At 70.0% G+C, this 101,778-nt stretch carries 85 protein-coding genes and 1 pseudogene; 42 read left to right on the top strand and 44 right to left on the bottom strand.

Annotation, left to right across the window (positions count from 1 at the left end; genetic code table 11):
• The 6 genes from ACIP9H_RS36940 to mmsA all read right to left on the bottom strand — a co-directional run.
• Positions 1-2,213: phosphodiester glycosidase family protein (locus tag ACIP9H_RS36940; RefSeq protein ID WP_401963381.1), on the bottom strand; the 2,213-nt coding region annotated here is incomplete at its 3' end.
• Between the two features lie 231 nt (positions 2,214-2,444).
• A complete protein-coding gene (locus ACIP9H_RS36945; RefSeq protein ID WP_401590840.1) occupies positions 2,445-2,873 on the bottom strand; it encodes a pyridoxamine 5'-phosphate oxidase family protein in 429 nt (142 codons plus the stop codon).
• A gap of 133 nt (positions 2,874-3,006) precedes the next feature.
• A complete protein-coding gene (locus tag ACIP9H_RS36950; protein ID WP_401590843.1) occupies positions 3,007-3,390 on the bottom strand; it encodes a VOC family protein in 384 nt (127 codons plus the stop codon).
• Positions 3,391-3,500: 110 nt separating this feature from the next.
• Positions 3,501-4,616: a substrate-binding domain-containing protein gene (locus tag ACIP9H_RS36955; RefSeq protein ID WP_401590845.1), complete on the bottom strand. Its 1,116-nt coding sequence runs from the start codon at positions 4,614-4,616 to the stop codon at positions 3,501-3,503.
• An 80-nt stretch (positions 4,617-4,696) separates the two neighbouring features.
• On the bottom strand, positions 4,697-5,995 hold the full coding sequence (mmsB, locus tag ACIP9H_RS36960; RefSeq protein ID WP_401590848.1) for a multiple monosaccharide ABC transporter permease: 1,299 nt from the start codon (positions 5,993-5,995) through the stop codon (positions 4,697-4,699).
• Positions 5,992-7,539: a multiple monosaccharide ABC transporter ATP-binding protein gene (gene mmsA, locus ACIP9H_RS36965; RefSeq protein WP_401590851.1), complete on the bottom strand. Its 1,548-nt coding sequence runs from the start codon at positions 7,537-7,539 to the stop codon at positions 5,992-5,994. The genes mmsB and mmsA overlap by 4 nt, the downstream gene beginning before the upstream one ends.
• A gap of 268 nt (positions 7,540-7,807) precedes the next feature.
• Here mmsA and ACIP9H_RS36970 point away from each other — a divergent pair, with 268 nt between their 5' ends.
• Together ACIP9H_RS36970 and ACIP9H_RS36975 are read left to right on the top strand one after the other, a co-directional pair.
• Positions 7,808-9,004 carry an ROK family transcriptional regulator gene (locus tag ACIP9H_RS36970; RefSeq protein WP_401590854.1) on the top strand — a complete coding sequence of 399 codons (1,197 nt, stop codon included), beginning with the start codon at positions 7,808-7,810 and terminating at the stop codon, positions 9,002-9,004.
• Between the two features lie 171 nt (positions 9,005-9,175).
• Positions 9,176-9,397 (top strand): hypothetical protein, encoded by a 222-nt coding sequence (locus ACIP9H_RS36975; RefSeq protein ID WP_360908072.1) that lies wholly within the window; start codon positions 9,176-9,178, stop codon positions 9,395-9,397.
• Positions 9,398-9,415: 18 nt separating this feature from the next.
• On the opposite strand, the gene ACIP9H_RS36980 is transcribed toward ACIP9H_RS36975, so the two are convergent.
• Positions 9,416-9,853, bottom strand: coding sequence for a GMC oxidoreductase (locus ACIP9H_RS36980; protein ID WP_401590858.1), 438 nt, complete (start codon positions 9,851-9,853; stop codon positions 9,416-9,418).
• 284 nt (positions 9,854-10,137) lie between these two features.
• On the opposite strand from ACIP9H_RS36980, the gene ACIP9H_RS36985 reads away from it, so the two are divergent.
• Positions 10,138-10,548, top strand: a complete 411-nt coding sequence (locus ACIP9H_RS36985; protein ID WP_401590861.1) for a hypothetical protein — start codon at positions 10,138-10,140, stop codon at positions 10,546-10,548.
• A gap of 25 nt (positions 10,549-10,573) precedes the next feature.
• On the opposite strand, the gene ACIP9H_RS36990 is transcribed toward ACIP9H_RS36985, so the two are convergent.
• From ACIP9H_RS36990 to ACIP9H_RS37000, 3 genes are all read right to left on the bottom strand, one after another.
• On the bottom strand, positions 10,574-11,005 hold the full coding sequence (locus ACIP9H_RS36990) for a hypothetical protein (protein ID WP_401590863.1): 432 nt from the start codon (positions 11,003-11,005) through the stop codon (positions 10,574-10,576).
• Between the two features lie 91 nt (positions 11,006-11,096).
• Positions 11,097-11,582: a VOC family protein gene (locus ACIP9H_RS36995; RefSeq protein WP_401590866.1), complete on the bottom strand. Its 486-nt coding sequence runs from the start codon at positions 11,580-11,582 to the stop codon at positions 11,097-11,099.
• Positions 11,583-11,733: 151 nt separating this feature from the next.
• Entirely contained in the window at positions 11,734-12,357 is a 624-nt protein-coding gene (locus ACIP9H_RS37000; protein WP_401590868.1) for a hypothetical protein, read from the bottom strand.
• A 128-nt stretch (positions 12,358-12,485) separates the two neighbouring features.
• Between ACIP9H_RS37000 and ACIP9H_RS37005 the strand changes: the two genes are divergently transcribed.
• Positions 12,486-15,344, top strand: a complete 2,859-nt coding sequence (locus tag ACIP9H_RS37005) for a TIGR03767 family metallophosphoesterase (RefSeq protein ID WP_401963384.1) — start codon at positions 12,486-12,488, stop codon at positions 15,342-15,344.
• 433 nt (positions 15,345-15,777) lie between these two features.
• Here the strand turns inward: ACIP9H_RS37005 and ACIP9H_RS37010 are convergent, their stop codons facing one another.
• Entirely contained in the window at positions 15,778-16,098 is a 321-nt protein-coding gene (locus tag ACIP9H_RS37010; protein ID WP_401590873.1) for a DMT family transporter, read from the bottom strand.
• Between the two features lie 174 nt (positions 16,099-16,272).
• Here ACIP9H_RS37010 and ACIP9H_RS37015 point away from each other — a divergent pair, with 174 nt between their 5' ends.
• From ACIP9H_RS37015 to ACIP9H_RS37030, 4 genes and pseudogenes are all read left to right on the top strand, one after another.
• The gene (locus tag ACIP9H_RS37015; protein ID WP_401591116.1) at positions 16,273-17,814 is read left to right on the top strand and encodes a molybdopterin-dependent oxidoreductase; all 1,542 of its coding nucleotides are present in this window, start codon (positions 16,273-16,275) and stop codon (positions 17,812-17,814) included.
• A 72-nt stretch (positions 17,815-17,886) separates the two neighbouring features.
• A pseudogene (locus ACIP9H_RS37020) lies at positions 17,887-18,544 on the top strand (fasciclin domain-containing protein).
• Between the two features lie 297 nt (positions 18,545-18,841).
• Positions 18,842-19,471 (top strand): TetR/AcrR family transcriptional regulator, encoded by a 630-nt coding sequence (locus ACIP9H_RS37025; RefSeq protein WP_401590879.1) that lies wholly within the window; start codon positions 18,842-18,844, stop codon positions 19,469-19,471.
• Between the two features lie 433 nt (positions 19,472-19,904).
• Positions 19,905-20,792 carry an NmrA family NAD(P)-binding protein gene (locus tag ACIP9H_RS37030; protein ID WP_401590882.1) on the top strand — a complete coding sequence of 296 codons (888 nt, stop codon included), beginning with the start codon at positions 19,905-19,907 and terminating at the stop codon, positions 20,790-20,792.
• A gap of 676 nt (positions 20,793-21,468) precedes the next feature.
• On the opposite strand, the gene ACIP9H_RS37035 is transcribed toward ACIP9H_RS37030, so the two are convergent.
• Positions 21,469-21,927 (bottom strand): winged helix-turn-helix transcriptional regulator, encoded by a 459-nt coding sequence (locus ACIP9H_RS37035; RefSeq protein WP_401590884.1) that lies wholly within the window; start codon positions 21,925-21,927, stop codon positions 21,469-21,471.
• A 175-nt stretch (positions 21,928-22,102) separates the two neighbouring features.
• Between ACIP9H_RS37035 and ACIP9H_RS37040 the strand changes: the two genes are divergently transcribed.
• A complete protein-coding gene (locus ACIP9H_RS37040; protein ID WP_401590887.1) occupies positions 22,103-22,519 on the top strand; it encodes a VOC family protein in 417 nt (138 codons plus the stop codon).
• 224 nt (positions 22,520-22,743) lie between these two features.
• Here ACIP9H_RS37040 and ACIP9H_RS37045 read toward each other — a convergent pair whose 3' ends face one another.
• A complete protein-coding gene (locus ACIP9H_RS37045; protein ID WP_401590890.1) occupies positions 22,744-24,198 on the bottom strand; it encodes an MFS transporter in 1,455 nt (484 codons plus the stop codon).
• A gap of 183 nt (positions 24,199-24,381) precedes the next feature.
• On the opposite strand from ACIP9H_RS37045, the gene ACIP9H_RS37050 reads away from it, so the two are divergent.
• Positions 24,382-25,284, top strand: a complete 903-nt coding sequence (locus ACIP9H_RS37050) for a PIG-L family deacetylase (RefSeq protein ID WP_401590893.1) — start codon at positions 24,382-24,384, stop codon at positions 25,282-25,284.
• Positions 25,285-25,580: 296 nt separating this feature from the next.
• A complete protein-coding gene (locus tag ACIP9H_RS37055) occupies positions 25,581-26,048 on the top strand; it encodes a winged helix-turn-helix transcriptional regulator (protein ID WP_401590896.1) in 468 nt (155 codons plus the stop codon).
• A 36-nt stretch (positions 26,049-26,084) separates the two neighbouring features.
• Here ACIP9H_RS37055 and ACIP9H_RS37060 read toward each other — a convergent pair whose 3' ends face one another.
• The 4 genes from ACIP9H_RS37060 to ACIP9H_RS37075 form a co-directional block, all read right to left on the bottom strand.
• Positions 26,085-26,951, bottom strand: coding sequence for an NAD(P)H-binding protein (locus tag ACIP9H_RS37060; protein ID WP_401590899.1), 867 nt, complete (start codon positions 26,949-26,951; stop codon positions 26,085-26,087).
• A gap of 176 nt (positions 26,952-27,127) precedes the next feature.
• Complete coding sequence (locus ACIP9H_RS37065) at positions 27,128-27,793, bottom strand: winged helix-turn-helix transcriptional regulator (RefSeq protein WP_401590901.1); 666 nt, start codon at positions 27,791-27,793, stop codon at positions 27,128-27,130.
• Entirely contained in the window at positions 27,790-28,080 is a 291-nt protein-coding gene (locus ACIP9H_RS37070) for a hypothetical protein (RefSeq protein ID WP_401963387.1), read from the bottom strand. The genes ACIP9H_RS37065 and ACIP9H_RS37070 overlap by 4 nt, the downstream gene beginning before the upstream one ends.
• A 569-nt stretch (positions 28,081-28,649) precedes the next feature.
• Complete coding sequence (locus ACIP9H_RS37075; RefSeq protein WP_401963389.1) at positions 28,650-29,486, bottom strand: helix-turn-helix transcriptional regulator; 837 nt, start codon at positions 29,484-29,486, stop codon at positions 28,650-28,652.
• Between the two features lie 85 nt (positions 29,487-29,571).
• Between ACIP9H_RS37075 and ACIP9H_RS37080 the strand changes: the two genes are divergently transcribed.
• Positions 29,572-30,357, top strand: a complete 786-nt coding sequence (locus ACIP9H_RS37080) for an SDR family NAD(P)-dependent oxidoreductase (protein WP_401590906.1) — start codon at positions 29,572-29,574, stop codon at positions 30,355-30,357.
• Between the two features lie 145 nt (positions 30,358-30,502).
• Here ACIP9H_RS37080 and ACIP9H_RS37085 read toward each other — a convergent pair whose 3' ends face one another.
• From ACIP9H_RS37085 to ACIP9H_RS37095, 3 genes are all read right to left on the bottom strand, one after another.
• Positions 30,503-31,036, bottom strand: a complete 534-nt coding sequence (locus tag ACIP9H_RS37085) for a DUF4262 domain-containing protein (RefSeq protein ID WP_401590909.1) — start codon at positions 31,034-31,036, stop codon at positions 30,503-30,505.
• A gap of 173 nt (positions 31,037-31,209) precedes the next feature.
• Positions 31,210-31,968, bottom strand: coding sequence for a DUF6928 family protein (locus ACIP9H_RS37090; RefSeq protein ID WP_401590912.1), 759 nt, complete (start codon positions 31,966-31,968; stop codon positions 31,210-31,212).
• A 629-nt stretch (positions 31,969-32,597) separates the two neighbouring features.
• Positions 32,598-34,544: a hypothetical protein gene (locus ACIP9H_RS37095; RefSeq protein WP_401590915.1), complete on the bottom strand. Its 1,947-nt coding sequence runs from the start codon at positions 34,542-34,544 to the stop codon at positions 32,598-32,600.
• A gap of 305 nt (positions 34,545-34,849) precedes the next feature.
• Between ACIP9H_RS37095 and ACIP9H_RS37100 the strand changes: the two genes are divergently transcribed.
• From ACIP9H_RS37100 to ACIP9H_RS37125, 6 genes are all read left to right on the top strand, one after another.
• On the top strand, positions 34,850-37,414 hold the full coding sequence (locus ACIP9H_RS37100) for an FG-GAP-like repeat-containing protein (protein ID WP_401963392.1): 2,565 nt from the start codon (positions 34,850-34,852) through the stop codon (positions 37,412-37,414).
• Positions 37,415-37,953: 539 nt separating this feature from the next.
• Positions 37,954-39,483 (top strand): 4-hydroxyphenylacetate 3-hydroxylase family protein, encoded by a 1,530-nt coding sequence (locus ACIP9H_RS37105; RefSeq protein ID WP_401590921.1) that lies wholly within the window; start codon positions 37,954-37,956, stop codon positions 39,481-39,483.
• Positions 39,484-39,639: 156 nt separating this feature from the next.
• Positions 39,640-40,500, top strand: a complete 861-nt coding sequence (locus ACIP9H_RS37110) for a cupin domain-containing protein (RefSeq protein WP_401590924.1) — start codon at positions 39,640-39,642, stop codon at positions 40,498-40,500.
• Positions 40,501-40,666: 166 nt separating this feature from the next.
• Entirely contained in the window at positions 40,667-43,723 is a 3,057-nt protein-coding gene (locus ACIP9H_RS37115; protein WP_401590926.1) for a BTAD domain-containing putative transcriptional regulator, read from the top strand.
• Positions 43,724-43,825: 102 nt separating this feature from the next.
• Positions 43,826-44,365, top strand: coding sequence for a flavin reductase family protein (locus tag ACIP9H_RS37120; protein WP_360908094.1), 540 nt, complete (start codon positions 43,826-43,828; stop codon positions 44,363-44,365).
• A 46-nt stretch (positions 44,366-44,411) separates the two neighbouring features.
• Positions 44,412-45,305, top strand: a complete 894-nt coding sequence (locus ACIP9H_RS37125; RefSeq protein WP_401590929.1) for an NAD(P)-dependent oxidoreductase — start codon at positions 44,412-44,414, stop codon at positions 45,303-45,305.
• A gap of 230 nt (positions 45,306-45,535) precedes the next feature.
• Here ACIP9H_RS37125 and ACIP9H_RS37130 read toward each other — a convergent pair whose 3' ends face one another.
• On the bottom strand, positions 45,536-46,105 hold the full coding sequence (locus tag ACIP9H_RS37130) for a hypothetical protein (protein WP_401590932.1): 570 nt from the start codon (positions 46,103-46,105) through the stop codon (positions 45,536-45,538).
• 371 nt (positions 46,106-46,476) lie between these two features.
• Between ACIP9H_RS37130 and ACIP9H_RS37135 the strand changes: the two genes are divergently transcribed.
• Complete coding sequence (locus tag ACIP9H_RS37135) at positions 46,477-46,941, top strand: peptidoglycan-binding protein (protein ID WP_401590934.1); 465 nt, start codon at positions 46,477-46,479, stop codon at positions 46,939-46,941.
• Between the two features lie 84 nt (positions 46,942-47,025).
• Here ACIP9H_RS37135 and ACIP9H_RS37140 read toward each other — a convergent pair whose 3' ends face one another.
• Both ACIP9H_RS37140 and ACIP9H_RS37145 read right to left on the bottom strand, forming a co-directional pair.
• On the bottom strand, positions 47,026-48,306 hold the full coding sequence (locus ACIP9H_RS37140) for an FAD-dependent monooxygenase (protein WP_401590937.1): 1,281 nt from the start codon (positions 48,304-48,306) through the stop codon (positions 47,026-47,028).
• 188 nt (positions 48,307-48,494) lie between these two features.
• Positions 48,495-48,935 (bottom strand): hypothetical protein, encoded by a 441-nt coding sequence (locus tag ACIP9H_RS37145; RefSeq protein WP_401590939.1) that lies wholly within the window; start codon positions 48,933-48,935, stop codon positions 48,495-48,497.
• A gap of 405 nt (positions 48,936-49,340) precedes the next feature.
• Between ACIP9H_RS37145 and ACIP9H_RS37150 the strand changes: the two genes are divergently transcribed.
• Positions 49,341-49,745 (top strand): hypothetical protein, encoded by a 405-nt coding sequence (locus ACIP9H_RS37150; RefSeq protein ID WP_401590942.1) that lies wholly within the window; start codon positions 49,341-49,343, stop codon positions 49,743-49,745.
• A gap of 79 nt (positions 49,746-49,824) precedes the next feature.
• Here ACIP9H_RS37150 and ACIP9H_RS37155 read toward each other — a convergent pair whose 3' ends face one another.
• The 4 genes from ACIP9H_RS37155 to ACIP9H_RS37170 all read right to left on the bottom strand — a co-directional run bounded on the left by ACIP9H_RS37155 (position 49,825) and on the right by ACIP9H_RS37170 (position 53,003).
• The gene (locus ACIP9H_RS37155; protein WP_401590945.1) at positions 49,825-50,535 is read right to left on the bottom strand and encodes a hypothetical protein; all 711 of its coding nucleotides are present in this window, start codon (positions 50,533-50,535) and stop codon (positions 49,825-49,827) included.
• A 90-nt stretch (positions 50,536-50,625) separates the two neighbouring features.
• The gene (locus tag ACIP9H_RS37160) at positions 50,626-51,210 is read right to left on the bottom strand and encodes a carboxymuconolactone decarboxylase family protein (RefSeq protein WP_401590948.1); all 585 of its coding nucleotides are present in this window, start codon (positions 51,208-51,210) and stop codon (positions 50,626-50,628) included.
• A 5-nt stretch (positions 51,211-51,215) separates the two neighbouring features.
• Positions 51,216-51,563 (bottom strand): hypothetical protein, encoded by a 348-nt coding sequence (locus tag ACIP9H_RS37165; protein WP_401590950.1) that lies wholly within the window; start codon positions 51,561-51,563, stop codon positions 51,216-51,218.
• A 39-nt stretch (positions 51,564-51,602) separates the two neighbouring features.
• The gene (locus tag ACIP9H_RS37170) at positions 51,603-53,003 is read right to left on the bottom strand and encodes a M24 family metallopeptidase (protein ID WP_401590952.1); all 1,401 of its coding nucleotides are present in this window, start codon (positions 53,001-53,003) and stop codon (positions 51,603-51,605) included.
• A 222-nt stretch (positions 53,004-53,225) separates the two neighbouring features.
• Here ACIP9H_RS37170 and ACIP9H_RS37175 point away from each other — a divergent pair, with 222 nt between their 5' ends.
• From ACIP9H_RS37175 to ACIP9H_RS37195, 5 genes are all read left to right on the top strand, one after another.
• Positions 53,226-54,035, top strand: a complete 810-nt coding sequence (locus ACIP9H_RS37175; protein ID WP_401590954.1) for an SDR family NAD(P)-dependent oxidoreductase — start codon at positions 53,226-53,228, stop codon at positions 54,033-54,035.
• A 153-nt stretch (positions 54,036-54,188) separates the two neighbouring features.
• Positions 54,189-55,748 carry a Re/Si-specific NAD(P)(+) transhydrogenase subunit alpha gene (locus ACIP9H_RS37180; RefSeq protein ID WP_401963395.1) on the top strand — a complete coding sequence of 520 codons (1,560 nt, stop codon included), beginning with the start codon at positions 54,189-54,191 and terminating at the stop codon, positions 55,746-55,748.
• A gap of 23 nt (positions 55,749-55,771) precedes the next feature.
• Positions 55,772-57,199 carry a Re/Si-specific NAD(P)(+) transhydrogenase subunit beta gene (gene pntB / locus ACIP9H_RS37185; RefSeq protein ID WP_401963421.1) on the top strand — a complete coding sequence of 476 codons (1,428 nt, stop codon included), beginning with the start codon at positions 55,772-55,774 and terminating at the stop codon, positions 57,197-57,199.
• 32 nt (positions 57,200-57,231) lie between these two features.
• Positions 57,232-57,954 carry an enoyl-CoA hydratase/isomerase family protein gene (locus tag ACIP9H_RS37190; RefSeq protein ID WP_401963397.1) on the top strand — a complete coding sequence of 241 codons (723 nt, stop codon included), beginning with the start codon at positions 57,232-57,234 and terminating at the stop codon, positions 57,952-57,954.
• 79 nt (positions 57,955-58,033) lie between these two features.
• Entirely contained in the window at positions 58,034-59,095 is a 1,062-nt protein-coding gene (locus tag ACIP9H_RS37195; protein WP_401963399.1) for a hypothetical protein, read from the top strand.
• 81 nt (positions 59,096-59,176) lie between these two features.
• Here ACIP9H_RS37195 and ACIP9H_RS37200 read toward each other — a convergent pair whose 3' ends face one another.
• The 3 genes from ACIP9H_RS37200 to ACIP9H_RS37210 all read right to left on the bottom strand — a co-directional run bounded on the left by ACIP9H_RS37200 (position 59,177) and on the right by ACIP9H_RS37210 (position 61,977).
• On the bottom strand, positions 59,177-60,553 hold the full coding sequence (locus ACIP9H_RS37200; protein ID WP_401963401.1) for an NADP-dependent succinic semialdehyde dehydrogenase: 1,377 nt from the start codon (positions 60,551-60,553) through the stop codon (positions 59,177-59,179).
• Between the two features lie 231 nt (positions 60,554-60,784).
• Complete coding sequence (locus ACIP9H_RS37205; RefSeq protein WP_401590968.1) at positions 60,785-61,468, bottom strand: GntR family transcriptional regulator; 684 nt, start codon at positions 61,466-61,468, stop codon at positions 60,785-60,787.
• Positions 61,465-61,977 carry a VOC family protein gene (locus tag ACIP9H_RS37210; RefSeq protein ID WP_401963403.1) on the bottom strand — a complete coding sequence of 171 codons (513 nt, stop codon included), beginning with the start codon at positions 61,975-61,977 and terminating at the stop codon, positions 61,465-61,467. Before ACIP9H_RS37210 ends, ACIP9H_RS37205 begins: the two co-directional genes overlap by 4 nt.
• A gap of 141 nt (positions 61,978-62,118) precedes the next feature.
• Between ACIP9H_RS37210 and ACIP9H_RS37215 the strand changes: the two genes are divergently transcribed.
• The 3 genes from ACIP9H_RS37215 to lpdA are packed head-to-tail and all read left to right on the top strand — an operon-like array spanning position 62,119 to position 66,944.
• The gene (locus ACIP9H_RS37215) at positions 62,119-64,308 is read left to right on the top strand and encodes a thiamine pyrophosphate-dependent enzyme (protein WP_401963405.1); all 2,190 of its coding nucleotides are present in this window, start codon (positions 62,119-62,121) and stop codon (positions 64,306-64,308) included.
• Positions 64,301-65,530 (top strand): dihydrolipoamide acetyltransferase family protein, encoded by a 1,230-nt coding sequence (locus ACIP9H_RS37220; RefSeq protein ID WP_401963406.1) that lies wholly within the window; start codon positions 64,301-64,303, stop codon positions 65,528-65,530. Before ACIP9H_RS37215 ends, ACIP9H_RS37220 begins: the two co-directional genes overlap by 8 nt.
• A gap of 34 nt (positions 65,531-65,564) precedes the next feature.
• Positions 65,565-66,944 carry a dihydrolipoyl dehydrogenase gene (lpdA, locus tag ACIP9H_RS37225; RefSeq protein ID WP_401590979.1) on the top strand — a complete coding sequence of 460 codons (1,380 nt, stop codon included), beginning with the start codon at positions 65,565-65,567 and terminating at the stop codon, positions 66,942-66,944.
• A 60-nt stretch (positions 66,945-67,004) separates the two neighbouring features.
• Here lpdA and ACIP9H_RS37230 read toward each other — a convergent pair whose 3' ends face one another.
• Together ACIP9H_RS37230 and ACIP9H_RS37235 are read right to left on the bottom strand one after the other, a co-directional pair.
• Positions 67,005-68,183, bottom strand: a complete 1,179-nt coding sequence (locus ACIP9H_RS37230; protein WP_401590982.1) for an alpha/beta fold hydrolase — start codon at positions 68,181-68,183, stop codon at positions 67,005-67,007.
• Positions 68,184-68,245: 62 nt separating this feature from the next.
• Positions 68,246-68,779: a carbonic anhydrase gene (locus tag ACIP9H_RS37235; protein WP_401590985.1), complete on the bottom strand. Its 534-nt coding sequence runs from the start codon at positions 68,777-68,779 to the stop codon at positions 68,246-68,248.
• 379 nt (positions 68,780-69,158) lie between these two features.
• Between ACIP9H_RS37235 and ACIP9H_RS37240 the strand changes: the two genes are divergently transcribed.
• Complete coding sequence (locus ACIP9H_RS37240; RefSeq protein WP_401590988.1) at positions 69,159-70,376, top strand: serine hydrolase domain-containing protein; 1,218 nt, start codon at positions 69,159-69,161, stop codon at positions 70,374-70,376.
• A gap of 105 nt (positions 70,377-70,481) precedes the next feature.
• Here ACIP9H_RS37240 and ACIP9H_RS37245 read toward each other — a convergent pair whose 3' ends face one another.
• The 5 genes from ACIP9H_RS37245 to ACIP9H_RS37265 all read right to left on the bottom strand — a co-directional run bounded on the left by ACIP9H_RS37245 (position 70,482) and on the right by ACIP9H_RS37265 (position 78,525).
• Complete coding sequence (locus ACIP9H_RS37245; RefSeq protein WP_401590990.1) at positions 70,482-73,250, bottom strand: alkaline phosphatase family protein; 2,769 nt, start codon at positions 73,248-73,250, stop codon at positions 70,482-70,484.
• Between the two features lie 6 nt (positions 73,251-73,256).
• A complete protein-coding gene (locus ACIP9H_RS37250; RefSeq protein ID WP_401590993.1) occupies positions 73,257-74,621 on the bottom strand; it encodes an ABC transporter permease in 1,365 nt (454 codons plus the stop codon).
• Positions 74,618-75,559, bottom strand: coding sequence for an ABC transporter ATP-binding protein (locus tag ACIP9H_RS37255; protein WP_401590996.1), 942 nt, complete (start codon positions 75,557-75,559; stop codon positions 74,618-74,620). Before ACIP9H_RS37255 ends, ACIP9H_RS37250 begins: the two co-directional genes overlap by 4 nt.
• Positions 75,560-75,822: 263 nt before the next feature.
• Positions 75,823-77,904, bottom strand: a complete 2,082-nt coding sequence (locus ACIP9H_RS37260) for an NPCBM/NEW2 domain-containing protein (RefSeq protein ID WP_401590998.1) — start codon at positions 77,902-77,904, stop codon at positions 75,823-75,825.
• Positions 77,905-78,324: 420 nt separating this feature from the next.
• Positions 78,325-78,525: a hypothetical protein gene (locus tag ACIP9H_RS37265; RefSeq protein WP_401591001.1), complete on the bottom strand. Its 201-nt coding sequence runs from the start codon at positions 78,523-78,525 to the stop codon at positions 78,325-78,327.
• Between the two features lie 275 nt (positions 78,526-78,800).
• Here ACIP9H_RS37265 and ACIP9H_RS37270 point away from each other — a divergent pair, with 275 nt between their 5' ends.
• Positions 78,801-79,694 carry a LysR family transcriptional regulator gene (locus tag ACIP9H_RS37270; protein ID WP_401591004.1) on the top strand — a complete coding sequence of 298 codons (894 nt, stop codon included), beginning with the start codon at positions 78,801-78,803 and terminating at the stop codon, positions 79,692-79,694.
• Between the two features lie 70 nt (positions 79,695-79,764).
• Entirely contained in the window at positions 79,765-80,250 is a 486-nt protein-coding gene (locus tag ACIP9H_RS37275) for a hypothetical protein (protein WP_401591007.1), read from the top strand.
• 76 nt (positions 80,251-80,326) lie between these two features.
• Here the strand turns inward: ACIP9H_RS37275 and ACIP9H_RS37280 are convergent, their stop codons facing one another.
• The 4 genes from ACIP9H_RS37280 to ACIP9H_RS37295 form a co-directional block, all read right to left on the bottom strand.
• Positions 80,327-82,030, bottom strand: coding sequence for a methyltransferase (locus ACIP9H_RS37280; protein WP_401591009.1), 1,704 nt, complete (start codon positions 82,028-82,030; stop codon positions 80,327-80,329).
• 119 nt (positions 82,031-82,149) lie between these two features.
• Positions 82,150-83,316 carry a 4-hydroxybenzoate 3-monooxygenase gene (locus ACIP9H_RS37285; RefSeq protein ID WP_401591119.1) on the bottom strand — a complete coding sequence of 389 codons (1,167 nt, stop codon included), beginning with the start codon at positions 83,314-83,316 and terminating at the stop codon, positions 82,150-82,152.
• 420 nt (positions 83,317-83,736) lie between these two features.
• On the bottom strand, positions 83,737-84,780 hold the full coding sequence (locus ACIP9H_RS37290) for a LacI family DNA-binding transcriptional regulator (protein WP_401591012.1): 1,044 nt from the start codon (positions 84,778-84,780) through the stop codon (positions 83,737-83,739).
• 105 nt (positions 84,781-84,885) lie between these two features.
• Entirely contained in the window at positions 84,886-86,010 is a 1,125-nt protein-coding gene (locus tag ACIP9H_RS37295; protein ID WP_401591122.1) for a Gfo/Idh/MocA family protein, read from the bottom strand.
• A 392-nt stretch (positions 86,011-86,402) separates the two neighbouring features.
• Here ACIP9H_RS37295 and ACIP9H_RS37300 point away from each other — a divergent pair, with 392 nt between their 5' ends.
• The 7 genes from ACIP9H_RS37300 (at position 86,403) to ACIP9H_RS37330 (ending at position 93,446) form a co-directional block, all read left to right on the top strand.
• On the top strand, positions 86,403-87,836 hold the full coding sequence (locus ACIP9H_RS37300; protein WP_401591015.1) for an aldehyde dehydrogenase family protein: 1,434 nt from the start codon (positions 86,403-86,405) through the stop codon (positions 87,834-87,836).
• Between the two features lie 77 nt (positions 87,837-87,913).
• Positions 87,914-89,230, top strand: coding sequence for an ABC transporter substrate-binding protein (locus tag ACIP9H_RS37305; protein WP_401591017.1), 1,317 nt, complete (start codon positions 87,914-87,916; stop codon positions 89,228-89,230).
• 47 nt (positions 89,231-89,277) lie between these two features.
• Positions 89,278-90,273: a carbohydrate ABC transporter permease gene (locus ACIP9H_RS37310; protein WP_401963412.1), complete on the top strand. Its 996-nt coding sequence runs from the start codon at positions 89,278-89,280 to the stop codon at positions 90,271-90,273.
• Positions 90,270-91,163, top strand: coding sequence for a carbohydrate ABC transporter permease (locus ACIP9H_RS37315; RefSeq protein ID WP_401591022.1), 894 nt, complete (start codon positions 90,270-90,272; stop codon positions 91,161-91,163). Before ACIP9H_RS37310 ends, ACIP9H_RS37315 begins: the two co-directional genes overlap by 4 nt.
• Positions 91,163-92,140, top strand: coding sequence for an aldo/keto reductase (locus ACIP9H_RS37320; protein WP_401591025.1), 978 nt, complete (start codon positions 91,163-91,165; stop codon positions 92,138-92,140). The genes ACIP9H_RS37315 and ACIP9H_RS37320 overlap by 1 nt, the downstream gene beginning before the upstream one ends.
• On the top strand, positions 92,137-92,781 hold the full coding sequence (locus ACIP9H_RS37325; protein WP_401591028.1) for a ThuA domain-containing protein: 645 nt from the start codon (positions 92,137-92,139) through the stop codon (positions 92,779-92,781). The genes ACIP9H_RS37320 and ACIP9H_RS37325 overlap by 4 nt, the downstream gene beginning before the upstream one ends.
• Before the next feature lie 104 nt (positions 92,782-92,885).
• Positions 92,886-93,446 (top strand): hypothetical protein, encoded by a 561-nt coding sequence (locus tag ACIP9H_RS37330; protein ID WP_401591031.1) that lies wholly within the window; start codon positions 92,886-92,888, stop codon positions 93,444-93,446.
• A 54-nt stretch (positions 93,447-93,500) separates the two neighbouring features.
• Here the strand turns inward: ACIP9H_RS37330 and ACIP9H_RS37335 are convergent, their stop codons facing one another.
• Together ACIP9H_RS37335 and ACIP9H_RS37340 are read right to left on the bottom strand one after the other, a co-directional pair.
• Positions 93,501-94,376, bottom strand: coding sequence for an SDR family oxidoreductase (locus ACIP9H_RS37335; RefSeq protein ID WP_401591033.1), 876 nt, complete (start codon positions 94,374-94,376; stop codon positions 93,501-93,503).
• A gap of 161 nt (positions 94,377-94,537) precedes the next feature.
• Positions 94,538-95,407 carry a winged helix-turn-helix transcriptional regulator gene (locus ACIP9H_RS37340; protein ID WP_401591036.1) on the bottom strand — a complete coding sequence of 290 codons (870 nt, stop codon included), beginning with the start codon at positions 95,405-95,407 and terminating at the stop codon, positions 94,538-94,540.
• Positions 95,408-95,489: 82 nt separating this feature from the next.
• On the opposite strand from ACIP9H_RS37340, the gene eno reads away from it, so the two are divergent.
• The 3 genes from eno to ACIP9H_RS37355 all read left to right on the top strand — a co-directional run bounded on the left by eno (position 95,490) and on the right by ACIP9H_RS37355 (position 98,656).
• Positions 95,490-96,773, top strand: a complete 1,284-nt coding sequence (eno, locus tag ACIP9H_RS37345) for a phosphopyruvate hydratase (protein ID WP_401963415.1) — start codon at positions 95,490-95,492, stop codon at positions 96,771-96,773.
• 45 nt (positions 96,774-96,818) lie between these two features.
• Entirely contained in the window at positions 96,819-97,718 is a 900-nt protein-coding gene (locus ACIP9H_RS37350) for an NAD(P)-dependent oxidoreductase (RefSeq protein WP_401591042.1), read from the top strand.
• Between the two features lie 74 nt (positions 97,719-97,792).
• Positions 97,793-98,656, top strand: a complete 864-nt coding sequence (locus tag ACIP9H_RS37355) for an LLM class flavin-dependent oxidoreductase (protein WP_401591044.1) — start codon at positions 97,793-97,795, stop codon at positions 98,654-98,656.
• 311 nt (positions 98,657-98,967) lie between these two features.
• Here ACIP9H_RS37355 and ACIP9H_RS37360 read toward each other — a convergent pair whose 3' ends face one another.
• The gene (locus tag ACIP9H_RS37360; RefSeq protein WP_401963417.1) at positions 98,968-100,455 is read right to left on the bottom strand and encodes a pyridoxal phosphate-dependent decarboxylase family protein; all 1,488 of its coding nucleotides are present in this window, start codon (positions 100,453-100,455) and stop codon (positions 98,968-98,970) included.
• Positions 100,456-100,819: 364 nt separating this feature from the next.
• Here ACIP9H_RS37360 and ACIP9H_RS37365 point away from each other — a divergent pair, with 364 nt between their 5' ends.
• Positions 100,820-101,686 (top strand): hypothetical protein, encoded by an 867-nt coding sequence (locus ACIP9H_RS37365; protein ID WP_401963419.1) that lies wholly within the window; start codon positions 100,820-100,822, stop codon positions 101,684-101,686.
• The last annotated feature ends 92 nt before the right edge of the window (positions 101,687-101,778 follow it).

The following is a 101,778-nucleotide window of genomic DNA, read 5'->3' on the forward strand; positions in this document are numbered from 1 at the left end:
ATCGAGGTCGGGACGTCCGCCTCGATCCGGTCCAGGACGAACGAGCCCGCCTTCTGCTGCGCCACGCTGGTGTTGATGCCCTGGAAGCTCGAGATCGAGATCGGGAACTTCGTACCGGCGGGGACCTGGAACGTCGCGTACTGCCAGTCGCTGCTCGCGGCCAGTCCGGTGCCGTAGATGCCGACGCTCTTGCCCGACGAGTCGGTGTAGTTCATGTACGTCAGGCCGTTGGGCACGCTGATGCTGGATTTGATGCGTACCCGCAGACGCAGCGGCTGGCCCTCCACGGGGATGCGCGTCGTGGTGCTGATGCCCACGTTGCGCATGGCGTTGAAGTCGATCCGCAGGCCCTCGGGGGCCTTCGAGAACGTCGTGGCCGCGGTGCTGTTGTTGCGCCAGCGGGCCAGCACGTCGTCGTCGAAGTCGTAGACCGTCTTGGTCTGCACACCGATGGTGATCGGCAGCTGGGCGGTCTGGCCGCCGGCCGAGATCTTCAGGATCGTGCTCGCGTTGGCCAGCGGGGTGATCCGCAGCTTGCCGTCGACGAACTTGATGTCGACCACGTCGTGGTCGTAGTCGAGCGAGAGGTCCTGCGGGTCGATCGGGGCCGTGTAGCCCTCGGCGTCGCGGCCGGTCACGGAGACGGTGGTCGCGTCGGCGGGGGTGGGGGAGGCGATCGACAGCAGCTGGGAGGAGGGCTCCACGCTCGCCAGCGGGCCGAGGACGGAGACCGTCGCGTGCCCCTGGACGTTGCCGGACTTCGCGTCGATGGTCACCGGGCCGTGTGCCTGGGGGCCCGTGACCGTGGCGCCGTCGACGGACGCCTCGCGTGCGGACCACTGCACGGAGGACGGGTCGACCGTCACCGGCGTCTGGTGGTTGTCGACGCCGACCGCGGTGAGCGTGCGGTGCAGGCCGGGGAAGACCTTCACCTCACCGTCGGCCGCGGTCTGGCCGGGCGCGGGCTTGACGAGCAGCTGGTTCAGCTTGCCGTCGCCCTTCGTCACGAACACGCCGACGCCGTTGGTGTTGCTGCGCTCCTGGCCGTCGGACGGGGTGTTGCGAATGGTCACGTGGTCCTCGCCGAGCGGGCGGGCGACCATCTCGCTGGAGCCGCCGCTGTCGAGGACGACCGCGGTCTGCACACCCAGTGCGGCCATGTCGTGGGCCATCTTGTCGAGCCCGACGCCGCCCTTGCCGGTGCCGCCGGGGCCGTTCCACTCGCCGAGCACGAGCGTGTGCCCGCCGTCCTTGAAACCGAAGGAGGTGCGCGGGGAGATCGAGGTGTCCAGGTTGGCGCGGGGCTTGCCGTTGGAGACGATGATGCCCTCGGCATTGCCGCCGTGGCCGAGCGCGAACTTCATGGTCTTGGCGACCGGGTCGGCCAGCTCCCAGTTGAGCTTCACCGGGTCACCGGGCTGCAGCGCGCGGATCGCGGCCGCCGAGGCGTCGCGTCCGACCAGGTAGAAGCCGTCGTCCGGGATCGTTCCCGAGCCCGCGGGACCGTTCGGAGTGACCTTGACAACCTTGTCATTCTGGACGAGGACCTCGGCGAGGTCGCTGTCCACGCCGATGAACGGGCGGTTGCGGCTGTAAGTGCCCCACGTGGAGGTGAACGCGACCATGCCGTCGGCCGGAACCGGGTGCGGCTCGGGGTCCGCGGCGTTGACCGACAGCAGCTTGTGGTCCGTGCCCGCGAAGGTCGCGGACGCGTTGACCATCGCGTTCACGAGCTGCGCGATGCCGTCCTTGCTGACGCCGACGTGCGGCTGCGCCTGGGCGGCCTCCGGGCCGCCGAGGTTGGAGGTCTTGAGCAGCTTCCCGTTCTGGATCTCGGCACCGTGCGCCGCGGTCGAGTTGCCCAGGTCGTAGAAGTCGCCGTTGACGCCCGCGACGGCACCCGCCTTGTCGGCGGCCACGGTGAGCGCTCCGCCGGACGCGACCGGTCCGGCGGTCAGCAGGTCCGTGTCGACCGCGCTGTTGGACAGGTCCACCGTCAGGAACCGCGCGTCGTACCAGCCCTTCTGGTCGAGCGCCTGCACGTGCTGCAGGTTGATCCCCGGGCCGATCTTCTCGGACGTGTTGATCAGCGGGATGCCGCCGGTGACGGGCGCGGGCACGGTGCTGTCCGCGTACGCCACGGCCGGTGCGGCCGCCAGCGCGGTCGCCGTGGCGAGCACCACGAGCAGAGACCTCGAGCGCCGTTGGTTCACGACCATCAATTTCATGGGAACCTCGCGTCGGAAGGGACACGGAGGCACGCCTCCGCTGCACCCATGTCGATCATGGGTACAGATCCGATTAGAGATTTTCAGTGCGGAATACACATGACGTCTTCGCGATCGCCCAATGAACCCTGGTTGTGGCCTTGTGTCTCCCGGGCCCCGGGTGACGTCCCCTCAGAAAGCGTGGTCATGCGGTGTGTGGCAGCCGGCGGGACGCAGCTACGCCGACGAGCCCAGATCGGCGGTGAACCAGCGCTGCGGCCTCATGCGGACCACGACATGATCGGCGAGTTCCGCCTCGGCCATGGCCACGAACCGCTCAAGCGCGTCACCCGAGAGGTACCGGGCGGCCATCTCGCGGTGCAGGGCGGTGGTGCCTTCCGTGATGTCGGCGACCGGTCCTTCGACCGACACGTACCGGGGCGTCGGCTCCGTCCGCTGGACCAGCAGGCTGAACCGGCCCGCCGCCCCGATCAGCTTCATCTTCGCGGAGCGCGCGCCGGTGAGGATCCACGGCAGCCGGCCGGGCTCATAGGCGTACCAGATCGGGATCACCAGCGGCCCGCGGTCGGCGCCGGCTGCGACGCCCAGCGCGGCGACGCGCGGTTCGGCCAGAAAACTCTCGCGTTCCTCACGTGACAGTTCCATGCCCCGACTGTAGGCCCGGCCACCGGGTGTTCGGGTGGGCAGCGCAAGTAAGTTCCGTCGGCAGTCGGCGGTCTTCCACCGTCTCGCGGAGCGTTCGGCCGCACCGCCGACGCCAATATCGTGGTACGAGCCCTCAGGAATCCGTCGCGGCCCGGTCGGACTCGCTGCGCAGGACGCAGAACTCATTGCCCTCGGGGTCGGCGAGGACGGCCCAGCCGGAGCCGTCGGGATTGCGGTGGTCGGCGACGAAGGCGGCGCCGATCGCCAGCAGGCGTTCCACCTCCTGGTCGCGCGAGGTCTCGGGACGCAGGCACAGATGGATCCGGTTCTTGATCCGCTTGGGCTCGGGCACCTGGTTGAAGTACAGCACCGGGCCCTCCGGCAGCAGGACCTGGGTCTCCCGATGGCCCGGTCCGTCCTCCGGATGCAGCGGACGGCCGGTCACCCTGCTCCAGAACAGAGCCAGTTCATAGGCGTCCGCACAGTCGATCGCCACGTTCTGCACCACCGAGACCATGTACGTCAGCCTTCCCGACTTCCGCTCCGGACGCCACCGGGTTCCGCTTGTCGCCCGCGTACACGGTGGGGGCGGGGCCGCGTCCGGCCCCGCCCCCACGGTGGTGCGGACTACTTCGTCAGCGGCGACAGCTTGGGGTCGTTGGCGTACGCCTCGGCCGCGTTCTCCTTGGTGACGATGATCGGCGGGAGCAGGTAGGCCGGAACCACCTTGGTGCCGTTGTTGTACGACTTCGTGTCGTTGATCTGCGGCTTCTCACCCTTCTGCAGCGACTGGACCATCTTGACGGTCTCCGCGACGAGCTTGCGGGTGTCCTTGTTGATGGTCGAGTACTGCACTCCGGCCATGATGGACTTGACCGACTCGACCTCGGAGTCCTGGCCGGTGACGACCGGGACCGGCTTGCCGGAGCCCTGCACCGAGGTGATGATCGCGCGGGCGAGGGTGTCGTTCGGGGACAGGACGCCGTCCAGCTTCTTGCCGCCGTTGTACGTCGACGTCAGCAGGGAGTCCATGCGCGACTGGGCGTTCTCCGCCTTCCAGCCCTGGATGGCGGTCTGCTTGATGTCGGTCTGGCCCGACCCGACAACGATGTCTTTCTTGTCGATCAGTGGCTTGAGGACGTCCATCGCGCCGTCGAAGAAGACCTTGGAGTTGTTGTCGTCCGGCGAGCCGGAGAAGAGCTCGATCGTCCAGGGGCCCTTCGGCTTCTTCGCCTTCATGCCGTCGATGAGGGCCTGGCCCTGCAACTGGCCGACCTTGAAGTTGTCGAACGCGATGTAGTAGTCGACGTCCGGGGTGTTCGTGATGAGCCGGTCGTAGGCGATGACGGTGGCCCCGGCCTGCCGGGCCTGCTCGACCTGGGTGGAGAGCTGCGAGGCGTCGGTCGCGCCGATGACGATCACCTTCGCGCCCTTGGTGACCATCGAGGAGATCTGCGCCTGCTGGTCCGCGACGGTGGTGGAGGCACCCGCGTACTGGACGTCGGCCTTGAAGCCCGCGTCCTTGAGGCCGTTGGTGAACAGGTCGCCGGCGAGCACCCAGTTCTCCGAGGTCTTCGAGGGGAGGGCGACACCGACGAGCGAGTCCTGCGCGAACCCCGCCGTGGCCTCACCACTGGCCTTGGCGGACGTGGAGCCCTCGCGGTCGTTGGAGCAGGCCGTGCCCAGGAACAGAAGCGTGGTGGCGCCGATCGCGGCGATACCTCTGGTGATGGTTGTACGCATGGTGGGATGAGCCTTTCCTGACGATGGGGGAAGAGTCGTGCACCCCGCGGATGCGGCACCTTGCTGTTGTGTCCGGTCGGTCATCCTGCGACCGAGGTCTTGTCGGGACCGGCGGCCGCCTTCGGCGACTGGGCGGCCGTGCTCGTGTCGCCGGAACGCGAGGGGCGCGTGAGCGTCCCGATGATGGAGAAGCGTCCCTGGCTCTTGCTGTAGACGTCGAAGGCGACGGCGAGGAGGAGCACCAGGCCCTTGATGATCTGGACCATGTCCGAGCCGACGCCCTCCAGTTGGAGGCCGTTGTTGAGCAGCGCCATCACGAGGCCGCCGACGATGGAGCCGCTGATGGTGCCGAGGCCTCCGGTGACCGCCGCGCCGCCGATGAAGACGGCCGCGATGGCGTCGAGTTCCCAGCTCAGACCGTCCTGCGGACCGGACGCCGCCGAGCGCGCCACGAAGATCATGCCGGCGAGCGCGGCCAGGACGGACATGTTGGTCATGACGAGGAAGTTGACCCGCCGCAGCTTCACGCCCGACAGTTCCGCCGCACGCGAATTGCCGCCGACGGCGTAGATGTGCCGGCCGCCGATCGTGTTGCGCGTGTAGTAGGAGTACGCGAGCACCAGGGCGATCAGGATGATGCCCGAGATGGGCAGGCTGGTGCCGATCCGGCCGCCGGCGAAGCGCAGCGTCGCGAAGATGACGATGGTGAGCATCACGGCGAGCCGTATCCCCGTCACCCACAGCGGAGCGGCGTCCGCGTGCATCGCGCGGCGGGTCTGCCGCGACCGCCACTCGCGCCACACCACACCCACGCAGGCGGCCAGGCCGAGGAGCAGCGTCAGGTTGTTGTAGCCGGTGTCCGGCCCGACCTCGGGCAGGAACCCGGCGCCGATGTCGCGGAAGCCCTCGGGGACCGGCACGGTGTCGGCGTTGCCGATGAACTGGTTGCCGCCGCGGAACAGGAGCATCCCGGCCAGGGTGACGATGAACGCCGGCACCCCCACATAGGCGACCCAGAAGCCCTGCCAGGCACCGATCGCCGCGCCGACGAGCAGGCCGAGCAGGATGCCCAGGGGCCAGGGGATCGAGTACTCCTGCATCGCCTTGGCGACGACGATCCCGGTGAAGGCCGCCACCGAGCCGACCGACAGGTCGATGTGCCCGGCGACGATCACCATCAGCATGCCGATGGCCAGGATCAGGATGTACGAGTACTGGCTGACCACGGCGATGAGATTGCCGGAGGTCAGCGTCAGCCCTCCCGTCCAGATCTGGAAGAGCAGCACGATCGCGACCAGCGTGGCGATCATGCCGAACTGGCGGGCGTTGGAGGTCGTGCCTCCGAAGAGGTTCTTCTGAAGGTCTGTGATACGGCTCATGGGCTCGGCGTCTTCTTCGTAGAGGTCATCTGTTTCATGAGGCGTTCCGGGTTCGCGTCACGGCGCGTCACCTCACCGGTGACGGCGCCTTCGAAGACGGTGTAGATGCGGTCGCACAGTCCGATGAGCTCGGGCAGCTCCGAGGAGATGACGATGACGCCCTTGCCCTGGCCGACGAGCCGCTGGATGATCCCGTAGATCTCGTACTTGGCACCCACGTCGATGCCCCGCGTGGGCTCGTCGAGGATCAGCAGGTCCGGGTCGGTGAACATCCACTTGGCCAGGACGACCTTCTGCTGGTTGCCGCCCGAGAGCTTCACGACCTCCTCGTCGACGCTGGGGGTCTTGATCCGCAGGCTCTGGCGGTACTCCTCGGCGACCCGGTGCTCGCGGACCGGGTCGACGACCTGGCGGCGGGCGACCTTGGAGAGCTTGGCCGCCACCATCGAGGTCTTGACGTCGTCCAGCAGGTTGAGGCCGATCGTCTTGCGGTCCTCGCTGACGTACGCCAGGCCGTGCCGGATGGCGTCCGACACCGACTTCAGATGGATCTGCCTGCCGTCCTTGAAGACCTGGCCGGACAGGAACGTGCCGTACGAACGGCCGAACAGGCTCATGGCCAGCTCGGTGCGCCCGGCGCCCATGAGCCCGGCGAAGCCGACGATCTCGCCGCGCCGCACGGTGAAGCTGGACCCCTTGCAGACGAGCCGTTCGTCGGAGGCCGGGTGCCGTACCGTCCAGTCGCGGACCTCGAAGAACACCTCGCCGATGTCGGGCGTGTGGTCGGGGAAGCGGCTGTCGAGCTCGCGGCCGACCATGCCGCGCACGATGCGGTCCTCGTTGACGCCGTCGGCCTGGACGTCCAGGCTCTCGATCGTCCGGCCGTCGCGCAGGATGGTGATGGTGTCGGCCACCGCCTCGATCTCGTTCAGCTTGTGGGAGATCATGATCGAGGTGATGCCCTGCTCACGGAACCCGCGCAGCAGGTCGAGCAGATGCCGGGAGTCCGTTTCGTTGAGCGCCGCGGTCGGCTCGTCGAGGATGAGCAGTTTCACGTCCTTGGCGAAGGCCTTGGCGATCTCGACCAGTTGCTGCTTGCCGACACCGATGTCCTTGACCAGCGTGTCCGGGTCCTCCCGCAGACCCACCTGCTGCATCAGCTCCAGGGCCCGGCGCTGCGCGGCCTTCCAGTCGATCCCGCCGCGCCGCCGCGGTTCGTTGCCGAGGAAGATGTTCTCGGTGATCGACATGCCGGGCACGAGCGCCAGTTCCTGGTGGATGATGACGATGCCGGCCTGCTCGCTGGCCCGGATGTCGGGGAACCGGACCGCCTCGCCCCGGTAGACGATCTCGCCCGCGTACGTCCCGTGCGGGTGCACCCCGCTGAGCACCTTCACCAAAGTGGACTTGCCGGCGCCGTTCTCGCCGCAGATGGCGTGGATCTCGCCTTCCCTCACCACCAGGTTGACGTCCTCCAGGGCCGTCACGCCGGGGAACGTCTTGGTGATGGAACGCATCTCCAGCAGGATCCGGTCCGTGATCATGCGCGGAGCTCCGTACGGCGGGCACCGTCACGGTCGCGTGGCTCCGCCGCGCCTGGGACACGACGTTTCGTGGACATCAGGTTGCCTCCGATGACACTGCGCTGTGCCTTCACTTCCAGCCGGTTACGGCTGGGCACGGACTTTAAATCCATTTGTTTTACTAAGTCAACGCCCCGTACCACTACGATTGTTGCGGCTCTTCGAGAGAGGAACTCGTGTGCGGCAGGCAGGGACAAACCTTCCCAAGGTCGGACGCTACAACCGAGCGGTGGTCCTGGATCAGATCCAACTCGCCGACGGCATCAGCCGGGTGGAGATCGCCCAGCGGACCGGGCTCACCCCGCAGACCGTCTCGGGCATCGTGCGCCGCCTGCTCGACGAGCAGATCGTGCGCGAGGACGGCGCCAGCCGGGTCGCCGGCGGCGGCAAACCGCGGACCACGCTGCGGGTCAACGCCGATGCCGGCAGCGCGGTCGGGCTGGTGCTCGACCCGCTCGAACTCACCTGCTCCGTCGTCGACCTGCTCGGCCGGCCGCTGGTGGTCAAACGGCGCCCCACCCCGCCCGGCACCGATCCGTCGCACGTGGTGGCGGCCATGGCCGAACTGGTCGCCGACGTGCTCGCGAAGGCGGGGGTGCCGCGTGACAAGGTCCTCGGGCTCGGCCTGGTCACCCCCGGGCCCATCGACCAGCAGTCCGGCGTGATCGTCGCCCCGCCGCAGCTCGCGCACTGGACCCGGGTGCCCCTTCAGCAGATGCTCGGCGACGCCACCGGCCTGCCGGTGACGCTCGACAACGACGCCACCGCCGCGGCCGTCGGCGAGCGCTGGGCCGGCCGGGCCAAGGGCGTCGCCAACGTCGCCTACCTCTTCTTCGGCACCGGCATCGGCGGCGGACTGATCCTCAACCACCAGGTGTACCGGGGCGGTTCGCGCAACGCGGGCGAGTTCGGGCACTCCACCGTCCTGTCGGACGGCCCCGAGTGCTACTGCGGCAACCGGGGCTGCCTGGAACGTCTGGTGAACCCGTCGGCGATCGTCGCGGAGACGCACCGAAGACTCGCCGCACGGTCCGGAACCGGCGGCAGCGCGCTGGCGCGCTTGTTCGACCAGGACCCGGCCCAGGTGGACCACGCCGCGATCCAGCGCGCGGCGGGAGCCGGCGACCCCGTCGCGACCGCCGTCGTCGACGAGGCCGCGCGGCACGTCGCCTCGGTCGCCGTGAGCATCGCCAACTTCATCGACGTCGACCTCATCATCCTCGGCGGCCAGGGCATCCAGCACGTGGAGTCGCGCTACGTCGAGGCCGTTGCCTCCGTCCTGGCCGCTCGGCCGCTCGCCCGGCACATCCGCGTCGTGGAGGTCGCCGCCTCCGCACTGGGCACGGACGCCGCCGTCGTCGGCAGCGCCGCGCTGGTCCTGCACGCGGCGTACTCACCGCAACTGTCGGAGCTCGTCTCAGCGTGACGGCGGCCTGGCTGTGCCGCCGCGCGTGCATCGGCGGTCGGTTCACGTCGGGGACGGTCGGATTGTGTCGGAGACGCGCTTTCGGAGCGAGACGATCACCAGTGCGGCTACTCTCTTGCGCCAGACCGGCCACCGGCGCCGGTCGCACACGGCTGACGCAGGAGCGCTGACATGCCCGAGACCCGACTCAAGTGCCGCAGTGCCGCCTCCGCCGCGGCCGTCGTCGCCGCGAGCGCCGCTCCCGGCGACCCCCGGCACACCGTCCGGCAGGACGGCCGCCACGTCGTCATCGGCTACGAGGACAAGTGGTGGCCCCTGGACGTCGCCGAGTGGGCCGCACTCGAAGGACACGCCCGAGACAAGGCCGTGGTGCGCATCATGACCTCCCTGTGACGGGCGCGCGCCGCACGGCTACTCCTGGGCTGCGCGCCATGTGCGCGTGAGCAGGTCGGCGGCTCGTTCGGCGACAGCGATCGTCGTGGCCTGGGTATTGGCCCGTGGGACGGTGGGCATCACCGAGGCATCGGCGACGGACAGTTCGTTCGCGCCCATGCGCGCGGTACCGGTCAGGTGCCAGTACGGGTCGGCGTTGCGGGTGGCGAACTCCAGCAGCGCGCGGTCGTCCGCCCATTCCTCCGGAGCGGGCCGGGCACAAGGGCCCAGCAGGGCCCGCATCGCGGGCGTCTCGAAGATGTCCTTGAGCCGGCGCAGGCCCGCGACCAGGGCGTGCCGGTCGGCCGGCTCCCGCAGGCAGCCGGGGTCGATCGAGGGCGGGACATCGGGATCGCTCGTGGTCACGTGCACGGTCCCACGGCTCTCGGGAGCGAGCAGCGCGACATTCCCGACCACGCCGGGGCCTTCGTCGCGGGACGGGGCAGACCCGGCCGCGCAATCTGTTCGGTCTCCGGTATGTGCGACACTGCCGCGGGATCCGGCCGGACTCCCGTGCGGGAGAGGCGACAGCTTCCCGCTATTGTCGCCCGTTCGGGCGGAGCGACATGTTCCGTAATGTACCTTCCAATCGCCGGGGGCCCGAAAGCCTTCACTGAACGAAAGTGTGGTGCTGTCCCGTGGTGACGTCGGGGCCTACCGGGACGGCGACAGTCCGCGGACTTGCTCTGCCCGCACTCCTGATGTCTCTCATCGATTGCGACCTGTGGCGCAGCCCAGGCGATGCCGTGCTGGCAAAGGCCGTTCCGTGGTTCGAGGATTCGCTGGCCGTCGTGAGCAACCCTGAGCAGATGACGTACGCGTCCCAATTCCTGGACCTGCTCGCCGACGATCCGCACTCCGACTACTTCAGCGTGGGGCGCGGAATCCATGCGTCCGCCCCGCTCGAACTGCCGTGGCTCGACGCCGACCAGGCGGTGCTGATCGCCATCACCCGCAATCCCGGCGACGACGGCGCCTTGGCGCTCGACTACCGTACCGACCACTCGAACCCGCGCGTCGTCGGCAGTGACTTCTGGACGAATCCTGATCGGTGCCAATGGCGGGTCGTCGCACCTGCCTTCTCCGACTTCGTGACGAGCGTCGGCCTGTAGAACAAGCCCTCGTACCACGATCGTGTCAGGCTTCGAAGTCCTCGGCCAATTCGTCCCAGGGAAGGCGCAGGAGTTGCGGGTGCGCGTTCTTGCCGGAGGGGATTTCCGTGGTGTCCTGGAACCAGACGACCGTGAGGGCGGACGAGTACCAGCCGTTGTCGTGGGCGGGGTCGATCTCGCTCGAGTCGAAGGCGCCGATGCAGACGACGGCGGGAAGCCGTTCGAGCGGGTGCCTCAGATGCACGGGCGTGTCGGGGTAGGTGCGTTCGGGGGTGATCAGATGGACGGGACGCCCCGGACACGCCTCCTTGGCCACACGCAGGCGGCTGCTGACGATGAAGTCGTTGACATGCTGCGACGGTTGGCCCTCCAGCAGGCCGTCGTAGGTTGCGGAGATCCGCAGCTCGGAGAGGTCGATCGACCGGCCGGACGACAGGATGAGGCGGCTCAGGGGCATGCCCGAACCCTAGCCGCGGACACTGGTTTTGACGCTCCGTAAGGTACCGCCCCTGCCCGGCGGGAAGCACCGGACAGGGACCCGTGATGCGTCACACCGCGGCGGCGAGACGGCGGCGCAGTTCCTCCTCCGAGACGTCCTCGACGTGGGTGAGGAAGACCCAGATGTGCCCCGAGGGGTCCTGGAGGACGACGGTGCGGTCGCCGTGGAACATGTCCGTCGGCGGCTGGAGGATCACGGCACCGGCGGCTTCGGCGCGTTCCGCGAGGCTGTCGACGTCCGTTACGAAGACGTGCAGCGTGACCGTCGTTGCCCCGTTGAGGGCGGTCGGTGCGGTGAAGGAGGCACCCTCCGCCTCCTCCGTACTGGCATCCCCCAGCATCAGTACCGACCGACCGATGCTGATCTCGGCGTGCAGGATCCCGCCGCCCGGGGCGTCGACCCGGACGTCCTCACGGGCGCCGAACGCCCGCTGGTAGAAGTCGACGGCCGCGGCGGCGTCGTCGACCATGATGTGCGGGATCACGGCGTAGCGGTAGCGGTCGGGGATCTCATTGCCGTCTGAGCGCTCGGTCACAAAGGACCTTCCTGGAAGACAGCGCAGGCCGGTTCCTGCGGCTGTCGAAGCAGGCTAAAAACTCGAGTCCGGTTGAGGTCAACCGTCGCCCGGGGCACGCTAGGACGCAGCTCGGTGCGTCGCCAGTCGAACCCGTCCCACGCCGTCCCGCTCATGTCCGTACTCCCACGGGCTGCTCGATCCAGCCGTCGTCCACGGAGAGGTCGCTGTCGTGGAGCACGAACTCCCGCTCCACGCCCAGCACCACCGCCCCGTCCAGCTCCGTCAGCAGCCGCTCCAGGGCCCGCCCCGCCCCGTCGGCGCCCACGTCGCGGCACCGCTGCGTCACGAACCGCTCGTGCCGTGCGCCGGCCCGCACCCGCAGGGCGTTCCACGACAGGTGGGCGCCGTGCGGCACCACCCGGGCCGCGAGTGCGGCCAGGTCTGTGTCCGCGTCGAGCAGCAGCTTCACGTGGTGCTCAAAGTACCGTTCGTCGTCCCCGTCGAGCAGCGCCGGCACCTCCGCGGCCCATGGCGCGGACTCGGTCTTCACCCGCACCGGCGCGAAACCGTCCGCGCGAAGGCCCGCTACGACGTCCCGCGCGTGCGCGGCCTGTTCGGCGTAGGACGGGGAACCGGACAGCGTGAGCATGGGCTGCTCGCGCATCCTGCCGCGTGCCAGCACGATGTGCGTCAGCTTCAGATCACGCGATGCCGCCCATCGCCCGAGCCGCCCCCACTCGCCGGGGCCGGAGCAGCGCACTGTCACATGGGATTCGTACAAGGATGCGGACACCCGCGGATCCTGCCAGACCACGGCGCCCGTTGCACCTGCGGCACCCGTGTCTCCCCGTGGAACACGGCGGAACGCAATGGAACGCCGCAGGGGGAGAGACGAGTTCGACCTTTCCTGGGAGACACGGCGTGGGTATCTCGCGAAGAAGGCTACTGACGACGACCGGAGTGGGCGTGGTGGCGGCGGCCATCGACGCCGGCGGCTTCCGTGCCGCCGCCGAGGCCGCCACCTCGGTACGCGGCCGCAAGGCGGCCGCCGCCACCGCATCGGACGCGCGGGCGGTCACCACCTGGGACCAGACGGTGCAGCGGGCGAGCTACGCGCCGGGCACGGGCTACCAGCGGCTGGTCGCCGGCCCCGGGGAGCCGCACACCATCCGCACCGACCTCTGGTACCGCTTCGGCCCCCCGACCATGGCACTGGCCGCGTTCGCCCAGCTGACCGATCTGCACATCGTGGACGACCAGTCTCCGGCCCGCCTGGAGTTCATGGACCGCTACGCCGACGACGGCGCCCCGCACTACGCCTCGTACCCCACCGACTCGGCCTACCGGGGCCATGAGTTCCTGTCGACGCAGGTCGTGGACGCCATGTGCCAGGCCGTCGCGGCCGTCGGCAAGGGCCCGCGGAGCAAGAAGCCGCTGCAGTTCACCATCGTCACCGGCGACGCGATCGACAACTGCCAGCACAACGAGAACCGCTGGTACATCGACCTCCTCGACGGCGGCCAGACCATCGTGCCGGACTCCGGCCAGACCGGCCTGGACCAGAGCTTCTCCAGCGGCGCCCTGACCGGCGGCGGCCCGGCGGACAACCACTACTACTACCCGTCCGTGCCGCCGGCGCAGGTGCCGGGCAACCAGTACACCGGCACCTCCGGCCTCGGATTCCCCTACGTCCCGGGGCTGCTCGACGCGAGCGGCGTGGTCGGAGCGGCCCGCAGGCCGTTCGTCTCCCACGGCCTCGGCATGCCCTGGTACGCCGCGTACGGCAACCACGACGGCCTGTGGCAGGGCAACGAGCCCATCGACAACAACCTCGTCGACGTGCGGGGCATGACGGTCGGCTCGTCCAAGACCACCGGCACCTCCGCGGACCTGCCGGACGACTACGACGACCTCGGCACCTTCGGCAAGCTGATGGTCGCCTGGGACCTGGAGGGCACCCGGGTCGTCCCGGACCCCAACCGGCGGCTGCTGACCCGCAAGGCCTTCATCCAGGACCACTTCAACACCGCCGGCCTGCCGGTCGGCCACGGCTTCCAGGGCGTCGGCATCGACAAGGCCTACTACGCGATCCCTTCCGGCTCCGGCGACCTGATCCGCTACATCACCCTCGACTCCACCAACACCAACACCAACACCGACGGCTTCGGCTCCGGTGCCGCGGGCGGCTCGATCGACACCGACCAGCTCGACTGGCTGGAGCAGCAGCTGCGAGCCAACAGCTCGCGCTACATCGACACCAGGAACCGCATCGTCACGCAGACCGGTGTGCAGGACAAGATGTACGTCCTGTTCTGCCACCACACGCTGAACACCATGGACAACCTCGACGACGGCATCTTCGGCGGCATCTTCGGGGACCGGCACACCGGCGACGAGCTGAAGGCGCTGCTGCTGCGCTACCCGAACGTCATCGCCCTGGTCAACGGGCACACCCACGCCAACAAGATCGTCCCGCACCCCACGCCCGCGGGCAGCCCGATCTCCGGCGGCTTCTGGGAGATCTCCACGGCCTCCCACATCGACTGGCCGATCCAGAGCCGCATCATCGAGATCATGGCCAGCCCCGACGCGCAGAACGCGGGGGAGTTCGGCTCGGCCGCCGGGCCCGCCACCATCTCGATCTTCACCACCATGGTCGACCCCGCCGCGCCCCTGTCCTTCGGCGGCGACACCAGCACCCCCGCACAACTGGCCTCCCTGGCACGGGAGCTGGCCACCAACGACCCGCAGGAGGTGAGCCACGGCATCACCCGGCGCATGGGCGTCAACCAGGACCGCAACACGCAACTGCTCCTGCCGGCCCCCTTCCCGCTGCACGCCCCGCACCCGCTGGGCTCCCCGATCGCCGCGGCACGCAACAAGGACGGGCGTCTGGAACTGTTCGGCACGGACGCCCAGGGCAACCTCTGGAACACCAGCCAGGCGACCGCCGCCGGCGACCTGCAGCCGTGGACGAAGCTCGCGAGCGGACCGGGGTGGCAGTCCGTCACCGCCTCCGGCCACCAGGACGGCCGGGTCGAGGTGTTCGCCATCGACCAGAACGGATCCGTCAGCCGCCGCGCGCAGACCAGCGCGGGCAGCGGCGCCTACACCGCCCCCCAGCAGTTCGACGCCGCGTTCACCTCGGCGACCGCCGTCCAGGACCAGTGGGGCGGCATGCAGGTCTACGCGACCCGCGGCGACAACACCATCCGCCACCGCTGGCAGGACTTCCTGAACGACGACACCCCCTCCAACGGCTGGTTCACCCCGTGGACCCAGCTCGGCGGCACCGCCATCCAGCTCGCCGTCGAGACCGGCGCCGACGGCCGCGCCGTGCTGATCGCCATCAAGGAGGACGGTCTGCTCATCCAGCGCAAGATGAACATCGCCAACGCCCAGACGGAGAGCGAGTGGGGCGGGGTCTTCCCGCTCGACGGCATCCTCGACTCCGTCGACATGGCCCGCAACCTCGACGGACGCCTGGTGATCGTCGGCACCAACCCCGACGGGCAGCTCTGGCACCGGTTCGAGACTGCGCCCGGCAGCGGTACGTGGCAGCCCTGGGCCCTGGTCCCGACGCAGCTCGGCACCACCACGCTGCGGATGCGGCACGTCTGCGCAGAACGCAGCGGACCGGGGCGGATCGAGATGTTCGCCGTCGACGACACGGGCATGCTGTACCGCAGCAGGCAGAGCGACCCCAACAGCACGACCTGGTCGCCCTGGGAGTCCTGCCAGTTCACGCTGCGCCCCACCCACACCCTCACCGGCCTGTGACGGGCCCGTCCCGTCCTGCTGTCTGAACCCAGGGGTGCCGGCCCCCGCCCAGCGGCGGGGGCCGGAGTCAGGACCCGTGCGTCAGCCGCGACGGGGCCGGCGATGCGTGTGCGAGCGACCGAGGCGGGCGGCGTCGAAGTACAGACACGGCCGGACACGGCGTGCGCCGGCTGCTCGGCCCTCTCCGCGTCGCAGAAGCCGACGTAGCGAGCCGAGAACAGGGCGCGGACCGCGTCGGGATCCACCCGCCGGTCGCCCGGGACGACCACCGGCACATGGCGCGTGACCTTCCTGCCAATCCTGACGCTGGGCACCAGGCACTTCGCCGCCTCCGGCACGGGATGCCCCCGCAGTGCGCTGACGGCCCCGGTGCCGCCCTCCGGCGCGTGGTCCAGGAGCTTGTATCGGGTCCCGGCACTGTCGAGCAGGCCGATCAGACGTTCGTAGGGGCCGTGGTCGGCCATGAGGTCTCCTTCTTCGGACAGCGCGGATCCTTGGGTCCGTTGCCGACGCGGCGCGCGCGTTCGCCGGACTGTCCCCCAGTACGTGCCGACGACCATGAGCGCGGTCCCGAGGCCGTGACCGCGGAGAGCCGCTCACCGCCCAGGGCAGTGCGGAACACCACCGCCCGGACGGGCTCCGTGCCGAGCAGCAGACTGGCCCGGTTCGCCGAGGTGCGCTGCACAGCCCAGGTCTGGGCGAGGAAGGCGAACACGCCGCACATCAGGGCCAGGTGAAGCGGCAGGGGCAGCACCTCCCGGGGACCCCCCTGTGCGGGGATCGCCTGCTTTCCTGGCCGCACCGCAGGTTTCGGGTGTACCGCGCGGCCCGGGTCACTCGTACGGGTGAGGTCACCAATCCCGGGCCGCAGGCATGACGAATCACCGGCGTGCAGATCTTGAGCAGGCGGCGACTGACGGGCAGTGCCATGGGCGCACTGTGCGGGCTGTTGACCGCCGGTGCCGCACTGGCGGCGGCGGAGTTGATGGCGGGTGTGCTGCGGCCGGAGGCAAGCCCGGTGGTCGCGGTGGGCGGTGCGGCGATCGATCGCACGCCGGCGGCCGTGAAGGACTGGGCGATCCGCTCGTTCGGCACGCACGACAAGCTGGTGCTGCAATTCGGCATTCTCGCCGTGCTCGGATTGCTGGCAGCCGTGCTGGGCCTGCTGGCCGTGCGGCACCGGCGCGCGGGCGCGGCGGGTGTGCTCGTCTTCGGCGGGGTGGGAGCGGCGGCAGCGCTGAGCCGGCCGGACTCCGCCGGAGCCATCGATGTATTGCCGTCCCTGGCGGGCGGGCTGGCCGGTGCGGCCGTGCTGTGGCTCCTGACCGGTCGCCTGACGCGGGTCGGTACGCCCGTCAGCGAAGCGGAGTCGCGTGCGGCCGGCGACCGCCGCCGCTTCCTGCTGGCCGCGGCTTCGGCGGCCGCGGGGTCCGCCGCGGCCGGAGCACTGGGACGCGCCCTGGCCTCCTCCTCCGGCAAGGAGGCAGTAGCCTCCCGCGCCGCTGTCCGGCTGCCGTTGCCGGGGTCGCCCGCTCGTTCGTTGCCGCGTGGTGCGGCACTGCGGATCCGCGGGATCAGCCCACTCGTCACACCGAACGCCGATTTCTACCGGGTGGACACCGCGCTGGTGGTCCCGAAGGTCGACGCGACGCGGTGGCGACTGCGCGTCCACGGGACCGGGGTCACCCGGCCGTTGGATCTCGGCTTCCGGGATCTGCTGCGCCGTGAACTGGTCGAGCGGGACATCACGTTGACGTGCGTCTCGAACGAGGTCGGCGGCCCGTACGTGGGGAACGCCCGCTGGCTGGGCGTGCGCCTCGCCGACGTGCTGCGCGAGGCCGGCGTGCGGCCGCCCTCGCGGGGCGGCCCGGCGGACCAGCTGGTCTCCCGCTCGGTGGACGGCATGACGATCGGGACGCCCGTCGAAGAGGTCATGGACGGGCGCGACGCGCTGCTCGCGGTCGGCATGAACGGCGAACCCCTGCCGCTGGCACACGGCTTCCCCGTCCGCATGGTCGTTCCCGGCCTGTACGGATACGTCTCGGCGTGCAAGTGGATCGAGGATCTCGAACTCACGACCTTCGCCGCCTACGACCCCTACTGGGTCAGGCGCGAGTGGGCGCGTGAGGCCCCGGTCAAGACGCAGTCCCGCATCGACACTCCCAAGCCGTTCGCCCGCCCGAAAGCCGGGACCATCGTGGTCGCGGGTGTCGCCTGGGCCCAGCACCGCGGCATCGAGCGCGTCGAGGTCCGCGTCGACGACGGCCCGTGGCGGGACGCCCGCCTCGCCGCCCAGGTCACCACCGACACCTGGCGGCAGTGGTCCTTCTCCTGGGAGGCCACGCCCGGCCCGCACACCTTGACCACACGAGCCACCGACGGCACCGGAGTGGTCCAGACCGCCCTGCGAACGCGGACCGTCCCCGACGGCGCCAGCGGCCGGCACTCGGTGGTGATCACCGTGGACTGACCCGGCTCACCGACTCCACCTCCGGCGGGCACTCCCCGCCTTCCCCTCCCTAACAATCAAGGAGAATCCCTGATGAACACCCTGCACCTGCGCCGTGCCGCGATCGCCGTGGCCGTTGCCGCCGTCCTGCCGCTGGTCCTGACCGCCTGCGGCGGCGACAACCAGGACAAGGCTTCCGACGCCTCGTCCATGACGGCGTCTTCCGGCCCGGCCGACGACGGCCGCCAACCAGAGCCCCGGCGACCCGATGGCCATGGACAAGCCGTTCGGTGCGGCCTGTTCCGCGGTGCCCAAGGACGGCGCGGGCAGCTTCGACGGAATGGCTCAGGACCCGGTGGCCACGGCCGCCTCGAACAACCCGGTGCTCTCCACACTGGTGGCCGCGGTGAAGAAGGCCGGCCTGGTCGACACGCTCAACAACGCCCAGAACATCACGGTGTTCGCGCCCACGAACGACGCGTTCGCGAAGATCCCGAAGGCCGACCTGGACAAGGTGCTGAACGACAAGGCCACGCTGACCAAGATCCTCACCTATCACGTGGTCGGGCAGCGGCTCACCCCGGCCCAACTGGCCAACGGATCCTTCGAGACCTTGGAGAAGGGCAAGCTCACCACGGCCGGGTCCGGCGAGGACTACACCGTGAACGACTCCTCCCACGTGGTGTGCGGCAACGTCAGCACGTCGAACGCCACCGTCTACATCGTCGACACCGTCCTCATGCCCCAGTAGGCACTGCTCTCCTGGCCGGGCCCGCCACGCGCGGGCCCGGCCAGGCGTACGAGAAGACAGGCGAGGGAGAGCGGTTCAACTACGACCTGATCGACGTGCGTCCGGGCAGGCCTGGCGGCGAGATCGCCGTCAAGGACCAACCGTCACGGACCGGTGTCCCTGAGTCACGGTTTCCGGCTCACCGACGGTCCTGACGGCAACCCTGTCCACTGGGTGAGCGCTGTGCGGCCTTCCGTACCCCGCACGGGGACGTATGATAGATGTCGCTTGACATTTAAAAGAAAGGTGGGTGCTCGCATGGGCCGCGTTTCGAAGGCTCAGGCCGAGGGGAACCGGGCCGGTGTCGTCGCTGTGGCTGCTCGGTTGTTCCGGGAGCGCGGCGTGCAGGGCGTCAGTGTGGTGGATCTGATGAAGTCCGCGGGGCTGACGCATGGCGGGTTCTACAAGCAGTTCGCGTCCAAGGACGCTCTGGTGACCGAGGCAGCGGCGCTGGCGTTCGCCGACAGGGACGCCTACCTGGCTGGTCTGGATGAGAGGCGCGCCGACCGGGCCGGGGCGCGCAGGGCCCTGGTGGAGGAGTATCTGTCGCAGGAGCACCGTGACAGCCCGGGTGCGGGATGTCCTTCAGCCGGGTTTTCCGGTGATCTGGCGCGGGCGGCGCACGAGGGGCACGTCTCCTCGCAGCAGGTGTACGCGGATGGTGTGGGGCGGTTCGTCGACTGGATGACCGAGGACGGGGACGACGGGCTTGTCGCCACGTGCACCTTGGTCGGGGCGATCCTGCTGGCTCGCGCCACGTCGTCCACCGGTATGTCCGACGAGATCCTGCAGGCGGCACTCGCGTCTCTCGCGCAGTCCCTGGACCGGGACCGTCTGCCGGGGGGCCACTCCTCAGAGGCGGCGGCGCCCGCCCGCGGTGAGGCCTGAAAACCCGGCGTAAGGTTCCGGCGGGCGTGCGTCGGGGGCTTCGTCGCGGATCCGGCGAGCCGCGCGGAATGCCGTGACCGCTCAGTGGCGTGGCGACGGCACGATGCCGGCTGCCGCGACACCCGGTCCTGTCGGGGCCGGGGCCTTGGGGGTGAGCTGGTCGTCGGATGCCAGTCCTCGATGCGGCGCCGAAGACTTGCCTCGATCCCGCCTCCGCCTTCCCAGCGTTTGTTGAAGCGGCCACAAACGTGCAGGTCAGAGACGCGAAAGCGATCGTTTGCCCGTAATGGATTATGGTTGTAATCTATTTCGTCATGGGGCTGACCACCTGACGAAGGTCATGCAGTGACCGCATCAGGCGGCCTCGGGGACGTAGCGGCGTCATCCGGCCGGCCTCGGCCATCGACATCAGTGACACAGTGAGGAAGCACGCATGACCACGATCCTGATCACGACCGCTGCCGGTGATACCGGCCGCCCGATGGTGGACCACTTGCTCAAGGAGGGTTTCCATGTGCGGGCGATGGTCCGCAGTGATGACGAGCGGGCCCAGCGGCTGCGGGACAAGGGGGCTGAGGTCGTCATCGGCGATCTGCTCACCCTCCGCGACGTTCGCGCGGCCCTGAAGGGCGTGCAGCGCGCCTACTTCAACTACCCCGTCGGCGAGGGCCTGGTGGAGGCGGCGGTGATGTTCGCGCAGGCCGCCAAGGAGCAGAACCTCGAATACATCGTGAACATGTCGCACATCCAGTCGCGGCCCGACGCACGCAGCAAGGCGACGCAGAACCACTGGCTGACCGAGCAGGTCTTCAATTGGTCCGGAGTACCGACGACGCACCTGCGCGTCACCTTCTTCACGCAGTGGCTGCTCTACATCTCCGGACTGATCCGCTACGGCCGCTACGCCATGCCCTTCGATGCCGACAGCCGCTTCGCGCCGATCACCGCCAGCGACATCGCCCTGACCGCGGCGAAGCTGTTCACCAAGCCCGCCGAGTATGCCAGGCAGGCCCTGATCCTCACCGGGCCGGTCGAGTACAGCCACGAGGAACTCGCGGCCGAGGTCAGCCGGGTCCTGGGCCGCGACCTTCCCTTCGAGCGGGTCACCGTGACGACGTTCCTGGAGCTGATCGGCATCCCGGATGACACCGCCAAGCTCAAGCACTTCGAAGCGGTCGCCATCGACCAGCAGGAGGGCCGCCTGGCAGGGGTCACGGACACCGCCTCGCGCATCACCGGGCGGCCCCTCCAGACCGTCGAGGACTTCCTCAACGAGCACCGCTCGCTGTTCGAACTCGACTACGCGGCCGCAGCAGGCTGATGACGGGAGCGCTTTGCGCCGCCGTATCGGACGCCCCGCGGGGCGTGGTGAGTGATCTTGACGGGGCCTGTGGCGCTGCAATTGCTGGGTGACGGCGACCCAGCGGTGGTCGCCGGCCCTGGCGTCGTGGACCACTACGACAGGCGGGACCGTGAGGTGTCTGCTCCACCGGTGCGGCAGCGCCGGGAAGGCCGCCTGCGATCAGGGCGAGAGCTCCCGTGGCTGCGCCGGCCGCAGGGGCGACACGCATGCGGCGCGTGATGTCCGCTCTGATGCCAGGGGTTTGGAAGCCCGTTCACGTTCGTCGGTGTTGACGGCGCGGGGAAGACTTCGGTCCGGGCGCCGTGCATCTTCGGGGCGCCACCTTGCGCACCCGGCCAGTCAGAACCCCATGCCCCGCAGCCACTTGAGGGAGGACTCGGCGACGGCGCGCCATACGTGATCGATGCTGAGGGAGTGGCCGCGGTCGGGGAATCCCTCCGTGCCGCACACCCCGGATCAGGCTGTCGGGACGGCGGTGGGCGGAACGACGACCTCGACGGCTCCGGAGGACACGTCGTACACCGCCCAGAGACGCCGACCGCTGTGGCGCGCAGCTCTTCGCATGGTCGGCCAGTTACCTGGCGCGAGGCGGCCCGGTCGTCCTTCGCGGGTACTTCGCGGCAATAGGGACGGACTACGCCTCGGGACCTGACATCGACCAGCCGGGCGTGTTGGGGGTCCAGTGCAGGCCTCGCCCGTCGATCGTCTCCCCGCAGACGCTGCACACGGTCGTGGCTTGGACCTGATGGCCATGGTGTTCGACGATCATGGGCGGCTCTTCGACGGCCCAGCGGTCCCCCCATGCCAGGAGGCTGATGAGCAGGGGGAAGAGCTCTTTGCCTGCCTGGGTCAGGTGGTACTCGAACCGCGTGGCCTGGTACTCGCTCTTTTCGAGGATGCCGTTGGCCACGAGGGATTTCAGTCGTGCGGCGAGGCGGTCGCGGGGGGCGCCGGTGTTGCGGGCGATCTGACTGAACCGCCGGTTGCCGAACATGATCTCGCGGGCGATCAGCAACGCCCAGCGGTCACCGACCAGCTCCAGGGTTGCGGCGGCTGCGCAAGGCCGTCCGGGGACTACTGGATTTTCGGGCATGTTTGACTCTATCAATTTACGGTTTGTGAACCAAACTGTTCACCGTCGGTGCCATGGAGGCAGTGCGCAAGCACTTCCACCTGGGCTGCCGCCCCCTCGCACTGCTCGGCCTTGTTGAAGGCCGTCGAGTCCCACTGTTACGGTTTGAAAAGCAAACCAAACGAAGGGGACGATCATGACCGCTCGAGTCACTCCTTACCTGAACTTCGCCGGCAACGCTCGCGAAGCGATGGAGTTCTACCAGTCGATCTTCGGGGGCACACTGGACATCGCCACGTTCGCGGATCTCCACAGGGCTCAGGCCGCTGAGGAAGAGCACCTGATCGCGCACTCGATGCTCAAGGGAGCGGCAGGCGTCGTGCTCATGGGGTCGGACGCGCCGGCCTCGGAAGAGCGCAGGACCGGCGGTTCCTTCTCGGTGGCGCTCGGCGGTGACGAGGCGGACCTCACTGAGTACTGGGGCAGGCTCTCCGACGGCGGAACGATCACGGTGCCGTTCGCCACGTCCGCATGGGGCGCCCTGCACGGACAGTGCGTCGACAGGTTCGGTACAGCGTGGCTGCTCAACGTGACGGCGAAATCGGCCGCCTGAGCTTCGCGCACTCGCGCTCACGGAACAACCGACTGCCGGCGAAAGGGCGTCCAGGCTCGTCGTCACACACGAGCCGGCGGACGCCCTTTGTCCTGCTTGCGGCCCGGGACCTCGGCCCGAACAGCCGGGTGACTCAATACGGCGTTGCTTCACTGCGCTGCATTGAGTCACCCGGTCCCATGGTCAGACGTGGGCCCGTTCAGTACGGACCGAGCACAGAAGTCTCAGTTCCCGGAGGGTTCGGCACCTGCTCGCAGGCGGGGCAGGGACTGGACGACACCTGCGGCAAGGCCGAGAGCGGCGAACACCCACCAGATGTGCTGGAAGTTGCTCACGGCTGGGCCCAGCTTGGACGTTCCCAGGAGCGCGACGAAGATGCTCACCCCCAGAACCGCGCCCAGTTGCCGGAAGCTCGAGTTGATCGCGGAGCCAATGGCGAACTGTGCCGGAGGGAGCTTCGCTACGGCGGCCCCGGACTGCACCGGCAGCGTCAGGCCGATACCGACGCCGGTGAGCAGGGTCCACGGCAGCCAGTGAGTGACCCAATGCGGGGACGCGTCCACGAACAGGGCGAAACCGAGGCAGCCGAGGGCCCAGGTCACAGCGCCGGCGAGCAGTACACGCCGATGCCCTACGACGACCGCGAGCTTGGTCGTGGAGCGTGCGATGACAGTGACAACAATCGGCCCCGCGGAACTTGCGAGCGCGGCACGCAGCACAGAGTAATGCCATTCCGTCTGGAGGAATATCAAGTTGGCCAGCAGCAGGCCGAAGAAGGCGGTGGAAAACAACAGGGTTGCGATGTTGATGTCCCGGAACTGACGCTCCTTGAAAAGGGTGAGGTCCATCACCGGACGTGCGGCCCTGGAAGTCCGCCACAGGAATGCGGGGAGCGCGAGAGCCGCTCCGACGAAGCCGCCCACCACCCAGACGTCGGACCATCCACGAGAGGGGCCCTCGATGATGGAGAAGCTGAGAAGCGCGGGAATTACAGCGACAAGGAGCGCGCCGAGAGGGTCGGGCATACCTGAAGCATGCGGGTCACGGGACTCATGGAGCAGGCGCCTGCCGAGTGCCACGATCACCGCAGCGATCGGGACGTTGACCAAGAAGATCCAGCGCCAGGAAGCGTATTCGGTGAGAAGCGCGCCAAGAGTGGGGCCGACCGCTGCCGCGGCGGCGGCCATCGCGCCCCAAACGCCGATGGCGACATGCCGACGGGCCGCGTGGAACTCGTGGAGGACGAGTGCCAGCGAAGACGGAACGACGAGTGCGGCGAAGACCGCTTGCAGGGCGCGCGCCGTGATCAACACGCCCGCACTCGGCGCGAGTCCGCACAGTGCGCTCATGAGCGCGAATCCCGCGATGCCCACGATGAATATGTTCTTGCGCCCGTACCGGTCGGCCACTCGACCCGCCGGGATGAGCATGGCGGCGAATACCAGGCTGTAGGCGTTGAGGACCCACGCCAGGTGTCCGGCTGTGGTGTTGAAACTGTGACTGATCGTCTCGAAGGCGATGTTCACAATCGTGGTGTCCAAGAAGACCACGAAGGCACCGAGACTGCCCAGGGCCAGCACCCAACGAGCCCGTCGATTGTCGGCAGGTGCCTCTTCTGGAGATCCGCCGAGAGGCCGGATCGGACTCTCCTCGGCAGGCGCTCGCTCTGCATTGATCACCGTTCACCACTCCTAGTCTGTTGTGAAGTTGCGGCGTGCTCGGGTAACGTAACAACGTATGGTTTGAAAGTCCAACCATGAAATGCCGTGGATCGAGTGGTGACCGGACCGCCCGGGTTCGTCCGAAAGTCCGGTAACGGCCGTGTCGAGTCACAGCGTCCGCGGCGTCTTTTTGTTGTCCGAGTGGAAGGGTCCAAGCAATTGAAAACTCCGGAAAACCGGCTGCCTACGCTGATGGTTGTTCACGCGCACCCGGACGATGAAGCAAGCCAGACGGGCGGCACTCTTGCGAGATACGCCGCCGAAGGGTTTCGAACGGTTCTCGTGACGTGCACCGACGGCGGCCAGGGCGACGATGCCCTCGGCCGCGGGACCGGCCATCGTGACCACCGGGCGAAGCAGGTGGCCGCGCGGCGGTCCCGTGAACTGGCGATGTCCAAGGCCGCGCTGGGCATCAGCGACGTGATCGAACTGGGTTACCCCGACTCCGGCATGCACGAGTCCGTGAACGACATCGATCCCCGCGCGTTCAGCAGACTCGAGGGCGAGCCGATCGTCCGGCAACTTGAAGCGCTGATGGGGGAGTACCGGCCGGAGGTGATCGTGACCTATCCGCCCAACGGCCTCACCTACCACCCGGATCATGTCCGTACGCACGAACTGACCGTCGCCGCGATCGGGCGCGTTCGGGAGGCCGGCGGATATCCGCCTCAAGGCGAGAGCGGCGCATCTCCCCACCGGCGCATGCCGAAGCTGTACTACATCGCCCTTTCCCACTCCCGTCTCAAAGCAGTGCGAACCCGCGCGGAGGCGGCCCTCGGAGCCGGTGTCTGGACGCCGCCCTTGGAGATCGGCGTCGACGATGGCAGCGTCACGACGGTCGTGGACGTGTCCGGCTTCTGGGACCGCAAACTGCGTGCCCTCGCGGCGCATGCCGGCCAGGCGGATGCCGCCGCCCTGTTGCGGGTGTTGAGCGTCAGCGGGCACGAGAATCCTGTCGAGGAGTACGTACTGGTGGACCCGTCCTGGAAGGGCGGCGGAAGGAAGGAGAGCGACCTGTTCGAGGGCATCCGCGAGGGCCGCTGAACACGTCGGCGCAGCATGGTCTTTCGGTCGGGCCGTCCTGTGCGGCGGTCCGGCCGTCCACACGTCAGTGCGTCGCCACCCCTCGCCGGACGTGAGCGGTTCCCCGACGTGCGGGGCCGATCTGGAGTGGTGTTCCTCTTCCGGTGCGGTGGGACTCGGAGCGGACGTGCTCCCTGGACGTGAGGAGGACCCGTCACGGCGCGGCCGACGCGCCAGGGTTGATGCGCGGCGCGGGACAGATGCGTGGTCAGCGGACACGACGGTCGCAGCATCCTCCCTCGAGTAGTGTGGTTTGAATGTCAAACCACACGAAGCATACACGTCATGGTTTGGAATCCAAACCTCAAAGGGATGTGCTGGCAGTCGCCTTGGACGCGATCAGCGATCGATGGTCCTTGCACATCGTGCGCGCCGTCGCCTTCGGCGCCTCCCGCTACACCGACATCCTCCGGGACGTCGGTGCTCCCAGAGACGTCCTGTCCTCAAGGCTTCGAAAGCTCACCGCGTCAGGGATTCTGCAGCCGCACTCGCCCGAGAAGGGCCGACTGGCCGGGTACGAACTCACCCGGAAGGGGCGGGAACTCGGACACGTCATCCTGGTGCTCAAGCGATGGGGTGATACCCATGGCGAGGAGGCAGTGCCCCGGGGCGACTTCCTGCATGACGTCTGCGGCGCGGTGTTCGTCGCCGAGGTCTGCTGCCAAGCGTGCGGCAGGCCGGTCCGGTCGGGAGAGATCTCCGTCCATGCGTCCCAGGGGTGCTGACGAGGCGCAGGTTCCCGACTTCGGGCCCCGCGGGCCTCAGGTGGCCTCGTAGAAGGCCCGGTTCTGGGCGACGAAGGATTCCGCGGTAAGGGGGTCGGCGCCGCCGATCCTCTTCACCACGTCGTTCATCCCGGAGAAGACGCCGTTGCGGTAGTCGACCGCCACGGCGAGGAGGTGCTGGACGAGGTGGGGCGAGGCCCCGCGCTTGTCCAGGATGGCGGTGAACTCCTCAAGTTCGATGGGCGTGTAGGTGACCTTTCGGCCCAAGGCCCGGGACATCGCCTCGGCGATCTCGTAGTGGTCGAGCTCGACGGCTCCGTGGAGCGGGTAGGTCCTGCCGGCGTGCGGGTCGGGATCCGCGAGGATCGCCGCGATGACCCTCGCCTGGTCGGCGGCGGCGATCGGTGCATGCCGCGCGTCGGCGAACGGAAGACGCAGTTCGCCTGTCCCGTCCCACATGTTGGTCAGCCATTCGGCGAAGAACGTGGGACGCAGGTGGGTGACTGCGGCCTGAGCGCGGTCCAGCAGCCGCTCGGCGACCCAATGCTGCCGTGCCGCGTTGCTGCCGGCCTCGCGGCGAGCGGAGATCTGGGACATGTTGACGATCGCGCCCACCCCGTTCTCCTCGGCAGCCTGGGCGAGGTTCGCGGTGGCGTCCATGAGGCCGGGGGCGATCGGGTAGGTGAAGTAGACGGCGTCGATTCCTTCGGTCGCCCGAGCGAGGGAACCGAGATCGTGGACGTCTCCGATCGCAATCTGCGCACCGAGGCCGGCGAGCTTCGCGGAGCGCTCGTCGGCCCTTCGGGCGAGCGCGCGGACACGGTGGCCGCGCTGGAGGAGTATTTCGGTGGTGTGCCGGCCGGTCTGGCCGGTCGCTCCGATGACCAGAAGATTGCGCGTCATGGACAAGGGTCTCCTTCTCCTCGATGTGCTCCGCTCCCCGCGTTCAGGGGCGGAAGGTGGTGTGCGTGTGCTTGCGGGGCGGGGCGCGTACGGCCATGACCGGCGTGGTGGCCGGCATCAAGGCAAACCGTCGAGGCGTGCCCGTTCGGGCTCGCGCACCGTCGCCGGAGGCAGGATCAGTGAGAAGGCGCTTGATGGCCGTCGGGCAGGGTGAACAGCGCAAAGAACAACCGTGCGGTGGCAGGGTCGCCCTCGACGACGAGGTCTCCGCGAGCAATCGCGCCATCGACATCGGCCTGGCCCTTGGCGAGGGCGAAGAGCGTGGTCTTCCCGCAGGTCAGCCGCATACCCGGTGCCACCGGTGCAGGCCCGATCCCGGCCCGAACCTGCTCACCGTCGCCTTGCAGCCACAGAGTCTCCTCGCCCACGACCAGCTCCGTGAGCGTGGTGAAGCCTGCCGCCTCCCCGGGAGCGGTGAGGCGCATGGCCACCAGACTCCATGCGGCACGGTCGGTGTATCCGGGCGGCGAAGGCTCAAGGCCTCCGCCCCAGGAGGCCAGGGAGGCCAGGAGCGGCATCAGGGCCTCGCCCCGGGTGCCCAGCTCGTAGGCCGCGGCGCGTCCCGGGCCGGGCAGTGTCGTACGGCGCACGACGTCGTATTCGCCCAGGTGCTTCAGCCGTGCGGCGAGAAGGCTGGTACCCATCCCCGGCAAGGCATCGAGCAGATCGCTGTAGCGGCGTGGCCCCAAAGTGAGCTCTCGCACGATGAGCAGCGTCCACCTCTCGCCCAGCACGTCGAGTGCGCGGGCGATGTGACACACCTGCTCGTAGGAGCGGCTCATGACGCGTCCCGGACGAGTGAGGCGCCCGACCCCTCGAGGGGCAAGGGGGCGGACAGTCCGACCCTGCCCAGCGGGTCCCGCACGACGCGCTGCACCTCCACGTGCAGAGTGTCGTGCGCGGCACCGTGCCGACCCGCAAGATCGGCAGCGTGCCCGGCCTCGCTGACGGCAGCGCTGCGTGCTTCCACGACGCTGACCGCCCCGTCCACCAGGTAGAAGTGGCGGACTGCGCTCCGTGCGGCAGAGGGGAGGCGGACTCCCACCATCCACGTGCTTCCCCGGTCCATGAGCCCGTCCTTCCGTGTGCGGTCAAGCATCTCGACGCAAGATCGAAAGATGCTTCTAAAACATATAGTCAATGCTACTGGTTTTAGAACTACCGCACGAGCGGAAACCTTCCCGACCGGCCTAATGGAGATTCGTTCGTGTTTCAACATGTCATCGGTCCGTCGGTGACCAGGAGGGAGCGGCATGAACGTGGCGGGCACCCGGAGTAAGAGGCGCGCGGGGTCTCCGTCCTCGCCGTCATCTGCCTCGCCCGTGTGCGGGTCGAGCAGCCGCCGGACACGGCACGGCCGCGAACTGCTTGACGGCGGCGTCGGTGTACAGGCTGTCGAAGAGCACTACGGCAGGGCCAGGCCGAGTGCGTCGAGCCTGCCCTGTCCGACATGGCCGACTCAGTGGCAGGTCCGCCTGCGATGCCGAAGTTCAGCGGGAGGACATGCTCCACGACGTCCTCGGCCAGGATCGTCGGCCCGGGGTGTCGGACCAGGAGCCACGGGCGACTCGGGTCACCAGGTCGCTCGCAGCCGGCGACGGCGTTGGCCGTGGCCGACCGCGGCGCCACGGCGGATATTCAGGCTTCGGATCCCGGGATGTTCAGCAGGGCCAGTGCCTCGGCGCCGGGGGATCCTGGTGGCGCGCTGTAGAGCACGAGGTACTGGTCGCGGTCGGTGAGGGCGAGCGTGTCGCAGTCGACGGTGATCGGTCCGACGACCGGGTGGAGGAAGGTCTTGGTGAGCATGGGTGCGGCCTGTACGTCGTGCCGTTCCCAGAGCCGCGCGAAGACGGGGCTGGCGTCGCGCAGTTCGTCGACGAGGCCGACCAGTACAGGATCCGTCGGATAGTGGGCGAGGGCGGCGCGCAGCTGCATGACCACCTGGTGGCGGAATTCGGCGGCGTCGGAGATCCCGTACAGCGGCGCCTCGGTGCCTTGCGGCTCGAGGAATGCGCGGCGTGCGAGATTGCGGTCCTCGGGGGCGCGCTGGGCGAAGTCCTCCATGAGTGCGGCCGCGAGGTCGTTCCATGCGAGCACCTCGAACGCGGCGGACATCACGAAGGCCGCCGTCTGCGGCAGCCGCTCGAGGAGCGCCAGGATGCTCGGGCGGACGTCGCGTCGGTGCATCCGGTGACGAGTCGGCGCGGTGCCCGCGAGGACGTGGAGGTGGTCGGACTCGGCGTCGGTGAGCCGCAGCGCGCCCGCGATCCCGGCGAGGACCTCGCCCGACGGCCAGGGGGCCCTGCCCTGCTCGAGCCGGATGTAGTACTCCGTGGAGATGTGCGCGAGGACCGCGGCCTCCTCGCGGCGCAGCCCCGGTGTCCGGCGTCGTGGTCCGGAGGGAAGGCCGACATCCTCCGGCCGCAGCCGCTCGCGACGGCTGCGGAGGAACGCCCCGAGTTCCTGCTTGTCCATACCCCGAGTCTGCACGCTGTGCGGTGAGGCATCCTGGTACAGCCTGTGCCTCCATCCGGCCCGCGGCCGATCTGACACTGGCGTCATGACGAACACCACTGACCTCGCACCCATCGGCCTGCTCACCGGCAAGGTCGTTTTCATCACCGGCGCCAGCCGCGGCATCGGGGCGGCTGCGGCCCGGCTTTTTGCCTCCGAGGGCGCCGCCGTCGTGCTCGCCGCGCGCAGCACCGACGCCCTCGATCGCCTCGTCACCCAGATCCGCGCCGACGGCGGCCTCGCCGACGCCGTCACCCTGGATCTCGCCGACACCGCGAGCATCCGCGCAGCTGTCGACCACGTCGAAAAGCTGCACGGACGGCTCGACGGCGCCTTCAACAACGGCGCGGTCCCTCAGCAGCAGTTCGGCCCGGTCGAGACCACCAGCGACGAGGACATCGACGAGCAGTTCGCCGTGAACTTCCGCTCGCACTGGACCGCCATGACCGCCGAGGCCTCACTCATGCGACGGGGCGGCGGCGGGGCGATCGTCAACACCTCGAGCATCGGCAGCCGCCGCGCGAACCCCGCCCTGCCCGCCTACGGCGCCATGAAGCGCGCTCTCAACAGCCTCACCGAGACCGCCGCGGTGAACTGGGCCGGTGACCGCATCCGGGTCAACGGCATCACCCCCGGTGGCACCTCCACGGAGATGATCGACACTTGGGAGGCGGCGACTCCCGGCGTCGTCGAGCAGATGACCGCGAAGATTCCGCTCGGCCGGATGGCCGAGCCGCGCCAGATCGCCGAGGCGGCCGCGTGGCTGCTCAGCGACCGGGCCTCGTACGTGACCGGCGCGATCCTGCCGGTCGACGGGGGCGCCGGCGCCTGACAAGAACGGCCCGGGCCGTGGGCCGCCGGGTCCCCCTGGGCGAGAGCAAGCCCCGCAGCGCCATCGCGGCGGGGTCCGGATCAGGTGTCGTAGGAGCATTCCCAGGGTGCGCTGAGTCCCAGGCGGTTCGGGTGGACCCGGACGTTCACAGGTCCTGTGTCCATACCCCGCCAGGGTGTTTGTCGGGGTGCAGGTCCAGTCGGGGTTGGAGATCCAGGAGGTCTTCTCCGCCGGACTGCCAGGGGTAGGTTCCGTCGCGGTTCGGCCAGACGACTTGGAGGAAGGGGAAGGGCGGCTTGGTGTAGTAGCCGATTGCGGCACCGAAGAACGCCTTGTACCAGCGGTAGTCGACGGTCTTGAGCACGACGGGCACGCTCGCGGCATCGTCCCGTTTCTGGTCGGCCCCCAGGGAGTGCCCTTCAACAGCGCGCTGTCCGAGGTCGTTGAGGACCGTCTGCATCAAGCGGATGTCCAGGCCGAACATGGCAAGCCCGGGCATACGGTGGTTGTGCCAGAGGCCGATGGTGTAGGCCCAGCCGGGTCCCCGGTCGTCGGCGGGGACCATCATGACCTGCCACCCGTGCTGATGGATGGCGTTGACAGTCGCTCGGGTGCGGGGATCCAGTTCGGTGTTGTCCTGGCAGACGACGCAGTGGCAGGCGGTGTGACCGGTGGGCATGGCCGTGAGGATACTTGTATGGCTTGGCCCCAACTCCCGATTCCTCGCGCCACAACGACCCCGCACGTGCGCACACAACCACGGACGCTCGCGGACGGTCCGCCCAGGTCACAAGCGGTTCGGCTGCAAGTCGCACAGTCGCTCGCAGTGCTTCGGGACGAAGAAGTCCCGGGCTAAAGGCCGTCGCGTTCGATGAGTGAGCCGTCAGGGCCCAGAGAGAAGAAGCGTGGTGGGCCCATGACTTCCATGGCTCTTTGCAGTGCCGCTTCCCGCTCCGCGGGGTCAGGGCCGTGCGGGTCCCGGACCCGGAAGCCGTGCAGTCGGATGCTGTTCGCGTTGATGTCGGCCGGCTCGGGGCGGCCCTCCCGTACGAAGCCGCAGAGCGCGCGCAGTGCTTCTTCGCCCAGTTCCAAGGGGTGGAACGGCAGCGGGTAGGGCTCTTCGTCCTCGTCAGGCCAGGGGATGACGTCGGCCGGGCGGTCTCCGGCCCAGTAGGGCAGCTCGAAGGGGAGAGGTTCGCCGATGTTCTCCATGATGCCGCTGTCCGGGGACAGGCTCAGAGAGCGGACGAGTCGGCCGTCCTCCCAGACAGCGAACGCGAGCCAGTCCACAACGCTGTGCATCGCGTGCAGCACGAGCCGCCGGCCGGCGCTTGCCGCCACGAGGTGTTCCGGGAGCTGGGAAGGAAAGTCGATCATCACCCTCTGGTCGCCGATAACCTCGACGCCGGGCCAGCTCGCCGCGTACGCCGTCCCCTCCGGGGGGTATACGCCGTTCCAGAGAGTCGAGCCCGCGCTCTCCTCTATCTCCCAGCCCGGGTAGAGCAGTCGCATCATGTCGGCCGTGCGTGCGAGGTCCGCTGCGCCCGCTTCTCGCAGCAGCACCGGTACGTCGCCTTCGGCGTACACGAGAAAGCCCGTCTTGGCTCCCAAAACCCCTCCTCAGGGCGTGGCCCTCGTTGGTGGGTGCACAGTAGCCGCCCCCACTGACAACGCGAGATGGGCCGGCTCCGGTCCATTCGACTCCGGGACGAAGGGCGCACTCGACCAAGGCCCGATCGGCAGTCAGCCCCAGCACCGCCGGGCCCACCGACCCTCATCCGGGGAGGCATAAGGGCCAGGCCAGGTCCGCGCCACATAGAGCGCGTCAAGCGGAGCGACCAAGAACCGAAGTTCACGCGCCGGCCGTGAAGGCAGAGCATGAAGCGCGAGTTCGAGGACTGCGCGTTCATCGGTCTTGTAGAAGGGATTGCACAGCGGGCAGTCGCGGTCGCCGGACAGTCCTAGAGCCGGACGGCGAGCTGTACGTGACCATTGGAGGAAGGCTTGGGCCAGCGCACCCGGCCACAGCCGCTCGCGTTCCAACTGGGCGGCAGCAGCGAACAGCGTGGGTGAACCACGGGAGAAGCCCGGCTCCGATGGTTCACCTGGCCGCCGACGAGGTGCCCGACCGGCGGCCCGGACTTGAGACGGCCTCGTCGCGCGTGTCGCCGCAGGCCAGGCCGGCGCTCGTGGCCCGCAGCAGATCCGGGCTCCATTCGGGCCGCTGCACCCGGCCGCCGTCAGTCCGGCCAGTACGAGCAGCGGACGCCGGTGTGGACGGCGTGCCGCAGGTGTTCGCCGATCACGGGGTCGGCCGCCGCGATCCTGTCCAGGGCCCGGCGGACGGCCTTGCTCACCGCGACCCGGGAGCGTTCCTTGCCCTCGGGGAAGCGGCGGGCGCGTCCGTTCAGGCCGGTGGCGCCGACGAGTTGGCCCTTGAGCCAGTCGTGCTCGGCCTGGGCGGCGGCCGCCCGGTCGTCGTCGCCGGCCGTCCTGAACTCGTCCAGCTCCGCACGCAGCCGGGCCAGGCGGTCGCGGTACTCCTGCGTCGCCACCCGGTCCAGCACCGGCTGCCCGGACAGGGCCGGACGCTCGGGAGCCTCGCTGAGCGCGGTCAGCCCCGCCACCAGGTCGACGGCCCGGATCTCCTGGCGCGGATTGGCGATCAGCACCACCAGGTGCAGCATCCCCACACTGTGCTCCACCAGCACGCTGCGCCCGCCGAGCCCGATCCGCCATTTGCGGCCCAACCGGGTGCAGACCGCCGTCGGCGACGGGGCGCTTCCGCGGTCGTCCACCGGTGGCCCCGCGCTCTGCTCCGCGACCGCGGCCATCTCCTGCCGGACGGCGTCCGCCTCCGCAGGCCGGCCGGCCCGTTCGAGTGCCGTCGCCAGCCGCTCGCGGGACGCCGTGACCGCGGGCCAGTGCGCGAGGGCGAGGTTCTGCCGTACCGCGTCCCGCAGATGGGCCACGGCACGGTCGACGTCCCCCGTGGTCAGTGCCGCGACCCCCAAGGCGTGCTGGGCCGAGCCGAAGCAGGCCACGGCGAGACTGCCCACCATAGGCAAGTGCCCGTACGGACTGAGCAGTTCGTACACCCGCGCCGCCGTGGCGGTGTCGTCGAGGAGGTAGGCGGCCTCCGCGACACCGTGCATCGTCACCATCCAGCTGCTCGACCGGGGCAGGTCGCCGAGGTCGCGACCGCACAGGGTGGCCAGCGCGCTGACCGCCTTGCGCCGGTCCCCGGCCGTCACCGCGGCCACCGCGAGGGCGGCCAGGGCATGGTCGTCCACGGCGCTCAGCGTGGGGGAGTTGACCACTTCGCTGAGCAGCGGCACCAGTTCCACCACCCGGCCCTGGTACCAGCGGATGGTCACCAGCTGAGCGGCCTGCCACACGGTGGCGTTGACGTCCCCCGCGGCGGTCCCGCGCTCGGTGCAGGCCCGGGCCAGTTCCTCGGCCTCGTCCAGGCGGCCCGCGCGGACGGCGAGCATGACGCCCATCGCGTTCACGACGAAGCCCACCGCGAGGTGGTCCTGCTCGGCCAGCAGGCCGCGCAGTTCGGCCAGGCAGCGTTCCGCGTGCGGGTCGCCGTCCAGGAACATGTCGACCGTCTGCCACAGCAGGCCCATCAGCAGATCGCTGCGGCGCGAGGTGCGGAAGCTCTCCGCGACGAGTTCGGCGGCCAGTTCGCGGCGCAGCGCGCCGTGCTCCGGGCCGATCAGGCAGTGGTGGGCCAGGCTGAGGGCCTCCGCGCGCGCCATGGGACTGCGCCGGGACCGCGCCTCTTCGAGCAGCGCCAGCACGGCCGTCTGGTCGCTGCGGCGGTAGTCGCCCTCCCCGGCCAGCCGGATCCGCAGCCGCAGGGCCAGCGACGACTCGGGGTCCAGCACGCCCAGTGCCTGGCGTATCCGTGATTCCAGGAGCACCGAGCCCGCCACGGTGCGGTGCTCGTGCACCCACAGGCCGCCGAAGCCGAGGGCCGCCACCGCCATCGCCCGCGCGTCACCGGCCGACTCGGCCATCCGGTAGGCCCGTTCGAACCGGTCGCGGCCGGCGCGCAGATCGCCGTCGTCGACGACGGCACGGGTGCCCTCGTCGAGCAGCGTCCGGAGTTCGGCGGACCGTTCCGCCGCCGGCGCGTCCGGACCCGTCGCGTCCCGCGCGGGCGCATCGACATCGTTCACGGCAGCGTTTCTCTCCTGGGTGCACTCGACAACGCCAGGGGGAAGCCCGCCGGACCGCCGTGTCGGTCGTGATCGGTGGCCTTGCCACAGGCGGAGGACGGCGAGTAAGGCTATCGCAGAGGCCGGATCCGGGGAACAGCCGCACGTCGTACGGCGGGTTGACGCCCCGTGAGGTCCTGGCTCCGGCCGCTTCCGGGGACCGGCGGGGAAAGCGGCGGCACGGCGCGGCACGGGATGGCACGGCCTGGAACGCCCACCTGGCAGGGGGCAATCCATTCGTCCATTCCTTCGAAGGGGACTCAGTCGTGGGCTTTTTCGGGCTTCGGCGCTCCGCCTTGGGCGGCGCCGTGGCGCTCGCGTTCGGGCTGCTGCTCGGCGGAGGTCCGGCGGCGTCCGCCGCGCCCGCCGCGGCGCCGGCCTTCTCCATCACCTCCAACAGCCAGCAGGACCTGTTCGTCCAGGCGATCGCGACACCGGACGCGGTGGTGCGCATCGCCGGGAACGTCGACCTGGACCTGACCGGCCGGGAGTCCCTGCCGGTCGCCCCGGGCGTGCAGATCCTGGGCGACCGTTCGCAACGTCCGCGGGGGCCGCGGCTGCTCACCACCTCCTTCCCGCGCATCCTCTTGATGGTCGGGAACGACGGGGACGGCACACACAGCGACAACGTGCGGATCAGCGGCATCCGGTTGCAGGGCGGGGAGAGCGACGATCCGTACTCGGCGGTCGACACCAGCGACTCCGACGGAATCCGCGTGAATTCGAGCCTGAACGTGGAGATCGACCACAGCGAGATCGACCACTGGCGCGGAGCGGCGGTGAGCGTCCTGGACGGCCAGAACCGGATCGGCCTGCAGAACGCCCGGACCGTGTGGGTGCACGACAACTACATCCACCACAACCAGCACCCCACCGGCACCTTCTGCTGCGGTCACGGCGCGGGCTACGGCGTGGTGATGAGCCACGGCGCCTACTCCCTGGTCGAACGGAACGTGTTCGACTACAACCGGCACGCGATCACCGGCGACGGTTCGGCCGGCGACGGCTACCTGGCGTACCGCAACCTGATCTGGGGCGGCGGCGGGGACAACTCCCATGTCTGGCACACCCATGAGATCGACATGCACGGCAACGACTCGTCGTGCAGCTACGAGTGCGGCTCGGCCGGCGAGTACATGGACGTGGAGTACAACACCGTCTGGTACACCAACGGGACGGGCGTCAAACTGCGCGGCACCCCCAGCGTGGGCATGACGGTGTCCCACAATGTCTTCCAGCACTCGAGTCTCTGGGTGGGCTCGATCCTGCCGATCCACGCGGCGCTGGACCAGACCGAGACCGGGCTGCACCAGTCCGCCAACACCCTGGACTCGTACACCGGCGGCCAGCGCAAGTACTGCGACTTCGACGGTGACGGGGTCGGCGACGCCTTCATCGCCACCGGCATCACCTGGTGGTACCAGTCCAGCTCGCTGGGCGGCCGCTGGAGTTACCTCAACCAGTCGACGACGCGGCTCGCGGACGTCTCGCTCGGCGACGTCGACAGCGACGGCCTGTGCGACGTCGGCTATCCCGGCGGGGTGTTCGTCAACCCAGGGCAGGGCGTCTCCTCGACCACCGCGACCGCGGCCGTCTCCAGCGGCGACTTCAACGGCGACGGCCGCACCGACATGGCGCTCAGCGCCTCGGACGCGTGGCAGGGCCTGCCCGTGGCGTCCTCCCAGGGTGACGGCGGCTTCTCCCAGGACTTCGCTGCTGCCGGCGACTTCCCCCGCCTCGCGGCCGCACCCGGAGCGCGGACGTACAGCGGGGACTTCGACGGAGACGGCCGCACCGACCTCGCCGCGCTGGGCGCGGAGGGCTGGAACACCCTGCCGGTGGCCCTCGCCGCCGGCGGCGGGACGTTCCGGGCCACGAGGACCAGTGTCGGCGACGTCGCCGGCTGGGCGTCCCTGCCGGGGGTGAAGCCGCAGGTGGGCGACTTCGACGGGGACGGCCGCTCGGACATCGCGCTGGCCGGCGGTCCCGGCTGGGGTTCGGTCCCGGTGGCGTTCTCCAACGGGGACGGTTCCTTCCGCATCACCAACGGCTCCGTGGACAGCTTCGCCGGATGGGCTCAGGTCCCCGGGGCGCAGGTCGTCCCCGGCGACTTCGACCACGACGGCCGCACCGATCTCGCGCTGGTCGGCGGGAACGGCTGGGGTTCGGTGCCGGTGGCGTTCTCCAACGGGGACGGTACGTTCCGGGTCACGAACGCCTCCTCCGTCGCCTTCGCGGGCTGGGCCTCCGTGCCGGGGGCGAAGATCGAGGCGGGCGATGTCGACGGGGACGGCCGCACGGACATCTCCCTGGTACCGGGGCCCGGTACGCCGTGGTGGTACACGCTGCCGGTGGCGTTCTCGGGCGGCGACGGCACCTTCCGGGTGACCAACACGCCCTCGTCCGACTTCGCGGCGTGGGCTCAGGTGGCGGGGGTGCAGCCGGTCGGCGGCGACTTCAACCACGACGGGCGGGCGGACGTCGCGCTGGTCGGGGGGAGCGGCTGGGGTTCGGTGCCGGTGGCGTTCTCCAACGGGGACGGTACGTTCCGGGTCACGAACGCGTCGTCGGTCGACTTCGCCGGCTGGGCCTCCGTACCCGGAGTGAGGGTGCAGGCGGGCGACTTCGACGGGGACGGCCGTACGGACGTCGCCCTCGTCCGCGGCCCGCACACCCCGTGGTGGTACACGCTGCCGGTGGCGTTCTCGGGCGGCGACGGCACGTTCCGCGTCACCAACGCCCCCACCGACCGCTTCGACCGATGGGCATCGGCCCCGGCGCACACCCCGGACCCGTCGAGCTCGGATGCGCAGGCCGTCGCCGGACTCTGACGACCGGCGCAACCTCCCTCGGGTTGCCGCGCACCGACACGTCGCCCTCCCCAGCACGGGGGGGGCGACGTGTGCGTTCCGGCCGTCGCGCGGGGGAGGGCTTCGCCTCTAAAGAAAAACGAACGTTCGTCTAGACGCTCAACCGCCCGGTGCCTCAGGATGGGCAACGCGAAACGAATGATCGTTCTCGGAAGGGAGGGGGTGTACGTGCGAGCAAGGACCCGTTACGCGGCCGGACTGCACGACAACGTTGCTCACGGCACCCCGGCGCGATTAACGGCCGCCTAACATCTCCTGGCTAACCTCGGGGAAATCAACGGTCGAGCGAGTTTCCGCGCCGCACCAGAACGTGCCGTCGACGCACATCGAGCAAGTCGGACGGCCGGTCGACGCGGCGCTGATTTCCCGTACTCCGAGTCGTTGAAAGCGAACGGGCTCCCGGAATTCCCGGACGGTATCCGCCGAGGGAAATTCCGGGACGACCCGGCAGGAGCGGGCCATGCACGACGGTACTCGGTGAAGTGGGAAGGCGGCATTCAATGCGAACTGGCGACCAGTACTTGGAGTCCCTCAGGGACGGACGCGTTGTCTGGGTCGGGGGCGATCGGGTCGACGACGTCACGACGCACCCGAAGACCCGTGCAGCGGCCAAGACCTTCGCGAAGTTCTACGACCTGCATCACGAGCCCGGGATGCAGGACGCCATGACCTTCGTCGACGACGACGGGGTGCGTCGTTCGATGATGTGGTTCAAGCACGGGGACGCCGAGGGGCTGCGGCGCAAGCGGGTGTATCTGGAGACCGTGGTCCGCGAGCTCGACGGCGGATCGATCGGGCGCACCCCGTGCGCGAACAACTACGGCCTGGTCACCTACGAGGAGGACCCGCAGCCGTGGAGCGACCAGTCCGTGGGCACCGGCGGGCGCGACCTGACCGCGGGCATCCGGAAGTTCCTGGAACTGGTGAAGGAGTGCGACCTCAACTGCGCCTTCGCCTTCATCGACCCCCAGATCGACCGGTCCAAGCAGCACGCGGCCACGACCGCGCTGCGTGTTGTGGAGACCCGCGACGACGGCATCGTGGTCAACGGTGTCAAAGCCGTCGCCACCGGTGTGCCGTTCGCCGACTACATCCACATCGGCGTCTTCTACCGCCCTGGAATCGAGAGCGAACAGGTCATCTACGGCGCCTGTCCTGCGAACGCGCCGGGCGTCACGATCGTCTCCCGCGAGGCGACGGTGCGAGACGACCCCGACAACCACCCGATCTCCTCGGCCGGCGACGAGCTCGAATGCACCGTCATCTTCGACAATGTGTTCATTCCGTGGGAGCTCGTATTCCACATCGGAAGTCCCGAGCACGCTTCGCTGTACCCGCAGCGCATCTTCGACTGGACGCACTACGAGTCGCTGATCCGGCAGATGGTCCGGGCCGAACTCATGGTCGGACTCGCGATGCTGATCACCGAGCACCTCGGCACCTACCAGATTCCTCCGGTGCAGGCCCGCCTGGCGCGTCTCGTCGAGTTCTACCAGACCATGCGCGCCCATGTGATCGCGTCCGAGACGGAAGGGTTCATCTCGCCGTCGGGGCTCTACAAGCCGAATGTCCTGCTCTTCGACTTCGGCCGTTCGTACTACCTGGAGAGGTACGCGGAAATGAGGAACGAGGTGGTCGACCTCGCCGGCCGCGCCTCGCTCCTGTTCCCCACCGAGGAACAGTGGAACAACCCCGAGCTGCACCAGTGGCTGGAACCGCTTCAGGCGGGAGCGGCCGGCGAGCCCTACGACCGCGTGCGCATCTCGCGCGTCATCCGCGACCTGTTCCTCTCCGACTTCGGCGACCGGGTGAGCACCTTCGAGCAGTTCAACGGGACCCCCCTGCTCGGGACCCGCATGCGCACGATGACCCGCTCGGAGCTGTCGCCCACCGGGCCGCTCACGCAGCTCGCCCGGAAGGTCTGCGGCGTCTCGGAGCCCGCCGCCCCCGAGGCGACGGCCTACACCCAGCAGGCCGAGTACGCCCGGCGCCTCGACGGCGCACAGCTCGAGGGCTCACGGGTCCGCTGAGCCGCATGACGGTGCGGGGGGCGGTCCGCGGCGGCGGCGGCCGTCCGCGGACCGCCTGTCCGCCCCGTCGCCCCGCGCGGCTCCCGAACAGGATCAGCAGCAACTGGGCGAGGGACGCCGGCACCGGCGCCCTCGCGTGTGAACGGAGAAGTTGACATGGCTTACTACATCTCACGCGCGTCGGAGCGGACGTTCTCCGACGTCGAGGGCGTGCCGGGGCTGCGGCAGGCGCTCCTGGTCGGACACGAGCACGGTGCCGCCCACCTGGAGGTGAGTCTGTACGAGCTGGCTCCTGGGGCGACCGCGGGCTGGACCCGCTGCCCCTTCGAGGAGTCGTGGTTCATCACCGGCGGATCCGGCGAGGCCGCCTTCGCCGGATTGCGCTACGAACTGGGCAGCGGTGACTACGGTGTCGCGCCCGTCGGAGTCGCCCACGCGCTGTCCGCCGGCGACGAGGGACTGACCTGGCTCGGGGTCCGCGCACCCAAGCCGCCGACCTTCGACGGCGCCCGCAGTCGTATCGCCGCCACGCCCGCGCCGGGGGAGAACCTCGGCCGCCCCTCGGAGACGGACCCCCGGCACCGCTTCGTCGGGCACTTCCAGGACTCGGACATGGCCCCGTACGCGCAGCTGTCGATGCCGGGCTACCACGGCCCCAACGTCAAGAACATCAGCCTGAGGATGATGGTCGACCAGCTCCTGGGAGCACAGCACCACACCGTCTTCGTGTGCGAGATCGCGCCGAAGTCCGGCCCGGGCCAGGCCGCCAAGGTCCACTACCACCCGTTCGAGGAGATCTACTACTTCACCTCCGGCGGCATGCGGGGGACCCTCGACGGCAAGGACGAGATCGTCGAGACGGGCGATCTGGTGTGGGCGGGGACCAACGGCACCCACGGTTTCGTCAACGAGCGTGACGAACCGGCCCGTTGGATCGAGGTGCAGTCGCCGATCCCTCCGACCTCGGACGGCTTCTTCTTCCCCGACGACTGGCGCAGCCTCCCCGAGGAGCACTAGCGCCTCGACGGCGCGGGCGGTGTCCGGGGGCCGTGCGGGACGCCGGACCCGGACACCCCCGCGCCCGCGGCGGCACCCCCGCCGGCAGGCCGCTGACCGTCCCGGGCCAGGGGCCACCGGCCGCATCGGAACCACTCGCCCAGGGACAACGGAGGCGCGACCACCGATGGATGACTCCGGATCAGACCGGCCCCGCGGCCCCGCGGCGCCGGGCCGCCGCCCTCGCGCGATCATCAGGCGGAAACTGGCCGCGCCGCGGCCGGCGAAGGACATCGTCGTCCGCGAGCGGCTCAACCAGCGGTTGCGGGACGTGCTCGACCGCCACACCGTGGTGAACGTCTTCGCGACCGCCGGGGCCGGCAAGACCACGGCGGTGGCCCTGGCCGTCCAGGGCCTGGACCGGCCCGTCGCCTGGCTGTCGCTGGACGGTACCGAGCGCGCCGCCGGGCGCCTGCTCGTCTACCTCGAAGCGGCCGTCGAGGGACCCGTCCCCGGCGCCGCCGAGGTGGCCTCCGACGCGGTGGGCAGCGGCCTGCACATCGGTGAGGCGGCGGGTCTGCTGGCCGAGAGCCTCCAGGGCAGCGGGCTGATCCTCGTCTGCGACAACGTGGAGCGGATCGCCTCCGACGAGGCCTGCATCGCGGTGCTGTCGTCCTTCGCCCGCTACCTGCCGTCCGACGTGAACCTCGTCCTGGTCTCGCGCGTCGACGTCCGCCTCGACCTGGGCCCGACGAGCGAACGCGACCGGGTGGGCGAACTGGTCGAGAGCGACCTCGCCTTCGACGACCAGGAAGCCGGCGCGGCGCTGCGCACCGTGGGCCAATCCGACGTGCTCCCGGCCCAGGCGGTCGCGGCCACCGGGGGCTGGGTCACCGGGGTGCTGTTCGCGGGCTGGCGCCATGCGCAGTCCCACGAGCCGGATCCCGACTCGCTGCGCTCCTATGTCGCGGCGAACGTCTTCAACTCGCTCTCCCCGGCGGAGAGAACGTTCCTCCTGCACACCAGTCCGCTGGACGAGGTGTCCGTGGAGGGCGCCCGCGTCATGGGCCAGGAGAACGCGGCACAGGTCATGGCGGACCTCCGCGCCCGGCACCTCCCGGTGACGTGGTCCTCCGACGGCGCGCGCATGACGCCGCACCCGGTCTTCCGCGATTTCCTCCAGGCCTCCCTCGGACAACAGGACGCCGAGACCCTCGCCGGCGTCCGCCGCCGGCACGCCGAGCTGCTGATCGCCCGCGGCGAGCGCGAGGAGGCGGTCGACGAGCTGCTGCGGCTCGGGGACGTGGAGGAGGCCGGGCGGCTGGCCTCCGTCACCCTTCCCGCCCTCGTCGCACGGATGGACTTCGCCCCCGCGGCACGCTGGCTCGACGCACTGGGGGCGTCGGTCCGCACGCCCACCCCGGAGATCGGAGCGGTCATCCTCCGTGTCGCCTTCGCGCTGGAGCAGTGCGACCGGGGCGTGCAGCTCGTCGACCGCCACGGGTACGGCTGGCTACCGGAGCCGGGGTCGCCCGACTTCGAGGAGGCCCTCGTCCTGGCCTGCTGGTGCCTGTGGCACTCCGGCCGGATCGAGGAGGCGCGGTCCATCGCCGATCAGCTGTCCCCCGGCCGGAACTCCTCCATCGCGCACACGCTGATCGCGCTCGCCACCGGCGAGGAACCGCCCCCGTTCCCCGAGTACTCGGCGACACCGTCCGGCCCCCTCGACGGTCTCCTGATGCGACTGGCGTTCATGCGCGGCCGCCTCGAAGGACTCGACGAACCAGGGTCGTTCGACCCCTGGCGCACCACGCTCGGCGGCCCCTGGGTCGTCGCCGCGCTGCGCGCCACCGGGCGGCTCGACGCGGCGATGTCGATGTTCGAGCCGCGCAGCGGTTCCTCGCAGCCGGCCTGGCTGCACGCCATCGACGCCGTCGACCTCATGCTCGACCTCGGCCGCGGCGAGGAGGCCCGCGCGTCCGTCGTGCGGGGAAGGGACCTCATCGCGGCGACCGGCTCCAAGGTCTACCGGAACATGGGCCTGCTCGCCGAGGCCAAGCTGTTGCTGCGCTTCGAGCGCGACACACGGCGTGCCGACCGGGTACTGGCGGAGGCCGCCGCGGGCGGGATCGCGGAGTACGTCCTCACCCGGGAGGCGTGGCTGATGTGGTCGGGCCTGTCGATGCTGCTCCAGGACAGGGACGCCGAAGGGCACGAACTCCTCGCCGAATGCGTCCTGAGCATGCAGAGGGGCGACCGCCGCCTCGATCTGCCGACGGCCGCCGTCTACCTGGCCGAGGCCCAATGGCGGCTGGGTCGCGAGGACGAGTCCGACGCCACGGCCGACCTGGCGATCGCCTCGGCCACGGCACAAGGGTCGCAGCACCTGCTGCTGACCGCCCTGGCGGACGTGCCGTCCGTCGCGGCCAGAGCCGCGGACACCAGGTCCAGCCGCATGTCGCCCTGGCACGAGATCCTTGCCGCGCTCTCCGGCCAGGATCCCGTACGCGTGAACGTGAGCAGGCCCCGCCTCGTCCTGGAGGAGTTCGGGGAGCCGTCCCTCACCGTCGACGGGAACGCGGCTCAGCCCCGCCTGACCAAGAGCGTCGAGCTCCTCAGCTATCTGCTGGGAAAACCCGGCCGCAGTGCCACCCGTGAAGAGCTGCTCGGAGCGCTCTTCGGCGGCCGCAACGACGCCGCCGGCCGCAGCTACCTCCGGCAGGCCCTCTACCGGCTCCGCGAGGTCCTGCCCGACGACCTGGGCCCGACACAGGAGGGCGACGTCTTCCGGCTGGCCGGCCCCGCGCTGGCCATGGGCTCGGCACAACGCGCGGTCGACCTGGTCGCCCAGGCCGGCAGACAGGACGGTGAGACCCGCCTGCAGACTCTGTCGGACGCCCTCACCAGCGCCGACAGGGGCCCCTACCTCGCGACGGTGTCGGGCGTCTGGGTCGCCGAGCGGCGCGCGGCACTGGCCGAGACCTTCCTTTCGGCCCGGGTCGACGCGGCCAGGCTCGCCTACCGGATGAACCGGTACCGCCAGGCCAAGGGGCTGGTCGACCGGGTGCTGCGCGAGGACCCGTACCGCGAGCAGGCCTGGCGGCTGGCCATCCAGCTGGCGCACGCCAGCGGCAGCGACGACGCCGTGCTCGCGCTCTACCAGCGGTACGTCGTACGGATGCGGGAGCTCGGTGTGCCGCCGTCCGACGAGGTCCGCCGGCTCGTCGCACAACTGCGCCTGTAGGCCCGGCCGATTTCGCGTCGATAAACATGTCGCCGGTCACACTCGGGCCACTCGGCTACAGGCGACGCTCAAGCCGTCTCGTCACAGGCAACGGAGGGCCACATGGGTACATCGAGCACGCAGGGCATGGCCGCCACCTACCGCGCGGCGATGGCGCGGTTCACGACCGGGGTCACCATCGTGACCACGACGACGCCGAACGGACCGGCGGGGATGACGGCCAGCGCCGTCGCGTCCGTCTCGCTGGACCCGCTCATGCTGCTGGTGTGCGTCGGGAACAACCTGGCGTCGAGGGACGCGATCTCGCGCTCCGGAGTCTTCGCCGTCAGCGTCCTCTCCCGCGGCCAGGAGCACCACGCGCTGCGGTTCGCGAGCCGGTGCGACGACAAGTTCGCCGGCATGGCGCTGCGCCCCGGCCACGACCTTGCCGTCGTCGACGGCGCCGCCGCGTACTTCGTCTGCGACCTCAGCGAGGAAGTCGCCGCGGGCGACCACACGATCTTCATCGGCGAGGTGGCCCACTGCGGCTACGCCGCCGACGCGGACCCCATCGTCTACTTCGGCGGACGATTCGGCAGCCTCTGCGATCCCCAGTCCCACGCGCGGCTCGCCTTCGACTGGCACCTCGCCGCATCGATGTAGCGCGCGGCTCCGCCCCGGCGCCCCGGGTGAGTACAACAATCAGGAGATGAACGTGAACGTATCCGTACTGGGCCTCGGTCAGATGGGATCCGCCATCGCCGAACGGCTCGTCGAGGCAGGCCACAACGTGTCTGTCTGGAACCGGTCGAAGGGCAGGGCGGACGCCCTGGTGGCCAAGGGCGCGGTCGAGCTCGACACCCCCGCGGAGGCGTGGGACCGGTCGGAGGTCTGCATCACGATGGTCGCGGACTCCCGCGCCCTCGCCGATGTGGCGCTCGCGCCCGACACTGGGCTCGTCCGGTCCGCGTCCGGCAAGGGGCGGACCCTCATCGAGATGAGCACCGTCTCCGCGGAGGTCTCCGACGAGGTGGCTGCCGCCGCCGACAGCGTCGGGGTGCGGTACCTGCGCGCTCCCGTGAGCGGCAACCCGGGCGTCGTGCGCGCCGGGAACCTCACGATCATCGCCTCGGGCGAGGACGCCGTCTTCGCCGCCGTGGAGGGTCTGCTGCGCGACATCGGCCCCCATGTGTTCCACGTGGGCGAGGGCGAGGCCGCCCGCATCATCAAGCTGGCCCTCAACCTCATGGTGGCCGGAACGGCCGAACTCCTCGCCGAATGCGTCGCGTTGGCCGAGGGCCACGGCGTGCGGCGGGACAGGCTCCTGGAGGTCGTCGGCGCCTCGGCCGTCGCGTCACCCTTGGTGAAGTACAAGATCGGGCCCCTCCTGGCGGACGACTACACGTCCACCTTCAGCTCGCGGCTGATGCGCAAGGACCTGGACCTGGCCCTCGACGCGGCCGCGGCCGGCGGGGTCCCGCTGCCGGTCACCGGCGTCGTCCAGCAACTGCTCCAGGCGTGCATCTCGACCGGCCTGGGCGACCTGGACTTCATGGCCCTCCTCGTCCGGCTGCAACGCGAGGCCGGCCAGGTCCCCGCCTGAACGCGAGCCGCGGCGGCGCCCGGTGGCCGGCTGCCGGGCGCCGCTTCCGGCGCATTGGGCGGCTCGCGGCCCGGGCGGCGACGGCGTCCGGCCGGCGAGCATGGACAGGCCGCCGTACCCGGTGATCGCTCCGGATTCCGTGAGCGCCTCCCGGGTCCCCCGAGCCCAGGTGACCGGCTGGCCGGACCAGGAGGCGAAATCCTCGGCTGCGGCGGGGGCGTGCGCGGCCCCTACCAGTGGTGCCAGACTTCTGCGGGGGCGATGTCCCAGGAAGTGCTTGCGATCGTCCCCGTATTGAAGAACAGGGCCCAGGTCACCGCTGTGTCACCGGCACGCTGAGCGCCCAGCTCGATCTCGAATTCCTCGACGGACAGATCGCCTCCGGGGCTGGACCGGAGGCCGGCGTCGTGCTCGATCGCGTAGGTTTCCATGTCTTGGAACAGCTCCGAGGGCACGCGGCCGATCAGACGGATCCCCTTGTGGGTTACCTGCGGGCCGAGCAGGCCATCGACCAGCACGCACGTCAACCCCGCGCCTTCGATGAAGTAGCACTTCACCCCACCGGGCCGACTCCGGGCCACCCGCCTCGGCTTGAGGAATTCGATGCGCCACTGAGTACGCCCTGTCGAGTGCCAGCTTCCCATGTCGGCCTCCTTCGCGGCGAAGCCGTGGGCCGCCATGGCGGTGACGGCATCCTCCCGGTCCATCCCGAAGTGCAGCGGCCCAATGGCCTGACGTGGGACATACGTCCACTGATCCCGCTCGGAGTCTTCGAGCAGCGTCCAATAGTCCATGTTCATGACCTGATGATCGTCTACGTGGCCTCGCCGGTACGCCGGGGTGGGGAGATCCGGAAGGACGTCTCCGGCCGCATGGCCGGCCGGCATCCGGGCCGCGCCCGGGGCGGACAGTGTCGACACCGACCGCGCCCGCCAAGGGCCGGCGTCCCTCGGATCGTGCGTCGCAGCGCGGTCTCCACCGCGTCGGCCAGTGGGTCGCCCTCGGTCCGTCAAGGCGGGCCCCGGACACGCGATGAGCCGCACCCTTCACGCCCGTGACCATGACCGGATTACGCCGTTGTCATTTGTCATGGACACTGCCAATCTGGTCGCGTCCGCGAGACCGTAGGCGATGCCCCGACCACGGGGTGCCGCCCTGTCCGGGAGGCCTGATGAGGAAGTCCTTAAGCGCTGGAATCCTGTCCGTGGTGTTCATGGCGGCCGCCAGCCTGTTCGGCGCGGCCCCCACGGCCTCCGCCGCCGAGGTCCCGTGCAACGGCTTCACGAACGTGCTTTCTTGGGGGTCGTGGTACCTCCATGTGCCGTCGACGAGCAACGGCTCGGGAAACTACAACTGCGTCGTGGTCCGGGGGAACCACAACATCGCCGTGCTGGTCGTGCAGGAGAGCCTGAACGCCTGCTACGCCCAGAGCATCGGGGAGGACTCGGACTTCGGCCCCGCCACCGAGCAGGCGATGAAGAACGCCCAGACGAGGATCAACCAGTACTGGGGCACCAACGTGCTGAGCGTGGACGGCCGTTTCGGTCCCAGGACCAGCTCCTACTTCGAGTTCCAGGCCTACGACTACAGCGGCGGCCAGGACGGCGGCCACACGGGCATCTGCTACCAGCGGTAGTCCACGGCGTGCCCGTACGGCGCTCCGCCGTACGGGCACGTCGCCTGTCGTGCCGCCGGGCGATCGTGACGACCCCCTGCCCCCTCATGACGAGGCGGTCGGCGATCCGGCCGGGGCCGCGGAGTCCGGCGCCCCCGCGTAGTCGGGCAGTTCGACGCCGTTGATCGCGCGCCCGATCAGCTCGGTGAACCACTCGCCGGTGAAATCGGGGGCCGGCTCCGCGTCCGGCCCGGGGAGGTCGCGGCTGCGGGCGTTCAACCGGCCCATCTCCTGGTTGGCCTCGACGAACGAGCGCATCCGCGCCTCGTAGCGGGCGAACCCGGTGTCGGGGTCCCACTCGGCGGCGGCCAGCTCTCCGGCCAGCACGTACGCGCCGACCAAAGCGAGCCCGGTGCCCTGCCCGGACATCGGCGACGAGCTGAACGCCGCGTCACCGAGCAGTGCCACCCGTCCGTCCGACCAGCGGTCCATCACCACCTGGGCGACCTGGTCGAGGTAGAAGTCCGGGGTGTCGTCCAGGTGCGCGAGGATGTCGGGGGCGAGCCAGCCCAGGCCCGCCATCCGCTCACGCAGCAGGCGCTTCTGGGCCGCGACGTCACGGTAGTCGACGTCGAAGTCAGCCGAGCCGAAGTAGAACATGGCCATCGCGCGAGTGGCGTCCTGGATGGGCCGCAGGAGGGCCGAGCGCCCGGACTCCTGGTCCTGGTACTCGAGCAGCCAGCGGTCCAGCCCGAACTTGTTCGGCACACTGTAGAAGGCCAGCACGTGCCCGAGGTGGCGGAGGAACCGCTCATGCGGCCCGAAGACCATCGCCCGCAGCGGTGAGTGCAGCCCGTCGGCCCCGACCACCAGCTCGAAGCGGCGCCGGCTGCCGCCCGCGAAGACCACGTCGACCCCGTCCGCGTCCTGGGTGAGCTCTGCGATCCGGTCGCCGAAGACGTACTCGACGCCGTCGCGGGTGTCGTCGTAGAGCACCTGGGACAGGTCCCCGCGCAGGATCTCGACGTCCGCGATGAACCCGTCGCCACCGTCGTCGTCCGCGCGGAAGGTCTCCAGTACCTGCCCGTCCGCGTCCACGGTGTGCGCGCCGGCGGTGTCGGTGCACATCGCGCGGACCGCCGCGTCCAGCCCCATGCGCCCGATGACCTCCTTGGCGATCCCGCGCGCGTCCACCGCCTGCCCGCCGGGACGCAGCTCGGGAGCCCGCTCCACCACGGTCACCTCGGCCCCCCACCGACGCAGCCAGTGGGCCAGCGCGGGCCCCGCGATGCTCGCCCCCGCCACCAGCACCCTGGGACCGCTCACCGGCTTCCCCTGCTCGCCCGTCCGGATCGTGCGCTCCTGCGCGGAGTCGTCGACGCCCATCACTGCCTCCATGTGCTTCGCTGTCGGTGCATCCGGCAGTATCGACTGCGGATCCGCACAAGACTCATCGGTACGGCCGACACGAACTCGGCATGCGCGCGGGCCGGGCACGGTCGTGACCGTCTCGACCCCGAGGCGTGCTTCTGACGCTGAAGACCGATCGCGCTGGTCGACGGGTTTTCATGGCGTCAGCCGAGAGCAGGCCTCGTGAGGTCGAGCATCAGGCGGTTTCCCCAGTCATTGGTGAAGACGGCGCTCGTGCCCTCGTAACGCATGCTGAGGAATGGGTTGGAGTGGAACATCACGGCAACCCACCGCAACGAGCGGTCGGCGTGGAGACGGGCGAGGTAGCCGATGTTGCCCATCCCGCCGCCCCCGCCGGACATCCACCCTGAATTGTCCGGCAGCAGGCTCTCGAAGTTGGTGTCCACCGCGTCGATGCCCCCTTCTTCAATGGCCTGGGCCACATCGAACGGTCCTCCGATACGGAAGGGAACCGGCTGCCCGGCATCTGGGTGGTACGCCCCCGGGCCGTCGACATACAGCTCCAAACCGGAGTCGTCTGACCGGTACAGCCCGTCACGGAGCGGCATCTCTCCGTTCTTCCAGAGACTTTCGACCATTCCCATGGCCCATCCCACCCTCAACTACTACACGTCAGTTCCGAAGATCGGCTGCGGACGAGGACCGAGGGTGTTCAAGATCCGGTTGTGATGACCGACCTGAACAGCCTCGTGACCGCACTGTACGTGACGATCGACGACGAGATCGGAGGAAGACGGTGGATAGGGTGCCCACCTCTGCTCAGCGATTCCGAACTCGCCTGCCTCGTGCCGGCGCAGGCCTTCCTCGGCCATGTGCCACGCCCACAAGCAACGGTGTGGCATGGGGGGCCTGGCTCAACGCGTCCTGGCAAGGGCCGCCGGCATCTGTCACGATGACCAGTTCGGCGCTCCGGTCACCCGGTCGCTGATCGCCTGCGACCACTGATCACATTGCTACTCGGTCCAGAGCGCCCATGAGGAAGACACAGTATGCTTACCCGATTCGCTGCCGTACTTCTGGCGGCCCTCGTCGCACCACTCATCCTCATCGGATTCGGGATCACCCAGTGGCGCAACGGCAAGCGATGGCTTCCTGGGCTCCTGTTTTCGATGGGAGCCTCCGTGGTCGTCTACGCCGTCAATCTCTTCTGGTTCGTGATCCCGGTCGACTTCGCGAAGGGGTGCGGCAGCGAAGCAGCCCGATGGCCCCGAAACGCGGACTGGTTCGAACAAAGTGCCTTCCCGCTCACCGCTACCTGCCACTGGAACAGTGGACGCACCTACAGCTTCGTTCCGGCATTCGTTAACCCGGTCATCTACACATGGATTGCCATCACCCTCGCATGTGCCGCCATGGTCATCCGCGACCACCGCAGGAATGGACACACAATGTGAACGAGGCATCGACGCTTGTTTCCTGGTCGTCGCGGTAGACGCCTCCGGCGGACCGGGCTGCCCGGCCGGCCCCCGCGAGTCAGCGGAGGTCCGGGCACTCCTCGGCGAAACCTTGGGAAACGGGCTGCCATGCTCCGTGGTCCTCGCGGATGCTCAGGCGGTCCGCTTCCTTCGCGGTCTCGATCAGCTGAGCGGTGGTCAGGGGGACGGCCGCGGTGAAGACCCGCCCGAGGTGGTGGCAGTGGAGCATCGGGCGGAGTTCCTTGGAGTACGGCTCACCGGCCACCGCGAAGAGATCGGGCAGGGTCCAGCCGAGCGGACCCGCTATCGCGGACAGTTGCTGCCGGCGGTGCGCACTCGCGTCGAAGCGACGGACCATCCGGAGCAGTGTACTGCGGGCAAGTCCCATGAACGGCAGTTCCCGGATGCCGAAGCCGCGATTGCGGAGCAGTCCGACGAGCACGGCGGCCAGCGGGGTCTCGGCGGGATGGCGGTCCCGCTCTTCGGGCCGCGCGGCGGGCTCTGGAGCGGCAATCCGTGGCAGTGAGCGGACGAATGCCTCCAGCGCGGTCAGCCGCGCATGGTCGCAGTGGCTGACGCGGTAGGCGAACTCCCGCATGACGTCGGCGTCGCGCTCCGGGGGGAGGAGCGCCGCCGGCACGGGCCGGCCCGCGACGGCGAAGAGGTCGGCCACCGGTATGTCGAGTTCGGCGGCCAGTTCGGTGAGTCGCCGAGGGGGGAAGTCAGCTCCGCTCTCGGTAAGGCTGCTCAAGGTGAAGGCCCGGTCCATGTGAGGAACCTACCGGGCGGAGTGCCCGGAGAACCGGGGCAGGCCGGTCAGGCACCTGCCTGACCGGCCTCACTGCGGCGCGCCGTGGTCTCAGAGCTGGTTCTCCACCGCCACGGGCGCCTCCGGCATGTCCAGGTCGAAGGCCATGACACGGTGGAAGCGCGCCAGGGCGTTCCACACGCTGATGCACATCACGAGCTCGACCAGCTCGGCCGCGTCGAACGACCATTGAACGTCCTCGCGGACCCGGGCCGACACGCCGGTGAGGCCCTTCTCAAGGGGCGTGTTCGGGAGGGAGACGGTCATCTCATCGGCCAGCTGGAGCGCCAGCCGCTCCTTGTCGGTGAAGCCGCCGAGCTCGCCCCGCGCGACGGCCGCGAGCTCATCGGCCCCGACCCCCTTGGCCAGCGCGGAGGTGCAGCGGTGACTCGCCGTGTAGCGGCAGTGGTTGAGCACGGCGACACGGACCGCGACCAGCTCCTTCACGCGCTGATCGAGCGCGCCCGGGCCGTTGAGCTGCCCGAGGAAGGGAAGGTAGGTGGCGAGCAGGCCGGGGCTGTTCCCGATGCCCGCCCAGGTGTTCAGCACTCCGCCCCAGGTACTCACCCCCTTCGCGAGGGCGGGTTGGTCGGCCGACGAGAACTGATCGGATGTGAGAAGCGGTACCAGCGCCATGGGAATCACCTTTCGACGGGGCCCGCGGGGAGACCGCAGGCTTGGGACGGGGGAGGGGCGGACGCGTCGGAAGCGGACCCGCCGCGTGACGCGGAGCCCGGCCGGCGCAGGCCCAGAGCGATCCCCGTCGTGGCGTTGAACCACGGAACGAGGAAAGTGAGGGCGATGCGCACCGCGAGCGTCCACGTGAGCGGGCCCTCCCGGACCTGCGCGTACAGGTTGACCATGAACAGGGTCGACCCGACCGCCAGGGCGGCGGCGGACGTCTGCGCCACCGCCCTTCCGCGTACGGCGCCGCGCAGCGCGACGCTCCAGGCGACCGGGGTTCGGGGGTCTTGCTCGGACAGGCTCATGGCGTCCTCGGCTCCGGCCGGGCGGGAGCGGCCGCGCGGTCAGAGGTCGGCAGCGCTGCCTCGGCGGATGTACCGGGACCCCGTGGGGGTGTTCAGGTGCGACTGCGAGTCGCGCTCGGTCGACAGCGGCCCGGAGACGGTGAAGTAGCGCCGGCCGGCGACGAGAAGCTCCTCCGCGGGGAACTTGGTGATGACCTCGCAGCCGTCCGCGGTCACCACGAGCTCCTCCTCGATCCGGGCCGCGCCCCAGCCGTCCTTCGACGGCCAGTAGGTCTCCAGCGCGAACACCATGCCCTCTTCGAGCACTTCGGGGTGGTCCAGGGACACCAGCCGGGAGAAGACGGGCTTCTCCCAGATCGACAGCCCGACACCGTGCCCGTACTGGAGCGCGAAGGCCGCCTCCTCGTCGGCGAACCCGAACTCCTGCGCCGTCGGCCACACGGAGACGATGTCGGCCGTCGTGGCCCCGGGCCGCACGAGGCTGATGGCCTCGTCCATGTACTCACGGCACCGCGTGTACGCGTCGCGCTGCGCGGAGGAGGCACTGCCGACGGCGAACGTGCGGTAGTAGCAGGTGCGGTAGCCGTTGTAGCTGTGCAGGATGTCGAAGAACGCCGGGTCCCCGGGCCGCACGATGCGGTCCGAGAAGACGTGGGGGTGCGGCGCGCACCGCTCCCCGGAAATCGCGTTGACCCCCTCGACGAACTCCGAGCCCAGGTCGTAGAGGGTCTTGGCCACCATGCCCACGCACTCGTTCTCGCGCACGCCCGGCCGGAGGAACTCGTACAGGTTCTCGTAGGCGGCGTCGACCATCGAGCAGGCGTGGGTGAGCAGACGGATCTCGTCGCGGGTCTTGATGCGCCTGGCCTCCAGGAACACCTGCTGGCCGTCGGCCACCGTGACGCCCGCGTTCTGCAGGGCCGTCAGCACCGGGAGCTCGATGACGTCGACGCCGACCGGCTCGTCCAGGAGGCCGTAGAGCTCCAGCTCGTGCTTGATCTTCCGGGCGACCGAGTCGGCCATCCCGACCAGCGGGTTGATGGCGCCGCGCAGCGTCGAGATGCCGGCGCGGGCACCGCTCGGGTTGCGGGGGTCGGCTCCGTGGTGGGCCCCGTGCGGATCGGCGTCGGGGTGGGCCCCCGAGTGGTCCAGCCACGGGTTGTACAGCTGGTGGTGCCTGGCGGCCGAACCGAAGTCCCAGACGATCGGCTCACCTCCCCGCACCAGCAGGGAGAAGCGGATCATCTTGTCGATCGCCCAGGTGCCGATGTTGGTCGAGGTCATGTAGCGGATGTTGGCGAAGTCGAAGGCGAGGACGGCGCCCAGGTCGGACTCCTCCAACGACGCGCGCAGCCGGGCCAGCCGCTCGTCGCGGAGCCTGCCCATGTCGACGCGGGTTTCCCAGTCGACTGCGTTCGGTCCAAACGTGGGTATCGCCATCTCAAGTCCTTTGCCGAGCGGACACTCGCGGGTGGGGAGAGGCACGCGCACCACCTGCACTCACTCGGTGAGGGTGCCGCGTGCTCTGTTAACCATGCGAAAGGTGCGAAGCGGTCGCTCCGGCCCGCGTGTGAACCATGTGTTAACCGCGCTTGCCGCCCCTTCGGCCCTTCGGTTCCACTCTCGGCACAAGCACCAAAGCGCTGACTGGAGGACTGAAACATGGCTGCAGGGTGGAACTTGGAGGGCCGCACGGCCTTCGTGACCGGCGGTAGTCGAGGCCTGGGCTTCGCCATCGCGCGGGCACTGCTGGAGCGCGGCGCCAAGGTGGCGATCGCGGCCCGGGACGAAGCGGCCGTCAAGGCTGCCGCGGGCCGCCTCGCCGCCGGATTCGCCGCCGGGGACGTGCTCTCCGTCGTCGCGGACGTCAGCGACGCGGAGTCCGTCAACAGCGCGCTGGCGGAGGTCCAGGCCTGGCAGGGCGGCCTCGACATCCTCGTCAACAACGCGGGACCGCAACTCGCCCCGGCGTCCCTCGCCCAGGTCGACGAGGAGGTCGTCGCGGCGGCCTTCGACACGAAGCTGCTCGGCTTCCTCCGCGTCTCGCAGGCCGCTCTCCCGTTCCTCAGCCGGTCCGGCAGCGGCAGCATCGTCAACGTCGTCGGAGCGACCGCGCACATGCTGGTCCCCAACGCCGGCGCCACGGGCATCGTGAACGCGGGCGTGGTCGCCCTCACCAGCTACCTGGCGAGCGAGGCGGCCGCCGACAACATCCGGGTCAACGCGATCTCCCCCGGAATGACCAAGACCGAGGGCTGGCTCACCAAGACCGAGGCCATGGCCAAGCAGCAGGGCAAGAGCGCCGAGGAGGTCCGGGCCGGCATGGTGCAGGGACTCGGCATCCGCCTCAACCGCTGGGCCGAGCCCTCCGAGGTCGGTGCCGCGGCGGCGTTCCTGGCGTCCGACGACGCCAGCTACATGACCGGACAGGTGCTGCGCGTCGACGGCGGTCTGACGAAGCCCGTCGCCTGATCGCGGCCCCCAGGCGGACGCCATCCGAGGCGCCCTCACCTTGGATGGCGTTCCTCGTCCTCGTCGTCGTCCTCGTCGTCGTCCTTTTCCGCGTCCGCGGGGCGCGGACGTCCGGCGAGTGCCCCGCACCATCGACAGCTGGGAGTTACGGGAATGCTGATCGGAATCGTGAGTGAAGCCCGCCGCGGCGAGACGCGCGTTGCCGCGACCCCCGCCACGGTGGTCCAGCTGGTGAAGCTGGGGTACGACGTCGTGGTGCAGCCGGGCGCGGGCACGCTGTCCAGCTTCCCCGACGAGGCCTACGCCGAAGCCGGCGCGAAACTCGGCGACCCGCTCGCCGCCGACGTCGTGCTCGGCGTGAACGCCCTGTCGACCGAGCAGTTGGACGCACTGAAGCCGGGTGCGACGGTCGTGGGCATCATGGCCCCCGCGTTCGAGCCCGCGCTGGTGGCGGACCTCGCCAAGCGCCCGATCACGGCGCTGGCCATGGACGCGGTGCCGCGCATCTCAAGGGCGCAGTCGCTCGACGTGCTCTCGTCGATGGCGAACATCGCCGGCTACCGGGCGGTGGTGGAGGCCGCCCACGCCTTCGGGCGGTTCTTCACCGGTCAGGTGACCGCCGCGGGCAAGGTGCCGCCGGCGAAGGTCCTGGTCTGCGGCGCGGGGGTGGCGGGTCTGGCCGCGATCGGTGCCGCGGGCAGTCTCGGCGCGGTCGTGCACGCCACCGACCCGCGGCCGGAGGTCGCCGACCAGGTCAGGTCGCTGGGCGGCGAGTACCTCCCCGTCGAGGCCGGTGACCCCGGCGAGGTGGAGGTCTCGGCGACCGGCTACGCCAAGGAGATGTCGCGGGACTACAACGCCCGCGCCGCCCAGCTGTACACCGACCGGATCCCGGAGATGGACATCGTCATCACGACGGCCCTGATCCCGGGCCGTCCGGCACCGACGCTCATCACGGCCGAGATGGTCGCCTCGATGAGGCCGGGCAGCGTGATCGTGGACCTGGCGGCCGCGAACGGCGGCAACGTCGAGGGCACGGTCAGGGACGAGTCGGTGGTCACGGCGAACGGCGTGACCATCATCGGCTGGACCGACCTGCCCGGCCGGCTGCCCGCGCAGGCCTCCCAGCTGTACGGCACCAACCTGGTCAACCTCGTGAAGCTGATGACCCCGGGCAGGGACGGCCGGCTGCTACTGGACTTCGACGACGTGGTGCAGCGGTCCATCACCGTGGTCCGCGACGGCGAGTCGACCTGGCCGCCGCCGCCCGTGGAGGTGTCCGCCGCTCCGGCGGCCGCTCCCTCCGGCGCGGCCCGCGCGCCGAAGCCCGCGGGCTCCCGGGCCGAGACGCCGGTGCCGGCCCGGAGGCGGTTCGCCGTGGTCGGAGCGGGCGGCGCCGCGCTGTTCCTGCTCGCGGCCATGTCACCACCCGCCCTGCTGGGACACCTGACGGTGTTCGCGCTCGCCGTGGTGATCGGCTACTACGTGATCGGGCAGGTGCACCACGCCCTGCACACGCCCCTGATGAGCGTGACCAACGCGATCTCCGGGATCATCGTGGTCGGCGCCCTGATGCAGATCGGCCACGGCGAGAGCCCGAACGGCGCGGCGGTCACCGCGCTGTCGACGATCGCGATCCTGCTGGCCTCCGTCAATGTCTTCGGAGGCTTCGCGGTGACCCGCCGGATGCTCTCCATGTTCTCGAGAAGCTGAAGGGCTGTGCGATGTCCGATCTGATGACTGTCGAGACCGGCGCGGCGGCCGCCTACATCGTCGCGGCCCTGCTCTTCATCCTGGCACTGGCCGGGCTGTCCCACCACGAGTCCGCCAAGGCCGGCAAGACCTTCGGCATCGCCGGCATGGCCGTGGCCCTGGGCGCGACGGTCGTGCCGGCGATCGACCACGACATCTCCGGCGTCGGTCTCGCGCTGCTCATCGGCGCGGTCGCGGCCGGTGCCGCGATCGGGCTGTGGCGGGCCCGGGTGGTGGAGATGACCGGGATGCCCGAACTGATCGCCCTGCTGCACTCCTTTGTGGGCCTGGCGGCGGTGCTGGTCGGCTGGAACGGCTACCTGCACGTGGAGGCCGCCCTGGACGGCCCGGGCAGCGCCGAGGCCGCGGCCCTGCGGGCGCAGGACCTGCTCGGCATCCACTCCGCCGAGGTCTTCATCGGCGTGTTCATCGGCGCGGTCACCTTCACCGGCTCGATCGTGGCCTTCCTCAAGCTCTCGGCGCGGATCAAGTCGTCCCCCCTGATGCTGCCGGGCAAGAACCACCTCAACCTCGGGGCCCTGGCCGCCTTCGCCGTGCTGACCACGTGGTTCGTGATCGACCCCGGGCCGTGGCCGCTGGTGGCGGTCACCGTTGTCGCGCTGGCCTTGGGCTGGCACCTGGTCGCCTCGATCGGCGGCGGCGACATGCCGGTCGTGGTCTCGATGCTGAATTCCTACTCCGGCTGGGCGGCCGCGGCGTCCGGGTTCCTCCTGGAGAACGACCTGCTGATCATCACCGGCGCCCTGGTCGGCTCCTCCGGCGCCTATCTGTCGTCCGTCATGTGCAAGGCGATGAACCGCTCCTTCCTGTCCGTGATCGCGGGCGGGTTCGGGATCGAGGCCGGCCCGGCCGGCGACAAGGACTACGGCGAGCACCGCGAGATCACCGCCGAGGGCGTCGCCGAACTCCTCGGCTCGGCCGACTCGGTGGTGATCACCCCCGGCTACGGCATGGCGGTCGCGCAGGCCCAGTACGGCGTCGCCGAATTGACCCGCAAGCTCAGGGACCGCGACGTCAACGTGCGCTTCGGCATCCACCCGGTCGCGGGCCGGTTGCCGGGCCACATGAACGTCCTGCTCGCCGAGGCCAAGGTCCCCTACGACATCGTGCTGGAGATGGACGAGATCAACGACGACTTCGGCAGCACCACGGTCGTCCTCGTCATCGGCGCCAACGACACCGTCAATCCCGCCGCCGCCGAGGACCCGGGCTCGCCCATCGCCGGCATGCCCGTCCTCAAGGTCTGGAACGCCGAGAACGTCATCGTCTTCAAACGCTCCATGGCCTCCGGGTACGCCGGCGTACAGAACCCGCTCTTCTACCGCGAGAACTCCGCCATGCTCTTCGGCGACGCCAAGGACCGCGTCGAGGACATCCTCCGCGTCCTGTGACAGACAGACCGCACCCAAGTGAGAGGACTCTGATGACGAACAGCGCGGACGGCGTCCGGAGCGGCGGCGTGGAGCGGGAAGTGGTCGGTGCCACCTGCGTGCTGACGCTGCGCAACGGCGAGCGGAACCTGCTGAACCCAGGCATCCTCGGCGACATCCGGGCCCAGCTGCAGGAGTGCGACGACAACCCGGACATCCGCGCCGTCCTGCTCACCGGCGCGGGCGACGTCTTCTGCGGCGGTCTCGACATCGCTGCCGTCAAAGCCGGTGCGGACCCCGCTCTGTTCGGCAAGGCGCTGATGGAGACCCTCCGGATCTTCCCCTGTCTGGGGCTGCCTGTCGCGGCCGCCGTCAACGGCGACGCGCTCGCCGGGGGCGCCTCGTTCGTCGCCGCCTGCGATTTCGCCGTCGCAGTGGACAGTGCGCGCATCGGCACGGTGGAGGTCGGCGCCGGGATGTGGCCGATGATCGCGCAAGTGCCCCTCATCCATCGGCTCGGGCCGCGCGTGGCCATGGAGAACATAGGCTCCGGTGAGCCGTTCACCGCGGAGCGGGCCCGCGAGGTCGGTCTCGTGCAGGCCGTGGTCAAGGCCGGCCGAGCAGCCGCGGTCGCCCAGGAGTGGCTCGACAAGGCACTGAGGGCGGCCGGCGCGGGCGCCCCCGGCCGGCGCTCCCTCTACGAGTTCGCGTCGATGTCGTACGACGAGGCGTTCGACGCGTCGCTGCCACGTTTCATCGAGCTCTTCGAGCACTGAACTCCTCGGCGCGCCTTTCGACGTCGGGACGCTCAGGGGACGCCCAGGCACTGTCGGTGGTGTCCGTTACCTTCGGAGCATGTCGATCACCGCACAACTGCGCGACTCGGTGAGGCTGCCGGGTGGAGGCGTTCTCGTCAACGGCTTCGCACTCGAAAGTCGCGCGAACGGGTCGCACCGCGCGCTTCTCCGCAACGGGCACGGGCTGGAGGTCCACGACCTCGACGAGGTGTTCTCGGGGGAGCGCGCGCCGTCCGCGGTCTTCGCCCTGCCCTGGCCGGGGTGGGACCGCGGAGTCGACTCGGTGAGTCCCGACGGCACCTTCGCGGTGTTCTCGGGCCAGCGCGCGGTGCGTGCCGTGGGGACGGACGGGCAGACCCTGTGGGAGTACCGCCACGCCTGCTGGGGACCCGAACTCGACCACCCGCACTCAGGGGACGAGCAGGAGGTCTGCCGCGGCAGCGAGCACGGATCCTGCCGGGTCTCGGACGACGGCCGGCTCGTCTGGGCGCACGTCGTGGCCGGGTCCGCGGAGGAAGACTGGCAGGAACGCTGGGTCGTCCTGGACGCCCGGGACGGACGGGAACTGGCCCGGCTGCCGCTGGACAGCGCCGCAGAAGGCTCGCACCACCTCTCCCACCCCGACGGCGTGCACATGGGCCTCTGCATCGGCATGGGCCAGGACGGCATCCTGCTGCACTGGGCGCGCCGGGACGGCGAGGAGCTCACCGGCTGGGACCTGAACAAAGGCATGGACCGCATCCTGATGGACGTCCACGCGGCGCATCCCGGCTTCCTGACGGTGGAGCACTACGGAGGGGACCTGCGCCTGCACGCTCTGGACGGCACCGTGCTCGCCGAGGCGGTGCCGGAATCGGCCGACGACGAGGAGCGGGATGACGCCTGGGGCTACGACTGCGGCTTCGTCGACGCCGCCACCGTCATCGCCTCGCTGACCGACGCCGACGAAGACCTGACGCGCCACTGGCTGCTCGACGCCCGCACCCTGGAGATACGCGGGGAGGTCACGTATCCCGCGGGCGCGGTCGACAGCTGGATCCGCCCGCTCGGCGACGGGACCTGGCTCACCTACGACGCCCCGGGTGAAAAGCTCAACCGCTGGGCGCGGGCCGCCGATTGAGCCCTGCCGGACGGGCCGGACGTGCAGCGCCCGGGGTGTGATTGCGCCGGCCGGCGGAATCGCACCCCGGGCGGTGGCCCGTCAGCCCTTCCAGACCGTCTTGAGGTTGCAGAACTCGCGGATGCCTTCCGCGGCGAGCTCGCGCCCGATACCGGAGTCCTTCACGCCGCCGAAGGGCAGCTCGGGGAAGGAGACGCTCATGCCGTTGACGAAGACGGCACCGGCCTCGAGCCGGCTGATCAGGTAGCGCTCCTCGTCCGGGTCGGTGGTCCACACCGACGAACTGAGGCCGAAGGACGTGTCGTTGGCGAGGGCCGCGGCCTGTTCGATGCCGTCGACCCGGTGGACCGCGGCCAGGGGGCCGAAGGCCTCCTCCCGGTACAGCCGCATCTCGGCGGTGACCTCCTCCAGCACCGTCGGCTCGAAGAACCACCCCTCGGTGCCGACCGCGGATCCGCCGCAGCGCAGTACGGCACCCTTCGCGACGGCGTCGTCGACCAGTTCGGCGAGTTCGCGCCGGCCGGACTCCGTGGCGATCGGCCCGATCTCGGTCTCCTCGTCGAGCGGGTCGCCGACCCTGAGCGCCTTGGTGCCCGCGACGAAGGCCTCGACGAATTCCTCGTACACCTCGGTGTGGACGATGAACCTCTTGGCCGCGATGCAGGACTGGCCGTTGTTCATCGTGCGGGTGGCCACGGCGGTACGGGCGGCGGCCGGGACGTCCGCGGAGGGCAGCACGATGAACGGGTCGGACCCGCCCAGCTCCAGTACCGCCTTCTTCACCTCCGAGCCCGCGACCGCGGCGATCGAGCGCCCGGCCGGCTCGGACCCGGTCAGCGTGACGGCGGCGACGCGCCGGTCGCGGACGACGTCCTCGACGTGGGCCGCTCCGATGAGGAGCGTCTGGAACGACCCCTCGGGGAAGCCCGCTCGTTCGAAGAGCGTGTCGAGGTACAACGCGGACTGCGGGACGTTCGAGGCGTGCTTGAGCAGGCCGACGTTGCCGGCCATCAGCGCGGGCGCGGCGAAGCGGATCACCTGCCACATCGGGTAGTTCCACGGCATCACGGCGAGCACGATGCCGAGGGGCTCGTACGAGGTGTAGGCAGCCGAGGCACGGACCGCGCCCGGGTCGGCGAGCGGTTGGTCGGCCAGCAGGCTCTCGGCGTTGTCGGCGTAGAAGCGCATCGCGTGCGCGCACTTGAGGACCTCCGCGCGGGCCTGCGCGATCGGCTTCCCCATTTCGATCGTGAGCCGGCGCGCCGTCTGGGCCGCCTCGGTCTCGACCAGGTCGGCGGCCGCCCGCATCCACCCGGCGCGTGTGTCGAAGCCGGTCGCCCGGAGCGTCGCGGCCGCGAGCTCCGCTCGCGCCAGGCGCCGGTTGACCTGATCCTTCGTGAGGGGAGCGAACTCTTCGACGAGTTCACCGGTGGCGGGGTTCACGGTGGCGATCGGCACGGCGTTCTCCTCTGAGGGTAGGGAGGGGGTGGATCAAGATTGGATCCATAGTAGGACTCGCGTGGAGGGTGAACCAGTGATGATGCGACTTGCTTGCTGGGAGTCGCACAAGAATGGATCCATCTACTGATCCGAGGTGGTTAGGGATTTCGCGGGAACGCCGACGCCGCGGCGCGAGCCGGTTCGCTCAGAGAGCCGGGGCGGGGGCGGGGGCCGGGCTTCCGGCCCGCGTCACTGCTTCTCGGCGAAGAGCTCGGGATGCGCGGTGAGTTCGACCCTGGTGCGACGGATGTGCCCCGTGAGGTAGCGCTCGCCGTCCTCGGGATCGCGGCGCCGTACGGCGTCCAGGATCAGCCGGTGTTCGGCGTTGACGATCGTGGCCCGATCGGGGTCCGCGAGCACCATGAACGCGCGGCGGTAGTGCTGGGTGGAGTTCCACAGCCGCTCGGTGATGGCCAGCAGATGGTCGCTGGGGCAGCCCGCGTAGGTCGTCATGTGGAAGTCGCGGTCCAGGAGCAGGAAGCGGTTGACGTCGCTCTGGCTCTCGATCTCGTCCTGGAGCTGCTCGAGGCGTTCCATGTGCTGGTCGCTGAGATGGGGGAGGCTCATGTTCAGCGTCAGCGGCTCCAGCCGCTCGCGCATGCGGTAGTTGGTGTTCACCTCTTCGAGGCTGAGCATCGGAACCCGCGACCCGCGGTTCGGGAACGACTCGGTGAGGCCGTCGGACTCCAGGATCCGCAGCGCCTCGCGCACCGGGATCCGGCTGGTGCCCAGCCGCGCCGCGATCTCGTCCTGGCGCAGCCAGGTGCCTGGCGTCAGTTCGCCGGCGAGGATCTCCTCGCGGAGGATGCCCGCGATGTGCTGACTCCTGACACTCTCCGACCCGCGGGGATCGCGAGCGTGCGGGGGAGTCAAGGACGGTCACCTCTGAACTGGGACGGGGCGCGGTCGAAGGCCTTGCCGTCAGGATACGACACCAGCTCGAAGTGCATCCCCCACGGTGAGAGGAAGTAGACCCACCGCTGCCCCTTCGACGGTCCGGTGCTCGTGGTGGGGCCGCCCAGCACGGGAACGTTCCTCGCCCGCAGGTACGACACGGCCTCGTCCAGGTCCTCGACGTACAGGGCGACATGGTGGCCGCCGACATCGCTGTTGCGCGGCACGGTGGTCCGCGGCGACTCCGCCCGGTACTCGAACACCTCGAAGACGGCCTGCGTGCCGCACCGGTAGAAGCGCAGTTGGCGCATGACGGTGCGCGCGTCGACGTTCAGGTGCTCCGCCATCCAGTCGTCCGTCGCGCCGAACGGGCCGAGTGAGTACAGGTATTCGCAGCCCAGGACGTCCACGAGCCATGTGTGGGCTTCGTCCAGGTCCGGCACCGTGAATCCGATGTGGTCGAGGCGTATGAGGCCGGGCAGAGCCATGATCTTCCTCCTTTGGATCCGAAAGCATCACGATGATGGCCTGCTGGCGGCGAGAAGTCGAGAGAAGTCTTGTTATTGGATCCAACCTTATGGCAGGGTCGTCCGGGCCGGTCCACTCCGGACGATCGAAGGGGGCACCCGATGCCTGCGGAACACAGACTCGAAGCGAAGGCCGCGTGGTCGGAGTTCGTCGTCACCCAGGACGACTGGGACGCCGCGGCTCCTGACCTCCTGACGGGCATGCTCAGCCAGCTGGTGCTGATCAGGACCTTCGAGGAGTACGTCCTGGAGCTTGCCGCGGACGGGCTGATCCATGGTCCCGCGCACTCCAGCATCGGCCAGGAGGGCGGCGCGGTCGGCGCATGCTTCGCGCTGACGACGCAGGACACCGTGAACGGCTCGCACCGCGGCCACCACCAGTTCCTCGCCAAGGTGCTCGCCCATCTGCACCCGAAGGGCATCGACCCCACGAAGCCGTTCCCCGAGGACGTGGAGGCCGTGCTCCTGCGCAGCCTGCGCGAGATATGCGGCCTGGACCGGGGGTTCAGCCACGGCCGGGGCGGCAGCATGCACCTCCAGTGGCACGAGGCCGGCGCCATCGGGACCAACGCGATCGTCGGCGGCGGGGTGCCGCTCGCGGCCGGATCCGCCTGGGCGCACAAGAGGTCCGGCACCGACGCCGTCGCGTTCACGTTCTTCGGCGACGGCGCGATCAACATCGGATCCACTCTCGAGACCCTCAACCTCGCGGCGGCCTGGTCGCTGCCGCTGTGCTTCTTCGTCGAGAACAACCAGTACGCCGTCTCCACCCACGTCTCCGAAGTCACTGCCGAGCCGCGGCTGTCCGGTCGCGGCCCGTGCTTCGGCATCCGGAGCTGGAAGGTCGACGGCATGGATCCGCTGGCCGTGTACCTGACGACGCAGCAGGCCCTCGGGCACATGCGCCGCGGCGACGGACCGACGCTGATCGAGGCCGATGTGTACCGCTACTTCCACCAGAACGGTCCCTTCGCCGGCTCGGCGTTCCGGTACCGCACCAAGGAGGAGGAAGCGCAGTGGCGTGCCCGCGACCCGCTCGACACCGTCGTACGGCACCTGGTGCGCCGCAGAATCCTCACCAAGAAGGCGGTCGCCGACACCGTCGCGCGCGCCAAGGCACTGATGTCCGGACTCGGCGACGTACTCCTGGAGGCACGGCCCGGCGGCAAGCCGGGGGAGCGGCGCATCGTTCCCTCGGAGTGGCCGGGCCCGGCCTTCGTCGACGAAGGCGTCCGCGGCGACCTGTCGGAGCTGGCCGGCATCGAGTTCACCGACACCGAGGACCACGCCGGTGAGCTGACCGAGGTGAAGTTCATCGGCGCCGTCGCCGGCGTGATGGGACGCCGCCTGGAGACCGATCCCCGTGTCGTGGTGATGGGGGAGGACGTGCACCGGCTCAACGGCGGCACCAACGGCGCCACCCGCGGACTGAGCGAGGACTTCCCCGACCGCGTCATCGGGACGCCGATCTCGGAGAACGCGTTCACCGGCCTCGGCGGTGGGCTCGCCCTCGACGGCCGCTACCGCCCGGTGGTCGAGTTCATGTACGCCGACTTCATGTGGGTGGCGGCCGACCAGTTGTTCAACCAGATCGGCAAGGCCCGTCACATGTTCGGCGGCGAGGGCAAGGTACCGTTCGTCCTGCGCAGCAAGGTCGCCACCGGCACCGGCTACGGATCGCAGCACTCGATGGACCCGGCCGGCGTGTTCGCGACGGCGGCGGGCTGGCGCATCGTCGCCCCCTCGACGCCGTTCGACTACGTCGGCCTGATGAACACGGCCCTGGCCTGCGACGACCCGGTCGTGGTCCTGGAGCACGTGGACCTCTACAACTCGACGGGGCCAGGACTGCCGGACAACTACGACCACCACCTGCCGGTCGGCAAGGCCGCCGTACGCCGCGAGGGCGCGGCACTGACCGTCCTCACCTACCTGGCGATGACGCCGGCCGTGCTCGACGCCGTCGCACAGACGGGGGTGGACGCGGAGGTCGTCGACCTGCGGTGGCTGGACCGCGCCAGCCTGGACTGGGACACGATCTCCCGTTCGGTGATGAAGACCAACCACGTGCTCATCGCCGAGCAGGGCGCCCTCGGCACCTCCTACGGCGGCTGGCTGGCGGACGAGGTCCAGCGACGGCTGTTCGACTGGCTCGACGCCCCGGTCGAACGCCTGACGGGCGGCGAGGCGTCGCCGAGCATCAGCAAGGTGCTGGAGCGCGCCGCGTTCGCCTCCACGGACGAAGTCGTCGCCAAGCTCAGCGAGTTCGCACGGGAGCAGAACCATGGCTGAGCTGCTGCGCATGCCCGAGATCGCCGCCAACACGGCCGAGGCGGTCCTGGAGTCCTGGAACGTCTCGGTGAACACCCCCTACGCGGCGGGCGATCCGATCGTCACGGTGGAGACCGAGAAGGCCGTGGTCGACGTCGAGTCCGAGCACGACGGCGTACTCCTGCGCCTCCTGGTGGACGCGGGCACGACGGTCGCGGTCGGCACCCCGATCGCGGTCTGGGGGGCGCCGGACGAGCCCGCCGCCGACGTGGACGCGCTGGTGGCCGCCCTGGGCGGCCCCGGTGGGACTCCCGCCGATCCGCCACCGCGAGCTCCGGTCGCCGGTCGAACCGAGCGGGAGACGACGTCCACGCGCCTCTTCGCGAGCCCGCTGGCCCGACGCCTCGCACGCGAGCTCTCGGTCGATCTGGGCACCGTGGCGGGGAGTGGCCCACGCGGCCGGATCAGGCGGCCGGACGTCGAGGCGGCCGCGGCCGCCGGGAGGGCGGAGCCGAAGGCCCCGCGGCAGGACAGCGGAGAGCCCCGGCCCCCGGTGGCCGCGGCGCGCTTCGTCGACGTGCCCCACACGCGCATGCGGGCGGCCATCGCCCGCCGGCTGACGGAGAGCAAGCAGCACACGCCGCACTTCTACCTGCGCGCCGGCGTACGCGTCGACGCACTCCTCGACCTGCGGCAGCAGATCAACGCCGGCCAGGACGTGAAGGTGTCGATCAACGACATGCTCGTCAAGGCGGTGGCCTCCGCGCACGCGAGGGTCCCCGCGATGAACGTGCAGTGGAACGGCGACTCGATCCGGCACTTCACGGACGTCGACATCGCCGTGGCCGTCGCCACCGACGGCGGTCTGGTCACCCCCGTGGTCCGCGCCGTCGACTCCCTGTCGCTGGGCGGTGTCGCCAAGGTGACGAAGGATCTGATCGCCCGTGCCAAGGAGCGCCGGCTCCGGCAGGACGAGCTGGAGGGCGGCACGATCTCGATCACGAACCTCGGCATGTACGGGACCGAGGACTTCGCGGCGATCATCAACCCGCCGCAGGCCGCGATCCTGGCCGTGGGCGCCGTCCGGCAGGAGGCTGTCGTCGAGGAGGGCGCGGTCGTCGTCGGCTCCGTTCTGCGGCTGACCCTCGCCGTCGACCACCGGTCGGTGGACGGTGCCACCGCGGCAGAGTGGACGAAGGCGTTCGTGGACGTGCTCGAGCACCCGCTCAGGATCCTGCTGTGAGCACCGGCGAACGCGACGAGGAGAGGACCGCGCGATGACCGAGACCACGTTCGACCTGGTGATCCTCGGAGGCGGATCGGGCGGATACGCGGCCGCCCTGCGCGCCGCGGACCTGGGTCTCAGTGTCGCCCTGGTGGAGGAGGACAAGCTCGGCGGGACCTGCCTGCACAGCGGCTGCATCCCCACCAAGGCCCTGCTGCACGCCGCCGAGGTGGCCGAGGTGTCGCGGCACGCCGCGTCGGTCGGCGTCCGCGCCTCCTTCGAGGGGATCGACCTGCCCGGCCTCCACGCCTATCGCGACTCCGTCGTCGACCGCCTCTACAAGGGCCTGCGGGGACTGGTCGCCTCCCGCGAGGTGACGCTCGTCCACGGCCACGGACACCTGGTGTCGCCCACGGCCGTGCGGGTCGGCGAAGTGACCTTCTCCGCGACGAAAGCCGTCGTCCTGGCCACCGGGTCCGTCGCCCGCAGCCTGCCCGGGCTCGACTTCGGCGGCCGGGTCCTGTCGTCCACGGAGGCGCTTTCCCTGCCCGAACTGCCGCGCAGCGCGATCATCCTGGGCGGTGGCGTCATCGGTGTCGAGTTCGCGAGCCTGTGGCGGTCGTTCGGCGTCGACGTCACCGTGGTCGAGGCGCTGCCGAGCCTGGTCCCCGGTGAGGACCCGTCCTGCGGCAAGGCCCTGGAACGTGCCTTCCGGCGCCGTGGAATCGCGGTGCGCACCGGCGTGCGGGTGGAGGCCGTCGCGCAGGACGAGAGTCGCGTCTCGGTCAGCCTCGACGCCGGCGCGCCACTGGAGGCCGACGTCCTGCTCGTCGCCGTCGGACGGGGACCCCGTACGGCCGGCATGGGCTTCGAGGAGGCCGGGGTGAGCCTGGAACGGGGATTCGTCCGGGTCGACGAGAGCCTGCGCACCCAGGTTCCCGGGGTCTACGCCGTGGGGGACATCGTCGAAGGTCTCCAGCTCGCGCACCGCGGCTTCCAGCACGGCATGTTCGTCGCGGAGGAGATCGCGGGTCTCGGCCCCACCCCGGTCGCCGACGACTGCGTTCCCCGCGTGACCTACTGCGACCCGGAGATCGCCTCCGTCGGCCTCACCGAAGCGCGGGCCAAGGAGAAGTTCGGGGTCGACCGGGTGGAATGCGTCGAGTACAACCTCGCCGGCAATGGCAAGAGCCAGATCATCGGCACCTCCGGCTTCGTGAAACTCGTCCGTGAGAAGGACGGCCCCGTGGTGGGCGTCCACATGGTCGGCGCCAGGGTGGGCGAGCTCATTGCGGAGGCGCAGCTCGCGGTCGCCTGGGAGGCCCATCCCGACGATGTCGCCCCCCTCACGCACGCCCATCCGACCCAGAACGAGGCACTGGGGGAGGCGTTCCTCGCCCTCGCGGGCAAGCCCTTGCACGCGCACGGCTGAGGGCGGTCCGGGCAGACCCCTCCTGGGCCGTTCGGCGCGGGAGGGGCCACCGGGATGTGTTCACGGTTCGAGCAGGCTCCCGAGGACGTGGGCGAACGCTGCCGGCTCGGTGCTCGCGCCGAGGTGGTTGCCGGGCATGTCGATCAGGGGGAGTTCCAGAAGTGCGGCGAGTGCCTCGGTCGCCCGGCGCGCCATCTGGTGATGGCTCAGCGAGCCGGCGCACAGCGTCACCGGGACGCGACGGACGGCCTCGATGTCGGGGGCGTAGAAGACCGTCGGTCCGGCCATCCGCCCCAGGAAGTAGCGGTTCTTGTCGAGTTCCCCGACCGGCAGCCCGGGCAGCGCCACATGGGCGGGAGGCGTCTGATCCGGTCCTGTGCGGTGGCCGGCGCCGCTGAGGTCGAAGAACTCCTGCACGGCACGCTGAGGGTCGGCCTCGGCGGCTTCGAATGCCGCCGCGGCTCGGGCCGACAGGTCCGCGTCGTTCAAGAGGGACACAAGGGGCGGCTCGTGCAGGACGGCCCGGCCGACCAGGTCAGGATGCTGCGCGGCCAGCTCCAGCAGCGTCACGGCACCGCCACTGGTCCCGGCGAACAGGGCGGGCCCTCCGGTGAACCTGTCGACAAGCGCGGCAAGGTCCTCGGCGAGAACCTCGGGCGTGGGCGCGGCCGTCCCGGGGACCGCGCGGCTGGCACCTATACCACGCGGATCATGGGTGACGACGGTGAACCGGCCTGCCAGCTCGTGCGCCAGCGCCGCGAAACCGGCCCGCCCGACCGGCGCGCCGACGAGGAACAGCAGTGGCCCCTCACCCTGGACCTCGTGGGCGATCGTGCAGTCCGGTCGGTCGAGAAGGGCCACCGGGCGCGGCATCCGATCCGTGAAGTCGGCGATCTTCCGAGTGATCACATCGAGCGCACGGTCCAGTTCCTCGCGCCTCTCGTGGACGCGGCGGCGATGGGCCGTCAGCAACTCCACGCGGAGCCCTGCCGGATCAGCCGCCTTGCCGTCGGCGCCCGTGAACTGCGCGATGTCGGCAAGGGGCATCCCCGTCTCACGGAGATGAACCAGCATGCGGATCAGCTCGACGTCGGCCGTCGTGTACTGGCGACGTCCCGCACTGTCGCGCCGCGGCGACGGTACAACGCCCTGCCGTTCGAAGTACCGCAACGTGTCGGGCGCCAGACCGATCAACGTCGACACCTCGGCGATACCGAACACCTCATCTGCCTCGCTCATGCCTCAAGCCTTGTCCCTGGACCTCGGTCCAGGTCAAGCGGCCGTCCGGCGCGGCTGAGGTGTCAGGCCGCCACTCGTGCGGGCGGGACGACGACGTCGACGAGGCCGGTGGCCACGTCGTACACCAGCCCCGAGACGAAGACCCCGGCGCGGAGGTGCCGCTTGAGGAGGTCGACGTCGAGGCGGACGGCGGCGAACGGGTCGGTGACCGCCTTGGCGGCCAGGTCTTCGGCCGGGACCTCGAAGTAGTCGGCCAGGAGTTCGGGGAACGGCGGCAGGTCCGTGATCCCGCAGTCGGTGTGCTGCAGGACCACGTAGTGGTTGTCGGCCGGGCCCGGGCCGCCGCCCGTGCGGGCCTGCACGACCTTCGCGAGCATTCCGAGCGTCCGGAGCGTCGCGGGCGTGACCCGGCCTCCGACGTTGCGGATCACCCCTGCCTCGCCGAGCTCGAGGCCGAGCATCGCGCTCGGGTCCACACGAGGGTCGACGCAGCCGATGACCGTCAGGCTGCCACTGGGCGCGAGCCTGAGGCCGGCGAACGACCCGCCTTCCGCGAAGCCGGCGTTCCGCCTGATCAGCTCGTTGGTGTCGATCACGGTGACGGCATCCCCTTCTCGCTCCGCCCGGGGTACCCGGCCACGCCGGTGCCCCGGCGGCGATCTCCGGTCGCCGCCCATCCTGGACCGCCGCTGCCGCCCCTGCCACTCGGCGTCCTGGCACGTGGCTCAATCACGCTGCTCGGCAGCGCGACCGCGCTATGGTCGCCCGGCCAAGCCGACGTGCGACGCGCTGGTCCGACGGAGGGGGGACACCTCGGTGGCCTTCTTTTGGCATGCCCTCGCATGCCGTGTGCTGCCCGCGAGTCACCACCGGTGCGTGGGCCTGGTCCAACGACGTGCGGCGGCGAGCGGCACGGGCCTGCGGGCCCGGTGTCGTCCGCCCGCCCGCACCCCGACCGACGACAGAGAGAACCGGATGCGTTTCACCATCGCGAGCACCATGCTCGCCGGCACCGCCGTGATCACGACTCTGGCCGCCTCGCCGGCCGTCGCGGCGACGCCGTCCCTGCCCGCCCCCGACATCAGCGGCATCCTGGCCGTGCAGAAGCAGGCAATGGCCGACGGCGCCCCGGGCGCCCTGACCCGTATCGACTCGGGCACCTCGAGCTACCGCATCTCCAGCGGGCAGGCGAACACCGCGGCCCGCACGGCGATGGACGCGGACCGCCGGTTCCGCGTCGGCAGCGTCACGAAGTCCTTCACCACCGTGGTGCTGATGCAGCTGGTCGCCGAGGGGCGCATCGACCTCGACGCCCCGGCCAACACCTACCTGCCGCAGCCGCTGCCGGACGACCGCATCACCGTCCGGCACCTGCTCAGCCACCGCAGCGGCCTGTGGGACTACACCAACGACATGTTCTACTACACCGTTCCGGGCTTCGAGGCCGTACGGAACAAGGTGTTCTCCTACCAGGAGCTGATAGACCTGTCGACGGCTCACGAGCCGACCAACGAGCCGGGCGCGGCCTACAGCTACTCCAACACCAACTTCGTGGTGCTGGGCGAGATGATCGAGCACCTCACCGGTGTGCCGATGGCCACCCAGTACCAGGAGCGGATCTTCAAGCCGCTGGGGCTGCGGAACACCTCGTACGTCCACCCGGACACGGCCATCTCGGGCTCCTCCGCCCGCGGTTACCTGACGCCCGACGACACCGCGCTGCCGCTGGTCGACTCGACCGAGCAGACCGTCTCCTGGGCGCAGTCGGCCGGCGCGGTCATCTCCAACGCCGCGGACCTGAACCGATTCTTCTCCGCGCTGATCTCCGGAAAGCTCGTCCCCGAAGCGCAGTTGCGGCAGATGACGGCCATGGTCCCGGTCAACGCGGACGGCACCCAGTTCTACGGACTGGGCCTGCGGGCCCGGAAGCTCTCGTGCGGTGTGACGGTGTACGGCCACACGGGCACGGTCCAGGGCTTCTACACCTACGCGTTCACCACGGCCGACGGCAAGCGCAGCATGACATCGATGGCGAACACCTCCAACAACGGAACGGTCAACACCGTCCTCGGAGGCACACTGGAGGCCGCGTTCTGCGGCGCCACGGACGCCAAGGCGGGCTTCGCCAAGTCCTCCGAGGACGAGACGTTCACCGAGGACATCGCCCCGCAGGTCGTCCGCCACAACCGCTAGTCACCTCCGTCGCGGCTCACGGAGCGGACCGCGGAACGGAGCGGAGCCCCCTGCCCCGGTGGAGTGCACCGGGGCAGGGGGCTCCGTGAGGTGACGGGACCCGTGTCAGTCGTCGGCCTCGGCCGACGGGATGTACGCGCCCGGCACGTCCTGCGGTGCGAAGATCCGGCTCTCGCCGGGGTACGGCTTCGACCACGCGTGCGTCTGGTACCACGTGAGGTGGTTCATCTGCGCGGGGTTGGCGAAGTCGGGTTTGGCGTTCGGACCGGTGAGGCGCTGCTTGGACTTCCACGCGTCCCACTGCGCCGCGAGCGCCTGCTTGTCCGCGGGGACCTTCGTCGACGGCACGGGTGCCGCGGCGGGGTTCTGCGTCGCCGGGGTGTCCAGACCGCAGGTGGGCGCGGTCTTGAGGCCGTCGGTGAGCGAGGTGCGGTTGGGCAGCGCCGTGAACGGCGTGTTGTCGGCCTTCTTGGCGAAGGCGTCCGACATCGGGGTGGCGGCGCTGTCCTTCTGGTTCATCGGGTGGATCCCGAGGATCTGCTCGATGGTGCGGATCATCGTGATCTGCGAGTAGTAGTGGCTGTCGACTGTGCCGTGCTTCGCCCAGGGGCTGATGATCTGGATCGGGGCACGGTGGCCGTCGACGTGGTCGAGCCCGGCCTGGGAGTCGTCCTCGACCACGAAGATCGCGGAGTCCTTCCAGTACGCGCTGTGCGAGATCTCGTCGACGATCCGGCCGACCGCGAGGTCGTTGTCCGCGACCTGGGCCGCCGGACCCGCGGGGCCGCCGGTGTGGTCGCTGGACAGCCAGAACATGTTGAGGTTCGCCGGACCGTTCTGCTCGAAGTCCCGCTTCCAGATCTCGGCGCGGTAGACGTCCGGGACGCTGGTGTCGAACTTCGGGAAGCCGGGCACCGAGACGCTGTTGAGCGACGGGATGGGCGAGGACGACGTCAGCTTGTAGGCGGTGTCCTGGCCGGTCGCCTGCATGTTCTTGGTGTCGCAGTACAGGTTCTGCCAGGTGGCGGCCGCCGGCTTGGTCAGGAACTGGTGGAACTCGCCGAAGTCCCGCACCGACTTGCCGACCGCCTGCGCACCGCTCCACAGGAATCCGGTCCGCTGGTGGCCGAGCGCGTCGTCCTCGGTGTCGTAGCTGCGCAGGTACTCGCCGGCCGAGGACTCGGTGTACTCCGGGTTGTCCGCCTGCATCAGCCAGTTGTGGCCCTCGGCGGAGTTGGTGCCGATGTCGTACGTGTTGTCGTACAGGCCGAACTGCTTGGCCAGGGCGTGCTGGTTCGGCGTCACGTTCTCGCCGAACTGGGTCAGCGACGGGTCGCCGTTGCCCTGCGGCATGTCGCCGAAGACCTGGTCGTAGGTCCGGTTCTCCTTGACGATCAGGAAGACGTGCTTGATCGTCGAGGGGTCGCCGAGCCGCTTCGGGACGGCCACCGGCTTCGGGCCCTTGCCCTTGCCCTTGGCGAGCTCGACCGACTTCTTCGTCCAGCCGTTCTGCCGGAAGACCTTGTCCGTCTCGGCCTTGACAACCTTGTCGCTGGGCAGCGTGAAGCGCTGCAGGCTGGACGTCGTGTCATGGGTGCCGTGGCCGGCGGCGGCGGGGCGGCGGGCGTCGATGCCGCGGGTGTTGGAGACGACCACCTGGTTGCCGACGGTGGCGATCTCGGAGGGGAAGTAGTCGGTCGGGAGCAGACCGACATAGCTGACCGGCTCCTGCGCGGACTTGAAGCGGTAGACGGCGACCGCGTTGGCCCGGCCCAGCGTCACCAGCAGGCGGCCGTCGTCGGTGAGCGTCACCGCGTTGGGCTCGTAGCCCACCGACGCCTCCGGCCACGGCTGGGTGGCGATGGTCTGCACGACCTTGTTCTTGCGGGTGTCGATGACCGACACGTCGTTGGTGGCGGTGTCCGTGACGAACAGCGTCCCGTTCTTGGCGTACACCGCGGTCGGGTGCAGACCGACGTCGATGCTGCCGACCGCGGCGGCCGGGTCCGCCAGGTCGATGACGCTGACGGTGCCGGTGGTGGTGGCGCCCGTCCTGGGGTCGGCCGGCACCTGGGTGCCGTACGAGTTGATCGTGGTGTCGCCGGCCTTCGCCGGACGGCCGCCCTCGTTGCTGACGTAGAGCTTGCCGCCGACCTGGACCATGCCGCGCGGGGCGTTGCCCACGGCCCAGCTCTGCTTGAGGGTGCCGGTCGCGGTGTCGATGGCGACCACGCGGTTCTGGCCGTTGACCGCCGCGTACACGGTGGAGCCGTCGGCCGAGAACACCGGCTGGGCCACGAGGGCGTGCTTGGAGCCGTCCGCGGGGATCTTGACGGCGACCGGGTTGGCCAGGCTGCCGTCCGCGTTGACCGTGAACTTGGTGTAGCCGTCGGTCTGGCCGAGCCACAGCTGCGTGCCGTCGGGCGAGTACGTGGGGCCCTCCTGGCCCACGTCGTTGCCGGCGATGCGCAGGTCCGCGGTGGCGGAGTTGCCGACGAGCTGCTGGACCTTCCAGTTCTTCAGGTCCACGATCGCCAGCGCCATGCCGCCGTCGGTGACGGAGGCCGCGACGTGGGTGCCGTCCGGGCTGACGGTGGACGACATGATCTTGCCCTGGTTGATGACCAGGCGCTCGCCGTAGGGGTCGATGTACTGGTTCGCGGAGACGACCTGGCCCTGGTGGGTGGTCTCGCCGACCTGGTCGTGGCCGAACTGGGTGGTCTGGGCGAAGCCGATGCCGGTTCCGGTGGCGAGGACGACGGCGGTGGCGGCTGCCAGCGTCAGGCTTCTCCGGCTGCCGGATCCGTGGCCGAGGAGGCCCAGAAGGCCGTGGGCGTTCCTCTCGGCGCGTACACGACGGCGGGTGACCTGCATGTTGAGTTATCCCTTCGAGGTGGGAAGCAGTTCGGCGTTGCCGTCGAACTGCCAGAGCGGGTTCGGCGCGTCCCCGTCGGGGGTGCGCACCAGGAAGTAGCCGTTCACTTCCTTCGGGCCGTCGCCGTCGGCGACGAACCGCCCGTCCGGTGTGATGTCGAGCTGGTAGATGGCGGAGCCGGTGGCCGCCACGCCGGGGAGATGCCAGGAGACGACGCAGCGCCAGTCGTTGCCGGCCCCCTCGGCGCCGGACGCGACCCCGGCCTTGGTGCATGCCGCCGAGGCCTTCAACTGCGCCTCGGTGACAGCCGGCCGGTTGAGCTGGTCGGTCTGCATGCGGTAGAGGTGCGCGAACGCCGTGGCGACCGAGCGCTCCACCTTGTCCTGCTCGATCCCGGAGCCCGTGGCCGAGCTCGTCGTCGCCATCAGCACCACGATCGTCGCGGCCGTCAGCCCGGCCAGCGGCACGACACCGGCGAGGACGGCGCGGCGCCCCGAGCCGTCGTCGGAGAGGTTGGTGAAGTCCCGTCGCAGGAAGAGCACGTACGCCAGCGCCGTCGCTGTCACCGCCCACACCAGGCTGACCACGACACCGATCAGCAGCGGGGCGAGCTGCTCCGGGCTGGTGAACAGGCCGTTCCAGGAGATGAAGGCGTAGCCGGGCAGCGCGACACGCACGGCGACGGGGAGCGGCATCATCTGGGCCACCTGCATCGCGAGCGCGACGACCGCGGGCAGCAGCAGGCCCATCGGGGACCGCCCCAGCGCGACCGAGCCGAGCAGACCGATCCCGGCCAGGGCGAGGGTCGGGGCGAGCGCGCAGGTCCAGGCGAGGAGGACCCGTACCGCGGCGTCCGACGGGGCCAGCAGATGGCCGTCGAGACCGACCAGCGGCCGGTTGCCGACCGCCAGGAGCCCGCCGACCGTGCTGGAGCAGGCCAGCCCGGCCACGAGCAGCACGAGGACGGTGAGGCTGGCCAGCACCTTCGCGACGAAGATCCGGCGGGGCGAGCGCACCGCCACGAGCAGATGCCGCCAGGTGCCCAGCCGGTCCTCGGAGGCGAACACGTCGCCGGCCACCACCGAGGTCAGCAGCGGCAGCGCCCAGGTGCCGGCGAAGCCGAGCATGACCAGCGGCCCGGCCCACCCCGTGGCGAGCATCCACCGGCCGAAGAGGGTGTCGACCGGCAGCGTGCTCTGCTGGCTCACCGCGGCGACGAACAGCGCCGGGGCGATCCAGCAGGCGAGCACCAGCAGACGGATGCGCCACTGGGAGACCAGCTTGACCAGTTCGAATCGGTAGCCGCGCGCGACCGACACGCGCGGAGCGCCGGCGACGGCGTCGTCGGCGGCGATGACGGCCGCGGTCATCGGCCTGCCTCCTGCTGCTCGGTGAGGGCGAGGAACGCCGCCTCCAGGGGCGACACCACGGGGGCGAGCTCGCGCACCGCGATGCCCGCGTGGACGAGTGCCGCCACCAGCGCGTCGAGGGCGGGCACCAGCCCGCGCACGACCAGCAGCTCGGCGTCCTGCCGGGCACCGGTGCCGTCGGCGAGGCGGATCCCGTCCGTCCCGGCGGCCAGCGCGCGGGCGGCCTGCGGGTCGGAGGTGCGCAGCCGGTAGTCGAGTTCACGGTTCTCGGCGGCGAGCTTGCCGAGCGGGCCCGAGAAGACGACCCGTCCGGTGGCGAGGATGGTGACCTCGGAGCAGAGCGCTTCGAGATCGTCCATGTGGTGGCTGGAGATCACCACGCTGGTGCCGTCGTGCGCGAGCCGGTTGAGGACGCCGTGCACGTGTCTCTTCCCGGCCGGGTCCAGGCCGTTGGACGGCTCGTCGAGCACCAGCAGCCGCGGTTTGGTGAGCAGGGCGGCGGCGAGCCCGAGCCGCTGGCGCATGCCCAGGGAGAAGCCGCGGGCGCGGTCGTCGGCCACATCGGTGAGCCCGACCTGGTCCAGTGCCTCGTCGATCCCGGGGCCGCGGGTGTCCTGTCCGCGCAGTGCGGCCAGCGCGGCGAGGTTCTGCCGCGCGGTGAGCGACGGGTAGAGGCCGGGTCCGTCGACGAAGCCGGCCACCCCGTCGGGGGCGGAGAGGGCCCGCCCGATCGGCGTGCCCAGGATCTCCAGGGTGCCGCCGTCGGCGACCGCCAGTCCCAGCAGCAGCCCCAGCAATGTCGTCTTGCCCGCGCCGTTCGGTCCAACGAGGCCGTGGATCTGGCCCTGCGTCACATCCAGGTCCACGCCGTCGAGTGCGACGACGTCCCCGAAGCGCTTGGCGATCCCGCGAGCGCGGACTGCGAGGAGTGTGTCCATGAGTCCCTTCTTTCGCAACGCCAATGGACCCTAGGAGGGCACCCGCCCCCCGGCAGAGGCCGCGGGTTGAACGTCCATGGAACGGATCGTCAAGGCCTTGGCAAGTCGCGGCGCACGAAGGGGACTTCATCGGCCCAGGCCGGACAGAGCCGGGCAGAACCGGGACAGCGCGACGCCGTGGCGCAATCGCGCCACGGCGTCGCAAAACATCGGCGGAACGGCCGCACCCAGGTGGAGTGCCACGTGGGTGCGGCCGGGCCGGATCAGCAGGTGGCGTTCAGACCCGCCCAGTTCGCGCGGTCGTTGTAGCCGCCGTCGCCGGCGTCGCCGACCACGAGGTCGAGGACCCGGACGCCGGTCAGGTCGACGTCGGCCTGGCGGACGTCGTCGCGGCCCAGCACACCGCTGTCGAACAGCACCTTGCCGTCACCGATGATCTGGAAGGTGGACGTGCCGCCCTCCGGGCCGACGTTGCGCACCGCGTCGTCGATGCCCGCGGTCGCGGTCAGCCGGCTGCACTGGTCGCCGAGGTAGTAGCGGATGGTGGAGGGCGAGGCGACCCCGATACCGGTCGGGTAGACCTGGCCGAGCATGCTGATCGGGGACCAGCCGCCGACACTGAGGTCCACCGTCGGGCTCATCCAGCCGCTGGTGGCACTGATCCACTCGTGGTGGGAGAGTGCGACGTCACCGTGCGGAGCCGCCGGTGCGACGACCAGCGCGGTGGACGTGTCCTGCCGCTGCCGGCCCTTGCCGATCACCTCGTACGACGTCGCGGCGGTCAGCGTCGCACTGCCCGGCGCCGCCGTCTCCGGCAGGGTGACCGTGAAGGCGAGGGTCGCGGAGTGGTTGGTCGTCAGCAGCAGCGGTGCCTTGCCGACCGGATGGGCCGTCCAGCCGGTGGGCACGGTCAGCTCCACACGCGGAGTCAGGACCGGCTGCGTGCCGTCGTTGCGGACGTTCACCTCGACCCGGACCTGGTCGCCACCGGCGGCCAGGGGAGCGCTTCCGGCCGGGACCGCGTCGGAACCGACCTGCGTCACCTGCGGCAGACCGGCGACGACGTGCGGGAGACCGAGCTTGCCCGTGGCCCGGCCGACCCGGATCAGGGCCGCGCCGTGGGCCGGGACGGCGGCACTGATGGTGCCGGCGCTCTCGGTGACCTGGTTGGTCCAGGCGTTCTTCAGGGTGAACCGGTTGCCGGACAGCCCGACCGACGACGCCTTCGTGGTGAGGGTCGCCGGGCTGTCGCCACGGTTCAGCAGCACCACGGCGCGGTCGCCGTTGGCCAGCCGCTTCACCCAGGTCTCCGTCGTACCGGCGGGGCCGACACGCACGGCCTGGACACCCGCGGGGTCCTGGTTGATCGCGATGACGTCGGGGTCGGAGAGCGTCGCCAGCGAGGTCTTGCTGAGCTTGCGGATGTCGCTGCCGATCATCAGCGGCGCGGCCGCCGCCGACCACAGCGTCATCTGGGTGCGGAACTCCTCGTCGGTCATGCCCAGTTCGGGCCCGAGGTAGTCCGGGTCGTTGAAGTGCCCGGGACCGGCGGCCTCGGGGTGCCGCGCGTTCGCGTCGTAGTTCCGCAGCACGTCCTTGTACTTGATCTCACCGACGAAGCCCACGTCGGTGTAGGTCCGCCAGGACTGCGCGATCGCCGGCGCGTAGGACCAGGAGTACGTCGACTGCTGCTCCTCCGGGTAGTTGCCCCAGTCGGGGGAGGTCACCGGGTTGCAGAGGTTGAAGATCATGGGGCGCTTGCTGGCGTTGTTCCGCAGCGCCTGGGCGAACTGGGTGTAGACGGTCTTCGGGTCGAGGTTCGCGGCGATGCCGCAGAGGTAGTCCGCCTTGACCGCGTCGAACTCCCAGGCCGCGAACTGGTCGGCGTCACGCTGGTAGTAGCCGTTGCTGCCCAGACCGCACTTGCCGGGGATGTAGGGGCCGGCGTCGGTGTAGATGCCGGCCTTGAGGCCCTTGGAGTGGATGTAGTCGACGACCGGCTTCAGGCCGTCCGGGAACTGGTCCGGGTTGGGCACCAGGTCCCCGGCCTCGCTGCGCGGCGTCGGGGCCGCCCAGTTGCCGTCGATCCAGACGTACTTGTAACCGGCGTCGCGCAGGCCGCTGCTGACCAGGAAGTCGGCCGTCGACCTGATCTCGGCGTCGGTCGGGTCGCCGCCCAGCGCGTAGTAGGTGTTCCAGCCCATGTACGGCGTCGGGCTCAGCACCTGCTGGCCGGCCTGCGTCGTGACGGCGGGCGTGGCGGCCGCCGGGGTCGCGTGGGCGGGCGCCGACACGGCCAGCATGCCGGTCACGAGGGCCAGCACGGCGGTGAGATGTCGTTTCACGTCGGATCCTTCGCTGTCCGAGCGATCAGGCGTGCCGACCCGTCCCTGGTCGTGAGTCCGAGGTACCGCACCCTCGCGAAAGGTGCGGCGGTCGTCCTCGAAGCAGTCAATGCCCGCACGCCTGCGGTCTTGTTGCGAGGATCTTCCAGCCGTCACCGGGTGCTCGTCAATAATAATTCCTAAATTACGAGTTACCAGTTGAGCCCGGCCGAGTACCGGACCGTCCCCCGCGGGACATGCGTGATTCAGGGTCTGCTGAGACATGTGCGGTGATATGCGTGAGTGTTCACATGAGTGAGGGGTGCGCGACACCGCCGCGCACCCGAACGTGCCCTCACGCCGAGCCGGGCCTCTGATGCCAGGCGGCCGACTCGCGCGGGAGCGCCCCGCGGCGCGTGGCCGCGGGGCGCTCTGCACGGGTCAGTCGATCTTCTGCCCGTCGTACTTGCCGCCCCTGCAGGTGTTGGTTCCCCAGTCGACCGTTCCGCCACCCTTCTCGCACTCACCCACGGTGGGGGCGGCGTCGCGGTGGGCGGCGGTGGCGGTAGCGGCGCCTGTCAGGCCGAGTCCGGCGAGGGCTGCCGTGGTGACGACGGCGGCGATGATTCGTCGAATGCGCATGTGGTTCCCCTTTCACGCATTGCCTCGGTTGGGGCACTAGCCAGCTTGATCTTCACCCATGTGGGTGGCACGTCGTGGTGCGCCATTCGGGTGACGGCGCCGGCTGGTGGACCGGCCCTGACGTGGTGGTTTCCTCATTTTTTCCGGAGGCGGCAAGGTTCGAAACCGCCAGTGTGCACACGTGCCCATGCCCCGGGTTTCGCACCACCGGGAACGGGCGTCCCTCGGGGAAGCCGTCCGCAGCCCCGGAGAGACCTGCGAGGGACAATGAGCAGGTGGAACTGCGCCAGCTGGAGCACTTCGTCGCCGTCGCCGAGGAAGCGAACTTCACCCGCGCCGCGGCACGGCTGCATGTCGTGCAGTCCGCGGTCTCCGCCACCATCAAGAACCTCGAGCGCGAACTCGGCACGCCGCTGCTGGAGCGCACCCCCAAACGCGTACTGCTCACCGATGCCGGCGCCGCCCTGCTCCCGCGCGCGCACGCCGCTCTCGACGCCGCGCGGGAAGCCGCGGAGGCGGTGGCCGAGGTCCGCGGCGGACTGAGCGGCACACTGCGGCTCGGCACGACGACCACGGTGGGGATCATCGACCTCCCCGCGCTCCTCGGCGCATTCCACCGGCGCCACCCCGGTGTGCTCCTGCAGACCGACGCCGCCGCCTCCGGCTCCCAGGGGCTGGTCGAGGCCCTCCTCGAACGGCGGCTCGACCTCGTCTTCGTCTCCCTGCCCGGACCGCTGCCCGCGGGCATCACGCTGACCCACCTCGTCACCTCGGTGCTCGACCTCGTCGTGCCGGCCCACCATCCGCTCGCGAGACGCCGCAGCGTGCCGATCGGCGAACTCGCCGGGCTGGACTTCGTCGACTTCGCGGAGGGCTACGGCATCCGGACCATCTCCGATCTGGCCTTCGAGGCCGCCGCCGTGACCCGTCGCGTCGCCCTGGAGATCACCGACCTCCCCACCGGCGTGGCCTACGTCCGCAACGGCCTGGGCGTGGCGCTGCTGCCACGGCCCGCCCTCGGCAGCACCGAGGGTGTCGCCACGCTGACCGTCGACGACGCCGATCTGGACTGGCCCTTCTCCCTGGCGACCGTGTCCGGACGCAAGCCCAGCGCCGCGGCATGCGCCCTGATCGCCATCGCGCACGAATTCCTCATCTGGCGAGGGTGAGGTGCCGCCCCGGCGACGAGGGACCTCCGGGACGCTGTTGCCCCGCTCCGGGCGAAGCTACGATGCGCTCATGCCTGAGCAGTCGCACGACCGCACCAGCCGCACTTGCGCGGTCGAGGACCTGGACTCCCGGTTGCGTACGGCGATCGCGACCGTGGCCGAGACCGAACTGCTGGGTGATGCCGCCGCGACCGCGGTCGCCTGCGTGGAGACCCGCAGTGTGCCCCGGCGCCGTACGGGCGTCTTCGCGCGCCTTCTCGGGGGCGGTCCCGCGCAAGAGACGCTGACCGCGGCCGTGTTGCTGCCGGGGCACCTTCTTGTGTCGGTCGCCGACCTGAGCACCGGGCGGACCACGGCACTTTCCGGGCGGCTGGCCGACATGACCGTCACCGAGGTCGATCAGCGACTGGCCGTCGACAGCGGGGTGTCGGTGCTGACCCGCTGGTCGAACCGGCCCGAGGCCGAGTCGATGCACGTCGCCCTCGGTGCCGACCCTGCCGGCGTCGCGTTCAAGGACATGCTGCGCCACGCCGTCCGGTCGGCCAAGGCCAGCTGACCGCAGGGCAGTTGCAGGAGGACCGCTGCCGGACGAACGGGGCGCGGCCGGCCGCGCCCCGCATCGCCGGTGGGCCTCACACCGAGGACGTCGGTGCCCCCGCCTTCCTGGCGTGCAGCACATGGCCGTCCAGGGGCATCGGCGTCCGGTCCACCAGCGCGAGACCGGCGTCGGCGAACAGCCGGGCGTAGTGGGCGGCGCGCCGCTCGCGACCGCCGACGTTGCACATCATGTGGAGGTCCCAGGCGGTCGCCAGCGAGGCCGAGCCGTCGGCCGGCAGCACGCGCTCGATCACGAGCAGGTCGGCGTGGTCCGGCATCGCGCGGGCGCAGTGGCGCAGGATGTCGCGGCAGCGCTCGTCGTCCCAGTCGTGGAGGACCCGCGAGAGGAGGTACACGTCACCGCCCGCGGGCACGTCCGCGAAGTCACCGGCCCGGAAGGCGCACCGCATGCCGTGGCCGGCCTCGTCGAGCCTGCGGCGTGCGGCTTCGACGGCGTGCGGGCGCTCCAGCAGCACCCCGTTCAGGCCGGGGTGCGCGGCGAGGACGCGGCCGAGCAGTTCCCCGTTGCCGCCCGCGATGTCGACCACCGTGGCCCCGGCGGGTGCCTCGGCCGCGGCGGCGAGGGCCGGGTGGGCCGGGACAGGGTCGAACATCGCGGATCCGGCGGCCATGGACTGGTCGAAGAGTTCGGCGAGCTCGGGGTCGCGGGCGAAATGGTCGAAGTGGTTCTCCCCGAAGAGGTGCTCGAAGGCGACCTGTCCCGTGCGTACGGTGTGCGCGAGCCCGGCGAAGGACTGGTAGAACGGGCCGCCGTACATCAGCGCCAGCGGGCGCATCGATCCCGGGGCACCCGCGCGCAGCAGGGCGCCCAGCTCGGTGAGCCGGAAGCCGTCGCGGCCCTCCTCCACTGCGCCCAGCATCGCGAGATAGCGCAGCAGCGTCGCCAGGTTCCGCGGTCGCGCGCCGATGTCCCGGGCCAGTACGTCGACGTCGGCGCCTCGCTCGGTGTCCATGGCGTCGGGGACCCGCAGCTGGGCGAACACGGCCAGCGCCTGAGTCGTCCACGCCCCGGTCATCAGGCGCAGGAGCGTTTCGCCAGGCTGCCGGACACGGTGTTCCTGGATATGGGCGGCGAGCACGTCGCGGTAGTCGCCGGGGACGTACAACTCCACACGCCGGTATCCGGCCTTGGTGTCGTCGGGCGCCGCGAAGTAGAAGACCGTGCCGTTCTCGTGCGGGTTGTAGCCGCCCCCGTCGGGGGTCGCACCGAACCGCGCGAAGACCGCGCACAAGCCGCGCAGCACCAGCGGATCAGGGGCCGTGACCTGGAAGGCGACATGCGCCTCGTGCTGCCGCTCCCGCTCGTACGCGGCGATCGCGTCGAGTCCGGAACCCTCCGGCACGGTCAGCGCGAAGACCTCGACCGTCCGGTGCGCCCCGTCCACGCCGACCACTTCGGGGCGCAGGATGGTCACGTCCAGGTCCGCGGCCCGCCGCCGGTGCCGCAGGGCCAGACGTTCGCGTACGACGACACTCGGTTGCGGCCGCTCGGCCGCGACGAGCCCGCAGTCGGTGAGCATGGTGCGCAACTCGCCCTCGTGGGAGGGGAAGACGAGCAGCGCGGCATGGGAGAAGTGGCAGTGCTCCACCAGGGCCCGCAGCTCCGGGCCGTCGAGACCGGGCAGTAGCAACGGGAGCAGGGTGACCGTGTCCTGCTCCTTGACGAAGTCGACTGTCGTGCGCAGGCGGGACGTGTCGCCCGACAACGTCGTGATCATTGAAGGAATCCTCATTCCGGTGTCCGGGTAGCGCGAAAGATGGCACGGAAGACGCGCGCGCAAGACGGCGCGCACGATGAAGGGGAGTGGTGACGGGTGGGAGAGGGGAGAGACGGACCTCAGATGCCGACGTAGTGCTCGGCGAACCAGTCCTGCCGACTGCGCGACGTACGCAGGGAGTTGATGCGGGAAGCCCGCAGGGAGTTGTGGAACATCGACTCGCCGTCCGAGCCGGACGGGCCGTGCAGCAGCCCGATCATCCAGTGCGAGAACTCCTGCGCCCGCCAGATGGACGCCAGGCACCGCGCGGAGTAGGTGTCGAGCCCGGTGGAGTCGCCGTGGAGCAGGTCGTCGACCAGGGCGCCCGCGAGGATCTCCGCCTCCAGGACGGCGAGGTTGGCGCCCTTCGCCGCGGACGGGCTGATGAGTCCCGCGGCGTCCCCGGCCAGGAACAGCGAACCGTGCCGCAGCGGTTCGAGCACATCGGACTCCAGGTCGACGATGCCTCGCTGCACGACGGGACCGCGGTGCAGCGGACCGTACTCCTTCGCCTGCATCCGCAGGTCCAGCTCGTCCCAGATACGTTCCTCGGACCAGGCCTCGGCAGGTGTGCCGCGCTCGCACTGCAGGTAGTAGCGGGTGATCTCGCTCGTGCGCGCCATGTGCCCGGCGAAACCTCGCTCGTGCACCGCGTATCCGACGGCGTCCAGGCTGGGCGGTGCCTCGGCGAGCAGTCCGAGCCAGGTGACACCGTGGTCGCAGTGGTACCGGCGCACCGAGCCGGCCGGCAGCGAACGCCGTGCCGCGCCGTGCCGCCCGTCGCACCCGGCGACGTACCGCGCCTGCCACCGGCCGGGCCGCCCGTCCGCCTCACGCACGGCCACCGACGGCCGGCCGCTGTCGGCGCCCTGGACCTCCACGGCCTCGGTGCCGAAGACGACCCGACCACCGGAATCCAGGAACCGTGTCAGCAGATCGGTGACGAGTTCCTGCTGGGGGTAGACGGTGTGCCGCTCGCCGAGCCCGAGTTCGCTGTAGTCCAGCCGGAACCGGCCGTCCGCGGTGCGGAACTCGCAGGTGCTGTGGGCCTGTCCGCGCCGCCGCAGCCCTTCGGCCAGACCGTGCCGCTCCAGGATCCGCACGGTGTTGGCCGCCAGGAACCCGGCGCGGGCCCGCGTCCGGATGTGCGCGCGCTCGGCACGCTCCAGGACGACGCAGTCGATCCCGCTGTCCTGGAGGAGGTTGCCGAGCACCAGCCCGGCCGGTCCGGCGCCGAGGACGACCACGTCGGCCGCGCTGCAGTTCTGCCCGTTGATCACGAAACGGGATCGTAGGTGACCCAAGGTGACTTACCGGACAGGAATCACCCGAATGGCCCGACCCATCTCAAGGTGCATGGTGTGCGTGTGCGGGACCGGGACAACGACAGCGGGGGCATATGCGGCCGGACCGGCTCTCACCAGCCATGACGTCCGCTGCCGCAGGGCCGGGGCCGAAAACACCATGCGGCCTGCGGCTCGACCGGGCGCGATGACGAGCCGGCCACGACCCGGATGATCGCGAGAGGCCGGGTGAGCCGTGCTTCGCGACCATGGGAGGTCAACAAAGCGCCAGGCCGGACGAATTGACGCCCACTCCGCTTCTCGGCCCGGTTCCGGGCCCAGGCCGGGCCCCGGCGGTCAGCCGTCGAGTTACGGCAACGCCCCTCAGCCGCGCGGTCGCGGGGGTGTTGTGCTCGCCCGCAGGATCACGCGACCGGCGACCCGGGTGACCGACTGCTCGGGGGCGTCCGACGCCAGGGACATCTCGATCGCGCGCCGGCCCATCTCGCGCAGCGGCAGCCCGACCGTGGTCAGGCCGGGGTCGTGGTCACGCAGCGTCGGGATGTCGTCGAAGCCGGCGACCAGGACGTCGCGCGGGGTCCGCAGCCCGGCCTCCCGGAAGGCGGCCATCGCGCCGAGCGCCATCACGTCGTTCACCGCGAAGACGCAGGCCCCCCACCGGCGTTCCGGGCGGAGCGTGGCGATGACCTCCCGCGCCGCGTCGTAACCCCCGTCCCTGGTGAACTCGCCGTGCACCACCGCCACCGGTCGGTGCCCCGCACGCCGCAGCTCCCTGACGAAGCCACTGGTGCGCTCGACGGCCGTCGCCAGCTTCTGCGGCCCTGCCAGGACGACGAAGCCGGTGGTGCCCTGCGCGATCAGCGCCTTGGCCAGCGCGGCCGCCCCGGCGCGGTTCTCCGGCGTGACGGTGTGCGCGCCCGGCAGCCGCTGGCCGATGACGGAGACCCGCCCGCCGAGTTCCCGGTAGCGGTCGAGCAGGAGCGTCAGCCGCTGCTGGTCCCGCACCCCGTCGTCGGTGTGCAGCCGCGAGCCGGCCAGGATGATGGCGTCCGTGCGGTGGCTGAGGAACGCCTCGACCGCCCGGACCTCCTGCTCGGTGCTGCGCAACGTGGTCGTGAGCAGCACTTGGAGGTCGCGCTGCGAGGCCTCGGCCTGCACGCCCGAGGCGATGGTCGAGAAGTACGGGTCGGCGATGTCGTGGACGACCAGCCCCACCAGGCCCGTACGGGCGCCGGCCAGCGCCCGCGCCTGGGCGTTGGAGACGTAGCCGAGCTCCGCCGCCGCCCGGCGGACCGCATCGGCGACCGCCGGGGAGGGCCGGCGGCTGGAGCCGTTGAGCACACGGGAGGCCGTCGACTGCGAGACACCCGCGCGGTTGGCTACGTCGGTGAGGGTCACCCCGGCCACGCGTTCACCTTTTCGTGTTGGTCGATCCACTGGTCGGTCGGGGCAGCGCCGCGCCTGTCGCCATCCTGTCACCGTCCGTGGGCGACCGTCCCGGCGGCGCCGAGGTCACCGGACACCCTCGGGGACCTGCATCCGGCGCCCCTCGGCCGACGAACGCAGCGCAAGTTCCGCGAGCTGCACGCCGCGTGCCGCGGAGACCAGGTCGTGGCGGTGCGGACGGCCGGCCGCGACGTCCCGCAGGAACTCCTCCCATTGCAGCTTGAACCCGTTGTCCAGCTCGGCGTTGGCCGGCACGTCGAGCCACTGGTCGCGGAACGACTCGGTGACCGGGAGGTCCGGGTTCCACACCGGCCGCGGGGTGTGCGAGCGGTGCTGGGCCACGCACCCGCGCAGGCCCGCGACCGCCGAGCCGTGGGTGCCGTCGACCTGGAACTCCACGAGCTCGTTGCGGTGGACGCGCACCGCCCAGGACGAGTTGATCTGCGCGATGACGCCGCCGTCGATCTCGAAGATGCCGTACACCGCGTCGTCCGCGGTCGCCCGGTACTCGCGGCCCTGCTCGTCCCAGCGGACCGGGATGTGTGTGGCGGTCCTGGCGGTGACCGCGCGGACCGGCCCCAGCAGGTTCTCCAGGACGTAGCTCCAGTGGCAGTACATGTCGACGGTGACTCCGCCGCCGTCCTCGCTGCGGTAGTTCCACGACGGGCGCTGGGCCTCCTGCACGTCGCCCTCGAAGACCCAGTAGCCGAACTCGCCGCGCAGCGACAGGATCCGGCCGAAGAAGCCCTCGTCGATCAGCCGGCGCAGTTTGATCAGGCCGGGCAGGTAGAGCTTGTCGTGCACCACGCCGGCCACCAGGCCGGAGTCACGGGCCAGCGCGGCCAGTCCGGCCGCCTGCTCCAGCGTCGGGGCGACCGGCTTCTCCACGAAGACGTGCTTGCCCGCCTCGATCGCGCTGCGCAGGGCCGCCGGGCGTTGAGCGGTCACCTGCGCGTCGAAGTAGACGTCGATGGACGGGTCCTTGAGCACCTGCGCCAGGTCGGTGCTCCACCGCCGCACCTGGTGGCGCCGGGCGATGTCGCGCAGGCGCCCCTCGTCGCGTCCGACCAGAACGGGTTCCACCTGCAGGCGCCTGCCGTCGGGCAGCAGCACGCCGCCCTGCTCCCGGATCTCCAGGATCGAGCGGGTGAGGTGCTGCCGGTACCCCATGCGGCCCGTGACGCCGTTCATGGCGATGCGCAGAGTGTCCGAGGCCGATGTCGATGCCACTGTGCCTCCGCAAGCGTGGGAATGCGTATTCCCACCGTAGGTTTCCGGTGTTTCGGCAGTCAAGGGAGCCACTCCGAACCAGCCCGGATCCCGCCCGTGTTCGGCTCCTGATGCCACATCCGGACAGCCTCGGGCGGCAGTTGAGCCCGGTCGTGTTCCGGCCGACCCCCTCCGGAGAGCCGACAAGGATGCTTTTGCTGCCTTTACTCCATTCGTTCCCTGCCGGTTCCGCGGATCCCGATCCTGCCCTTGACACCACCCGAAGGGGCTCCTACTTTCGCCGGAAAGCGCATTCCCAACCCGCGAAAGCAACGCCGGACCCGCGAACGAACCACACGTACAGGGGTGCTCCGATGAGTCATGCGCGTACCGCGGCGGTGGACTACACCGCCGAGGTGTTCATCGACGGCCGGTTCGAACCTCCCGCATCCGACTGGCTGCCCGTCCTCGACAAGGGATCCGGGGCCGCGCTCGGCCGCTACGGCAACGCGTCCGCGGCGCAGGTCGACCGCGCGGTCGCCGCGGCCGGACGGGCCCAGCCGGAGTGGGGGGCGACCGACGCCAACACCCGGTGCGCCCTGCTCCGGGCCTTCGCCGCCGAGCTGGGACGCCGCCACGACGAGCTGATCGAGCTCATCGTCCGGGAGACCGGCGGCACCACCGAGAAGGCCGAGGAAGAGCTCGACCAGGCCGTCAACCAGCTGCTCAACTCCGCCACCCAGCTCACCGAGAACGCCGGCTCGGTCCTTCCCCCGTACAAGGGCGGCAAGATCTCCCTGTCCCGCGCCGTGCCGCTGGGCGTCATCGGCCTCATCGTCCCGTGGAACTACCCGATGAGCCTGGCGATGCGGGCCGTGGCACCAGGACTGGCCTACGGGAACGCGGTGGTCCTCAAGCCCGCCGAGCTCACCCCGATCGCCGGCGGCCAGGTGCTCGCGGAGGCGGCCCGCGCCGCCGGGATACCGGACGGCGTGTTCGCGGTACTGCCCGGCGACGGGCCGGGCACCGGCGGCGCGCTCTACCGGCACCCCGGACTGGACCTGATCCACTTCACCGGGTCCTTCGAGGTCGGCCGCGAGATCACGGACTTCGCCGCCCGGGCGGGCAAGGCCGTCGTGACCGAACTCGGCGGCGACAACGCGTTCGTCGTGCTCGAGGACGCGGACATCGACCAGGCGGCCGCCTGCGCGATCTGGTCCTCGCTGTGGTACCAGGGCCAGACGTGCATCAGCGCGGGGCGGCACATCGTCCACCGGGAGGCGGCCGACGCCTTCACCGAAGCCGTCGTGGAGCGGGTCCGGAGGCTCCGCGTCGGCGACCCGCTGCGCGACGAGGTCGACCTCGGCCCCGTGATCAGCGCCGTCCAGCGCGCCCGCTTCCACGACGGACTCGTCGAACTGTCCGTCGCGGCCGGCGCGAAGATCGCGGTGGGCGGCACGTACGACGGGCAGTTCTACCAGCCGACCGTGCTCACGGACGTCACGCCGCAGATGCCCGTCTTCCGCGAGGAGACCTTCGGGCCCGTCATGCCCATCACCGTGGTGGACTCCGAGGCCGAGGCCCTCGAACTCGTCAACCGCCACCGCACCCTGATGAACTCGGTCTTCACCGGCGACCCGCTGCGCGGTCTCGCCTTCGCCGAACGCGTCGCCAGCAACGAGGTGCACGTCAACGACGGCTACGCCCGTCACGGCGGCGAGGGACAGCTCGCCGCGTTCACCCGCCGGCAGTGGGTCGGCCTGCAGACGTCCCCGGTGTCCTACCCGGCGTGGGCGCAGGGGAGTTAGCCCCCGGCGGTACACCCGGCACATCCGGCAGCAGGCCACCGCGACCAGGCAACCACACCGTCAAAGGAGACACCGAAGTGCTCGGGGGCAATCTCAGAAGAACGGCAATCCTCGCTCTGGCCGCCACCACGGCCCTGACCGCCCTGGCCGCCTGCGGCTCGTCGAAGGACTCCGCCGGCGGGAAGGACGACGGACCCATCACGCTGACCTACGTCAACTGGGACGGCGGCATGCAGGACGTGGTGGACGAGTGGAACCGGCTCAACCCGAAGGTGCAGGTGAAGCTCAGCAAGCCGTCCGGCACGGGCTACACGCTGTACAACAAGCTGATCACCAACAACCGGGCCGGCACCAACCCGGACATCACCGAGGTCGAGTACCAGGCGCTGCCCGCCCTGATCGCGAACAAGGTGGTCGTGCCGATCGACGACTGGGTGGGTGACATCTCCGGCGACTTCGACAAGGCATCCCTCGCCCAAGTGCAGTTCGAGGGCAAGACCTACGGTGTTCCGCAGAACATCTGCCCGATGGTCTTCTTCTACCGCAAGGACGTCTTCGACAAGCTCGGCCTCAAGGCGCCGACCACATGGGACGAGTACGCGGCCGCCGCCGCGACGGTCCACAAGCGCAACCCCAAGCAGTTCATCGGCAACGTCACCGCCGCCGACGCGGGATGGTTCGCGGGACTGGCCCAGCAGGCGGGGGCCGACTGGTGGACGGCCTCGGGCAACAAGTGGACGGTCGCCATCGACGACGCCCCCACGAAGAAGGTCGCCGACTACTGGGGCGACCTGGTTCAGAAGGGGCTGGTCAGCCCGGAGCCGAACTGGTCCCCGCAGTGGAACACCGACATGAACAACGGCACTCTCGTCGGCTGGGTCAGCGCGCAGTGGGCGCCCAACCAATTGCCCGGCATCGCCAAGGACACCGCCGGCAAGTGGGTCGCCGCGCCGCTGCCCGCCTGGACCGCGGGCGACAAGACCGTCGGCATCTGGGGCGGCGAGACCGAAGCGGTGACCGCCAACTCCAAGCACCCGGCGGAGGCGGCCAAGTTCGTCAAGTGGATGAACTCCTCCGCGGGCGGCGCGAAGATCCTCATCGAGAAGGTCAACGCGTTCCCCGCCTCGAAGACCAACCAGCAGTCGGAGGCCCTCAAGACGCCGCCGCCGTTCATGTCCAACCAGCCGGACTACTACGCCCTGATGGCCCAGCAGGCGGCGAACGTGCGGACCTTCCAGATCTGGGGACCGAACGCCAATGTCACCTTCGACAGCTACTCCAACGCCTTCGCCGCCGCGTTGCAGAACAAGACGCCGCTGTCCGCGGCACTGACCGAGATGCAGAAGGCGACGGTCGACGACATGAAGCAGCGCGGCTTCGACGTCACCGGCTGACCGACGCCACCGCCGCCCCCAGCCCCACACGACAGGAGGACGGGTTCATGAGCGCCATCGAGGAGCAGGCAGGTCCACGCCCCAGGCCCGGCACACGGCCCCCGGGCGCGGGTCCCCGCCGGCTCCGCGGTGGCCTCGCCCCGGACTCCGGCCCCCGGCCCCGGGGGCGACGGCGTACGCTGCTGCCGCAGTTCCTGCTCCTGCCCGCAGTGCTGCTGTTCCTGCTGTTCACCGTCGCCCCCGGCCTCTACGCCCTCTACCTCAGCTTCCTCAAACCGCAGATCGGCGGCGGCCTGCTCGGCAACGAGGACCCGCACGACGTCTTCGCGGGCCTGGAGAACTACCGGGCCACCCTCACCGACTCCGAGTTCTGGCACAGCATCCTGCGGATGCTGATGGTCGCGGGCATCGGCGTGCCCGCCACGATCTTCTTCGCCACCCTGTTCGCGCTCTGCCTCGACGCGAAGCGCGCACGGCTGGTCGGCATCGCACGACTGGCCATCTTCCTGCCGTACGCCGTACCGGGTGTCATCGCCTCACTGCTGTGGGGCTTCATGTACCTGCCGGCGACCAGTCCCATCGGCGGCGACCACATCGACTACTTCGGTTCCGCGGAGGTCTTCTTCTCGGTCGCCAACGTGGCGGTGTGGGGCGTTCTCGGCTTCAACATGGTCGTGCTGTACACCACGCTGCGCGGGCTGCCGCGCGAACTGTTCGAAGCCGCCGAGATCGACGGCGCGAGCGAGCTGCAGATCGCGCTGCGCATCAAACTCCCGCTGCTGGCCCCGACGATGACCCTGGTGACGGTGTTCTCGCTGATCGGCGCGCTGCAGCTGTTCAACGAACCGACCACCCTGAAGCCCATCGCCAATGCCATCAGCTCGACCTGGGTGCCGCTGATGCGCGTCTACACCGACGCCTTCGTCAACAACGACATCCACAAGGGAGCGGCCACCTCGTTCCTGCTCATCGTCATGACCGTCACGGCCACCGCCGTCGCCAACCTGCTCCTGCGCAGGATGTCCCGAAGGAGTGAGCGATGACCGCCGTCACCACCGGCCCCGCCGCGGAGGCCGCGCGCCGGCGGACCGCCAATGGCCGGGTCGTCAACCTGGTCCCCACGATCATCCTGGCCCTCGGCGCCCTCTATTGCGTGCTGCCCGTGCTCTGGATCGTGATCGCGTCCACCAAGACCAACGACGAGCTGTTCTCCACGCCGCCGTTCCAGCCCGCCTTCCACGGCGGCTTCGTCTCCAACATCCAGGCGCTGTTCACCTACAACGACGGCATCTTCGTCCGCTGGGCGCTCAACTCCGTCGTGTACGCGTTCGGCGGCGCCGCGCTGTCGACGGCCATCTGCGGCTGCGCCGGGTACGCGCTCGGCAAGTACCGCTTCCCCGGCAGCATCTGGACGTTCCGGATCATCGTCGGCGCGGTCCTGCTCCCGCAGATCGTGCTGGCCATCCCCCAGTTCCTGATGCTGGCGAAGGTCGGCATGACCAACAACTACGCGGCGGTTGTCCTACCGCAGCTGGTCAGCCCGTTCGCCATCTACCTGTGCAAGATCTACGCGGAGGCCTCGGTCAGCGACGAGATCCTGGAGGCGGCCCGCGTCGACGGGGGCTCGGAGGCGCGGATCTTCCTGTCCATCGGCACCCGGCTCATGGCCCCGGCCCTGGTGACCGTGTTCCTCCTGCAGTTCATCGCGATCTGGAACAACTTCCTGCTGCCGTTCGTCATGCTCAACACCGACCGCCTCTACCCGCTCACCGAGGGGCTGTACGGACTGCTGATCATCACCGGCGGCCAGGCCGCCCAGTACTCCATCGTCATCATCGGGGTACTGTTGTCGATCATCCCGCTGGCACTGCTGTTCCTGTCGCTGCAGCGCTACTGGCGGGTCGACCTGCTCTCCGGGGGAGTGAAGGCCTGATGCGTCACGGTGCAGGCCCCCGGCCCGCCGTGGCGGCGCTGCCCCGCCTGGGCTTCGGGGCGGCGGCCATCGCGCAGCCGCCCGTACCGGACGACCAGGCCATGGAGTGTCTCGACGCGGCATGGGACAGCGGTTTCCGCTACTTCGACACCGCGCCCATGTACGGCGACGGGCGCTCGGAGCTGCTCCTCGGGCGGATGCTCCGGGACCGGCCGCGCGACTCCTACCTGCTCAGCACCAAGGTCGGCCGGCTGGTGCGCCCCGGCCACCCCGACACGGCGCGCACCGGCGCGGGCTGGATCTACGACTTCAGCCACGACGCGGTGCGTACCTCCCTCGACGAGAGCCTGCGGCGGCTGGGCGTCGACCGGGTGGACCTGGTCTTCCTCCACGACCCCGACCACCACTGGGAGCAGGCACTGAACGGCGCGTGGCCCGCCCTCGCGCAACTGCGGGACGAGGGGGTCATCGGCGCGGTAGGGGTCGGCATGGTCCAGGCCCCCATGCTCGCCCGGTTCATCCGGGAGACCGACATCGACATCGTGCTGGCGGCCGGCGTCTACACCCTGCTCGACACACAGGCCCGCCTCGAACTGCTGCCCGCGGCCGAGCGCCGGGGCGTCAAGGTCGTCGCGGCCCAGTCCCTGCACGGCGGGCTCATCGACGGAGTGGTGCATCCCCAGTTCCGCTACCGGCCGGTGACCGAGGAGATCCGGGCGAGGGCGGCGCGGATCGCGCGCGTCTGCCACGAGTACGGTGTGCCCACCGCCGCCGCCGCACTCCAGTTCCCGCTGGGACACCCCGCCGTCTCCTGCGTCCTCACCGGACCCGCCTCGTACGACCAGGTCCGGCAGAACCTCGACTGGGCGACGACCGACGTCCCGCCCGCCCTGTGGCGGCGGCTCCGCGAGGAAGGCCTGCTGCTCCCGGTCCCCGTTCCCGCCGCGCCCGCGGCCCGCCCCTGGAGCATCCCGTGAAGCGCATCGTCGTCCTCTCCGGCGTGACGGGGGCCGACGACCCCTGGCACGACTTCACGGCGACCTCGAGGGCCATCGCGTCCTGTCTGGACGACGCCGGGTGGACGTGCACCGTCGCGACCACCGACCGGTCGGACCGCGCAGGCCTGCCGGACGCCGACCTGCTGATCGTCAACAGCGGTCTGGACTCGCCCCCGGGCCCGCCGACCGGACCGCCGACGGCACTCCTGGACTACCTGGCCTCCGGCCGGCCCCTCCTGGGCGTGCACACCGCGGCCAACACCTTCGGGTCGGTGCCCGCATGGACGGAACGCCTCGGGGTGCGCTGGGTGACGGGCCTGTCGATGCACCCGCCGATCGGCCCGCAGCGACTGACCCCTGCCGCAGGCCCCGTGCTGGCCGGCCTCGGCGAGATCACGGTCCACGACGAGCTCTACAGCCATCTGGAGCTGCTGCGGGAGGCGGACGTGCTCCTGGCGCACAGCCTCGACGGCCGGGACCACCCGCTGGTGCTCGCCCGGCAGGACGGCAGCCGGCGCACGGTCTACGACGCCCTCGGCCACGGCGTCGAGTCCTACGCGTCCGCCACCCGCCGCGAACTGCTCCGCCGCGAGGTCCGCTGGCTCCTCGCCGAGACCTGATCCGCCCGGCATGGCGAGGGCTTGCGCCGTTGGGCGGTGGTGAGGCGCCGTGGAGACTGCGCTGAACACGATGTCTCTGTATCCATCGCCTTGGGGAGGTGGGCGTGAGGACCCTGGTGCCGGATGCCGTGGCAGAGACCTTGCGACGTACCGGGCGTGAGACGGTCCGCCTGTACGTGGCGGCATGCGTGGAGCGGATGGCGCCGCTGCTCGTGGGGTTGCGGGCCGGAGAGGCCGGGCGAGAGACCGACATGGATCTGTACGTGGAGTCCGCTCACGCCCTCTGGTACGCCGACCGCCCGGTTGCCGACGCCCTTGATCGCGTCCGCGCGCTGGAGCGGTTCGCCGAACTCCAACCACGTGAAGAGGAGGTGTCGGGCGTCGCCGACAGGTACGCCCCCTTCGCCGTCCTGGTCATGCGTCACGCTCTCCTGGCGAACGCCGGCGGGAGTGCGGAGGACGCGATGTCCTGCGGCCATGCGGCGCTCACCGCTGTGAGGATGCTGGACCGGAACGTGGGAGGCGTTGCCTTCCGTGCCGAAGAAGAGCGGCTGCAGCTCCTTTCGGTGGCCGTTGACATCGCGGGGTTGTGGGAGGCGAGCGTTCTCGCGGGGCGTGAACGCCTGCGCGCTGTGCTGAGCCGCACCGCGCAGGGACCAAGGTGAGGCCACGGAAGCCTGATTGCCGGGACGTAGACGACGTTTTGGGCGGTGCGGACGTCACGGGCCCGTCGTCAGGGGCGCCGGGGAGGCGCTGTCGTCCGCCGGCGGGGGGACCGCGTCGGCGATGAACGCGCGGGCGGCCGTTAGCTCCTCGCGGGCGGCGGCTTCGATCATGTCGAGGAAGGCGTAGGCGTCGGGGCCGATCGGCAGGCGCAGCGGCGTCGCGTCCGACGCGACGAGCCGCAGGACGTGGGTGGCGAAGGTCCCGGGGTCGCTGAGGGCGGGGTTGTCGGCCATGCCGCGCATGCCCGTACGGGTCTCGCCCGTGCTCTGCGCGTAGGACGGGATGCAGGTGGCCGCGTCGGTCAGCGCCGTGCCGTAACGGGTGGCGAACGCGCCCGGTTCGACCACGGTCACCCGGATCCCGAACGGTGCCACCTCCGCGGCGAGTGCCTGGCTCATGCCCTCCAGCGCGTACTTGCCCGTCACGTACGCGGACAGCCCGGGAAAGCCCATCCGGCCCGCGAGGGACGAGATGTTGACGATGTGGCCGGAGCCCTGGCGGCGCATCAGCGGCAGGACCAGGCGCGTCAGACGCCAGGGGGCGACCGTCAGCACCTCCAACTGGTCGCGCAGTTCGTCGTCCGAGACCTCCTCCAGCGCGCCGAGCAGGCCCGTTCCGGCGTTGTTGACGAGCACGTCGACCCCGCCGAAGTGCTCGACGGCGTGGGCCACCGCGGCCTCGCAGTGGCCCGGGTCGCGTACGTCCAGCGCCGCGGTCGTGACCCGGCCCGGGTACCGGGCCGCCAGATCCTCCAGCACGGCCGGTTGCCGTGCCGTGGCGACCAGCAGGTCACCGGATTCCGCGACAGCGCTCGCGAGCGCGTACCCCAGTCCCGAAGAACACCCCGTCACCAGCCATCGCCGCGTCATACGCCCCCCTGTCGCAGTCCTGCTCGCGGCTGCAACCGAGCCGCCCCCGCGTCGATCCTGACAGGCGGGAACGGCTCTCGGCAGGAGCGCACGGGAGCGGGGGCGGCGCACATGGGTCGCTACCGGGCACCGCACGCCCGCGCGCCGCCGCGGTGCGGCTCTCAGGCGGGAACGCGGCCGACCTCCGCGGCCAGCCGCCGGGCCTCGTCCACCGCGTGGGCGATGTCGTCGACGGGGAAGAGCACGTGGCGGACCGTCCGCTGCCGGTCCAGTACGAGCACGCTGCGCTTGAGCCGCGGCCGTCCGGCGGCGTGGAAGGTGGGCAGGCGCAAGGCCGCGGCGAGATGAAGACGGGCGTCCGACAGGAGCGGGTACGGCACCGACTCCGCCTGGGCGAAGGCGGCCTGCTCGTGGGGGAGTTGGGTGCTCACGCCGTGGACGGCGGCGCCCGCGTCCCGGAAGGCGGGCCAGGCGTCGCGGAACAGCCGGTTCTCGAGGGTGCAACCGGCCGCGCCGGGCAGCGGCTCGTCCCACCGCACCCCGGTGGCGGGGTAGGTGAACAGGACGGTCGCGGCGGCGTCGGGGGAGACCGCGTCGCGCGGTGTCCCGTCAGTGCCCGGCAGTTCCAGCCCCGCGGCCAGCCGGGTGCCGGTTAGGGAGTGCACGCGGGCGTGCTCCGCGCTGTCCTCGGCCGCCGTGGCGGTCAGGCTTCCGTCGCCCAGCACCCACCGGTCGCCCCAGTCCTGCATCGCCACCAGGAGGGGGAGCAGCCCGGCGCCCGCGTCGGTCAGCAGGTACTCGTACCGGACCGGGCGGCGCTGGTAGAGGCTGCGACGCAGGACGCCGTTCGCGACGAGCCGTCCGAGGCGTTCGGTGAGGACCTTGCGGGACAGGCCCAGTTCCGCGGCGAGGGCGTCGAAACGTACGTGGCCGCGGGCCACCTCGCGCAGGACCAGGACGTTCCACCAGTCGCCCAGGACCACGGCGGCCTGGGCGATCCCGCAGGTCGCGTCGGCGTTGTGCATCTTCATGGACCCATAGTAAGTTCCCTCCGGGAACTCACTTTGTTTCAACGAGGAACTTATTCCGGATCCGAACGTGAGGAGCTGCACCATGACCGCCATCACCCGAGTCCTCGGGCGCGAGATCATCGACAGCCGGGGCAACCCCACCGTCGAGGTGGACGTCGAGCTGTCGGACGGCTCGACCGGCCGTGCCGCCGTACCCTCCGGGGCGTCGACCGGCGCCCGCGAGGCCGTGGAGCTGCGCGACGAGGACCCCGGCCGCTTCCACGGCAAGGGGGTGCGGCGTGCCGTCGACGCCGTCAACGAGACCATCGCCGACACCGTGACGGGCCTCGACGCCGAGGACCAGGCGGCCGTCGACACGGCGCTGATCGAACTGGATGGCACCCCCAACAAATCCCGGCTCGGCGCGAACGCCACCCTGGGCGTCTCGCTCGCCGTGGCCAAGGCCGCCGCGGCCGCCCACCGCCTGCCGCTGTACCGGTACGTCGGCGGCGTGGACGCGCGACTGCTGCCCGTGCCGATGATGAACATCATCAACGGCGGCGCGCACGCCGACAACCCGCTGGACTTCCAGGAGTTCATGATCGCCCCGATCGGCGCGGCCACCTTCGCCGAGGCCGTCCGCATGGGCTCCGAGGTCTTCCACACCCTGCGCCGCGACCTCGTCGCGGCCGGCCACAGCACCGGTGTCGGCGACGAAGGTGGATTCGCCCCGAACCTGCGGACCGCCGACGAGGCCCTGGACTTCGTCGTCCGCGCCGTCGAGCGCACCGGCTACAAGCCCGGCGAGGACATCACCGTCGTCATGGACCCCGCCACCTCGGAGTTCTTCCGGGACGGGGTCTACGACTACGCGGGCGAGGGCATCCGCCGCACACCCGAGCAGCACGTGGACTACCTCGCCGCACTGGTCGACCGTCACCCGGTGGCCTCGATCGAGGACCCCATGGCCGAGGACGACCTCGACGGCTGGCGGCTGCTCATGGCCCGCCTCGGCGACCGCTGCCAGCTCACCGGCGACGACGTGTTCTGCACCAACGAGACCCTGCTGCGCGAGGGCATCGGCAACGGGATCGCCAACTCGATCCTGGTGAAGGTCAACCAGATCGGCACCCTCACCGAGACCCTGGCCACCGTCGGCACCGCCCACCGGGCGGGCTACACGGTAGTGATGTCGCACCGCTCCGGGGAGACCGAGGACACCACGATCGCCGACTTCGCCGTCGCTACCGGCTGCGGTCAGATCAAGACCGGGTCGATGTCCCGCTCGGACCGTACCGCCAAGTACAACCAGCTCATCCGCATCGAGGAGGAACTGGGCGCCCAGGCCCGCTACGCGGGCCGGGACGCGCTCGGCCTTCGCCGGTAGCGCAGGCCGAAAGGGGCCTCCGTGCGGCCGGGATACCATCCGCCTGTGTCGACGATCTGCCTCTTCGGTGTCGGGCGCATGGGTGAACCCATGTGCGGCAATCTCGTCCGCGCGGGACACGAGGTGCGGGCCTTCGACGTACGGCCCGAATGCCGGGAAGCGGTCCTGTCGTGCGGGGCCCAGTGGCCGGGCTCCGCCCTGGGCGCGGCGAAGGGGGCGGACGTCCTGCTCACCGTCCTGCCCGGACCGGCCGAGGTCGCGGAGGCCGTCGGCGACGGGGTGCTGGAGGCGCTCGCGCCAGGAGCCGTCTGGATCGACATGAGCAGCAACACCCCGACGGCGGCGGTTCCTTGCCGGGAGCGGGCGGCCGCGCACGGACACGGATTCCTCGAGGCACCCATCGGCGGATCCCCCGAGGACGCCGCCGCGGGACGGCTGCGGCTGTTCGTCGGAGGTGAGACCGCACTTCTCGACCGCCATCGCGCGGTCCTGTCCGCGGTCGCCGACCGCCTCACCCACGTCGGTGGCCCCGGCACCGGCTACACCGCCAAACTGCTCGTGAACCTCCTGTGGTTCGGCCAGGCGGCGGCCACCGCGGAGGCCCTGCTGCTCGGTGACCGCGCCGGCATAGACCTGGGCGTGCTCACGCAGGTCCTGGCCGAGAGCCCGGCCTCCAGCGCGTTCATCAGGAAGGACCTGCCGGCCCTCCTCGCCGGTGACTACCTCCCCAGTTTCGGCCTGGACCACATCCGTGACCAACTCGCCACGGTGACCGCCCTGGCAGCGCAGCTCGGTACGCCGCACGCCATCGCGGACACCGTTCGCCTCCTCCACGAGGAGGCACTCGACCACTACGGCCCCGCCGACGGCGAACTGCTCGCGGTGGCACTCCTCGAAGCCAAGGCCGGAACCCTGCTGCGCCACCCGCCCCGGCCCGCCGTGTGAGGTCCCGCAACGGGGCTGCCGGCTCGATCCAAATCCGATTGCCCCTTGGACGGCCGACTGGGCATCCTGCGGGGATGCGCTTCTCGATCAACGTGCCCAACTTCGGGGACTTCGCGGACCCCCGCAACGTCGCGACCGCGGCGGCCGCCGCCGAGCAGGCCGGCTGGGACGGATTCTTCGTGTGGGACCACGTACTGCACCGGCGGCACCAGGGGCGTCCCTTCGGCGACCCCTGGATGCTGCTGACCGCCGCCGCGCTGGCGACCTCCCGGATCCGGCTGGGCACCCTGCTGACGCCGGTTCCCCGTTACCGCCCGCAGCAGCTCGCCCGCCAGGTGGTCACGCTGGACCACCTCAGCGGTGGCCGGGCGATCTTCGCCGCGGGCCTGGGCGGTCCGGTCGAGGACGAGTACGCGAGCTTTGGCGACACCGCCGAGCCGCGCGTCCTCGGCGAGCGCCTTGACGAAGGACTGGAGGTACTCAGGCGCTTCTGGTCGGGCGAGCCGGTGAACCACTACGGCCGGCACTACGAGGTGCGGGACGTGACACTCCTGCCCGCCACCGTGCAGCAGCCCGCTCCGCCGGTCTGGATCGGGGGGTTCTGGCCGCGCCGGGCGCCCATGCGGCGGGCCGCGCGATGGGACGGTGCGGTGCCGCTGTTCGAGACGGCCCGGCATGGTCAGGTGCCGGACGTGGCGGAGGTGCAGGAGCTGGTCAGCTTTGTGCGCAAGCACCGTACGGCCGGGATCGAGCGCCCCTTCGAGTTCGTGCTCGGCGGTGCGACGCCCCTGGACGCGGCGAAGGCCAGGGACGTGATCGGGCCGTTGCGCGACGCCGGCGCCACATGGTGGGACGAGCGGCAGGTCCAGAGCAACCCGGACCTGGACCGCCTGCTCCCGGTACTGCACCGCATCGAGGCGGGCCCGCCGTCGGTATGACGGAGCCCGGGGCCGCCATTCTGACCTTTTTTGTGTGCACTTGGTAACTGACCGTCGTGCGGTACATTCCGCGGGTGATGAGGCGAAGGGCCTGGTCGGTCCTCCTGGAGTCGCTGAGCGCATTCTTCGCCGGCGAGTCGGCCGGAGAGATCCTCAACGGCAAGTGGAAAAGCGACATTCTCCTCCGAATCGGCGACCGCAATGTGCTGGTCGGCGAATGGCCATCGACCACCTGCTGGGCAACTCCGGTGCGTACGGACGGTCGGCCGCAGGTAACTGTCAAGTTTCCTGTTCAGGCGCCGGTGCTGTCCTTAAGAGTTGCCCCGGCGAGTCGGCCACGGGGCATTTGAGACGCGGCCCTCTTCGAACTCGCGAACCACCCCTGCGAGAACGTCATGGACGGCCGTCACTGCGCGATCGACATCGCCGTCAGTAGTTCGCCAGTTAACGACCGAGATGCGCATGACGCGCATTCCCCGGTAAGTAGATCCGCCGAACCACGCCTGGCCAGTGGCCTGAATTCGGTCGATGATGGTATCGGTGTGCTGGTCGTGGCCGCCATCAGGGGCAAGGAAACGTACCAGGCCCTGGTTGATCTGTGGGGCCACGATCACCTCGGCCCCGGGCAGAGCGCCGATCGCAGTGACGAGGCGCTGAGCATGGCGAGTGCAGCGTTCCACTGTTTCGGCGATGCCCTGTCGTCCCAGAGAACGCAGGGCAGCGTAGACAGCCACGCCGCGGCCGCGGCGCGACCACTCGGGATTCCAATCGATCTGATCACGTGCCGGCGGGCCAGAGCTCACAGAAGCGCTTGCGTCGCCAGCGTGCACGAGATAGCTCGCTCGAGTGGAGATGGCCGCGCGGTGTGCATCCGGGTGCGCGACGAACACCAAACCGGAATCGAAAGGCACATTCAGCCACTTATGGGCGTCGGTGGTCCATGAGTCCGCGAGCTCCAGACCAGTCAGCAGGTGACGGTGGGTTGGGCTGACCGCAGCCCAGAGCCCGAACGCACCGTCGACATGTACCCAACTGTCGTATGTGTGAGCAAGCCGGCATGCCCGGGTGTAGTCGTCAAAGGCACCGGTGTTGATCTCACCGGCCTGCAGGCACACGATGGTCGGGGCGTCGGCGTGCTCATCGAGCGTTCGTTCCAGTTCAGCCAGGTCGATTCGGTCGTGCTCGTCGTGTCCCACTGCCACCAGCGCGTCGGTACCGATTCCCAGTAGTCGTGCGGAACGCTGGATGGAGGCGTGCTCCAGACCCGAGGTCAATACGCGTACTGCCGGTGCGCCGGCCAGGCCCTGTCGCTCAACGTCCCAGCCGCGAGACTCCAGCAGGTGATGGCGTGCGGCGGCCAATGCGGTCAGGTGGCCCATCTGTGTTCCGGTTGTGAAAGCGAAAGAGGCGGAGCCGGGTAGCCCGAGAAGCTCCTTGAGCCATTCTCCGGTGATCTCTTCGATCACTGCCTCCGCCGGGCCGCACGCGTACAGCGCGGCGTTTTGATCCCACGTCGATGTCAGCCAGTCCGCGGCCAACGCAGCAGGAACACCGCCGCCGATCACCCACCCGAAGAACTGCCCACCTGCGCTGCCGAGCAGTCCGCCGGCCGTATCGGATACAAGCTCATCCAGGACAGTCTTTGCCGCCTGAGGTTTGTCCGGCAGTGGGCGGTGCAGTGCTTTACGCAGATCGGGCAGCGCGGCGGCGGCGTGTACAGGACGATCATCAAGGCTTTCCAGGAAGTCGGCGGCGTGCGCTGCGGCCGCGGCGAGCAAGTCACGTGTCGTCACGTTCATCTCCAAGCTCCCACTCGGTGGACATGAGCCGCGAATGTATCCAACGACGTCCTGTGGTTCTGGCGGAAATCAGACATGGAGGTCGACGGGCTCGTCGGGGATTGCCGCCCCCTTTTTGTGAGCGCCTGCCGCGTGCTGGTGATGTTACCGCTGAGGATGATCTTGTACTTCTGGAGAGAGCCGGGGTAGATCACTCCTGGTGAGAAATCGAATATTTAGTGCCCATCTTGTTGCTATTGGGTGATAGGTGGCGTACTCGACCTGAGGTAGAGCTAGCTATACCGCTCGGGTAGCGCAGCCTCACCCAGCTGTGCTAGCTCATGTGCCATAGCGCTGCGAGCGGCCCTTTCTCTACCGTCGTCTCATGCGAACTCGACTGATCTCCGCAACTGGTGCCGCCGAACGGACACCAGATTCCGACCGCAAAACTGTTCGACTGCATTCGGTGCCCGTGATCGGGTTGCTGCTGGTGGTCAGCGCAGCTTTGGTGGCAGCATTCGAGCCCGCCCCCAGGACCCTCCTGAGTCCAACCTTCGGGGCTTACAGTGACGCGAAACTGCGGGACGCCTTCGGGCGTGCTCTCGTCGAGTATTGGCGAAGCGGAACTCCGGCGTTCCCCGCCCACCTGACGACGCTGGTCGACTACTGGTTCCAGTGGCATGCGATCAAGGTGGCAATCAGCTCGTTGTCGGTCATTGTCTTCGCCCTGCTCGCCGCCGCGCTGTGGCAGAGATATCTGCGTGCCCAGGCCTGGTACGCGGCGTTTGCCATCGCCGCAACGGTGTCGACGGTTGCCGCCGTGGTTGTGTTGATGTTCAACATCCCGGCGACGGCCGTACCGATGGGCGCGTTGCTCGGGGTGCTACCCGGTGGAACCGCCGACGGGAAACTCGCACAGGTTTTGAGTGAAATGCGCGAAGGACTGAGGCATTCGGCCGGCCCGCACGCTGGTTCCCCCGCGCTGACGGTACTGCTCGGCGATGTCGAGCGATACGACTGGGTCATGGTGGTGGTATCCGCCACGCTGATGGTGGCGACCGTCCTCGTGAGCGTCCTTTTCTGGAGGCGGCGTATCGCCGCCGTCCCAAGCGCCACCCGCGTGAGATTCATGAACACTACACTCGGTGTCATCACGGCCCTGACCGCATGTCTGCTGCTACTCGCGACAGTGGCCTATACATTCTCGGCGCTGGACCCCGCCGCCTCGCTGCTCGGCATCATGCGCCTGTAGAGCTCGTAACACGATCATGTGAATCGTCTCTGGTGGGCGTGTCCGGTGCGACGATTCCGCCGTTCGTGGGGTGTGAGCAGGAAGCCGTGGAT

The organism is Streptomyces sp. NPDC088732, from assembly GCF_044751205.1.
Classification (GTDB): Bacteria; Actinomycetota; Actinomycetes; order Streptomycetales; family Streptomycetaceae; genus Actinacidiphila.

Bases quoted from the DNA above. Each gene is read 5' to 3' on its own strand.
- ACIP9H_RS37230 (WP_401590982.1), bottom strand. From the start codon at position 68,183: ATGAGCGAGGCAGATGAGGTGTTCGGTATCGCCGAGGTGTCGACGTTG.
- ACIP9H_RS37240 (WP_401590988.1), top strand. From the start codon at position 69,159: ATGCGTTTCACCATCGCGAGCACCATGCTCGCCGGCACCGCCGTGATC.
- ACIP9H_RS37300 (WP_401591015.1), top strand. From the start codon at position 86,403: ATGAGTCATGCGCGTACCGCGGCGGTGGACTACACCGCCGAGGTGTTC.
- ACIP9H_RS37320 (WP_401591025.1), top strand. From the start codon at position 91,163: ATGCGTCACGGTGCAGGCCCCCGGCCCGCCGTGGCGGCGCTGCCCCGC.
- eno (WP_401963415.1), top strand. From the start codon at position 95,490: ATGACCGCCATCACCCGAGTCCTCGGGCGCGAGATCATCGACAGCCGG.
- ACIP9H_RS36985 (WP_401590861.1), top strand. From the start codon at position 10,138: ATGTCTCTCATCGATTGCGACCTGTGGCGCAGCCCAGGCGATGCCGTG.
- pntB (WP_401963421.1), top strand. From the start codon at position 55,772: ATGACTGTCGAGACCGGCGCGGCGGCCGCCTACATCGTCGCGGCCCTG.
- mmsB (WP_401590848.1), bottom strand. From the start codon at position 5,995: ATGAGCCGTATCACAGACCTTCAGAAGAACCTCTTCGGAGGCACGACC.
- ACIP9H_RS37310 (WP_401963412.1), top strand. From the start codon at position 89,278: ATGAGCGCCATCGAGGAGCAGGCAGGTCCACGCCCCAGGCCCGGCACA.
- ACIP9H_RS36945 (WP_401590840.1), bottom strand. From the start codon at position 2,873: ATGGAACTGTCACGTGAGGAACGCGAGAGTTTTCTGGCCGAACCGCGC.
- ACIP9H_RS37120 (WP_360908094.1), top strand. From the start codon at position 43,826: ATGGGTACATCGAGCACGCAGGGCATGGCCGCCACCTACCGCGCGGCG.
- ACIP9H_RS36975 (WP_360908072.1), top strand. From the start codon at position 9,176: ATGCCCGAGACCCGACTCAAGTGCCGCAGTGCCGCCTCCGCCGCGGCC.
- ACIP9H_RS37040 (WP_401590887.1), top strand. From the start codon at position 22,103: ATGACCGCTCGAGTCACTCCTTACCTGAACTTCGCCGGCAACGCTCGC.
- ACIP9H_RS37065 (WP_401590901.1), bottom strand. From the start codon at position 27,793: ATGAGCCGCTCCTACGAGCAGGTGTGTCACATCGCCCGCGCACTCGAC.
- ACIP9H_RS37265 (WP_401591001.1), bottom strand. From the start codon at position 78,525: ATGCGCATTCGACGAATCATCGCCGCCGTCGTCACCACGGCAGCCCTC.
- ACIP9H_RS37125 (WP_401590929.1), top strand. From the start codon at position 44,412: ATGAACGTGAACGTATCCGTACTGGGCCTCGGTCAGATGGGATCCGCC.
- ACIP9H_RS37030 (WP_401590882.1), top strand. From the start codon at position 19,905: ATGACCACGATCCTGATCACGACCGCTGCCGGTGATACCGGCCGCCCG.
- ACIP9H_RS37070 (WP_401963387.1), bottom strand. From the start codon at position 28,080: ATGGACCGGGGAAGCACGTGGATGGTGGGAGTCCGCCTCCCCTCTGCC.
- ACIP9H_RS37160 (WP_401590948.1), bottom strand. From the start codon at position 51,210: ATGGCGCTGGTACCGCTTCTCACATCCGATCAGTTCTCGTCGGCCGAC.
- mmsA (WP_401590851.1), bottom strand. From the start codon at position 7,539: ATGATCACGGACCGGATCCTGCTGGAGATGCGTTCCATCACCAAGACG.
- ACIP9H_RS37335 (WP_401591033.1), bottom strand. From the start codon at position 94,376: ATGACGCGGCGATGGCTGGTGACGGGGTGTTCTTCGGGACTGGGGTAC.
- ACIP9H_RS37130 (WP_401590932.1), bottom strand. From the start codon at position 46,105: ATGAACATGGACTATTGGACGCTGCTCGAAGACTCCGAGCGGGATCAG.
- ACIP9H_RS37360 (WP_401963417.1), bottom strand. From the start codon at position 100,455: ATGAACGTGACGACACGTGACTTGCTCGCCGCGGCCGCAGCGCACGCC.
- ACIP9H_RS37365 (WP_401963419.1), top strand. From the start codon at position 100,820: ATGCGAACTCGACTGATCTCCGCAACTGGTGCCGCCGAACGGACACCA.
- ACIP9H_RS36950 (WP_401590843.1), bottom strand. From the start codon at position 3,390: ATGGTCTCGGTGGTGCAGAACGTGGCGATCGACTGTGCGGACGCCTAT.
- ACIP9H_RS37255 (WP_401590996.1), bottom strand. From the start codon at position 75,559: ATGGACACACTCCTCGCAGTCCGCGCTCGCGGGATCGCCAAGCGCTTC.
- ACIP9H_RS37060 (WP_401590899.1), bottom strand. From the start codon at position 26,951: ATGACGCGCAATCTTCTGGTCATCGGAGCGACCGGCCAGACCGGCCGG.
- ACIP9H_RS37295 (WP_401591122.1), bottom strand. From the start codon at position 86,010: ATGAACGGCGTCACGGGCCGCATGGGGTACCGGCAGCACCTCACCCGC.
- ACIP9H_RS37170 (WP_401590952.1), bottom strand. From the start codon at position 53,003: ATGGCGATACCCACGTTTGGACCGAACGCAGTCGACTGGGAAACCCGC.
- ACIP9H_RS37175 (WP_401590954.1), top strand. From the start codon at position 53,226: ATGGCTGCAGGGTGGAACTTGGAGGGCCGCACGGCCTTCGTGACCGGC.
- ACIP9H_RS37215 (WP_401963405.1), top strand. From the start codon at position 62,119: ATGCCTGCGGAACACAGACTCGAAGCGAAGGCCGCGTGGTCGGAGTTC.
- ACIP9H_RS37135 (WP_401590934.1), top strand. From the start codon at position 46,477: ATGAGGAAGTCCTTAAGCGCTGGAATCCTGTCCGTGGTGTTCATGGCG.
- ACIP9H_RS36990 (WP_401590863.1), bottom strand. From the start codon at position 11,005: ATGCCCCTGAGCCGCCTCATCCTGTCGTCCGGCCGGTCGATCGACCTC.
- ACIP9H_RS37165 (WP_401590950.1), bottom strand. From the start codon at position 51,563: ATGAGCCTGTCCGAGCAAGACCCCCGAACCCCGGTCGCCTGGAGCGTC.
- ACIP9H_RS37280 (WP_401591009.1), bottom strand. From the start codon at position 82,030: ATGATCACGACGTTGTCGGGCGACACGTCCCGCCTGCGCACGACAGTC.
- ACIP9H_RS37035 (WP_401590884.1), bottom strand. From the start codon at position 21,927: ATGCCCGAAAATCCAGTAGTCCCCGGACGGCCTTGCGCAGCCGCCGCA.
- ACIP9H_RS36955 (WP_401590845.1), bottom strand. From the start codon at position 4,616: ATGCGTACAACCATCACCAGAGGTATCGCCGCGATCGGCGCCACCACG.
- ACIP9H_RS37180 (WP_401963395.1), top strand. From the start codon at position 54,189: ATGCTGATCGGAATCGTGAGTGAAGCCCGCCGCGGCGAGACGCGCGTT.
- ACIP9H_RS37155 (WP_401590945.1), bottom strand. From the start codon at position 50,535: ATGGACCGGGCCTTCACCTTGAGCAGCCTTACCGAGAGCGGAGCTGAC.
- ACIP9H_RS37055 (WP_401590896.1), top strand. From the start codon at position 25,581: ATGTCAAACCACACGAAGCATACACGTCATGGTTTGGAATCCAAACCT.
- ACIP9H_RS37355 (WP_401591044.1), top strand. From the start codon at position 97,793: ATGCGCTTCTCGATCAACGTGCCCAACTTCGGGGACTTCGCGGACCCC.
- ACIP9H_RS37220 (WP_401963406.1), top strand. From the start codon at position 64,301: ATGGCTGAGCTGCTGCGCATGCCCGAGATCGCCGCCAACACGGCCGAG.
- ACIP9H_RS37115 (WP_401590926.1), top strand. From the start codon at position 40,667: ATGGATGACTCCGGATCAGACCGGCCCCGCGGCCCCGCGGCGCCGGGC.
- ACIP9H_RS37245 (WP_401590990.1), bottom strand. From the start codon at position 73,250: ATGCAGGTCACCCGCCGTCGTGTACGCGCCGAGAGGAACGCCCACGGC.
- ACIP9H_RS37085 (WP_401590909.1), bottom strand. From the start codon at position 31,036: ATGCCCACCGGTCACACCGCCTGCCACTGCGTCGTCTGCCAGGACAAC.
- ACIP9H_RS37015 (WP_401591116.1), top strand. From the start codon at position 16,273: ATGGGCGCACTGTGCGGGCTGTTGACCGCCGGTGCCGCACTGGCGGCG.
- lpdA (WP_401590979.1), top strand. From the start codon at position 65,565: ATGACCGAGACCACGTTCGACCTGGTGATCCTCGGAGGCGGATCGGGC.
- ACIP9H_RS37150 (WP_401590942.1), top strand. From the start codon at position 49,341: ATGCTTACCCGATTCGCTGCCGTACTTCTGGCGGCCCTCGTCGCACCA.
- ACIP9H_RS37025 (WP_401590879.1), top strand. From the start codon at position 18,842: ATGGGCCGCGTTTCGAAGGCTCAGGCCGAGGGGAACCGGGCCGGTGTC.
- ACIP9H_RS37250 (WP_401590993.1), bottom strand. From the start codon at position 74,621: ATGACCGCGGCCGTCATCGCCGCCGACGACGCCGTCGCCGGCGCTCCG.
- ACIP9H_RS37275 (WP_401591007.1), top strand. From the start codon at position 79,765: ATGCCTGAGCAGTCGCACGACCGCACCAGCCGCACTTGCGCGGTCGAG.
- ACIP9H_RS37075 (WP_401963389.1), bottom strand. From the start codon at position 29,486: ATGGACAAGCAGGAACTCGGGGCGTTCCTCCGCAGCCGTCGCGAGCGG.
- ACIP9H_RS37315 (WP_401591022.1), top strand. From the start codon at position 90,270: ATGACCGCCGTCACCACCGGCCCCGCCGCGGAGGCCGCGCGCCGGCGG.
- ACIP9H_RS37110 (WP_401590924.1), top strand. From the start codon at position 39,640: ATGGCTTACTACATCTCACGCGCGTCGGAGCGGACGTTCTCCGACGTC.
- ACIP9H_RS37210 (WP_401963403.1), bottom strand. From the start codon at position 61,977: ATGGCTCTGCCCGGCCTCATACGCCTCGACCACATCGGATTCACGGTG.
- ACIP9H_RS37195 (WP_401963399.1), top strand. From the start codon at position 58,034: ATGTCGATCACCGCACAACTGCGCGACTCGGTGAGGCTGCCGGGTGGA.
- ACIP9H_RS37340 (WP_401591036.1), bottom strand. From the start codon at position 95,407: ATGAAGATGCACAACGCCGACGCGACCTGCGGGATCGCCCAGGCCGCC.
- ACIP9H_RS37145 (WP_401590939.1), bottom strand. From the start codon at position 48,935: ATGGGAATGGTCGAAAGTCTCTGGAAGAACGGAGAGATGCCGCTCCGT.
- ACIP9H_RS37080 (WP_401590906.1), top strand. From the start codon at position 29,572: ATGACGAACACCACTGACCTCGCACCCATCGGCCTGCTCACCGGCAAG.
- ACIP9H_RS37105 (WP_401590921.1), top strand. From the start codon at position 37,954: ATGCGAACTGGCGACCAGTACTTGGAGTCCCTCAGGGACGGACGCGTT.
- ACIP9H_RS37140 (WP_401590937.1), bottom strand. From the start codon at position 48,306: ATGGGCGTCGACGACTCCGCGCAGGAGCGCACGATCCGGACGGGCGAG.
- ACIP9H_RS37190 (WP_401963397.1), top strand. From the start codon at position 57,232: ATGACGAACAGCGCGGACGGCGTCCGGAGCGGCGGCGTGGAGCGGGAA.